This window comes from Amycolatopsis sp. WAC 01416, assembly GCF_003947485.1.
Lineage (GTDB): Bacteria > Actinomycetota > Actinomycetes > Mycobacteriales > Pseudonocardiaceae > Amycolatopsis.
This window is the reverse complement of the sequence record NZ_QHHX01000004.1, coordinates 511,487-625,031: the sequence shown is the minus strand read 5'-3', so window position 1 is coordinate 625,031 and position 113,545 is coordinate 511,487. Positions and strand designations below refer to the sequence as shown.

Here is a 113,545-nt window from a genome sequence, read left to right as displayed (position 1 = left end):
CGCACCCAGGGCGTGATCCGGCTCGGCGAGCGCGAAGGCGTAGACGACGGGCACGGTGACGAATCCGCCGCCGAATCCGAAAAGGACGGTGGTGACGCCGCTCAGGCAGCCGAACCCGAGGAGCACCAGGATCTCGATCAGCACTCCTTCGACCGTAGGCGTCACCGGCGCGGCGGGCATTCGAAAGGACGCCAGTTTCTTTCGCGGATCAGACACCCGGCGTAGGCTGGGTGAGGTGCGTGACATCCCCATCGACGAGGTCGACCACCTCGACCGCGCGGTGGTGGCGATCCGCACCGATTACCCACCGGGGCACCGGATTCCCCCGCATCGGCACCGTCGCGCGCAGTTCCTCTACAGCGCGACGGGATCAATGCGGGTCGAAACGGCCGACGGCACGTGGACCATCCCGGCCCTGCGCGCGGTGCTCGTTCCGCCGGAGACCACCCATCAGGTCTTCACGACCACCGTGAGCACCCGCAGCCTGTACATCGAGCCGAAGGCGGTGCCGTGGTTCCCGCGGCGCTGCCAGGTCGTCGAAGTCTCCTCATTGCTCCGGGAACTGCTGAACGAGGTAGTCGGCGTGCCGGAGCTGTACACCCCGCGCGGGCGGGACGCCGCGGTCATCGGCCTGACCCTGCACGAGATCCGCCGCTCAGCCCCGGTCCAGCTCGATCTCCCGTTACCCAAGCACGAACGGCTCCGCACGCTGTGCGAGTCCTTTTTGGACGATCCGGACATCCATGAGCCGGTGCGCGCCTGGGCGTCCCGGCTGCACGTCAGCGAGCGGACGCTGAACCGGATGTTCACCGCCGAGACCGGGATGGGATTCGCCCGCTGGCGGCAACGGGCCTGCGTCCTGCATTCGCTGTCGCTGCTTTCGGACGGCCGTCCGATCGCCGGCATCGCCGCCTCGCTCGGCTACGAGAGCCCGGCCGCGTTCTCCACCATGTTCACCCGGCTGCTCGGCACGTCGCCGAGGGACTACCGTGCCGCTGTCTCAAAGTGAGACACGACACCCCTCCCCTTGATTCTCCCGCACCCCTACCTTCCGTTCAAGCCCAGGCGAACAAGGGAGTTCAGCGCATGAGCAAGAACGTACTCGTCACCGGTGCGGCACGAGGGATCGGAAAGGGGATCGCGCTCCGGCTCGCCGCCGACGGGCACGACGTCGCGGTCAACGACGTCGCCGCCAACGAGGCGGAACTCGAGGCCGTCGCCAAGGAGATCCGCGAAGCGGGACGACGCTCGGCCGCGGTCACGGCGGACGTTTCCGATCCGGCGTCGGTCACCGCCATGGTCGGCGAGACCGTCGGCGCGCTGGGTTCCCTGGACGTCATGGTCGCGAACGCGGGGATCGCGCAGGTCCTCCCGCTGCTCGAAGTGACCCCGGAGGACTGGGACCGGATGATGGCCGTCAACGCGCGCGGCATGTTCCTCTGTTACCAGGCCGCGGCCAAGCAGATGATCGAACAGGGCGACGGCGGCAAGATCATCGGCGCGGCGTCCATCGTCGCCCATCGCCCGTTCGCGTTGCTCGGCCACTATTCCGCGTCGAAGTGGGCGGTGCGCGGGCTGACCCAGGCCGCCGCGATGGAATGGGCGAAGCACGGCATCACCGTCAACGCGTACTGCCCGGGTATCGTCGGGACCGCCATGTGGGACCTCATCGACGAGAAACTGGCGGAGTCGGAAGGAATCCGGAAGGGGCAGGCGATCGAGAAGTATTCGAACCTGATCCACCTCGGCCGGGTCTCGGTTCCCGAGGACGTGGCGTCGTACGTGTCGTACCTCGCTTCCCCGGATTCCGATTACATGACCGGCCAGTCGGTGATGATCGACGGAGGAATCCAATTCTCCTGAGCAGGAAGTAGGACGATCATGATCTTCATAACGGCGAAGTTCCGGGTTCGTCCCGAACACGCAGACCGGTGGCCGGAGATCGCGCGCGATTTCACCGAAGCGACCCGCGCCGAACCCGGTTGTCTTTGGTACGACTGGTCTCGCAGCCTCGACGACCCGAACGAATACGTGCTCGTCGAGGCGTTCCGCGACGACGACGCGGGCGCGGCCCATGTCGGTTCGGAGCATTTCCGCACGGCTCAACGTGAACTGCCGCCTTACCTGGCCGAGACACCGCGGATCGTCAACGCGAAGGTCGATCAGGACGGCTGGTCGGAATTGGGCGAACTGGCCGTCGAGTAGATTCCTTCTCCTGCCTCGGTTCCTTGCTGGACCGAGGCGGGAAAGGCCGGTTCTCAGCCCCGTTGTGCCCGTGCCGCCCCGAGGCAGTACGCGCCGAAAGCCGCGACCCCGGCGGCCACCACGATGAGCAGCACAGTGCCGAACGGCTGGGCCGCCAAGGTCCGCAGGGCCGCGTCGAGCCCACCGGAACGAGACGCGTCGTGCGTCAGCGCCGCGTATCCCACCAGCACCGCGACCATGCCGAACACGACACCCCTTGCCACATAACCGATCCTCCCGAGCCGCTCCACCCACCGCCGGGTCCCCGACGGGAGGCGCGAGAGGTCGAGATCCCGCACGAAGTTCCGGCGCACCCCGTTCACCACCGAAGCCACCGCGACACCGAACACGACGACGGCCACCACGGTCACCAGGAACGGCCCGGCGGGCAACGCCAGCAACCGCGCGGTGAACTCCTGCTGCTTCTGGTCACCGCTGCCCTGCTGCCCCGCGCCCGCGGCGACACGTGCCGCGTAGACGCCGAGCGAGATCCCCACCAGGCAACGGACTCCGGACGTCACCCGCTTGACGGCGCGGGTCCGCTGCTTGTCGATCCAGGTGTAGCCGACCGCGGCCAGCAGGGCCTGCCACAGGCCGTATGCCACCAACCCCGCCGCCAGAATCCACAACAGCAAGCCGCCCACCGGGGTCGAACCGACCTCGGTGATCGCGCCGCGTCCGTCGGCCTCCTGGCCGCCACCGTCGATGGCGACCCGCATCGCCAGGTACCCGATGAGCAGGTACACCAGGCCGTAGCAGCCCATCCCGATCCGTCCGAGCACCTGGACGGCCTTGTTGTGGCGCACCTGTCTCGCCTTGGTCGCGGACATCCGGTCCACCTCCTTCGCTGTCTTCAACCGAGTGTCACGGCCGAAGGCGAAGAACGCCGGGTGACTGGTCCGTCCGGCCCAGTGCGCCTAAGCGAGGAGCCAGTCGTCCGTGTCGCGGTGCCTGCCGAGCCCGACGGCGTCGAACTCGTCGAAGTGATCTCCCTTGACCACCCCGAGCCACCGAAGCGCCTGAGAAATCGGACTGCCGCCGGACTCGCCCTCAGCCTGATGCTGTGGTCCGAAGACTGTCTCTCCGCTGTCCCACACCTGTGCGGACTGCGTCCCGGTGCCGCCGAAGTACTCGGCTTCGACGTACGCCACGGCACCGCGCCGGGAGCACTCGGCGAGAAGCCGATCAAAGCCCGCGGGCGCGGTCCAGAATTCGCCGAAACCGGGCACTCCGGCGTCGGCCGGCACTTCGGTCAACGGCAGCAGTGACAGGTGCTGTCCGAGCGCGACGAGGCGCGCTCCCTGGACCGAATCGAGCAGTTCACCGCGTGCGGACTCGGTGACGATGACGGCTTGCAGGCTGTACACGTCCGCATCCTGTCACTTCGACGACGCCCGGCATGTTTTTTCGCGGCGATGTCGAATACCGCCGGGCCCGTTCGTCGCCAGAGTGAGAGACAACCTCGAAGGAGCATCATGACCGCGACTTACACGTTCGACGTCTTTTCCAGCCTCGACGGCTACGGCTCCGCCACCGGCGATTGGGGCGGCTACTGGGGCAAGCAAGGGCCTGAACTGCTCGAACACCGCCTCGCCTTGTACTCCGAGGAGCAGAGGATGGTGTTCGGCGCCACGACGTTCCGCGCGAATCTGGAGATGCTCAACGCGGACGTCGTGGCGACCGAGGCACTGGACCCGTGGGTCACCCGGATGAAGTACCTTCCGGCGACGGTGGTGTCGACCACGCTGCGGGAACCGCTGGACTGGCCGGACGCGACGCTCGTGAGCGGTGACGCCGTCGACGTCGTCGCCCGGCTCAAGAAGGAGTCCGACGTGCCGTTGCGCTCGCACGGCAGCCTGGCGATGAACCGGGCGCTGATGGCCGCCGGTCTGGTGGACCGCCTCCAGGTGACGGTTTTCCCGGTGATCACCGGGAAAACCGGTGCCGGCTCGCTCTTCCGGGGTGCGGCCGACTTCGACCTCGAACTGCTCGAGAGCCGGACGTTCGACGGGCGCGTCCAGCAGCTCGTCTACCGGCCAACCGTGCACGAATCGAGTTGACCGTCCACAGTGGATGGATCAGTCAGCGGCCGAGCCAGGGAGCCAGCAAGGCTTCGAGGTCGGCATCCGAAAGCGCGTACGGCCCGCCGTGGAACTCGTGCCACCGCGAAGCGTCCCGCGCCGCCATGTACTCCACCTCGAACGCCCGCATCAGGACGTACGTGAAGGTCACCGAGCTGAACCGATCGCCGAGCAACGTCCTGGCCTCGCGCGCGACACCGGTCGCGCCATGGCCGATCACGTCCGCGAGCTTCAGCTCCTCCGCAGCCGGGTCCAGCAGGCTGGGGGCATACATCACGACAGTTTCTCCATCACTGAAAGGAAACTCAGTTCTCGGCGGCGAGCTGACCGCAGGCCGCCGCGATCTCCTGGCCACGCGTGTCACGCACCGTGCACGCCACTCCGCCCGCGTTCACCAGCCGGACGAACTCCCGCTCCACCGGCTTCGGCGAGGCGTCCCACTTCGAACCCGGGGTCGGGTTCAACGGGATCACGTTCACATGTACCAATTGCCCCAGGTGCTGGCGAAGCCGCTTCGCCAGCAGCTCGGCCCGCCAAGGCTGATCGTTGATGTCCCGGATCAACGCGTACTCGATCGACACCCGCCGTCCGGAGGTGTCCGCGTAGTACCGGGCCGCGGACAGCACCTCGTCCACCGACCAACGCTCGTTGACCGGCACCAGCGTGTCCCGCAACTCGTCGTCCGGCGTGTGCAGCGAAACCGCCAGCCGCACCTGCATCTTCTCGTCCGCGAGTTTGCGGATCGCCGGGGCGAGGCCCACCGTCGACACCGTCACCGAACGCTGGCCGATCCCGAGCCCCTCCGGCGAGGGGTCCGTGATCCGCCGGACCGCCGCGACCACCCGCTTGTAGTTCGCCAGCGGCTCGCCCATGCCCATGAAGACGATGTTCGACAGACGGCCGGGGCCGCCGGTCATCAGTCCGTCGCGCATCACGGCGGCGGCGGCGCGGACCTGGTCGACGATCTCCGCGGTCGAGAGGTTCCGGTCGAGGCCGCCCTGCCCGGTCGCGCAGAACGGGCACGCCATGCCGCAGCCCGCCTGGCTCGAGATGCACAGGGTCGCGCGATCCGGGTAGCGCATCAGCACGCTCTCCAAGAGCGTCCCGTCGTGCGCGCGCCACAAGGTCTTGCGAGTGGTGCCGTCGTCGCAGGCGAGCGCCTTGATCTCGGTGAGTAGCGGCGGCATCAGATCGGCGACGAGCTTCTCCCGCGACGCCGCCGGGATGTCGGTCATCTCCTCGGGGTTCACCGTGAGCCGCGAGAAGTAGTGGTTCGACAACTGCTTCGCACGGAACGGCTTCTCACCCAGCTCGGCGACGGCGGCGGCCCGCTCGGCGGCGGTGAGGTCGGCGAGGTGGCGCGGCGGAAGGCCGCGCTTGGGCGCGTCGAAGACGAGAGGGAGGGCAGTCATAGCTCAACCATTGTCCCATGTCCACCTTCGACGCACCCGAGCCGCCCCGGTTCACCGCATCCACACAAGCCTCTGAGACCCAACTCACACAGAAAGGGTTGCCGAGACGACTGGTTCCGATATATCGTGAACATGTCGGAACAGTACGTAGAGAGGATTCACATCATGCGACGACGACCTTTCCCTCCAGAACACGGCCGTCCCGCCTTCGGGCCTTGGGCACGCGGCGGCTTCGGCGACTTCCCCCCGGGGCCGGGCGGTCCGGGACATCGGCACCGGCACGGCCGTCGCGGTGGCCCCGGCGGCAGGCGCGGCAAGCGCGGTGACGTCCGCGCCGCGATCCTCGCGCTGCTTTCCGAGCAGCCGAGGCACGGGTACGAGATCATCCGCGAGATCGGCGAGCGCAGCGGCGGCTTCTGGAAGCCGAGCCCCGGCTCGGTCTACCCGACCCTGCAGATGCTGGCCGACGAAGGCCTGGTGATCAGCAAGGACGAGAGCGGCAAGAAGCTGTTCGAACTCACCGAATCCGGCCGCGCCGCGGCCGAACAGCAGGACGCCGTCCCGCCGTGGGAACAGATCGCCCACGACGTCGACCCGGCCGAGGTGAACCTGCGCAAGGCGGCCACGACCCTGGCCGCGGCGGTCGCGCAGGTCATGCACGCCGGCAGTGAAAGCCAGCAGGCCCGCACCGTCGACGTGCTCAACGAGGCACGCCGGACGATCTACGGCATCCTCGGCGAGGCCGAGGACGGCACTCCGGAGACATCCGCCGAGGACGCGGAGTGACCTGGCACGACGAGGCCGGTGGGCTTGGTGCGCGTGTGCACGCGATAGCCCACCGGCAGCGTCATCCGCTTTTCCCCGGGACCTGACGAAACCTCGTTGAGACGCCGGACCTCCGCAGTCGCCTTCGCCGCGACCGGAGCGCTGAACTCGATCTTCAGCACGGCTTCCATCGCGGCGGCGTCCTCGAACAGCCACCGCGTCGACACCTTGCGGCAGTCGAAACCCTGACGGGCGAAGAACTTCTCGACCCCGGGCGGGTCGTACCGCGGGAGATCCAGCCGCATCCAGCGTCCGTAGGGCTCGCTCGCCACATCGAGATCCACGATCATCAAGGTCCCGCCAGGCCGCAGCACGCGCTCCGCTTCGCGAAGACCGGGTTCGCAACCAGGGCCGAAGAAGTACGCGGTGCGCGCGTGGACGACGTCGAAAGCCGCGTCCGGCAAGGGAAGCCGCTGCGCACGACCTTGCCGCACCTCGACGTTCGGCAGTTCCCCCACCCGGTTCCGCGCGTCGCGCACCAGTGGCTCATGGGGTTCGATCCCGACCACCGACCGCGCCGTCGCGGCGAACCGCGGCAGATGGAACCCGTCACCACAGCCGATGTCGAGGACGTCCTCACCGGACCAGTCGCGACACCCGCCGAGCACGCGCCAGATCTCGTCGTCGACGTCCTGCGCGCGGTTCTCGACCTCGTAGGCCTTCTGGTAGTACCAGATGTTCGGACTCGGCAGCACCTCGTCGCCGCGGCGGCGGAAGGAGGAGACAGCTCGGGGAAACCAGCGCACGGAAGCTCCAACGACGGGACACCGGGCTGGGTTCCATGCTCATCCGGGTCGAAATCTTTAACGGGAACAATGCGGTCAGCGACTAGACTTTACTCCCACCGGAAAGGGAGAACCGCATGTCGCTCGGCTCGGCCGCCCACACTTCCGTCATCCCTTCAGGAATCCCGTGCTGGATCGAGCTCGCATGCAGAGACGAAGCGGCCGCACAAGCCTTCTACAGTGGGTTATTCGACTGGGAGTTCACCGTCCAGCGTGATCCGGCGACGCCGACCGGCCGGTACTCGATCGCGACACTGAACGGCGTCCCCACCGGTGGTCTGTACCGCGCGGGCACCGACGGGCCGACCGGCTGGAGCGTCCACATCTCGGTTCCCCAGGCGGCCGCGGCCGCCGAATGGGTGGACAGCCTCGGCGGCCGGGTCACCCTCGGCCCGATGGCGATTCCCCATCGTGGCAACATCATCCACGCCATCGACGCGTGCGGCGCACACGTCGTCTTCTGGGAGCCGCCCGCCACCTGGCAGTTCGCGACCGGGGTCCCGAACACCTTCAGCGGCGCGGATCTCAACACCCACGACGGCGCGGCAGCGGATCATTTCTACTGCCGCCTTTTCAACTACACCAGCCACCAGATCGGCGACGGCGCGTCCCTCGACTACGCCGAATGGCTCATCGAGCACGAACCGGTGCTGTACCGGTACGTGATGGGTTCGGAATACCGGCCGGACACTCCCCCGCACTGGATGGTCTACCTCGGACTGGATCCGGCCCGCGGCGCGGACGCCGCGGCGGGGCAGGCCCTGATGCTCGGCGGCGCCGTCGTGGTCCAGCCCTACGACACCCCGTACGGCCGGATGGCGATCCTCGCCGACCCCGACGGTTCGGTGTTCGCGGTGATCGACCACTCCCGGGCCACCGAGGGCTGGGGCACCGCCGAAGTCGACGATCCTTACGACGACTGAAACGAAGAGCCGGGGCGACGACGTCACCCCGGCTCTTTCGTCAGAGTCCCGCCCAGAACCCGCAGTCGTGCACGGCCGCGAGGTCGACCGGGCCGATCCGGCCCGGCGCCAGCGACTGCGTCCGCGGCGAGGGACGCCACTTCGGCAGTTCCCCACCGTTCGGATTCCCGGTTCGCGCGAACGCGGTCCAGTACTGAATCATTTGCGCCGCGAGCTCTTGCTGCGCGGGCGTCAATTTCGCCGGAAAGCCAGCCAAATCAGACAAATAAGCTAATTCGGATCCATGGGCGGCGCCGGAACGCATTCCCGGCGGAGCGGGGACAAGCGGCGGAGCGTCCCGGTCGGCGAACTCGTAGCCGAAGGTTCGCGTGCGCTCGCGCAGCAACCGTTCGGTCCCCACCTGCGGACAGCCCCAGATCCGGTCGGTCATCGCGTCCGCGAACGCCATCGCCGGGCCGCCGTGCTTCGCCGACGGGTACCGGGCGGCGACGAGCGGCGCCTTCTCCTTGAACGCGGTCCGCAGCAGCTCTTGGTAATGCTCCTCGGTGAACGGCTGCCCGGGGAACAGGGAGACGAACAGTCTCGCCTCGTCCCTGGTGACCCCCGTCAGCACCGGGACGCGGGCGAAGTGCCCCGCTTTCAGCGCGTCGGCCGGATGTGCGGGCAGCAGGCCGGTGCCGAACGCGGGGGTCCCGAGCGGCTGGTTCACCAGATCCTTGGCCGGAAGCCGCCGCATGCAGGCGACGTCGGCGCAGCCGAGTTTCCCGGCCCCTTCAGCACCCATCGCTTCGACTTCGGCGCGGGGCAGGTACGGCGAGCCCGCGGGCACACTGGGGAAGAACCCGCCGTCGGGCCAGGTCAGCGTGCACGGACCGCTCTGGACGATCGCGCGGTGGAACAGCCCCGCGGCCGAAGGAGAGGCCAACTGGACGCAAGTGCTCATCGCACCGGCGGATTCGCCGAACAACGTGACATTCCGGGGATCTCCGCCGAAGGCACGCGCGTTGCGCTGCACCCAGCGAAGAGCGGCCTGCTGGTCCTGGAAGCCGAAAGCACCGGAGTCGCGGCCGAGTTCCGGATGCCCGAAGAAGCCGAACACACCCAGCCGGTAGTTCACGGTCACCACCACGACGTCCCCGCCGAGTGCCATGCGCTTGAAGTCGTAGTCGCTGCCCGCACCCGAGGTGAAGCTGCCACCGTGCACCCAGACCATCACCGGACGCGGTTTACGCGCCGGCCCCGCCGGGCTGATCACGTTGAGATACAGGCAATCTTCGGCGTCGCTCGATGGCGAACCGAGGCCCGCCCCCTGCGCGCATCGAGGCCCCGGTTCGGTCGCGTCCCGCACGGCGGTCCACGGCTCGGGGCTCCGCGGCGGCGCCCAGCGCAGGTCGCCCACCGGCGGTGCGGCGAACGGAATGCCTTGGAAACTCCGGTATTCGCCGGTGCTCACGCCGCGAACGGGGCCGGAATCCGTGCGGACGACCGGGCTCGTGCCCGCTTCCGCCACGGTCGTCGTCAGGGCGCCGAGCGTCACCACGCTCAGTGCCATGGCCAGAAGTCGCTTACTCATCCGTTGAGTGCGCATACTCCGACCCTGGCCCAGCGCTCCGGGCTTGTCACCTGCGTTTCCCTAGACGGGGACGAACGCCGAAAGCAGCAACCAGGAGACGACGGCCGAGGGGAGCAACGAGTCGAGGCGGTCCATCAGCCCGCCGTGGCCCGGCAGCATGTTCCCCATGTCCTTGACCCCGAGATCACGTTTGATCAGGGACTCGACGAGATCGCCCAGCGTCGCCGTGCACACGATCGCCGCGCCGAACAGCACACCCTGCCAGGCATGGCCGTCGAGCAGCAGGCTCAGGGTCAGCGCGCCGGCGACCACACCGGCCACGAGCGAACCGGCGAAACCTTCCCAAGTCTTCTTCGGGCTGATGCTCGGCGCCATCGGATGCTTGCCGCCCAGTACACCGGCGATGTAGCCGCCGGTGTCCGAAGCGACAACGCCGATCATGAACGCCAGCACCCGGCCGACGCCGTCCTCCGGCGGGACGAGCATCGCGGCGAAGGCACCGAAAAGCGGGATGTACGCGACGGCGAAAACAGACGCGCTGATGTCGCGCAGATAGCCGTCCGCGCCGCCGGGCAACCGCCACAGCAGGCAGACGAGCACCGTCAGCACGAACGCCGTCAGCGCGCCTTCACGGCCGTACGGCCACGCCAGCCAGATCATCGCCTGACCGCCGACGAGTACCGGGACCAGCGCGATCCGGATGCCCGCCGCGCGCTTCAGTGCCCCGGCCAGCTCGATCGTGCCGACCGCGATCGCGATCGCGATGATGCCGATGAACAAAAAGCGGACGGTGAGCAGGGACGTGACGATCGCCGCCCCCAGCAGCAGCCCGACCCCGATCGCGGCGGGCAGGTTGCGGCCGGCGCGGGAAACCTTTTGCGCCGGTTCCGGCACGGTTTCAAAATCCGGCGCTGTGGCCGGAACCGGTTCCGGGTTTTCCACCCGGTCCTCGCGTTCCTCGCTCACCTGGCTCATCAGACCTCGAGTAGCTCGGCTTCCTTGTGTTTCACCAGCTCGTCGACCTTGTGGCTGTACGTGTCGGTGAGGTTCTGGAGTTCCTTCTCGGCGTGGACGACCTCGTCCTCGCCCGCCTCGCCGTCCTTCTTGATCCGGTCGAGCTCTTCCTTGGCCTTGCGGCGGACGCTGCGGATCGAGACGCGGGCGTCCTCACCCTTGGCCTTGGCGACCTTCACCATCTCCCGGCGGCGCTCTTCGGTGAGCTGCGGGATCACGATGCGGATCACGTTGCCGTCGTTGCTCGGGTTGACGCCGAGGTCCGACTCGCGGATCGCCTTTTCGATGGCGTTGAGCGAGGTCTGGTCGTAGGGCTTGATCAACGCCATCCGGGCTTCGGGGATGTTGACGCCCGCCAACTGGTTCAGCGGGGTCGGCGCGCCGTAGTAGTCGACGACAACGCGCGAGAACATCCCAGGGTGAGCCCGGCCGGTGCGTACCGACGACAGGTCCTCCTTGGCGACGGACACCGCTTTTTCCATCTTCTCCTCGGCGTCGAGGAGGGTCTCGTCGATCACGGCAACTCCCGTAGTTGTGTATTCGTACCGATTGCGAAGGTCAGGGCAGGACTACGCGGGCACCCCGTCGGCGGGGGTGTCGACCAGGGTGCCGATCCTCTCACCACTGACCGCACGGGCGATGTTCCCCTCGGTGAGCAGATTGAACACGATGATCGGCATGTTGTTGTCCATGCACAGGCTGAACGCGGTGGCGTCGGCGACCTTGAGGTCCCGTTCCAGCACCTCGCGGTGGCTGATCTCGTGGAACATCTCGGCCGTCGGGTCGCTCTTCGGGTCCGCGGTGTAGACGCCGTCGACGGCCTTCGCCATCAAGACGGCTTCGCAGCCGAGTTCGAGCGCGCGCTGCGCGGCGGCGGTGTCCGTCGAGAAGTACGGCATGCCGACCCCTGCGCCGAAGATGACGACACGGCCCTTCTCAAGGTGGCGCTCGGCGCGGCGCGGGATGTACGGCTCGGCGACCTGCCCCATGGTGATGGCGGTCTGCACGCGCGTGGGGAGGCCCTCCTTCTCCAGGAAGTCCTGCAGCGCCAGACAGTTCATGACGGTGCCGAGCATCGCCATGTAGTCCGCGCGGTCGCGGTCCATGCCGCGCTGCGACAGCTCCGCGCCGCGGAAGTAGTTGCCACCGCCGATCACGACGGCGATCTGCACGCCCGTCCGCGCGACGTCGGCGATCTGCTGAGCGACCGAGTGCACCACATCCGGATCAACCCCGATGGAACCGCCGCCGAACATCTCGCCGCCCAGCTTCAGCAGCACCCGCCGGTATCCGCCTTCGACCCGGACACCCATGTCGCCCTCCCTAATGCTCTGAACCCGACTGTGCCCCGTCCCCGATGGACGGAGACGGGGCACAGTGGTGATTCTTGTGTTCCGCGCCTGGATCAGGCCTGGCCGACCTCGAACCGGGCGAACCGGCTCACGGTCACGCCGGCCTCGTCGAGCAGGGCCTTGACGGTCTTCTTGTTGTCCTTGACCGACGGCTGCTCGAGCAGGACGTTGTCCTTGTAGTACGCGTTGACCTTGCCCTCGATGATCTTGGGCATGGCCTGCTCCGGCTTGCCCTCTTCGCGGGCGGTCGCCTCGGCGACGCGACGCTCGTTCTCGACGATCTCGGCCGGGACCTCATCGCGGGTGAGGTACTTGGCCTTGAGCGCGGCGACCTGCATGGCGGCGCCACGAGCGGCCTCGGCGGCGGCCTCGCCCTCACCGGTGTACTCGATGAGCACGCCGACGGCGGGCGGGAGGTCGGCACCGCGACGGTGCAGGTACGTGGTGGTGGTGCCCTCGTAGGCGGCGACACGGCGCAGCTCGAGCTTCTCACCGATGCGGGCGGCCAGCTCCTGGACCTGCTCGTCGACGGTCTTGCCGTCGAGCGAGGCGGCCTTCAGCTTCTCGACGTCGCTGGTCTTCTCGGCCTTCGCGACCTCGACGATCTTCGCGGCGAGGGTCTGGAAGTCCTCGTTCTTCGCGACGAAGTCGGTCTCGGAGTCGAGCTCGATCAGCACGCCGCCTTCACCGGCGACGAGGCCCTCGGCGGTGGCGCGCTCGGCGCGCTTGCCGACGTCCTTCGCGCCCTTGATGCGCAGGAACTCGACGGCCTTGTCGAAGTCGCCGTCGTTCTCTTCCAGCGCCTTCTTGCAGTTCATCATGCCGGAGCCGGTCAGCTCGCGGAGACGCTTCACGTCTGCGGCGGTGTAGTTCGCCATCGTGGGTGTGTCCGTCCTTTTTCAGGTACGAGAAAAGTCTTTGGGGAAGTCACCCGTGGGGCCGCCCGGAGGCGGCCCCACGGGCTGGGTGCATCAGGAGGAGGCGGTGGCCTGCTCGGCCGGAGCCTCGGTGGCGGCCTCGGCGGGCGCCTCGGTCGCGGCGGCCGCTTCCTTGGCGTCCGCGGCGGCGGTCTCGGAGCCGGCGAGCAGCTCCTTCTCCCACTCGGCCAGCGGCTCGTCCGTGGCGACGCCGGCCTCGGGCTTGGCGTCGGCGGAGGAACCGTTGCGGCTGGAGCGGGCCATCAGACCGGCGGCGGCGGCCTCGGCCACGACCTTGGTCAGCAGCGCGGCCGAACGGATCGCGTCGTCGTTACCCGGAATCGGGTAGTCGACCTCGTCCGGGTCGCAGTTGGTGTCCAGGATCGCGACGACCGGGATGTTCAGCTTGCGAGCCTCGCCGACGGCGATGTGCTCCTTCTTCGTGTCGACGATCCACACGATGCTCGGCACCTTGGCCATGTCGCGGATACCGCCGAGGGTCTTCTCGAGCTTGTCCTTCTCACGGGTGAGCGTGAGAATCTCGCGCTTGGTCAGGCCGGCGAAACCACCGGTCTGCTCCTGCGACTCGAGCTCCTTCAGGCGGAGAAGACGCTTGTGCACCGTCTGGAAGTTGGTCAGCATGCCGCCGAGCCAGCGCTGGTTCACGTAGGGCATGCCCACGCGCGAGGCCTCGGAGGCGATGGCTTCCTGAGCCTGCTTCTTCGTGCCGACGAACATGATGGTGCCGCCGTGCGCGACGGTTTCCTTGATGAACTCGTACGCACGGTCGATGTACGTCAGCGTCTGCTGCAGGTCGATGATGTAGATGCCATTGCGCTCGGTGAAGATGTAGCGCTTCATCTTCGGGTTCCACCGACGAGTCTGGTGCCCGAAGTGCACGCCGCTGTCGAGCAGCTGCTTCATGGTGACGACGGCCATTGCCGGAATCAACCTCTTCTGTGTCGTGCGCGCCCGGCTCCGCCGGGACGCGCTTGCTCGGTTCGTCGCTCTCGGCCGGGTGGCCGATCGCCCTGGTGCCGATGCTCGGGCCCGGACCCGGGAGTGAAGTGACCCCAGGGACCGCCGGGCCGTGTGCCCCCGGCTGTCCTGACCCTCCGTGAGGAGATCGGCCATCGGGGGCGCGCACGTGCACGCGAAGTCAGTCCGCTGACGCGGACCGCGCAAAAGAGTCTACTCCCTGTCGCCACCGGGTACCGCACCGGCAGCCCCTGATGAGAGGGGTTGTCCACAACCGCCCCGGTTATCCACAGATTTCCCCGGCCCGCCCCATCCACCCCACCGCTCCCCCAGCCTGGAACACATGACGATGACGAGCTGTTCCCGCCCTGTCACCAGGCATTCCTTCGCGATCGACCGCACCGGCGGCAGGCACCGCCGCCCGGGGCGCCCTCGACGCCTTCCCCGCCTCACGATCCTCGCGACCATGCTCGCGATCTTCGCGTCGGCGGCGATGCCGGGGACGGCCAGGGGCGCGCCCACACCGCAGGGACGCCTCTCCTGGCCGCTTTCCCCGGCACCGAGCGTCACCAGGTACTTCGAGCCATCCTCGACGCCGTACGGCCCCGGTCACCGCGGCGTCGACCTCGCCGCGGCACCGGGCACGAACGTGCTCGCGGCCGCCGAAGGGGTGGTGATGTTCGCCGGTCAGGTGGCGGGCCGCGGGGTGGTGTCGATCGATCACGACGGAGGTCTGCGCACCACCTACCAACCACTCGCCCCGACCGTCACCGCGGGTGACCAGGTCTACCGGGGCCAGGTGCTCGGGACACTCGCGGCGGGCCATCCGGGCTGCCCCGAGCCGGCGTGCCTGCATTTCGGCGTCCGGAAGGGCGAGGAGTACGTCGATCCACTCGCCCTGATCGGCGAACCGTCCGAGATCCGCCTCAAACCGTGGGAAGGAGACTGAGCCGACCGCTTCGGGAAAGAGTCCGTGCTCGTGGCCTGGCTTCGTCCTGGCCTCGTCCTGGCTTCGTCCTGGCGTGGCCCTGCTTGCTCTTGCCGCTTTCTCCGGCAGATGGCGCGATTCGCGTGTCCAGGCGCGGAGCCACGCGTCGTCCGGCGGAACACACGTGGCGTCCGTCCAAGCACGCGCGTCGTCCGCCCAAACACACGAGTCGTCCGGCGAGACACACGAGTCGTCCGGCGAGACACACGTGGCGTCCGTCCAAGCACACGCGTCGTCCACCTGCCAGCAGGAGCATCGACGCGACAACGCAAGGAAAGGGGTTTCTTGTAGGCCTTCGCAGCCCACCCGAAGCGAACCGGCGAACCTGAACAGGTGGCGACTCGGCTGAGCGTCGCGGACCAGGACGGTGGCTAGGCTTGCTCGACCAGTTTGGCGCGCAGCCGCATGACGGCGCGGGTGTGCAGCTGGCTGACCCGAGATTCGGTGACGCCGAGGACCTTGCCGATCTCGGCGAGCGTCAGGCTCTCGAAGTAGTAGAGGCCGACCACGATCCGGTCGCGTTCGGTGAGCTGGGCGATGGCCTGCGCCAGCTGGCGGCGGTTGTCCTGGTCGACCAGGACGGCCACCGGGTCGACGGCACCGTCGTCGGGCAGGGTGTCGACCAGCGAGCCGCTGTCCTTGCCCGCGGCGACCAGGTCTTCCAGCGCGATGACGCTGGTCAGTTGCATCTGGCCGTAGAACTCGCGCAGGTCGTCGACGCTGATTTCGAGCTCAGCCGCCAATTCGGCGTCGGTCGGGGTGCGGTTCAGCCGGGCGCCGAGGCGTTCGAGGGCACGCTCGGCCTCACGGGCCTTGCTGCGCACCGCCCGCGGAACCCAGTCCTGGGAGCGCAGGTCGTCGAGGATCGCGCCGCGGATGCGCTGCATGGCGTAGGTCTCGAACCGCAGGCCCCTGGCGGGTTCGAACTTCTCGATCGCGTCGACCAGACCGAAGATCCCGGACTGGATCAGGTCACCGACGTCGACATGGGTCGGCAGCCCGGTGCCGACCCGGCCCGCGACGTACTTGACGAGCGGGGCGTAGTGCAGCACGAGCCTGTCGCGCACCATCTGGTCCGGCGACTCGGTGAACTCCCGCCACAAGGCCTGGATTCCGGCGTCCACTTCGTAGCTGGTCCGCGCTTCGGGCGCGACGGCAGGACCGTCCCCGCCGGGACGGTGTTTCCCGGCGGCTTCGGTGACATGTGGGTCGGCGGTCATCGGACCGCCGTTCTCAGCATGCGACTCAGAGTGGTCTCCGTGCTCGTGCGGATGCGCGTGCGCCGCCGGTTCGGGCCGCCGGGTCTCCTGCCGAGTCCTCCCCGGCATCATCGGGCCCGGGGGTGCGCGCGGTCGTGGATCGCCTTCAGCCGATCGACGGTCACATGAGTGTAGAGCTGCGTTGTGGCCAGCGTAGCGTGACCAAGCAGTTCCTGAACGCTCCGAAGATCGGCGCCGCCTTCGAGCAGATGAGTGGCTGCCGAATGCCTCAGGCCGTGCGGCCCCATGTCGTTCGCGCCCGGCACCGAGCCGACCGCGTCGTGGACGACCCGGCGGGCCGCCCGCGGATCCAGCCTGCCGCCTCGCGCCCCCAGGAAGAGCGCCGCTTGCGCCGGCCCGTTCGTCTCGACTGCGAGCTTTCCCCTGCCCTCGTCCAGCCACAGCCGCAAGGCCGCTTCGGCGGGGACACCGAACGGCACGACGCGTTCCTTGCCGCCCTTGCCCAGCACGAGCACGACCCTGCGGGAGAAGTCGACGTCGCCCACATCCAGCCCGCAAAGTTCCGAGACCCGCACACCGGTCGCGTAGAGCAGTTCCACTATGGCACTGTCCCTCAAGGCCACCGGGTCGCGCTGTTCGGCACCGGCGGCTGAGAAGCGCATGACGTCGCTGGCCTGCTCCGCTCGGAGGATCCCGGGAAGCTTGCGGTGCGCGCGCGGCGCCACCAACCGTCCGCCCGGATCCGACGCGAGCGCCCCACCGCGGTGAGCCCAAGCGGTGAAGGTGCGCGCTGCCGCGGCTCGCCTCGCGAGTGTGGTCCGGCTGGCCCCGTCCTCACGTTGCCGGGCGAGCCAGCCACGCAGTGTCCCGATGTCGAGATCGGAGAACCGGCCGCCGCTCCCGTCCACGAAACCCATCAGCGACACCACGTCGCCGAGGTAGGCGCGCACCGTATGCGCGGACAGCCCGCGTTCGAGCGAAAGATGTCGCTCGTAGTCGTCGATCAGCTTCCGGACAGGCTCCGGCAGCGCGGCACGGGCGGCGCGCAGATCGGGTCTGCGGGCGCGTTTCCCCGTGCCGTGAGAACCTTCGGTCGACGGCATGCCGATCACGCTGCGCGATGTACGGCGGATGGTCAAGTATCGCCGCACCCTGTTGCGGTGTCCGTGGTCGGATCGTGCCGGGATGGCGCCTCAGGTGTAGGCCAGTCAGGTCTTGGCGGTCCGTCTTCGCCACCCTGCGTCACCCCTTTCCGCGAAGCCGTCGAGTTCCAGTTCGGGAAGCAGCGAGCGGACGCGCTCGACCGGGATGCCGGACTCGGCCGCGATCCGTTCCTCGAGTCTCGCTGACCGGTCGGACAGCGCGTCGTGCACTCGCAGCGCCTCCGGCCCGAGCCGATCGGTGCGGCGGCGAGGTTTCGACGGATCCGCGCCCGCCGACCCCAGCCGTCCGGCGGTCTCGAGGATCTCGTCGACCGAGGTCACCAACGTGGCCTCACCTTCGCGGATCAGCGCGTGACACCCCGTAGACATCCCCGACGACACCGGCCCCGGCATCGCCATCACGACCTTGCCGAGGACCCCTGCCGTGGTCGCGGTGTTCCGCGCGCCGCTGCGCCTGCCCGCCTCGACCACGACTGTCCCTTCCGTGAGTGCCGCGATGAGCCTGTTCCGCACGAGGAAACGATGCCTCGCGGGTGAGGTGCCCGGCGGGTACTCGCTGACCACCGCGCCGGTCTTCGCGATGGTGCGCAACAAGGTCGCGTGCTGTGCCGGATAGCCGACGTCGACCCCGCAGCCGAGCAGGGCGACCGTCGTCCCGGCCGCGCTCAACGCGCCCCGGTGGGCCGCGCCGTCGATGCCGTACGCCGCCCCCGAGAACACCGGGATCCCCCGGCTCGCGAGGTGATAGCCCACCTCGGCCGCGTTGTGCTCGCCGTACCCGGTCGCCGCTCGGGCACCGACTACCGCGATCGCCTGGTCCACGGCCTCGTCGAGCCTGGCCGGACCGCGTACCCACAGTGCCGGCGGTGGTGCCACACCGGAGATGCCCCTGCGCTGGGCCACCGCCAGGGAAAGCAACGGCCAGGCCGGCCATTCGTCGTCTTCCGGGATGACGAGCCTGGCCTCACCGGCTGCCGCGCGCTCCAGATCCCGCTCGGCGTAGTCGTGCGCCCGCCTCGCGGACGTCTCGTCGCGCACCTTCGGCGGGCACTCGGCACGCCTCACTCGTTCCGCGGCGACGACAGGGCCGTGTTCATCGACGAAGCCTGCCAAGGCGGGCGCCGGAGGCTCGGCGACGCGCAAAAGGTACGACCGCGCGATCCGCTCAGCTTCGAATTCACTCATCCGGATGACCTCTCCCTGAAATTCAGGGCCGCCGCGACCTCGTCCGCCTCCGGCTTGTCGGCGCCCTTCAAATCGGCGAGGGTCCAAGCGATGCGAAGGCAGCGGTCCGCGCCGCGCGCGGTGATCGCCCCACGTTCCAACGCACGGTCCAGCAGCACCGTGACCTGCGGCGGCAGCGCGAATTCGCGACGCAGTGCCGGACCCGGCACCTCCGCGTTCGTCAGCCAGCCCTGTTCCGCCCAGCGTTTTCCGGCCCGCTCGCGTGCTTCCAGGACCCGCTCTCGCACGACCGCCGACGCTTCGGGCGGCTCGCTCAGGTGGGCGCTGAGCGCGGAAAGCGGACGCAGCCCAACCCTCAGATCCACCCGATCGAGTAACGGTCCGGACAGCCGGCCCAAGTACCGCCTTCGCACGGTCGCCGAACACATGCAGTCGGCGTCTTTCGCTGGGGCGCACGGACAAGGATTGGTCGCCAGCACCAGTTGGAAGCGTGCCGGGTACCGCACAGAGCCCTTCACCCGCGCGATGCGCACTTCACCCTCTTCGAGCACCGTGCGCAGCGACTCCAGCCGTTCCGGGCCGAATTCGCACACCTCGTCGAGGAACAGGATCCCCCGGTGTGCCCGGCTGATGGCGCCGGGCACGGCCAGTCCGCTGCCACCGCCGATCAGGGCGGGCACGCTGATCGAATGATGCGGCGCGACGAACGGCGGCACGGTGACCAGCGGTTCGGACCGCGATAGCGATCCATCGATCGAGTGAACCGCTGTCACCTGCAACGACTCTTCGGCGGACAGGCGCGGGAGAAGGCCGGGAAGGCGTTTCGCGAGCATCGTCTTGCCCACCCCGGGAGGACCGGTCATGAGCAGGTGATGACCGCCCGCCGCGGCCACCTCCAAGGCCCACCGCGCTTCCGGCTGTCCCACGACGTCGGCGAGGTCGGGTACCCGCGGCGGCTCCTGGACGACGGCCGGCTCGGGCCGGGTGAGCTCCCCTTCGCCCTTGAGCCAGTCCACGAACTCACTCAGCCGGGTTACCCCGCCGACCTCCAGCCCGTCCACGAGAGCCGCTTCGAACAGCGACTCGGCGGGGACGACCGCCCACCGGTACCCGGCGTTGCGCGCCGCCAGCAGCCCCGGCAGCACGCCGCGGACGGCCCGCACCCGGCCGTCGAGGGCGAGTTCGCCGAGCAGCACGGTGTTGAGCAGCTTGGTGGCCGGGACCGACCCCGTCGCGGCCAGGACCGCGGCCGCGATGCCCAGGTCGTAACCGGATCCCACTTTCGGCAGGTTCGCCGGGGAAAGGCCGAGGATCACCCTCTCGTCCGGCCACGTCCGCCCCGAATTCCGGACGGCCGAGCGGACCCTGTCCTTGGCCTCCTTCAGTCCGGTGTCGGGCAGCCCGACCATAGTCACCTTCGGCGAGCCGCCGCCGATGTCGGCCTCGATCTCGATCATCCTGCCCTCGACCCCGAGCAGCGCGACGGACCAGGCTTTCGCCAGCGCCATTCAGAACGCCGCCTTGATATGGCGCACCTGCGGCCGGGCGTCGGGCCGGGCGACGATCGCGACGATGTCGTAGCGGACCGGGCACCAGCGGAGCATGAAAGCGCGCTGCCACTGGTGCGCGAGACGGCGGATGCGGTCGGCCTTGTCCGGGGTCACCGCCTCGGCGGGAGTGCCGAAGCCGACCCCTGTCCTCGTCTTCACCTCGCAGAAGATCAGGCGTTTCTTGTCGGTCGCGACGAGATCCAGCTCGCCGTCACGGCAGCGCCAGTTGCGGCTCAGTACGACATAGCCCGCCTTCTCCAGATGCCGGACCGCGAGTTCCTCGCCCCACCGGCCCAGCTCGATGTGCGGTGCCCCAGTGGACGGCTGTTCGGCCGTGTTCATCATCTCGATCCCCCTCAGCGATCGTCACAGTGCGTGTGCGATCAACGCTGCCAGGGTGAGCGGGTCCCGGACAGGCCCGATTCCGGCACCTGTGGACAACTGGGGTGTTGTGGATGGTTCGGCCGTCGCGGATGCTCACCGGACGGAATCGTCGGTGGTCTGTGCTAGGCGCCCCGCGAATACATGAAGGCCCCCTTCACGTGCCTGAACACGATGAAAGGGGCCTTCAGTAGTTCCGAAGATCAGCCGGAGAACGGCCCGTCCTCCGGCAACCGGAGATCCGGCTTGTCGAGTTCCTCGACGTTGACGTCCTTGAACGTGATGACCCGGACGTGCTTGACGAACCGTGCGGGCCGGTACATGTCCCAGACCCACGCATCGGACATGCGGACCTCGAAGTACACCTCACCGCCGCCGTCGCGCACCTGCACGTCGACGGCGTTGGCCAGATAGAACCGCCGCTCGGTCTCCACCACGTACGAGAATTGGCCGACTATGTCGCGATACTCGCGGTAAAGCGAGAGCTCCATCTCGGTCTCGTACTTCTCGAGATCCTCTGCGCTCATGAAATCCGCGCCCCTCCTCGCGATTTTGCTGCTGCTCCAGCGGCGGAGCGTTCATTGTTACCCACGTACGGGCCGAGGGCACGTATCGGCACGCTCGGGTTTTCCAGTGCCGCGACAGTGAGCACGACCGGGTGAGGCGGCCGCACCCGGTGCGCGGCGGCCGCGGTGGCCACGTTCGCGTACGACCAGCGATGAACCGGACTCGGACCGTGAGTGTTCAGCGCGGCGCTGTGGTCGGTGGTGCTGTACCCCTTGTGCACGTCGAAGCCGTAATGCGGGTGGACGTCGTGCAAATCGCCCATGATCCGGTCGCGGGTGACCTTGGCCAGTACGGACGCCGCCGCCACGCACGCGACGGCCTTGTCCCCCTTGATCACGGGGATGCTCGGGGCGGGCAGCCCGGAGACACGGAATCCGTCGGTCAGGACGTAGCCCGGCGTGGTCCGCAGCGCCGAAACCGCACGTCGCATGCCTTCGAGGTTCATGACGTGGATGCCGAACAGGTCGACCTCGGCCGCCGGGATGACGATGACCGAGTAGTCGACGGCACGCTGGACGACCCGGTCGTAAACCCGGTCGCGGGCCTTGGCCGTGAGGACTTTCGAATCGGTGAGCTCGGGCAGCCGCGCGGCGTCGCCGGGGCGCAGCACGCAGGCGGCCACGACGAGCGGGCCGGCGCAAGCACCGCGCCCTGCCTCGTCGACACCGGCGACGGGCCCGAGGCCCCGCCGGTCCAGCGCACTCTGCAACCCCCAGAAGAGGTCGCCACGCACCACTGCCCGCGGCGGCCGAAGCGGCTCGGCCGGTGTGAGCGGTACAGGAACTCTCAAGGCCTTACCGCCTCCGGTCGACCGCCTTGCGCACTCCGGACGACATTCGCCTGCCGAGGAAGACCACGGGCCACGCTGCGGCGACGCCGACACCCAGGGGAAGACCCTGCTGCCAGGCGGGCGCACCGAGCGCCAGCGGCTGGGCGTTCGCCTGCGGGTTGTGGTCCGAAACGCCACCCCAACGGCCGGGCGGGAGCACGATGACGCGCGCCTTGCCGATGATGTTGTCGACCGGCACGGCGCCGTTGACGCCACCGCCGCCCTGGAAGCGGGAGTCGCTCGAGTTGTTGCGGTTGTCGCCCATCACCCAGACGTATCCGGCAGGCACCTTGACCGGCTCGAACGTCTTCTCGGTGGGCGCCATGCCCTCTTCCCAGTGGACGTACGGCTCGTCGAGCGCCTTGCCGTCCACGACCACGCGGTTGTTGTCGCAGCACTGCACCGTCTGGCCGCCGACCGCGATGATCCGCTTGACGAAGTCACGCTCGTCCGGCGGCGCGAACCCGATCAGGGATCCCAGCGCGCGGAAGCCGCTGACGAAGATGTTGCTGGACTCCGGCGCGTCGATCTCGCCCGCCCACGCCGGCGGTCCCTTGAAGACCACCACGTCGCCGGGACCGGGATCGGTGAAGTCGTACGTGATCCGGTCGACCAGGATCCGGTCGCCCGTGCATCCCGCGCAGCCGTGCAGAGTCGACTCCATGGATCCCGAGGGGATCATGTAGACCTTGGCGAGGAACTGCTGGATCAAGATCGTCAGCACGAGCGCGACGACGATCAGGATCGGCAGTTCCTTCCAGAACGACCGCTTCTTGTTGACCTTGCCGAATTTCTTGGACCCGGACCGGCCCCGTCGGGAGGCCCTGGTCGGGCGCTCCTCTTCGGGGCGATCGGGCTCATCTTCGGACGTGTTCTGGGACACGGGTTCGACCACGACGCCAGGCTACCTGTAACCGCGAGGCTACTCAGGAAGCGGAGGTCTTCTCGCGGTTTTCGCGGCGTTCCTTGATCTTGGCGGCCTTGCCGCGCAGCTCGCGGAGGTAGTACAGCTTCGCCCGGCGGACGTCGCCGCGCTTGTGGACCTCGACCTCGGCGATGTTCGGCGAGTGCACCGGGAAGGTGCGCTCCACGCCGATGCCGAACGACACCTTGCGGACCGTGAAGGTCTCGCGGATGCCGCCGCCCTGGCGACGCAGCACGACGCCCTGGAAGATCTGGTTACGCTCGCGGTTGCCCTCGATGACGCGGACGTGAACCTTGAGCGTGTCGCCCGGTCGGAAGTCCGGGATGTCGGAACGCAGTGACTGCGCATCCAGCGCGTCCAGGGTGTTCATCGGTGGTCCGTCCTCGTCTTCGTATGGCTTACGTGCAGCTTGGGCGCGCAGTATCGGGACTGCGACCTACCCGGGGGCTGATGGCGTTCCGGTGTACGGCGCCGGCTCGAAAGCCGCGCGTCCACTCACGCCAACCTGTCAAGTATTGCAGACCAGGACTCAGGTACTTGACCCGGCCTGGCCGGTGTCCTCGTGCAACCGCTCGAGGACCCCGAGATCGTGCTTGTCGAGACTACCTTCCGGCAGTTGCCCGATCAGTTCGGGTCTGCGCCGGACGGTGCGTTCCAGCGCCTGGTCACGGCGCCAGCGGTCGATCAGCGCGTGGTTGCCCGAACGCAGGACGTCCGGCACGGCCAGGTCCCGCCAGACCTCGGGCCGGGTGTAGCTGGGGCCTTCGAGGAGGCCGTCGGAGAACGAGTCCTCCTCGGCGGACCGGGCGTTGCCGAGGACGCCGGGCAGCAGCCGGACGACGGCCTCGACCATCACCAGCACCGCGGCCTCGCCGCCGACCAGCACGTAGTCGCCGATCGAGACCTCGTCGACGGGCATCCGCTTCGCGGCGTCGTCGATCACCCGCTGGTCGATGCCCTCGTAGCGGCCGCAAGCGAACACGAGGTGCTCCTCGGCGGCGTACTGGTGGGCCATGGCCTGGGTGAACGGCCGCCCGGCCGGGGTGGGGACCACGAGGCGGGTGTTCTCGCCGCAGACGTCGTCCAGGGCGGGGCCCCAGATCTGCGGTTTCATCACCATTCCCGGCCCGCCGCCGTACGGCGCGTCATCGACCGCGCGGTGGACGTCGTGCGTCCAGTTCCGCAGGTCGTGCACGCCGACCTCGATGAGGCCGCGGTCGATCGCGCGGCCGAGCAACGCGGCGCGGAGCGGGTCGAGGTATTCGGGGAAGATCGTGACGACGTCGAGGCGCATCAGGCGTCCAGCAGGCCTTCCGGCGGGTCGACGACCACACGGCCGCCCGCGACGTCGACCGCCGGGACGATCGCCTTCACGAACGGCACCAGCACCTCGCGTCCGTCGTGTTCGATCGACAGCAGTTCCCCGGCGGGCGAATGCACGATTTCGAGCACCTTGCCGAGGACGGTGCCGTCGGCGAGTTCGGCCCGCAGGCCTTCGAGTTCGTGGTCGTAGAACTCGTCGGGGTCTTCGGTCGGCGGCAGTGTCGAGGTGTCGGCGATCAGCAGCGCGCCGCGGAGGGTTTCCGCGACGTCCCTGGTCGGCACCTCTTCGAAACGCACCAGCAGCCGCCCGCTGTGTTCGCGGGCGGCTGCGATGGTGAGGTTTCTGCTACTGCCGTCACGTAGCTTCGTCGTGACGGCCGAACCGACCGCGAACCGCTGTTCCGGCGAATCCGTGCGCACGTCCACCGCGAGTTCCCCGCGGATTCCGTGCGCCTTGGCGATCCGGCCTACTACGACGTCCATTGAAGTGTCTCAGCGTCCTTGGTCAGCGATCGGTGTCGACGACGTCCACCCGGACGCCGCGGCCACCGATGCCGCCCATGACGGTGCGCAGGGCGGTCGCGGTACGACCGCCCCGGCCGATCACCTTGCCGAGGTCGTCGGGGTGCACGTGCACCTCGAGCGTGCGGCCACGGCGAGTGGTCAGCAGCTCGACCCGGACCTCGTCCGGGTTGTCGACGATCCCGCGCACCAGGTGCTCGAGGGAGTCAGCGAGGAAGCTCACGCCTCGGCCTTGTCACCCTCGGCGGCCTCGGCCTTGTCGGCTTCGGCCTTCTTGGGGGCGGACTTCTTCTTCGGCGTGGTGGCCTCGGCGGAGGCCGAGTCACCGGCGGCGGCGAGCGCGGCGTTGAACAGGTCCTGCTTCGACGGCTTCGGCTCGGCGACCTTCAGGGTGCCCTCGGCGCCCGGCAGGCCCTTGAACTTCTGCCAGTCACCGGTGATCTCGAGGATGCGCTGGACCGGCTCGGTCGGCTGGGCGCCGACGGACAGCCAGTGCTGGGCACGCTCGGTGTCGACCTCGATGAAGCTGGGCTCTTCCTTCGGGTGGTACTTGCCGATCGTCTCGATGGCCTTGCCATCACGGCGAGTGCGCGCGTCGGCGACGATGATGCGGTAGTACGGCGCACGGATCTTGCCGAGACGCTGCAGCTTGATCTTGACGGCCACGGGTGTGGGTACTCCTCAGTTCTCTCTGATGCAGGTGGAAGGCGTGCGTCGGCCGAGTGGGGAACGGCTGTGCACACCCGAAGGTCCGAAGCTCGGGCGCGGTGAGAGGGTCCGGCCAAAGCAGGCAAGCGTACATTCTGCCAGACGCCGACCGGCCGTCAGAACGCGGCTATCCCGAGCGAGGCGAGCAGGATCGTCACGGCCGGGAGGAAGTTGTTCACCTGATGGGCGACGATGCTGCCGAGCAGCCGTCCGGTGAACACCCTGGCGAGCCCGATCGGAATCGCGATCACCAGCAGCAACGTGGTGCGCAGCGGCTCGAGATGACTCGCCGCGAAAACGGCCGTGGAGACCAGGAACGCCGCGATCCTCCCCCAGCGTTCGGTGCGCCACGTCAGCCGTTCCACCGCGCCCCACAGCAGGCCGCGGTAGATGATCTCCTCGCAGATCGGCCCGACCAGCCACAGGTAGATGAACATGACGACGGCGGCCGAGACCGACATCCGCCGGTCTTCCACGAGCGCGCTGATCGCCGAGGTCGCGTTCTCGTTGCCGACGACCTGCGTCCAGACGTAGGCGGCGAGCGAGGTGAACCCGAGCCCGAGCACACCGAGCTTGAGCCCGATTTTGACGTCGGCCCAGCTCCAGCCGATCCGAAGGTCGACGAACGGGCCGTTGCCACGCAGCCGGGTGATCAGCAGCGCGACTCCGGCGGCGATCATCGTCGGCACCATGGTGCCCAGCAGCACCATGCGCATCGGCAGTGGCTGGCCGGGCTGGACGTCGCCGAGCAGGACGCTGATGAACGCCGCCGACGCCAGGAGGACGGCTTCCACCAAGAGGAAGGCCCCGAATCCCCAGCGATGCGACGGTGGCGTGTCGAGCGCGGCCACCTCACCTCCGGCAGGTAGTTCGTCCGGCGGCGCGGCCTCGGGGATCGGCTCCCTGGGCTGAGATACGGTCACGCCGATCCTCCGGTGATCGTTCGGTTACTCAAAGACTCTAACCGCCTGGACCGGCGATCACCTCGCCGCGAAGAGCAATACAGCCGGTGGGAGGTTGTTGGCCGCGTGCGCGATGACGGACGCGCTCACCCTGCCGGAAAGATAGCGGGCGAGGCCGATGGCGATGCCTTGGCCGAACAGCGCGATCGTGCGCGCGGCTTCCCCGTGCAGCTGGGCGAAAACCAGCGCGGTGACCAGCAAGATCACCCACGAGGGCAGCCGGTGGAAACCCATCGCGTTCCACAAGGTGCCGCGGAAGAGCAGTTCTTCGGTGACCGGGGCGGCGAGGACGACGATGACCGCGGCCAGCACCAGCCAGACCGTGTCGCCTTCGGTGGTGCCCGAAAGCTCGGTGATCGGGCCGGGCGAGACGTCGGAAAAGGTCCGGTCGTCGCTGTCGGTCCCGTAGACGGCGAGCAGCAGCAGATTGAGGAGGTAGCCGGCGGCGAGCGCGGCCGCTCCGCAGGCGAGCCCGATCCGGACGTCGCGCCAGGTGGGTTTGAGCCCGAAGTCTTCGCGAAGCCCCTGCCCCCAAAGTCGAGAGCCGACCGCCGGGCCGAGACCGAGTACGAGGGTCGGCAGGAACGCGAGGATCAGCAGCGGGCCGACGTCACGGAGTTCGAGGGGGTCGTAGCCGCCGAAGCGGCCTGACATCACGAAGCTCATGACGAGCGTGACGAGGTGGTATCCGGCGATGCCCGCGAAGAACGCTACGAAGCCCCAGTGCGCTCCGAGCACCAAACGCTCGCGAGCCTGCCCGTCGTCCACCACGCCTCCACGCTAAGTGCCGCTCCGGTCACCGGTGGAGTCGGGTCAGGCGTAGATCTTGCCACGCAGGACGATCTGGCTCGGATGCCGCAGCACCGCGAGATCCTCGCGCGGGTCCGACGGGTAGACGAGCAGATCGGCCGAAGCGCCGTCCACGATTCCGGGTACGCCCAGCCATTCGCGGGCCGCCCACGAAGCCGAAGCCAGGGCCTGTTCGGCGGACATGCCCGCCTTGTGGAGTGCCTCGATCTCGTCGACGAGCCTGCCGTGTTCGACCATGCCGCCAGCGTCGCTTCCGGCGTACACCCGCACGCCCGCCTCGATCGCCGTCGACACCATCTCCCCCACGCCGGCGTGCAGTGCCCGCATGTGGTCGGCGTACACCGGGTATTTGCCCGCCTTGTCGGCGATCCCGGGGAAGTTCTCGATGTTGATCAGGGTCGGCACGAGCGCGATCCCGCGTTCGGCGAGGACGTCGAGCTGGTCCGGGAGGAGTTCCGTGCCGTGTTCGAGGCAGTCGATCCCCGCGTCGATCAGGCCCGGCAACGCGGCCTGGCCGAACACGTGCGCCGTCACCTTGGCGCCCGCGGCGTGCGCGACGGCGATGGCCTCGGCGAGGCCGTCGTCGGGCCACAGCGGCGCGAGATCGCCGACACCGCGGTCGATCCAGTCGCCGACGAGTTTGACCCAGCCGTCGCCGTCGCGGGCTTGTTCGGCGACCGCCTTCGGCAGTTCGGCCGGGTCTTCGAGTTCGATGCCGAGGCCGGGGATGTAGCGCTTGCGCAGGGCGAGATGCCGTCCGGCGCGGATGATCCGCGGCAGATCGGCACGCTCCTGCAGCGGCCGGACGTCGATCGGCAGCCCGCAGTCGCGGATCAGCAGCGTCCCGGCGTCGCGATCGGTGATCGCCTGTTCGGCGGCCTCTTCGAGGGTGGTCGCGCCGCCGACCCCGATGCCGGGGTGACAGTGCGCGTCGACCAGTCCGGGGACCAGAAAGCCTTCCCGGACCACGGTTTCCGCTCCGGCGACCGGCTCGGTGGTGATCCGGCCGCCGGTGACCCACAGCTCACGGTGCTCGCCGTCCGGCAGGACGACGCCCGCCAGGTGCAGCGCGTCCACGGGCTATTTGTCCTTCGGCAGCTTGAACTTCTTCGGGTCGAACCCGGGCACGTCGTTCATGCCGCCGAGCTGGGAGAGGTCGGGCATCCCGCCGCCGCCGGCGCCGCCGGGCATCCCGCCAGGGGGCAGCATCGGCATGCCGCCGGGGAAACCGCCGCGGACCTTGGGCTGCGTCGGACCGCGCCCCTTGCCCTTCTTCCCCTTCTTGCCCTTGCGGTTCTTGCTGCCGCCTCCGCCGCCGCCGAAGCCGAAGCGGCCCGCCATCTGCGCCATCATCTTGCGCGCTTCGAAGAACCGGTTGACCAGGTCGTTGACGTCGCGGACGGCGACACCGGACCCCTTCGAGATCCGGACGCGGCGCGAGGCGTTGATGATCTTCGGGTCCGCCCGCTCGGCGGGGGTCATGCCGCGGATGATCGCCTGCAGCTTGTCGAGCTGCTTGTCGTCGACCTGCGCGAGCTGGTCCTTCATCTGCCCGGCGCCGGGCAGCATGCCGAGCAGGTTGCCGATCGGGCCCATCTTGCGGACCGCGAGCATCTGCTCGAGGAAGTCCTCGAGGGTGAGCTGCCCGCTGCCGAGCTTGGCCGCGGTCTGCTCGGCCTTCTCCTGGTCGAAGTGCTCTTCGGCCTGCTCGATGAGGCTGAGCACGTCGCCCATGCCGAGGATCCGGCTGGCCATCCGGTCCGGGTGGAAGAGGTCGAAGTCCTCGAGCTTCTCACCGTTCGAGGCGAACAGGATCGGCTGGCCGGTGACCTGGCGGACCGACAGCGCGGCACCACCGCGGGCGTCACCGTCGAGCTTGGTGAGCACGACACCGGTGAAGCCGACGCCGTCGCGGAACGCTTCGGCCGTGGTGACCGCGTCCTGACCGATCATCGCGTCGACGACGAACAGCGTCTCGTCCGGCGAAACGGCGTCGCGGATGTTCGCGGCCTGCTTCATCAGCTCTTCGTCGACGCCGAGACGGCCGGCGGTGTCGACGAGGACGATGTCGTGCTGGGCGCGCTTGGCCTCGTCGATGGCGCGGCGGGCGACGTCGACCGGGTCGCCGACCCCGTTGCCGGGCTCGGGCGCGAAGACCGCGACCCCGGCGCGCTCGCCGACGACCTGCAGCTGCGTGACCGCGTTGGGGCGCTGGAGGTCACAGGCGACCAGCATCGGCGCGTGACCCTGCTTCTTCAGCCACATCGCGAGCTTGCCCGCGAGCGTCGTCTTACCGGCACCCTGCAGACCCGCGAGCATGATGACCGTCGGCGGGTTCTTCGCGAAGGTGAGCCGCCTGGTCTCGCCGCCGAGGATAGTGACGAGTTCCTCGTTGACGATCTTGATGACCTGCTGCGCCGGGTTCAGCGCGCCGTGCACCTCGGCACCCTTGGCGCGCTCCTTGATCCTGGCGATGAAGTCCTTGACCACCGACAGCGCGACATCCGCCTCGAGCAGCGCGATACGGATCTCGCGCGCGGTGGCGTCGATGTCGGCGTCGGAGAGCCTGCCCTTGCGAGACAGGGTCTGCAGGGCGGACGTGAGCCGATCGGAGAGGGTGTCGAACACGGGTGTGCACGCTCCAGCTGGGGTCGTCGTGGCTTGCCGGTACGGACCGACGGCTTTCCAGAGTAGTCGGTGTCCGGGGCCGGCGTTTGACGCGGTTGCGGACGAGGCCGCCTATCCGGATTCCCCGGCGAGGTCCCCGGTCGCGTCTTTCCCCGCCATGGTGGTGCGCCGGAGGAAATCGGCGATCAGGTCCAGTTCCGCGTCGGTGTAGCCGGCGCAGACGTCGTCCATCTTCGCGTTCATCCCCGCCAGGTGCCGGTACACGTCGCCGTCGCGATCGCCGGTCGCCGAGACGACGACCGCGCGGCGGTCGGCCGCGTCCGGCGGCCGGTCACGGGCGATCCATCCCGCGCGCTGCAAGCGATCCAGCACCCCGGTCATGGTGGCCGGATGCAGGCCCGCCTGCTTCGCCAGCGCGCTCGGGCTCAACGATCCGTGCAGGTTCAGCAGCTCAAGGCAGTCGAAGTCCACCGGTTTGAGCGCGACCTTGGCGCTGACCTGGTGGTTGAACAGCGAGAGCTGGTTGTTCAGCGCGCGCAGTGCCCCTTTGATCACCGCGACCTTCCGTCGCCGAGGCCTGCCCTCAGGTGTTACGGAAGTCATATCATCTCGTTTCCATGTCCCAAAGTGATACGGTTTCCATATTGTATGACACTCAGCAAAGGAGTGGGTCATGTACCTGATCACTGGGGCGAGCGGGACCGTCGGACGGCCGTTGATCGACAGCCTCACCGACGCGGGCGCACGCGTCCGCGCCCTGACCCGCGACGCCAAAGCCACGTCCGGCTGGCCTTCGGGAGTCGAAGTCGTCGAAGGGGATCCGTCGCGCCCCGACAGCATCGCTCCCTTCATGGCGGGCGTCACCGGGATCTTCCTGCATTCACGGGCCGCGGCCGCCGTGCCCTCCGAAGTGCTCGCACTGGCGAAGGATCACGGCGTACGACGGGTCGTCGCGTTGTCCGCCACCAACGTCGACGAGCCCGCGGACCACCAGCCGTCGCGTTTCCAGGGCGACCGGAACAAAGAAGTCGAAGAGGCCGCCGTCGCGAGCGGCCTGGAGTGGGTGAGCCTGCGGGCGTCCTTCTTCGCGGCCAACACCCGGCTGACCTGGGCGGGCCAGATCAGCGCGGGCGATGTCGTCTTCGGTCCGTTCGCGAACTTCGCCGAGGCGCCGCTGCACGAGCGGGACCTGGCCGACGTCGCGGCCCGCGCCCTGCTGAGCGACGAGTTCGCCGGGCGGAAGCTCGAACTGACCGGCCAACGGTCGCTCACCCACGCGGAAATGGTGGCGGTGATCGGCACGGTACTCGGCAAAACGTTGCGGTACCAGGAAGTTCCGGCCGACGTGGCCGCGAAGGCCATGGTCACGCGAGGCTTCCCCGAAGCGTTCGTCGAGGCGTTGATGAACAGGTACCGGCGGCTCGCCGGACAGCCCGGCCTCGTCACCGGCGGAGTGGCGGAGGTGCTCAGGCGCCCGCCGCGAAGCTACGCGGACTGGGTCGCGGACAACGCCTCGGCGTTCCGGGCCTGACGCAGAACAGGGCTCCGGGACCGGCCGCCCCTCGCAGACCGGTACCGGAGCCCCTACGGAAGGCTCGCCTCCCCGCGAGCCGACCGTAAGCACACTTGGCGAGTTTCGCGGGAACCGGTTTCGCCAGACCCCCAGTACCAGGCGATTCGCTCCCGCGCTCTCTCCGCGCGATGACATGAGAATGCCCGGTCACCGCGGGGTCACGGCAGCGTGAAGACCCCCAACTATTCCTGGGTAGAACTACTCAACTGGTCTTGGCCGAGGATGCCGACGACGCCGACGACACTGACGACGAGGCCTTCTTCGCCCGCGTCCGCGCCTGGCGTGCCTTCGCCGCCGCTTCCTTGGCCCTCTCGACCGGAGCGCGATCGGCTTCGACCGCGCTCTGCTGCAAGGCCGCCAGCAGCTGCGTCACGCCCTCCGCCTGTTCGGCCGCGGTCGGCTGCAGGACATCGTCCCCGTCCACCTTGGCCTGGATCAGCGCTTCGAGCGCCTCGCGGTAGCGATCGGTGTACCGGCCGGGTTCGAAATCCCGTGTGAGGTCCTCGATCAGCGAAACCGCGTTCCGCAGTTCCCCACGCCGCAGGTCGACGTCCTCGTGCAGGAACGGGAAGTCGGGCCGCCGGATCTCGTCGGGCCACAGCATCGTCTCGAGCACGATCACCTGATCCCGTACTCGCAGCGCGGCCAGCGTTTCGCGTTGCCGCAGCGTCACCTTCACGATCGCGATCCGCCCGGACTGCTGCAGCGCCTCGCTCAACAGCACGTACGGCTTGGTGCCCGCCGGCTCCGGTTCGAGGTAGTAGCTGCGCGCGAAGTACGTCGAGTCGACCTGTTCGGCCGGGGTGAAACCGACGACGTCCATCGACTGGGTGGTCGGCGCGATCAGCGACGCGAAGTCCGCGGAGGTCAGCAGGACGACGTCACCGTTGGGCACGGGATGCCCTTTGACGATCTCGGCGGCGGGCACCTCGAAGCCGTCGACCTCGCAGACCCACTTCACCCGCACCCGGCCGCCATCCGGCTCGTGCACCTGGTGGAGGGGGATGTCGTGCTCTTCGGTCGCGCTGTACGCCTTCACCGGAATGGCATAGGTCCCGAAGCCGATCGTGCCTTTCCACACCGCTCGCATGGCCCACCTCCGCCTGGTCAGCGTATCCACGCCCCGAAGCGGCGGGACAGCTACAAACGGGTGTCAGGGGCGACTGAATCGCTCACACATTCGAATGACGGACGTGATTCGGCGAGTGCTTCGGCCGAACAGTCGACAGCGGTGGCCGCCGCACGGAGTACTTCCGCGACGACCTCGACGTCGATCATCGGGGCGGTGGCCAGTGCACCCTGGCCGCCACCTTCGACCCGGCCCGCCATACCTTCGAGCGCGATGGCGAGCGCCTGCTGGCCCGCGACGAGGTGCCGGACCACTTTGAGCAGTTCGGGCACTGTCGCGGCGGTGCCCGACGCGGTCAGGGAAACGGCGAGGTCGTCCGCGCACGCCCGGAGGTGCGAGGCGACGACGGTCGGCGGCAGCGTGATCCGCTGTGGCCCGGGCGAATTCGGCTCGTGACCGAGCACATGCTCACCGCCCTCCGGATCCTTCGGGTCTCGACGGCGGACATCCTGCCACCATTACCCTCCGCACTTCGCGCGACACCCTGGTCGAGGTCAGCCGAAGCCGAGCAGGACCACTACGGCCGCTCACACAACGCCACGATGCCGAGCACCACCGGAACGACCGGGTAGAACGACGCTAGGACGACGGCGATCGTGGTCAGTCCCTCCCGGGTGGCGAACAGGCGGCCGTGGGTTCAAACGATCAGCGGGTCAGGACGCGGCGGCCAGCAACGCGGCTTCGATCTTCGACCGCCACACCTGGTCGACCCTGCCGGTCCGTGGCGCGATGGCGAACGAGTCGACGACCGCGCCACCGAGGGTGGCCACCTTCGCCCAGCGCACCTCGGCCTCGCACCGGCGCAGCGCGCCCGCGACCCGGTACAGCAACCCGATCCGGTTCGCGGCCCGCAGTTCGACCACGACCGTGTCGTGCCCGCTGGTCTCGTCGTCGAACCAGATCACCTTCACGTTCGCCGTGGGGGTCTCGCCGTAGTCCCGTTCCTTCGCCGCGAGCCGCTGGGTGAGCGGGAGCGTCCCGGCCACCGCCCGCGCGAACTGCTCACGCAGCAGGGTGACGTCGGGCAGCGAGCCGAACTTCGGCGACGCCGTGAACACGCCCGCCCGTCCCCCGTCGTGCCCGCGCAGGACCGCCGCGTGCACCTCGAGCGAGTTCAGCGCGAGCACCCCGGCCGCGGGAGCCAGCAGTTCGGCGCGGGCCGGGACCGCGAGAACCACGGTCACGACCTTGCCGGCGGCCGTGATGCGCACTTCACCACGGCCGGACGCGACGGCTTCGGCGACGAGTTCCCGCTGCTCGGCGCCCATCGGCTCCGGTGGCACGAATCCCTTGCCATGCAACGCTTCCTCGCAACCGGACACGAGTTCGGCGAGCAGCCGCGCCTTCCAGTCGGTCCACACGCCCGGCCCGGTGGCCAGCGAATCCGCCGTCGTCAGCGCGTGCAGGAGTTCCAGCAGGACCAAGTTCTCGTCGAGCGTCTTCGTCACCCGCTGGATCGTGGCGGGATCGCTGATGTCCCGCCGCGTCGCGGTATGCGGCAACAACAGGTGATGCCGGACCATCGCCGACACCAGCGCGGAATCCGCGGGCGACAACCCGAGCCGCGCCGCCACCTGGGCACTGATCTTCGCACCGAGTTCGGAATGGTCCGCGTCGCGTCCCTTGCCGATGTCGTGCAGCAGCGCGCCGATCAGCAACAGATCCGGCCGCGAAACGGTGGTCGTCAGTTTCGACGCCTCGACAGCGGCACGCACGAGATGCCGGTCGACGGTCCACGAATGCACTGGCGACCTCGGCGGGAGATCCCGCACGGCACCCCATTCGGGGAACAGCCGCGCCCACAACCCGGTGCGATCCAGCGCCTCCACGGCGTCGACGAGCCCTTCGCCCGCGCCGAGCAGCTCCACCAGCGCCTTGAGGGCGTCGGCAGGCCACGGCGCACGCAGTTCCGGCGCGGTCTCGGCGAGCGCCCGCAAGGTCCCGTGCGAGATGGGCTTCCGGATCCGGGCCGAAGCCGCGGCGACCCGCAGCAGCAGCGCCGGATCCTTGGCGGGCACCGCGTCCCGCGCCAGCGCGACCTCGTTCCCGTGCAGGACGACACCTTCGTCGAGCGGCGTCCGCACCGGCCGCCGCCCGAACCGGGCCTTCGGCGGTTCCACAGTGGACCGAAGCGCAACGTCGACCGCGTACGCGATCGTCCGTCCGACACCGGAAAGCTTGCGCGCCAAGGTGAACCGGTCGCCGAACCCGAGTTCACCCGCGACGGTCTCGGCCTCCGGCGCGCTCAGGATGTCCCGCTCCCTGCGCAGTTCGCGGCGTAACTCCGTCCGGACGTCCAGCAGCAGGCTCTTGGCCGCCAGCAGTTCCTCGCCGGGTCTCGCCGTCAGCTGAGCCGCCGCCAACGCCTCCAGGATGGCGAAGTCGCGAAGCCCGCCACGGCCGTGTTTGAGATCCGGCTCGGCGGACTGCGCAATCTCACCACTGCGGGCCCAGCGCTGACGCACCGCGTCCGACAGTTCGCCGAGCCGTTTCCTGGCGGTCCGCCGCCACTGGTCCCGTGCCGCGGCGGCCAGCCTGGCGGTGATCTCGGCGTCCCCGGCGATGGGCCGGATGTCGAGCAGTCCCATCGCGGTCCGCAGATCCTCGGACGCCACCTTCAGCGCCTCACCCGGCGTGCGGACCGAGTGATCGAGGCCGATCTTGGCGTCCCACAACGGATACCAGATCGCGTCGGCGATCTCGCCGACCTTCGAGTTGCCGTTGTGCAGCAACAACAGGTCGAGGTCGGAGAAGGGCACCAGTTCGCTGCGCCCGAGGCCACCGACGGCGGCCAGCGCGACACCGGGTTCAGCGGTGTCGACGCCGGCCGCCGCGGCGCCCTTGCCCAGCCAGAATTCGTAGAGGTCGACCAGGGCCGCCCGCAAAGCGGACGCCCCCAGCCTCCCGTGCCTGCCCTCGAGCAAACGCTCGGTGGCCTTGACCAGTTCACCCCCGTCGGCCATCCGTGACGCCTATAGCGCGTCCGAGCCGCGTTCGCCGGTGCGTACCCGGATCACCGTCTCGACCGGCGTCACCCAGATCTTGCCGTCGCCGATCTTGCCGGTGTGGGCGGCCGTGGTGATCGCGTCGAGGACCTTCTCCACGTTGGAATCGTCGGTGACGACCTCGACCCTCAGCTTCGCCACGAAGTCCACGGAGTACTCCGCGCCCCGGTAGACCTCGGTGTGGCCCTTCTGCCTGCCGTAGCCCTGTACCTCGCTGACCGTCATGCCGAGCACACCCAGCTGCTCCAGCGCGGAACGGACGTCGTCGAGCGTGAACGGCTTGACGATCGCGGTGATCAGCTTCATGCCTTGCTCTCCTCGAGTTTCGTGGCCGCGTTGCCGGTGGACGACTTGACCGGGATGGAGGTCGGCTGGCCGAGGCCGCCGCCCGATCCGGTGAAGTCGTACGCGCTCTCCGCGTGCTGGGCCTCATCGATACCACTGACCTCGTCCTCCGCGCTGACGCGGAATCCGCCGAGCTTCTTGATCACCCAGCCGATGACGAAGGTGAGCACGAACGAGTACACGAGGACCGCGGCCGCCGCGAGCGCCTGCTTGCCGAGCTGGCCGAGGCCACCGCCGTAGAAGAGGCCGTCGACGCCGAGCGAGTTGACGCTGGTGGTGCCGAAGAAACCGATGAGCAGCGTACCGACGAGACCACCCACGAGGTGGACGCCGACGACGTCGAGGGAGTCGTCGAAACCGAAGCGGAACTTGAGGCCGATCGCCAGAGCGCACAGGGCACCGGCGATGAGACCGATGGCGATGGCACCGAGCGGGCTGACGAACCCGGCCGCCGGGGTGATCGCGACGAGACCCGCGACGGCACCGGAAGCGGCGCCGAGAGTCGTCGGTTTGCCGACCTTGATCTGCTCGATGATCAGCCAGCCGAGGATGGCGGCCGCGGTCGCGACGGTGGTGTTGGTGAACGCGACGGCGGCGAGGTCGTTGGCGGCCAACGCCGAACCGGCGTTGAAGCCGTACCAGCCGAACCACAGCAACGCGGCGCCCAGCAGCACGAACGGCACGTTGTGCGGGCGTCCGGTGCCCTTCGGCCAGCCCTTGCGCTTGCCGAGCACGATCGCGAGCGCCAAGCCCGCCGCGCCGGCGTTGATGTGGACCGCGGTACCACCGGCGAAGTCGAGCGCCTTGAGCTGGTTGGCGATCCAGCCGCCGACCGAATCGGCGCTGATGAAGCCGTTGAATGAGAAAACCCAGTGCGCGACCGGGAAGTACACGACCGTCACCCACACCGCGACGAACAGCGTCCAGCCCCAGAACTTGGCGCGGTCGGCGATGGCACCGGAGATCAGCGCGGGCGTGATGATCGCGAACATCAGCTGGAACATCACGAAGGCGAACAGCGGCAGCGCGTCCGCGCCGGGCCACGCGACCTCGGGTGTACTACTGGTCGCGGCGGTCGCGAATCCGGCAAGTTTGCCGGAAATGGTCGAGAGACCCGCGAAGTCGAAATTACCGAGCAACCCGCCGCCCACGTCGTTGCCGAACGCCATCGTGAAACCGTAAAGCGTCCAGAGGACGCCGACCACGGCGAGCGCGATGAAGTTCATCATCAACATGTTCAGGACGCTCTTCGCGCGGACCATGCCGCCGTAGAAGAACGCCAATCCCGGTGTCATGAGCATGACCAGCGCGGCGCTGATCAGTACCCATGCCGTGTCTCCTGCGTTCAGCACAATCTTCCTCCCGTGCCTGGGGTGTACTGCGCAGGAATTTTTGGACCGCGGTGTTTCCTCGGGCGGCGATTCAGGTTTCACCCGCGTGAACTGTCGGTGCGGCGTTGTTACGTCCAGGTTTCCGGAAACCTGGCGCCTTCTGTCCGGTTGCGAAACCTCGTGGTCGAATAGGGCCATGAACGCACGTGTATCCGGCCATGACCCGCTGCCACCGGAGATCGTCCGGTCGCTGCGGTGTTCGGTCTGCGGTGACCCGGTCGGGGCAATCGACCGCACGGTGCGTTGCGGGAGAGGCCACTCGTTCGACGTAGCGAAGCAGGGTTACGTCAATCTTCTGCACGCGCGCATCCCGGCCGGCACCGCGGACACGGCGCCGATGGTCGCGGCTCGCGTCGACCTCCTCTCCTCGGGTGCTTATCTACCTCTCGCCGACGCCCTCGCGCAGGTGGCTTCGGACCATGTCGAGAGCGGGATGGTCATCGACGCCGGCGCGGGCACGGGGTACTACCTCGCGCACGTGCTCGACGCCGTCCCCGCCGCGTACGGACTGGCGCTCGACGTCTCGGCCGTCGCCCTGCGCCGGGCCGCTCGCGCACACACACGCGCGGGCGCGGCCGTGTGGAACCTGTGGGAACCCTGGCCGGTGGCGGATTCGAGCGCGTCACTGATCCTCAACGTCTTCGCGCCCCGCAACGCCCCGCAGTTCCACCGCGTCCTGACCGCGGACGGCCTGCTGGTCGTCGCGACGCCGAACCCCGGGCACCTCCGGGAACTGGGCGACCTGGTGATCTCCGTCGACGGCGGCAAGGACGCGCGGCTGGAAGACACTCTTGGCGAGCACTTCACCCGGGTGGACAGGCACGATGTCACCCAGCGCGTGACGCTGTCGCCCGCGCGGATCCGCCAGGTCGTCGAGATGGGCCCGAGCGCGCATCACCTCCACCGTGACGGACGCCGTGAACGGCTCGACGCGATCAGCGAACCGGTCGACGTCACCACGTCGTTCAGCGTCACGCTGTACCGGCCGGTGCCCTGATGGAGGCGCCCGCGACCCTGCTCGCCGACACCGCGTGGGTCGGCGCCCGCATCGGCGGCGCGGCGAAGCTCTACGGCTGTCCCCGGCCCGAGGTGCTCGGCACGATCTGGTGGTACTCGCTGTCTTCGGTCCTCGTCGCCCCCTCCATCGAATCGCTCGTCCGTGGTGAACCGCTGGATCCTTCACTCGACGCCGTCACCATCGAATTAGTCCCGGACGGGCGCTTCACCGGTGCCCGATCGTCACGGGTCCTCCCCGGCGGTCTGGCCGAACTCGGCGCCGCGTTCGCCGGAACGCTGGACACGGCGATCGGCACGATCTCGGCCGTCACCGGGGCGAATCCGCGCGCGCTGGGCGCGATCGCGACGGATTCGATCGGCAACCGCCTGCTGTGGACCGGCGACACCGAACGGGCGGTCGCGCTGGCGGCGCCGCTCGTGGCCGCGATCGGACTCGGCATGCCGGAGCCGCGGTTCAGCCGGATCGGGCGGAACACCGTGGTGCGCCGTGCTTCCTGCTGCCTGATCTACGAGGCGGGCAACCCGAAGTGCACCAGTTGCCCCCGGCAGACCCCGGAAGAACGAGACCGGCGACTTCGCGGAGCCCTCGGCTAGGTCTCGTGAGTGGTAAGGGTGGTTCTATTGAGAAGAAAGTCTCCCCGGTCGGGCGCGAGGGGGTCGTGAGTGGCGATTCGGGTTCTAACCCGAATCGCCACTCACGACCCCCGGCACCGACCACGCCACCTTTGCCTTGCGACGAAAGGTCCCTTCGTCGCATCAAACGCGGAAAGTCGCCTCAACCCCGGTCCGCTCACACCGCCGCGAGATTCTCCCCCGTCAACGCGGCCACCATCGCCGCCCGGGTGCCGACCCCCAGTTTCGTGAAGATCCGCCGCATATGCGCGGAAACCGTGTTCAGGCTGATTTCCAGTACGCCGGCGATCTGCTTGTTCGTATAGCCCCGGCTCACCATGCGCGCCACTTCGTGTTCGCGCGGGCTGAGCAGGTCGTGCGCCTCCGGCGTCACCGGTACGAGCAGGCATCTGACGCCGTGCTCGGTGAGGTCGAGCAACGGTCTCCGCATCGCGGCGTCCCCGTCGCACAGTTCCGTGACCCGCCGGACGAGTGATCTCGCCAGGCTTCGCACGGTTTCATCGTCCGAAACGACCTTCCTCCGCTGCCGCGCGAGATCGTGTATCGGTGCCGCAGGAAATCCCACCGCCGGGCTCGTGGACATAGACCGGCCTCCCCCCTCTTGGTTTCCCTCCCTCTCTAGCAAACCCCTCCGACAGGAAAAGCGCATCGTCGATTTGTGTGACAAGTCCGAACTAGTCGATTCATGTCACACAGGAACGTGTGACTACCGGTGTGCCCCGGTTCGCGGGCAGTGTCGGGTCCGTGCTCACCGACGCACCGCGCCGGGGACCGCGGGATTTTCACCGGAGCAGAGGAGAACGGTTATGAGCCGTGGCTATGCGGCAGTGGACGGCGAGTTGGAAGACGAGCTGAGCCGTGAGTTCGAGGACGAGTTCGAGGACGAGCTGGAGGGCGCGCTCGGCGAACTGGCCTATGAGCTGGAGGACGAGCTCGAAGACGAGGACGAGGCGCTCTACGAGTTCGAGGACGAAGACGAACTGGGTGAGCTGGCCCAGGAACTCGAAGACGAACTCGAGAACGAGGACGAAGCGCTCTACGAGTTCGAGTTCGAGGACGAGGCCGAATTCGAAGCGGAGTTCGAGAACCTGGTCCGCGAGCTCGAGGCGGAGTTCGAGTTCGAGGACGAGTTCGAAGGAGAGGACTTCGTCAATCCGCTGCGTCGCCTCTATCCCGACGCCGATCAGCTGGCCCGGCTGGCCTTCCAGGCGGAACAGGCCGAGACCGAGGAGGAGGCCGAGGCGTTCATCGGACCGCTGGCGGCGCTGGCCGTCCGCGCGTTGCCCCGGCTCGCACCGGTGGTGCGCTCGGTGGCCCCGAAGATCGTCCGCGGCGCGGCCAGCCTCGGCCGCAAGCTCTGGCGCAATCCCGGCACGCGGCACCTCGTCCGGCGTATTCCGCAGATCGTCAAGCGCACCGCGGGGAAGGTCAAGGCCGGCCTCCGCAAGGGCATGCAGATGACGCCCGGCTGGCTGTCGAACGCGTTGATCGGTGGCGCTGTCAGCTTCGGTGCGGACAAGCTGCTGAAACGGCCGAACAAGAAGAGCACGCGACGCAAGCAGCCCGCTCGACGGCGTGCGGCGGCACAGCGGCCGGGTGCACGGCGTCGCCGGACCGCGCGGCGTGTCCCGGCGCGGACCGCTGCCCAGCGCAACCGGCGTCGTGCCACACAGAGCAAGCGGGCGCGCGGCCGTGCGCGCCGCCGTTAGGGCGCTCCCCGCGGCATCCGGTGCCCCGGTCCCTCCCGCCGGAGCGCGGCGGGCGAGGCCATCCGGCGGGAGGGAGCTGGAGGCATGGGTCCTCTCCCAGGCCACGAACGTGGAGCGGCATCTGGACGCGTTGCGGCCGTTCCGCTGGTCGGAGTTCGGCGATCCGGCGACCGGGCCGAGCCGGGCCCATCTGGCGGCGGTCAACCGCATGATGGCGACCCTGCGGGGGCCGTTGTCCACCGCGACCCGCGTGGCCCGCGAGAGCGCACAGGAGGCGGCGGCGCGGCCGGAACAGGCCGAGCTCGCCCGGCTCCTGCTGGCGAAGTCCCGCGCCCAGCGCTGGGTCCGGACCACCGAACGGGTCTGGGACTTCTACCTCGACCTGTTCAACCAGCGGCAGGGCGCGTTCGCCCCGTGGCTGGTGGCCTGCGACCGGGTGGCGCTCGACTGCTACCAGTACGCGTACCTCGGGATCGGACACTGGCGGTCGATCCCGACCCCGCCGCCGTTCTGCTACCTGCGCACCGGCTCCGGCCCGGCCACCTCGCGCCGCGGGATCCCCTTGCGGCGTCTGGGAAACCGGCTGAATCCGTTCCCGCTGATCCAGCTTCCGTACCACCGGCTGGTGAACCCGTGGACGCTCGGCGCGGTCCTGCACGAGGTGAGCCACAACCTGCAGAACGACCTGGGCCTCGCCAGGGCGATCCCGCTGCAGGTCGCGGCGAGGCTCGTCGAGGCGGGGGTGCCACGGGCGGTGACCGGTACCTGGGTCAGGTGGAACCGCGAGACCTTCGCCGACCTGTCCGCGCTGTTGCTGGGCGGTCCGGCGGTCGTCGGTTCGCTGTTCGACGTCATCGGGCGCACCGAACTCGAAACGACGGGGTTCTCCCCACGCGCGGTGCACCCGGTGCCGTACCTGCGGGCGAAGATCTCGGTGGAGTTGTTGCGCCGCATGGGTTTCACTCAGCACGCGGAAGCCTACGCGGCGTTGTGGCGGAAGCTGTACCCGAGGGCGAAGCTGATCAACGCACCGCCGGCACTGCTGAAAACGGCGGACAAGGCGATCCCCGTGGTGGTGGACGCGATGTGCTTCACCTCGTTCCCCTCACTGGGCCATCGTCCCCTCGCGAAGGCGCTGCGGTGCGAAGCCAAGGAACAGGCGATGATCGAGGAAGCGGCGGAAAGACTGGCCGACGGCGTGTCCCCGGGCGTGGTGCCGGAACGGTTCCTGATCGGCGCGGTCCGGTACGCGCTCGAAGAGGGAATGGCCCCACCGAAGCGGCTTTCCGGTTTCTTCATGGAAGAGCTCGGCAGGAGGTCGAGATGACCATCCACACCGAATTCTCCCGGCTGGGCAAGGAAGTGAACCAGGTGGCCGCGTGCTGGCGGGCGCTGGAGATCAGCGTCTCCGAGGACAGGCCCGACGGCGTCGGGCTAGCCGCGGCGGACCACCTCGCCGAAGTCGTCCTCGACGGCACTGGCGAGGTCGAAGCGGCCACACGTGCGACACGGCGCCCGGTGAGCGCCGAGTCGTTGCACACCACGGCGTCGTCGCTGCTGAAGCTGCGGCGCCGGGTGGACGGGCAGTGCCGTTCGCACCACGCGGTTTCCGGGCTGCTGCGCGCGGTGCACGGACGGGAACAGGAATGGCGGGGCTGGGCGAAGAGCTTCCACGCCGGGGTGGACCAATGCGCCATCGCCTTGTCCTCGGCGGAGGACGTGATGGTGCGGTGCTGGCGTGAAGCAGTGGAACTGGCCGAATTCAAGGGATGTGGGGCGACCCGATGACGATCAACGACGACCGCGGCGCGACGTTGCCGCGTGCACAGGACATCGACAGCGCGTATCCGCTGTCGACCGGGCAGTACCCACCGCCGTCGGCGGCACCCGGCGCACTCGCCGAACAGACGATCAGCGACACGCTCGGCTGGAAGTGGCGCGAGGGTGACACGAAAGGCTTCGTGGCGGCGCTGACCGGCAGCTTCGAGCTGAAAGAGGTCCAAGGGCGCACCGAGGCCAAGTGGACACCGCGCGGGTACGCGATCCAAGCCGACCTCGGCGCCGTCACCGGCGGACAGGCCTCGCTCGCGGCGAGGGCCCGGAGCGCGGTCAAGGACTCGCTCGCGCTGCTCGACTCGCTCCGTCCACTGAGGACGGATTCGGACCCCGAGAACGCCGAAGGCTTCCGTGCGCTCGTCCGGCACGATCTCGAACAGATCCGGCAGGAGCTCGAGAGCCCGCTGCTCCGCGTGGCACGGGTCGATCAGCTCTTCCTGCTGCTACTCGGAGACGGGACGCGAGGGCACCTCGGCCAGTTGCGGGACGAGCTCGGCCTGGTCTCGGGCAAGGTCAACACGATCGAGGAGGAACGGATCCAGACCTCCTTCATCACGCTGACGGATTGGGTGGTCTCGTTGTTCAGGGGCTGGCAGGACGCACGCGACAAGATCGATCCGTTCTCGCAGCCGGCAGGTGGTCAGCCGTTCTTCGGCCCCGCCGTTGTCGCTCTTTCCCGGCTGTTGTCCGCGGCGGCGTCCCAGGTCGACGAGGTCGTCGCGATGCTGCGATCGGTCTTCATCCAGCAGGAAGATCTGGAAGTGCTCCGTGTCCCCGACCCGGAGGGCGGGACCATGTCGCTCGGCGGGCTGCTGCGCTGGATCCGCGAATTCGCCACCTTCGAGGGCGGCAAGCTGATCGAGTCGGCGGGCAAGGAGGGTGTCGGCACGTCGTTCATCCAGATCGCGAGGCGGCTTCAGCGCATCGTGGCGAACCTGCCCCGGCAGAGCACCGGCGGCCCCAACGGGGACGTCCCCGGCAACTTCCGCGCGTCACTTCCCCCGGGCTTCTTCAGCTCCCGTGTGCAACGGGCCATCGACGAACTCGACGACCATCTGCAGGAGGTCGTCCGGATCGCCGAGCCGATCGGGCGGCCCGGCACGCCGTCGTCGCCGTCCGACCCGAACCCACCGGCCCCGCCCACCCCGCAGCTCATGCCGCAGCCGACGTCCCCTCCGCCTCCGCTGCCCCCGCCCTCGTCCGGGCGGACGCCGGCGGTGCCGTCGGTCGCCGAGCTGCGCGAAGGGCACGCCCTCCAGGAAGAGCAGACACCACCCGAGGCGGAGGAACCGCCGAAACCCCGGACCACGCGCAAGCGGACCGGGCAGTAGCCGGACCCGTACGGGAGGAAGACGATGGGCACGGAAAAGGAATACCGGGAACTGTTCGACCGGGTCGCGGCACTTCGCGGCCAGGTCGCCGGGAAGCTCGCCAACGAACTGGGCAGCGATCCGAAGCTCGGCGACGCGGTCCTCAAACAGCTGGACGACATGCTCACCGCGGTCGAGGCCGAACAGCGGGGCAGACCAGGTCCGGCGGACGGTGGGATCGCGCAACTCGTCGGTCTCGGCGACAGTTCGGCCGCGGACCTCGGGGCGACGGCGATGCCGCCTGGCGTCGACGCCTACGACGAGACGGTCGCTTCGGAGCGGGTCATCGCGGTCGGCGATCTGTACTACCTGTACCAGCACGAGCGGATCGGCGTGTTCCGTGTGGTGCAGAAACTGCAGGAGCTGTTCCAGGGCGGCGCGATCCGGCTTTCCGATGGCCCCGGCGCCTTCGGCCTGTACCGGTTCGACCGGCGGGACGTGCTGCGTTACACCCGGCGGGATCGCATCAGCGCGTACCGGCGAGTGCTCGGCTACGGCAAGGGGCTCGGTTCAGCGAACTCGCGGCCGAACACTGACTTCCACCAGCTGTTCACGCAGTTCAGCAACCAGGTGGCGTTGTTCTGGCGGGACAAGCGGATCTCCGACGTCGTCCGGGAACGCGCGTACGACCCGAGCTTCGGCAGTGTCGCGGTGGTGCGGCGCAGCGGGCTGGACCTGCGGAACAACCTGAAGTTCACCTCGTACGGCCATCTGAACGTGCTGCGGGTCGAGGTCATGCAGCTGTTGACGGAGGCGTTCAAGATCCTCGGCTCGGAGGATGTACTGGATCTGTTCGGCGCCGCCAACGCGTGGGACACCGTGGACGAGGTGCTGATCCGCCACTTCGACCAGCGACTGGTGTCCTCGCCTCGGCAGCGGATGGCGGTCACCGGACGTCAGGTGCTGCGCTGGCTCGCGGCGCCGCACATCCTCGAGACCACCCGGTCGGAGTTCGAGGCTTTACTGCTCGAGATCGCCGAGCCCGCCGAAGAGTGGCTGACCTCGGCGCAGTCCCTGCGGCTGGCGGATCGGACGAACTCGCGCGAGGTGCTGCCCGCCGACCGGCAGCGGCCGGCCGGGGTCGCGGTGTCCCGCGCCGAATCGCGGCCGGTCACCCCGCGGCGGAACGGTCACCGCCCTGGCACGGTGATCACCCTCGACCGCCAGTAGGACGGGTGGCCACGGGATGGGATGGATGGTCACCGGGTGGGACGAGCGGTAGCGTCGGGCGCGATGAGTGAACGCACCTGGGGCTTCCGCACCCGCGCCCTGCACGCGGGCGGGACGCCCGACCCGGCGACCGGCGCCCGCGCCGTGCCCATCTACCAGACCACGAGCTTCGTCTTCGAGGACGCGGCCGACGCGGCGAACCTGTTCGCGTTGCAGAAGTACGGCAACATCTACAGCCGCATCGGCAACCCGACGGTCGCGGCCTTCGAGGAACGCTTGGCCAGCCTCGAAGGCGCGATCGGCGGCGTCGCGACCAGCAGTGGCCAGGCGGCCGAGTTCCTGACCTTCTCCGCGCTCGCCGAGACGGGAGACCACATCGTCTCCGCCGGTGGGCTCTACGGCGGGACGGTCACGCAACTCACCGGGACGCTGCGCCGCTTCGGGATCGAGACCACCTTCGTCAGCGGTGACCGCATCGAGGACTACGCGGCCGCCATCACCGAGCGGACGAAGCTGATCTTCACCGAGGTCATCGGCAATCCCGGCGGCGCGATCGCCGACCTCGCCGGGCTGGCCGAGCTCGCGCACGCGCACGACATCCCGCTGGTCGTCGACGCCACCCTGGCCACGCCGTACCTGTGCCGCCCGATCGAGCACGGCGCCGACATCGTGCTGCATTCGGCCACGAAATTCCTCGGCGGGCACGGCACCACGCTGGGCGGGGTGGTCGTCGAATCCGGGAAGTTCGACTGGGGGAACGGGAAGTTCCCGCGGATGACGGAGACCGTCGAAAGCTACGGCGGCCTGAAGTACTGGGAGAACTTCGGCGAGTACGCCTTCTGCACCCGGCTCCGTGCCGAGCAGTTGCGCGACATCGGCGCCGTCCTCTCCCCGCACTCGGCCTTCCTCCTGCTGCAAGGCGTCGAGACGCTGCCGCAGCGGATGGACACCCACGTCGCCAACGCGCGTGCCGTCGCGGAGTACCTCGCGAACGACAGCAGGGTGGCCTGGGTGAACTACGCGGGCCTGCCGGAGCATCCGCACCACGACCGCGCGAAGAAGTACCTGCCCGCCGGACCGGGCGCCGTGTTCTCCTTCGGTGTCGACGGCGGCCGCGCGGCCGGGGAGACGTTCGTGAACTCCGTCGAACTGCTGTCGCATCTGGCGAACGTCGGGGACGCGCGGACGCTGGTCATCCATCCGGCGTCCACCACCCATCAGCAGCTTTCGGAGGACCGGTTGCGCGCGGCGGGTGTCGGCCCGGACCTGATCCGCCTGTCGGTCGGGCTGGAGGACGTCGACGACATCCTGTGGGATCTCGATCAGGCACTCGGCAAGGCGGTGGCGGGATGAGCCACGACGTCGGCGCGGTCGAGCGCCGCCGCATCCTTTCGCGGACGAAGTCGGTGACCATCGTCGGCGCCTCGAACAACCCGGCGCGGCCGAGCTACTTCGTCGCGACGTACCTGCTCTCCTCCAGCAAGTACCAGGTCAACTTCGTGAACCCGCGGTTGGACGAACTCCTCGGACAGCCGGTGTACCCGTCGCTTGCCGACGTTCCCGGCGAAGTCGACCTGGTCAGCGTGTTCCGCAAGCACGACGACCTCCCCGGCGTCGCCGAGGAGGTCGTCAGGGCCGGAGCGCGCACGCTCTGGCTGCAACTGGGCCTGTGGCACGAACCCGTCGCCGACAGTGCGCTGGAGGCCGGACTGGACGTGGTGATGAACCGCTGCGTCAAGATCGAGCACGCCCGGTTCGCCGGTGGGCTCCACCTCGCCGGTTTCAACACCGGCGTGATCAGCTCACGACGCCAGTCCGCCCCCTGAGGCGCTACTCCGCCGCGGTGTTCACCGTGAACGGCAGCCACTGCACGGTGACCCCGTTCGCGGGCGAGACCGGCATCCGCCAGTTCTGGCAGCCACGACCGGGGATCCGGTCCCAGATGAACAGCGGTGCTCCCTGGCCCGCGGTGCAGCCCTGGTCCAGCAGCTTGCCCGCGTTCTGGACGGCGTACCGGTACACCCCCGTGCCGACCGTCTGCGGTTCGATCGTCCACTTCTGGCACGCGCCCGCGACGCGGTCGTAGGTGGTCACCGGGTTTCCGCTGGCCGTATGGCAGCCGGTGTTGTCCAAAACCTGCCCGGAATGCTTGGCACGGAACTGGTAGTAGCCGTCACCGGTGCCCCACGGGAAGAACTTCTGGCAGTCCGCGCCGTTCGACGGCCACTGCTGCACCTTGGTCCCGTTGTTCCAGCCGCATGCGGCGACATCGGCGTAGAGCCCGCTCGACACCGCTTGCAGTGAGACCCAGGCGTCGTCGGCGAACTCTTCACCGGGGTCGAACGTGGTGGCCCGGAACCGGTAGCTGTGGTTCTCCTGCAACAGTCCCGGCGGCACCGTCCAGGTCGCGGTGGTGCCGGAGGGGACGTCCCACTTCCAGAAGTCCCCGATCATCGTTTCGCCTTCGTAGACGTAGAAGACCGCGGTGACGTTGCCGCCGTCGGGGTCCGTCGGCGTGAAGCGCAGCGTCGGGGTGAGGGATTTCGTGTGGGTGACGCCGCCGATGTCGACGCGGTCCGAGATGTCGTGCCCGGCGGCGGGATTCGGCCGCTGGTTCCGGTAGGTCACCTCGATGTACGGCGACTTGCCGCCCTCGCCGGACGAGAACTTCTTCCAGCCGAAGGAATCCGACTCGTTCTCCGCCTTCAGCACCATCGATCCGGTGGTGACCCCCGAACCGGCCCAGTCACCGACCAGGTTCCCGATCGGGGTCCGGACCCAGTCGGCCGCGCAGGCCGCGCTGTAGCCACGGGTCGCGTTCGTCGTCGCCCATCGCGTGCGGGGCGGCGGCTGGTTCGCCCAGCGAGTGCCCGTGTCGGCAGGCAGGGAGTCCCAGATCTCCCAGTTGCGCGGCGAGCAGGAGTAGGAATGGTTGCCCCACAACGACAACGTGGCCGACTCGATGGCGGCGCCGCGGAACCGCGCCACGTCGAAGTGGAGATACGACCGGGCCTTCGTGGCTCCGCCGTCATAGGTGCCGATGCGGAGTTCGGTGGCACCCGACTGGTCGGTGGTCGCGATGTTCGACTGCGTGAAGGTGTCGAAGTTCGTCCACACCGACACACCCGGATCGACGATGACCGGATAGGACCGCGCCGGGTCGGCGAAGTAGCCCGCGTCCGGCGTCACGTTCAGGCCGAGTGTTCCGCGTTCCTTGGCGGACACCACTTTCCCGACCTTCACCTTGGCGACGGGGTCGCCACTGCGCTGGTCGATCCGCGAGTCCCACATCTCGGCGGCGGGCACGCTGCCCACCACCGCGCCGGACGCGGTGACCAGCTGCGTGTTCCCGTCCGCGTCGGTGCGCGGCGTGAGCCCGGTCGCCCGGAGCGGCAGCGCGAACGTCAACGCGCGATCGGGACGGCGCTTGACGACGAAGAACTGCTCGAAACCGGTCCGCGTGGCCTTGACCTGCAGGTCGACGCCGGGCTGGATCTCCGGGTACGTGGCGGTCTCGCCGGTCAGCACCGGCTCGGGCAGCGCGCCCGGGTACTGCAGGGCGACCTTCCCGTCCCGGCTCTGCACGGTGGCGAGATCACCGCTCTTGGCGCTCGCGCCCGCCAGCACGAGTTCGCGTGGATGCGCCTTCGGCCGGACGAGCCCGTCCGCGCTCTTCTCCAGTGTCAGGTCGACAGGCACCCAGTCACCACCGCGGCGGACGTGGACCGGACCGCCGTGCACCTGGGTGGTGCGGGAACCGTCGGGATTGGCGAACGTGGACGAGTTCTCGGTGCGTTCCGAGCGCATCTCGACCGGCTTCTGCTGCGAACGCGCCACGGTTTCGGGCGACGTCGCTTGCGCGGGGGCGGCGAACACGGCGCTCCCGGCCAGGCAAGCGGCGAAAAGCACGAGGCCCCGCCGCGGAATTCTTCGGGTTTCGGCTTGCACTTCGGTCTCCCCGGGAAGTGGATGAAGTTGACATGTCGGTTACGCATGTCACACCCACGAGGGTTGCCCGCCGCTCGAAAAAATCCGGACGCGTGAGAAGGTGGCGGTATGGCCAAACCGACGCCGCTGCAGATCAGGAACATCGTCATGGCACTGCTCATGGCGGGTGCCCTGGTGTGGAACCTGTCCATCGGCGGCGCTTGGTGGCTCACCGCGATCTTCTCGGTCGGAATCGTCCTCTCGCTGTTCTCCGCGTACCTGAACCGGCCGGGCGCGCGCCCCTGACCCCGCGTTTCAGGAGCGCGCGGCCTCGAAGCGCGAAGTGAGGTCAGCGCGGCCCCGATCGGTCAGCGCGCCGAAGAGACGCAGGCGCGCCATCCCGCCGTCGGGATAGATGTCGAGACGCACTTCGGTCACCTCGGGTCCCTCGGCAAGCGCGAACCGGTGCCGGGTGTCCGGTTGCAGACGCGTCTTCGGCAGCAACTCGACCCACTCGCCATCGCCGTCTCGGCCGCTCAGTGCCGCCCAGCCCGGCGCGTTGCCCTTGAGGTTGCTGTTGTCCAGTTCGGCGAACCGGACGACACCCGCGCCGGCGAGCCGCACCGTGACCCAGTCGTTCCCGTCGTCCCGGCGCCGCGCGGTCTCCCAGCCTTCGGCCTGATGCGCGGCGAGCCCTGGCGAGAAGAGGTTGTTGGGCGAGGAATAGAACATGTTGCTGCATCCGGTGACCACCGCGCCGTTCTCCAGCGCGGCGAGGTCGAGCGCGCCGGGATCGAGCAGACGAGGGTCCGGGATCGGCGTGCCGTGCACGCGCAGCCGGGCCACACCGCCGTCCGGATGCATGGTCAGCCGGACGTGCGTGTAGCGCTTGCTCCCGCCGATCTCGAAGAAGTTCTCCGTGTGCCCCGCCGCCGCGCCGCGTTTCACCAGCACGTCCCAGTCCACTTCGGACAGTTCGGCGGCGTTGGGATAGCCGTCGACGGCGCACGCCTCCACCGAGACGAACGGCGGGTAGTTGCCCTTGAAGAATGCGGTGTCCACGACGACCCCGGTGATCGCGCCAGCCAGACCGAGCCGGACGACGGCCTGGTCGTCGCCGGGCTCACGGTGCCGCCGGGTCTCCCAGCCGTCGTAGACCTGCCCCTTGGGCCCGAAGGTCTCCGTCTGATGCGCGGGCACCCACGGGTTGACCAGGTTTTCCTTCTCGGCGAACAACTCGTCCGTCGCCCACATCACGGTCCCGCCGAACTTGCGCGAGGCCAGATCGGGCCGGGCTGTCCACTCAGGACGGTCGTTCACGGCATCCTCCATCTCAGCAGTCACCCCGGGTCAGCAGAACGCCTGCCGGGTCTTCACCGGTGATCTCCTCGCCCCGCAGCCACGTGCTCCGGACGACACCGGCGAGCGGCCGTCCGTGGTAAGCGCTGACCGGGTTGCGGTGTTTCAACTTCGCGACGTCGACGACGAAAGCCTCGTCGGGTGCGAACACGCTGAAATCCGCGTCGTAGCCCGGCGCGAGATGACCTTTGCGGCGCATGCCCGCCTGCGCGGCCGGATGCTCGGCCATCCAGCGGACGACGTCGGTGAGCGCGAACCCGCGCTGCCGCGCCTGGGTCCAGACGGCGGGCAGGCCGAGTTGCAGACCGGCGATCCCGCCCCAGGCGAGCCCGAAATCGCCGCTGTCGAAGCGTTTCAGCTCCGGGGTGCACGGCGAATGGTCGGTCACCACGCAGTCGATGACGCCGTCCGCGAGGCCCTGCCACAACAGTTCGCGGTTCCCTGCCTCACGGATCGGCGGGCAGCACTTGAACTGCGTGGCGCCGTCGCCGATCTCCTCCGCGGTGAAACTCAGGTAGTGCGGACAGGTCTCGGCGGTCAGCCGGACACCGTCGCGCCGCGCGCTCTCGACCATCGGCAGCGCGTCCGAAGAGGACAGATGCAGGATGTGCGCGCGGACACCGGTCTTCCTCGCGAGCTCGATGACCTGCGCGATCGCCACGTTCTCCGCGCCGCGCGGACGCGAGTGCAGGAAGTCCTCATACTTCTCGCCGTGCGGGTCGGGCGCGTGATCGATCGCGTCGGAGTCCTCCGCGTGCACGATGATCATGCCGTCGAAGGTCCGCAGTTCGGTCATCGCCTCTTCGAGTCCTCGCGCGTCCAGCGGCGGGAACTCGTCCACTCCGGAATGCAGCAGGAAGGACTTGAAACCGAACACCCCGGCCTCGTGCAGGCCGCGCAGCTCCGCGAGGTTGCCGGGGATCGCACCGCCCCAGAACCCGACGTCGACGTGCACCCGGCCCTCGGCCGTCTTGCGCTTCACCTCCAGCGCCGCGACGTCCACCGTCGGCGGCAGGCTGTTCAGCGGCATGTCCACGATGGTGGTGACCCCGCCGGCCGCGGCCGCGCGCATCGCCGACGCGAAACCCTCCCATTCGGTCCGGCCCGGGTCGTTGACGTGCACATGGGTGTCCACGAGCCCCGGCAGCAGGACGACGTCCTCGCCGAGTTCGAGCACCCGATCGCCGTCCAGGCCGGCTCCGGCGGGCTCGACCGCGACGATGCGGCCGTCGTCGACACCGATGGTCGCGGATACCTCTCCGGCGGCCGTCACGGCTCGCGCGGCCTTGATCACCAAGTCCATCTAAAGCCTCCAACTTCCACTCAGTGGAATCGAGGTTTCGCTCTCCGACATTAGCTCCGGCCATCCTGCTCGTCAACGAGCCCTGGCGGCGCTACCTTCGCTGGGTGCAGTTAGAAGCCGAGTTCACCAGCGAACCGTTCCACGGCGAGGGCCCGCCACCCGAACACGCCGTCAAAGCCCGCGACACCGCGGAGGACGCGGGTCTGTCCGCCGACTTCGGCCCGCTCGGCACCCTCGTCCGCGGCGATGCCGACACCCTCCTCGACGCGCTTCCCGCCATCGCCAGGGCGGCGCTGAACGGCGGCGCCACCCGCGTGACCCTCCAGCTCCGGCAGGTCGGCGACGACAAGAGCGAGCCCGCGGTCGAACTGCACAGTGCGCTCGCCCGGCTCATCGGCGACGTCGAACGCGAACTCGGCGGCAAACTCGACACCCTCGACCGCGCCACCAAGCAGCGCGCGGTGCGACTGCTCAAGGAACGCGGCGCGTTCGGCCTCCGCAAATCGGTGTCGACCGTCGCCGAAGCACTGGGGGTCACGAGGTTCACGGTCTACAACTACCTCAACCGAGACCAAGAATGAAGAGCTGTTTCAACAAAATGTTGACGGCGGTGGAAGCGCCGCCGTACCGTCGGTTCCCGTGCCGCTCACCATTCGAGAGTTCAACCAGGCTCCCGCTCAGGACGTCCGGCCGGCGCTGACAGCCTGCCTCGACGTCCCGCGCTGGGTGGAAACCCTGCTGGCCAGGCGTCCGTACGCCGACCTCGCCGCGCTGCTCGCCACGGCGGAGACGCTCACCCCGTTGCGTCCCGAAGAGGTCCGGCGCGCCATGGCCGCCCATCCCCGGATCGGGGAGAAAGCGGGGGGCGCGAGCACCGAGGCAGGCTGGTCGCGCTCGGAACAGTCCGGTGTGGACGGTGACGCGGCGCGCGAGTTCGCCGCGGCCAACGCCGAGTACGAGGCGACGTTCGGGCACGTCTTCCTGGTCTGCGCGAGCGGCCGGAGCGGCGCCGAACTGCTGGAAAACCTGCGTTCGAGGCTCTCGAACGACCCCGAGAAGGAACTCGAAGTGGCCGGCCAAGAGCTGGCCAGGATCGCCGCGCTGCGGCTGGAGAAGGCGGTGACGGCATGAGCCTCGTGACCACGCACATCCTCGACACCGCCGCGGGACGGCCCGCGGCGGGCGTCGGGGTCCGCCTCGAAACCGGCGCGGGCGAACCCGTCGCCGAAGGGCGGACCGACGCCGACGGCCGGATCCGCGACCTCGGCCCGGAAACCCTGGAACCCGGGGTGTACCGGCTGGTCTTCGACACCGGCGCCCACCTCGGCCCGGACTCCTTCTTCCCCGAAGTCACCCTGACCTTCCGCATCGCCGACGGGACCGAGCACCACCACGTGCCGTTGCTGCTGAGCCCGTTCGCCTATTCCACCTATCGAGGGAGCTGATCGCCCGTGGCCATCACCCTGGGCCCCAACCAGTACGGCAAGGCCGAAGTCCGGCTCGTCACCGTCCGGCGCGAAGGCACCGTCCACCACCTCAAAGACCTCACCGTTTCGACGTCGCTGCGCGGCGACCTCGCGGCCACACACCTCACCGGCGACAACGCCGACGTCGTCGCGACCGACACCCAGAAGAACACCGTGTACGCCTTCGCCAAGGAGGCGCCCGTCGGCGAGATCGAGGACTTCGCGCTGCGACTCGGGCGGCATTTCGTCGGCTCGAATCAGCACATCACCGGCGCCCGGATCCTGATCGACGAACACGGCTGGAACCGCATCTCCGGCCACGACCACGCGTTCTCCGAGGCGGGCGGCGAAAAGCGCACGACCGCGGTGACCGTTCAGGGCGACCAGGCCTGGGTGGTGTCCGGTTTGGACGATCTCGTGGTGCTCAAGTCGACCGGCTCGGAGTTCCACGGCTTCCCTCGCGACGAGTACACGACGCTGGCCGAGACGAACGACCGGATCCTCGCCACCGCCGTGACCGCGCGCTGGCGCTACCAGGGCGACGGGATCGACTGGGCCACGAGCCACGCCGAAGTGCGGAGGATCCTGCTGGAGACCTTCGCGGACAAGCACAGCCTCTCCCTGCAGCAGACGCTGTACGCGATGGGAGAGGCTGTGCTCAAGGAACGCGAAGAGGTCGCCGAAGTCCGGCTCTCACTGCCGAACAAGCACCACTTCCTGGTGGACCTGTCGCCGTTCGGGCTGAAGAACGACAACGAGGTCTTTTACGCCGCCGACCGTCCGTACGGCCTCATCGAGGGTGTCGTCCTCCGCGATGACGCGGAGGACCCAGGCCTGGCCTGGCACACCCTCGCCACCTTCTAGGGCACGGGCAGCGGCATACCGGGGACGCTCTGGTCGGCGGGGACGATCCCGTCGACCAGGTACGCGTTCACGATCTCGTCCAGCTTGGGGTTCCCGTCGGCGTAGAGCCCGTGGTCACCCTCACCGGTCACGGTCAGCATCCGCGAGTTCGCGAACCCCGCGTGCGCCTTCCGGGCGCCCTCGATCGCCGTGGCCGGATCGTGCTCGGAGTGCACGATCAGCACCGGCGGGACCCCCTTGCCGTCCATTTTCGGCAGCGGACGGGGTTCCTTGTCCCAGAACAGGCAGACCGAGGCGTTCAGCGTGCCGCCACCCGCCAGGAGCAGACCTCGGTCGAGGTTCCGCTGCGAAGCGCGGATCAGCGACTCGCGGGTGCCGATGAAACGTCCCTCACCACAGAGGGTGTTCCAGAAGGTGGCGTCTTGCGCGTCGGGGTGGTCACCCGCCGCCTCGACGGCGGCCTTGGCCTCGGCCTTCGCCCCCGGGTTCTCCATCGCGTCCCGGATCTTGACCAGCAGGTCGGCCAGCGCCGGGAAGGTCGCCTTCTTGTACAGCATGTAGATGATGGCGGTGTCGAGTTCCATCGGCCCGCTCCCGTCCAGCGGGTTGCGGGACAAGGCGTAGCGGACCCGCTCGTAGTTCTGCCGGACCTCTTCGCCGTTGGTGCCGAAGTGGTACTTCGCGTCGTACCGCGCCATCCACGGCAGGAAGTCCTGCCGCCAGCGCCGCTCGAAGCCGACCGGCTGCCGGTCGAACGTCTTCTGCCAGTCCGTGGTGAACTCCGTCGAGGAGTCCAGCACGAATCGCCCGGTCCGCTGCGGGAACTGCTGCGCGTAGTGCGCGCCCAGCCAGGTGCCGCCCGAATACCCGACCCAGTTGATCTTCTCCCGGCCGAGCAGGTCGCGGAGCAGATCGAAGTCCCTGATCGTCTGGTACGTGGTGATCAGCGGCCCGAGTTCGCCGCCGGCGCTCTGGCAGGACCTGGCCACGTGTTCGGCGTTGGCCAGGATCTGGTTCAGATTGCGCGGATCCCGGTCGCGAGGATCCAGCTGCCGGATCAGTCCGGCCGTGCCCCGGCAGGTGACGTTCGTGCTCTTGCCGGTCCCGCGCACGTCGATACCGATGATGTCCTGGTGCTCGCGCAGCTTCTCCTGCCCGCGGAACATCGTCGGCTGCCAGCGGCCGGCGCCGCCCGGCCCGCCCGGGTTGGTGAGCAGCGAGGCCGTCGAGGTCCCGGTGGCCTTCAGCCTGCTGACCGCGATGGTCAGGTCCTGCCGCTCGTCCGCACGATCCCAGTCCCGGGGCGTGCGGAACGTCGAGCATTCGAGCCCGCTGATGTCGGTGCCCGGCGGCAACGAGATCAGGTCCGATTCGGCGCAGGGGACCCACGCCAGCTTCTGGTCGGCGTAGTGAGCCGGGACGCCCGCCGAAGCCGGTGTGGCTCCGGCGAGCAGCCCGCCCACGATCACCGGGAGCAACCCGGCGACCAAGAACCGCTTCATGCACTTCCCCCTTCTTCCTTGGTTTCCCAACGGCTCACGACGCTAGGGCCGGGCACACCGGGCGAACATCGACCGCAGGTAGCGCCGGAAGGTGAACCAAGGATCGAGGGACGGCTAGGTCCGAGGCACAAGTCCCGCCGCGGCGGCCTTGCGCTGGAGTTCGTCCGCGGTGGTCACGTTCCGCGCGTCGGGGGCCTTCGTGGACACCGCGGTGGTCCCGCCTAGCGCTTTGAAGATCAGGTCGGCTTCGGCCTTCATGCCCGCCGCGTACGGGTGGTAGGCCACCGCCCGGAACAGATCGGTGGTCTTGCCGCTCACCCAGGCCGCATCACCCGAACAGGCGTCGTGCCCGAGGCTCGGCCCGTAGGTGTCGACGTAGCGGGCGCCCTGTTTGCGGGCGGCCGTCGACACGGCCTTGTTGAGCGCGCGCTCGACCTCGTCGGCCCAGGCGTAGTCACCGTCGGCGAACGGGACCACGCTGGGGCAGTAACCCGTCGGCGGCACGATCCGCGGGTACCCGACCAGCACGATCGTGGCGGCGGGCGAACGTTCCCGGACGCCCTTGACGACGCGTTCGAGGTTCCGCCGGGTGTTCTCGATCGCCGCGAGCAGGGTGTCGGTCCCGTTGATCGTGAAGTGGTCCTTGCACGGCGAGCCGGTCGGATCGCTGTCGCGCAGCTCAGGACATTTGCCGATGAGGCTGCCGAAGACGCCGTAGTCGTTGCCGCCGATGCCGATGGTCACCAGGTCGGTGTCCAGGGTCAGCGCGTCGAACTGCGGCGGCGCGCTGGCGAGCGCCAGGCTCGGCGAAGGCACCACCTGCGGTTTCGTCATGTTCGTGGTGTCCGCCGACGAGCAGCTGACGTCGGTGAAGGCGCCTGATTCGTAGTAGAGCCCGAGCTTGGTGGCGAGCCAGGCCGGATAGTTGTTGTTCGACCGGAAACACCAGCTCGCCTGCTGCCACGGGATCAGCGGGCCCGCGGTGTAGGAGTCGCCGAGAGCGACGTACTTGCGGAAGGACGGGGTCTCGGCGGCGCTCGCGGGTGTGCCCAAACTCGCTAGCGAGAGGACAGCCAGCAGCGTGGCGAGGACAAGTCGGGCGGTACGGCGCATGGCGACCTCGTGATCCGTCGTTGGACTACCGGCCGATCCTGGCAAGTTCCCACCGCCGTCCACAATAGATGTGAGCATCTTTCACGTTTCAGGGGTTAGATAGAACGCTCTATCATGGAGGCGTGACTGGAACGCGGGAACGCATCGTGAACGCCGGCGCCGAACTGCTCCGCCGGAACGGGTACACCGGCACCGGGGTGAAGCAGATCGTCGAAGCCGCGAAAGCGCCCTTCGGCTCGCTTTACCACTTCTTCCCCGGCGGCAAAGAACAGCTCGGCGAGGAGGTCATCCGCACCTCGGGGATGATGTACCTCGCGCTGTTCGAGATCTTCTTCGCCGACGAACCGGACCTCGTCCACGGCATCGAGGCGTGCTTCGCCAGCGCGGCCGAGACACTGAAAGCGACCGACTACGCCGACGCGTGCCCCATCGCGACGGTCGCGCTCGAGGTCGCCAGCACCAACGAGAAGCTGCGGATCGCGACGGCCGACGTGTTCACGGCGTGGATCGAGACCGGGGCCGAGAAGCTGGGCAAGTACGGCCTCGAACCCGCGGCCGCCCGGCAACTCACGATCGCTTTGGTGAACAGCCTCGAAGGCGCGTTCGTGCTGAGCCGATCGCTGCGTGACACCGAAGCACTCGAGGTCGCGGGGCTGTCGTCCGTCGCCTTGGCGCGCACATTGCTCCCGGCTGCGTGAAGCACCGACGGCGGACTGCTGAACACCGGGTTCTTCCCGCAACGGGCAACGACTTCCGGCCGACCTAGCGGTCACAGAAGCCGAAATCCGTTTGGGGAGCACATGATCATCAGGAAGCTCGTGATCGGCACCATCGCCGCCGCCGCACTGCTCACCGCGGGCGCCGTACCCGCGTCCGCCACCGAAGTCCAGCCGTCCACCCTCACCACGACCACCGGCAGCACGCGGATCGACGCCGGGGAGAGCGTCACGATCTCCGGGAAGCTCACCAAGGCCGACGCCACGCCGATCGCGGGCGCCGAGGTGGGGATCTCGTTCTGTTTCAACGGCTTCTGCGGCGAGGCTCAGGCCAAGCCGGTCACCGACGCCACCGGTGTCTACAGCGCGACGCTGACGCCGATCCGCACCGGCAACTACCACGCCGACTTCTTCTCCACCGACCCGTCGATCGCGAGCTCGCGCGCCGACACCTCGAAGATCGTCGTGCTCCATCCCTCGGCGATCACGTCGTTCGCGGCGGGCCGTGGCGCGGACAAGGCCGTGACCGCGTCCGGCACGATCGAGTTCCCCGGCCGCTACACCGCGAACCCGATCCCGGTCGACCTCCAGTACTTCTCACTCGCCACCTACCGCTGGACCACGGCGGCGACGGTCGAGGCCACGTGGAACGGCACCACCTGGGCTTTCGCGACTTCGGCCGAGCACCGCAAACCCGGTGTCTGGCGGGCCTTCTACGCGGGTGCGCCCGAGATGTTCCACCCGGCGGCGAGCAATCTCGTCTTCGTGCTGTGACGTTCCGTGAAGGCCTCCTTCCCTACTCTCAAGGTAGGGAAGGAGGCCTTCACGGATCACTAGCGGGACGCGAGGTAAGCCCGCCAATCGCCGACGGAGGAGATGTCCGTCAGCTCGGCGGAGTCCACAAAGGACGAACGCAGGACGGTCGCGAGACAGGCCGCGCCGTCCGCCAGTTCGACGACGCCGAGCTCCAGTTCCGGCGGCTCGGCGGGGACCAGGTGGTCCCGCAACACCGAAAGCGGCAGGTCGTAGACCTCGCCGACCACGGAGGCGGAGCCGCCTTCGTACATCGCCGGGAACCGGTCGCCCACGGAGAAGTAGCGGTATTTGGGCGCGGACCGGGCCACGCAGCACAACGGCGCGCCCTGCAACTGTTCGTGCAGCGGTCCGCCGCGCATCCCGCCGCCGTTGAGGAACATCAGAACCACGACATGATCCCTTCGATCCCGAAGTACACCCCGAACACCGCGGCCAGGATCCCGAGGATCCAGCCGATCTCGCGGATCTTGCCCTTGCAGATCTTGATCAGCACGTACGCGACCAGTCCGGCGCCGATCCCGTTGGTGATCGAGTAGGTGAACGGGATCAACGCGATGGTCAGGAACACCGGGATCGCGAAGTCCAGGTCCTGCCATGGGATCCGGCGGCATTGCGCCATCATCATGCCGCCGATGACCACCAGCGCGGGTGCCGCGGCCTGCGCCGGGACGACGGCCGCGATCGGGGTCAGGAACAGCGTGGCGGTGAACAGCCCGCCGGTGACGATACTCGCCAGTCCGGTCCGCGCGCCTTCGCCGACACCGGCGGCCGATTCGAGGAACACCGTGTTCGGCGCCGATCCGGTGACGCCGCCGGCGAGCGCGCCCGCGCCGTCGACCAGCAGGATCCGGCCCATCCCCTCGACCTTGCCGTTCTTGACCAGCCCCGCCTCCTCCGAGACGGACGTGATCGTGCCCATCGCGTCGAAGAATCCGGAAAGCACCAGCGTGAACAGGAACACCGCCGCCGTCACCGCGCCCGCCGACCCGAATCCGCCGAAGAGATCGATGTCGCCCAGCAGGCTGAAATCGGGATGCGCCACGACCTGGTCGGGCACCTTGGGTTCGACGAGTCCCCAGCCCTCGACGTGGAACACGCTGTTGACCAGCACCGCGAGCCCGGTCGCGACCGCGATGCTGATCAGCACCGCGCCCGGTACGCCGCGGCTCACGAGCACGATCATCAGCAGCAGCCCGAGGCAGAAGATCGCGATCGGCCAGCCCTCCAGATGGCCGGCGATCCCCATCCGCACCGGCACCGTCGACTGGGCGGCGTCCGGTGTGCGGGTCACGAAGCCGGCACTGACCAGGCCGACCAGCGCGATGTAGAGCCCGATGCCGACGGTGATCGCGACCTTGAGCGCCATCGGGATCGCGTTGATGATCCGTTCCCGGATACCGGAAACGGCCATCAACACGATGCAGAAGCCTTCGAGGACGACGAGCCCGAAGGCCTGCGCCCACGTCATGGCCGGAGCCATCTGGAAGGCGACGACCCCGTTGACACCGAGGCCCGCCGCGAGGGCCAGCGGCGCGTTGCCGACCAGTCCCATCAGAATCGTGGTGACCCCCGCCGCCAGCGCGGTCGCGGTCGTGATCGCCTCGGTGCTCAGCCGGGCGCCGGTGATGTCGGCCGACGCGCCGAGGATGAGCGGGTTGAGCAACACGATGTAACACATCGCGACGAAGGTGGTGATCCCGCCGCGCACCTCGCGGCCGATCGTGCTGCCGCGATGGGAGATCTTGAACCAGCGGTCGAGCCCGGACAGCCGCCCCGGCTCGGGCGAGGGCAGCGGGGGACGCTCTGTACCTAATTGGGTCATGCCTACTCCACAACGTTGTGGGGCGGGAAGATTTGCTCAGTAGGCCTTCTTGTCGGGTTTCGACAGCCAGGCCTGGAAGGGCGCGAAAGAGTCCGGAAGGGACAGTTGGCCGACGGGTAGTGACCAGGTCTCGCGCGGGCGGGAAAAGAGGTCGTAGAACTCGCGGTCGTCGAAGCCCGCCTCGGCCGCGTCGTGGCGGTCCGCGGCGTAGACGACCTTGCCGACACGCGCCCACAGCGCGGCGGAAAGGCAGAGCGGGCAGGGCTCGCAGGAGGTCACGAGGACACAGCCGTCGAGTTTGTAGTCGCCGATCGCCTGGCAGGCCGCGCGGATCGCGACCACCTCGGCGTGCGCCGTCGGGTCCAGCGTCGGCGTCACCTGGTTGGTGCCGGTGGCCAGCACCGAACCGTCACGGACGATCATCGCGCCGAACGGGCCGCCGCCGCGTTCGACGTTCGTGGTGGCCAGCTGGACGGCTTCGGCGAGCCATTTCTGCTCGTCGGACTCCGAAATGGACAGACGGGTACCCACGGATGTGCTCCTAGTTCGAAAAAGTACGGATTGTCAGGTGCCGGTGAGGTGTTCCGGGCGCACCGGAACGCGGGGCAGCGCCAGCCCGGTGGCCGCGCGGATGGCCGCGACGATCGCCGGGGTGGACGAGATCGTCGGCGGTTCACCGACCCCGCGCAGACCATACGGCGCGTTGGGGTCGGGCCGTTCCAGCACGTCGATGTCCATCGGCGGCATGTCCAGCACGGTCGGGATCAGGTAGTCGGTGAACGACGGGTTGCGGATCTTCCCGCCGTCGATCTGGATCTCCTCCATCACCGCGAGCCCGAGCCCCTGCGCGGAGCCGCCCTGGATCTGGCCGAGCACCGCCTGCGGGTTGAGCGCCTTGCCGACGTCCTGCGCGCAGTCGAGCGCGACGACCTTGATCAGCCCGAGTTCGGTGTCGACGTCCACGACCGCGCGGTGTGCCGCGAAGCCGTACTGGACGTGCGCGTTCCCTTGTCCCGTCTCGGGATCGATGGGCGCGGTCGGACGGTGGCGCCATTCCACGGTCTCGTCGAAGACCTCGTCGCCGAGGACGTCGGCGAGGTCCGCGAGCACACTGCCGTCGGCCGAAACGACCTTGTTCCCGACGACGTTCAGCTTCCCGTTCGCGTCGAGCCTGCCCGCGAGATGCTTGTGCAGCCCGGATCGCACCGCGACGCAAGCGGCCTGGACGGCGCCACCGGTGACGTAACTCTGCCGGGAGGCCGACGTCGAACCGCCGTTGCCGATGGTGGTGTCCATCGGCAGGATCGTCACCTGCTCGATGCCGAGTTCGGTCCGCACGATCTGCTGCATGATCGTGACCAGGCCCTGGCCGACCTCGCAGGCCGCGGTGTGCACGGTCGCCGCGGGTTCGCCGCCGACGAGTTGCAGCCGGACGCGGGCCGTCGAGTAGTCATCGAAGCCCTCGGAGAAGCAGATGTTCTTGATGCCGACCGCGTATCCGACACCGCGGACGACGCCCTCGCCGTGGGTGGTGTTGGAAACGCCGCCGGGCATGCGGCGCAGGTCGAGAACCTTGTCCTGGACAGGAAGCGGTTTCGCGCGCAGACGTTCCAGCAGTTCGGCGACCGGGGCGGCCGAGTCGACGATCTGACCGGTCGGCATGACGCTGCCTTCGGCCATCGCGTTGCGGATCCGGATGTCGACCGGGTCGAGGCCACAGGCTTCGGCGATCTTGTCCATCTGAGACTCGTAGGCGAAACCCGCCTGCACGGCGCCGAAACCACGCATCGCGCCACAGGGCGGGTTGTTGGTGTACACGCCCCAGCAGTCGACCGAAGCACTGTCCACATTGTACGGACCGACACCGAGCGTGGCGGCGTTCGCCACCACCGCGCCGGTCGACGAGGCGTACGCGCCACCGTCCAGGTACAGCTTCGCCTTCACGTAGACGAGACGGCCGTCCTTGTCCGCGCCGTGCTCGTAGTACATCTTCGCCGGGTGGCGGTGCACATGGCCGTAGAAGGATTCCTCGCGGTTGTAGACCATCTTGACCGGCTTGCCGGTGTGCAACGCCAGCAGACACGCGTGAACCTGGATCGAGAGGTCCTCGCGGCCACCGAACGCGCCGCCGACCCCGCCGAGCGTCAGCCGCACCTTGTCCTTGGGCAGCCCCAGCGCGGCGACGATCTGCTGCTGGTCGACGTGAAGCCACTGCGTGGCAACGTAAAGGTCGACACCGCCTTCGGTGTCCGGGATCGCCATACCGGACTCGGGGCCGAGGAAGGCCTGGTCCTGCATGCCGACCTCGTAGACCCCGGACACCACGACGTCGGCCTTCACCGACTGGTCGCCGTGCCGGATCTTCGCGTACCGCACGACGTTCCCGCCGGGGTGCAGCTCGGCGCCTTCGCCGGCGGCGGCCTTCTCGGAATCCGTCACCGGTTCGAGGACCTCGTAGGAGACCTTGATCCGCTTCATCGCTCGGCGAGCGGTCTCGGGGTGGTCCGCGGCGACGAGCGCGACGGGCTCGCCCTCATACCGCACGACGTCGACGGCGAGCACCGGCTGGTCGGAGTGCTCCAGGCCGTACTTGTTCACGCCGGGCACGTCTTCATGGGTCAGCACCGCGTAGACACCTTGCACGGCAAGGGCTTCGGTGATGTCGATCCCGGTGATCCGCGCGTACGGATGCGGGCTGCGCAGCGTCGCACCCCACAGCATGTCCTCGTGCCACAGATCCGAGGAGTAGGCGAATTCGCCGCGCACCTTGACCGTGCCGTCGGGCCGCTGCGGACTCGTCCCCACCCCGTTGCCGGTGGTCTGCTTGGAGACTTCAGTGGTGGTCATACCGTCTCCCTCAGCCGCGCGCTGGCCACGGCCAGCTCGCGTGCGATCTCGTCTTCGGATTCCTCGCGCAGCGTTCCCCCGTCGACGACGGTCGCGCCGCCGACGTACAGCCGCTCGACCGGCGGAGTCGTGCCGAGCACCAAGGCGGCGACCGGGTCGGTGATCCCGGCGTAGTTCAGGCCGTTCAGGTTCCAGACAGCGAGGTCGGCCAGCTTGCCGACCTCGATCGAGCCCAAGTCCTTCTCGCGGCCCAGGCAGCGCGCGCCGCCCATCGTGCCCATCCACAGCGCTTCCCGCGTGGTCAGCCCGCGTGGTCCTCCGCGCTGCCGCGCCTGCAACAGCGCCTGGTGCAGTTCCTCGCCGAGACCACCGGATTCGTTGGACGCGGCGCCGTCTACGCCCAGCCCGACCGCGACCCCGGCGTCGAGCAGTTGCCGGACCGGCGCGATCCCGGCGCCGATCCGCCCGTTCGACGTCGGGCAGTGCGCCGCGCCGGTGCCGGTGGCGCCCAGCCGCCGGATCGCGTCCGGGGCGAGGTGGATCGAGTGCGCGAGCCAGACGTCACTGGCGAGCCAGCCGAGTTTGTCGGCGTACTCCGCGGGCGTGCAGCCGACTTCGGCGAGGCACTGCTTCTCCTCGTCGACCGTCTCGGCGAGGTGCGTGTGGAGCCGGACCCCCTTGCGGCGCGCCAATTCCGCCGCGCCGGTCATCAGCCGCTCGCTCACCGAGAACGGCGAGCACGGACCGGCCGCGATCTGCAGATGCGCGCCGGCGGACCTGTCGTGGAACCGGTCGATCGCGGCTTCGGTGCCGAGCAGCGCGGCCTCGGTCTCCTCGACGAGGTTGTCCGGCGGGAGCCCGCCCTGGGACTCGCCCCGGTCCATCGAGCCGCGCACCACGTGCAGTCGCACCCCGACGCGGATCCGGGCGGCGGCGAGCGCTTCGACCTGGTCGCCGCCGTCACGCGGGAAGACGTAGTGGTGGTCGGCGACGGTGGTGCAGCCGGTGGTCGCGAGGCGCGTGAGACCCGCCGCCGCGGCGGCGTGCGTGATCTCGGCGTCGAGCCTGCCCCAGATCGGGTACAGCGCGACGAGCCATTCGAAGAGGGTGTGGTCGGCGGCGAGGCCGCGCGTGGCCCACTGGTAGAGATGATGATGGGTGTTGATCAGACCGGGCGTGACCAGGCATCCGGAGCCGTCGACGCGTTCGTCGTACTCGCCGTCGGGCGCCTTCCCCGAGCCGACCGCCGCGATGCGGTCGTTCTCGATGACGACGTGACCCGAGGCGTGCTCGGTGCCCGCTCCGTCGACGGTGGCGATCGCGGCGTTCTCGATGACGGTCTTCACGTGGTCTCTCCCCTGGTCGCGGCCAGCCGGACGGCGTCGAGGATCTTCTCGTAGCCGGTACACCGGCAGAGGTTCCCTGCCAGCGCCTCGCGAATCTCCTCATCCGCGGGGTTCTCGACGCGGTTGAGCAGATCGTGCGCGGCCACCACGAGGCCGGGCGTGCAGAAACCACATTGGACGGCCCCCGCGTCCACAAAGGACTGCTGGACGCGGTCCAGCTTGTCGCCGTCGGCGAGTCCTTCGACCGTGCGGACCTCCCGGCCCTCGACCTGACCGGCCGCGACCAGGCACGAACACACCGGGACGTCGTCGAGGTACACCGTGCACGAACCGCATTCGCCCTGTTCACAGGCGTTCTTGGAGCCCGGGAGCCCGAGCCGCTCGCGGAGGACGTAGAGCAGGCTCTCGCCCTCCCAGACGTCGTCGGCCTGGCGGGACTCACCGTTGATCGTCACGTTCACGCGCACTCGCGTTCACCCTTCTGGAAGTCGTTCCACGCCCAGGTCAGCGTTCGCCGCGCCAGGACGGACAGCGCGTGCTTGCGGTAGTCGGCACTGCCGCGGACGTCGTCGATCGGCGACGCCGCCTGTGAGACCAGCTCGCCGAACCGGCGTTTGACCGAATCCGTGAGGGAAGCCTTGGTGGACCAGGGAAGTTCGGCGGCGAGGAACTCCTCGGCGGCGGTCGCGCGACGCGGCGTCGGCGCCGCCGAACCGACGGCGGCGCGGATCTCGCGGGAGTCGAGGTGCAGCGCCAGCGCGAACGAGCAGACCGCGATGACCATCGCGTTGCGCGTCCCGACCTTGGCGAACTGCTGCGGGCCGATCTCGGCGGGCAGATGTACCGCGGTGATCAGCTCGTCGGGTTCGAGGGCGTTGCGTTTGACGCCGAGGTAGAACTCCTCGGCCGGGATCCTCCGCGTGCCTCGCACCGACGCGGCCTCGACCTCGGCTCCGAGTACGAGCAGCACGGGATGGGTGTCACCGGCGGGCGAGGCCGCGCCCAGGTTGCCGCCGACGGTGCCACGATTGCGGATCTGCGGCGAGCCGACCGTGCGCGAGGCCATGGCCAGCGCGGGCAGAACTTCACCCAGCTCAGCGATCACCCGGACGTAGGGCACCGAGGCGCCGAGGCGGATCCTGCCGTCGGCCTTGGTCCACTCGGCGAGTTCGGTGACGCGGTTGAGGTCGAGCAGCGCGCCGGGGCGGCGGTGGTCGAAGTTGAGCTCCACCATGACGTCCGTGCCGCCCGCGATGGGCACCGCGTCGGGTCGCTCGGCCTTGACGGCGAGCGCCTCGGTCAGCGAGCTGGGGCGCAGGAAATCCACTCTCGGGCTCCTCGGTTCGGCGGTGTTCTGTGACGGCTGCCTCAGTAGACGCCCTGCGCCCGTATGGCGGCAACGGTGCCGAAGCATGAAATCTCCCCTGCACACACCTGTCGTTTTGTGCTTTCCTACAAACCTGATGACGACCGTGAAAACTCTGCTCGCGCTCCCCGGGCTGCGCTTGCGCGTCCGCGCCGGGACGGCTTTGCTCGACCGTCCGGTGTCCCGGATCTACGTCACGGAACTGCCCGATCCCGGGCGGTACGTGTCGGCGGGCGAGTTCGTCCTGAGCGGGTTGCTGTGGTGGCGCGGGCCGGGTGATTCGGAGGCTTTCGTCGCCGCGCTGGCGAAGGCCGGGGCGGCGGCGCTCGCGGCTTCCGGAGCCGATTCCGACGGAATTCCCGAAGACCTCGTCGAAGCCTGTACGCGGCACGGGATTCCGTTGCTGGAGGTGCCGGCGGATCTGTCGTTCTCCGTGGTCACCGAACGGGTGGTGCTGGCGTTGGCCGCGGCCGCGGACGGTGCTCGCAAACGTTTGCTTTCAGCCGCGACGGAAGACGCGTCGGTGGAAACGCTGCTGGAGCGGGCACACGCGGAGATCGGCCTCCCGTGCCGGGTGGTGCCCGCCGGGACGCCGTCGGATCTGGTGCGGCGGTTCGTCGCGGCGGGCGGACGTTCCCTGGAGACGGACGACGTCACCGTGCGGCCGATCGGCGGCAGGCACGCGCTGCCGTGGCTGCTCGCGATCGGCGGGCCGCTGACCGCCGCGCAGGCGGAGATCGCCGAGGAGCTCGCCGGACTGATCGGGCTCGCGCGCACGCGGGCGGACGAGGTCCGCGCCGTCACCGACAGGGTGCTCGAACCGTTGCTCGCCGCACTCGACGAGGGAAGCGATCCGCACGCGGCGCTGACCGCGACCGGGCTGCGCGGCGATCTGCGCGTCGTCGTCGCACGCACCGAGGGATCCGAAGCGGCACGCGGGATCCTCACCGAACTACTGCCGCCGGGCGCCCTCGTCGGGCCCGCGGGGGAAACGACCTGGGCCGTGGCCGAGGACGACGGCGAATGGCCGGAGGACTGGCCCGCGACAGTGACCACCACACTCGAAGAAGTGGCGTCACTGCTGCCGTGCCGCCGGGTGCTGATCGGGATCAGCGACCGCTCCCCGGTCTCCATGCTGCGAGGCTCGAAGGAGGTCGCGCGCTACGCGTTGGCCGTCGCGACGGAACGGCCCGGCACGATCGAAGTCGTCCCCGGCGGCGAGATCGGCATGCACCGGCTGCTGCTGGCGGGCGCGCCCGACGATCTCCGGGCGGCGTTGCGGCGACGGGTACTGGGCCCGCTGCTGAGCTACGACGCCGAACAGGGCACCGATCTGGTGCACACCCTGCGCGTCTTCCTGGAATGCTCCGGCTCCCCGACGCGGGCCGCGCGGGCGCTGCACGTCCACGTCAACACCTTGCGGTACCGGATCGGCCGGGCGAGCGAACTGCTCGGCACCGACCTGACCGAGTTCACCGAACAGCTCGACGTCTATTTGGCCTTGTCGGCAGGGAGCTGAAATGGGCATCACCACGGCGAAAGAAGCCGCCTACGACCCGCGAGTCGTCGCCTTCGGGCGGATGATGGGCGCGGCGAACCGGCTCGAATACCTGCTCGGCCGCGCACTGGAGGCCGAATGCGGGATCTCGCACCTGATGTTCGAAGTCCTGCTGATCGTCGGCAGGTCCGGCGAGGCAGGGATGAGCATGCGCGCGATCGCGCAGGAGCAGGTGCTGACCACCGGCGGCGCGACCCGGCTGGTCGACCGGATGACGACGCTCGGCCTCGTCGTCCGCGCCAACGATCCCGAAGACCGCCGCGTGCAACTCGTCCGGCTGACGGGCAAGGGCGAGGAGACGACCGTGCGGGCCGCGCGAGTGCACGTCGAAAACATCCAGCGGCAGTTCCTCGACCCACTGCCCGCCGATCATCGCGAACAGTTCACCCAGGATCTGCGGACGCTGAGCCATTCGGCACGTGACGCACTCCCCAAGCTCCGGTAGGAATACCTGACTGGTCAGGCATCGTTGAAGCTCGACATGAGACTCATCTATGTCTTCGACGCGTACTGCGGCTGGTCCTACGGCTTCGCCAGGACCATGGCCGACGTCGCGCACCGGCATCCGGACCTGCCGGTCGAAGTGGTGTCCGGCGGCCTGTTCCTCGGCGGGCGCCGCGTACCGATCCGGCAATTCGGCTACGTCCAAGGAGCCAACGCCGAGATCACCCGCCGGACCGGCGCGCCGTTCGGGGAAAGCTACGAACGGCTCATCGCGGACGGCGACTTCGTCATGGACTCCGAGGCCGCCGCCTGCGGGATGGCGGCACTGCGCGAGGTCGCGCCGGACCGCGCGGTACGGCTCGCGGCCTTGCTACAGGAGGCTTTCTACCTCGACGGCCTGAGCCTGTCCGAGGTCTCGACCTACCGCGTGGTCGCGCAGCGGGCGGGCCTGGACGGCGACGCCGTCGAGGCCGCGCTGGACCGGGTCTCCGCGGCGGACGATTTCCGGCGGGCGCGAGAACTGGGTGTCACCGGATACCCGACCTTGCTCGCCGACCTTCCTGGGGAACGAGTGGTAACGCTGGTCGCCGGGAACGCGAGCGCGGACGAGGTGGAGCGGCGGATCGGCGCGCTGGTTTCCTAAACTCCGAGCATGCCTTCGACACTTCGACCGGCGACACCCGCGGACGCCGACGCCGTCGCGAAGATCTGGTACCACGGCTGGCAGGACGGCCACCTCGGCAACGTGCCCGACGAGCTCGTCCGCATCCGCACCCGTGAGTCGTTCTGGAAACGGGCCGCGGAACGGGTCGGCGACACGACCATGGCTTTGGTGAGCGGCGAGGTGGCGGGATTCGTCATGGTCGTCGGCGACGAGGTCGAACAGGTCTACGTCTCGTCGGACCATCGCGGGAGCGGAGTGGCGGGCGTGCTGCTCGCGGAAGCCGAACGACTGGTGAGCACGGGCGGCCATTCGCGCGCTTGGCTCGCGGTGGCGCCGGGGAATGCCCGAGCGCGGCGGTTTTACGAGCGGTGCGGGTGGAGTGACGAAGGCGAGTTCGACAACCGGATTTCCGGCCCGGATGGGCTGATTTCGGTGCCCTGTCTGCGTTACGCGAAGAGTTTCGCAATTAGGTGACTAATTGCGCCGCTGCGCGCGGTAGTGAGTAATTCCTGATGGTTCACTCTTCAGTGGCGAATGTGTCGTTTCGGCGGTTGCCTAAAATTACGAACGCTTGTTCGATTGTTTTGCGGTATTATTGTGGGGTGTCCGAGACTTTCCTTCCCGAGTTGCCGCAGGAACTGTGGCGCGCCGGCAAGCTGGAGCTTGCCCACGGTGTGCAGCAGTCGTTGCAGGTGATCAGGATGGCTACCGCCGGGTTGGGGCAGTTCTTGGCGGAGGTCGAGTCTCGGGGCGTCAAAGACCTGTACGGCTATGGCCGCACGGCCAACTGGTTCGCCGATATAGCAGGATTATCGGTCGGTGAGGCGCGTGCGGTAGTAAACCGGGCCATCGCCCTGAACCCCACGCGTGCTCTGGACGGCACCGAAGTTCCTGCTGTCGCGCCCGCCACCGCCGCGGTGGCCGCCGAGGGTTTGGTCGGGGATGAGCGGATCGATCAGATCCTGGAGATCTTGAAGAAGCTCCCGGCCGAGACTTCTGTTGAGGATCGGGTGAGTGCGGAGAAGATCCTCGCCACCCTCGCCCGCGACGCCGGTCCCCGCCAGCTGGTGGACGCCGAAGCGAACCTGCTCGCGTGGCTGGACCCGGACGGTAACGAACCGAAAGATCCCGAACCTACTGAGCCGCGCCGGGAGATCACGCTGGAGCGCCGTAAGGACGGGTTCTGGAAACTGACCGGTCTTCTCGATGATGAGACGGGTGCCCGCACCGCGGCGGCTTTGGAGGCGTATGCGCAACCACGCCCGGTGGACGAGTTCGGCCAAGCCGATCTGCGGATGAAATGCGAACGCATGGGTGATGCGTGGGTCGACATCCTGGGCTTGGCGATCGCCTGCCCGGACCAGCCCGGGACCAGCGGCTACCGCACCCTGCTGCAGGTCACCATCGGACTCGACGCACTCAAAACCGGCCTCGGCACCGCCTGCCTGGACTTCGTCGGGACCATGACCGCCCGCGAAGCCCGACTTGCCGCCTGCGACTGCCTCATGTTGCCGGTCGTCATGAGCGCCGCCGGAGAACCCCTCGACGTGGGACGGCTGCGACGGTTCGTCACCCCCGGCCAACGACGCGCGTTGAACATCCGGGACGGCGGATGCGCGTTCCCCGGCTGTCATCGGCGGCCCAAGAACTGCCACGCCCACCACATTCACCACTGGGCAGACGGAGGCCCCACCGACCTCCGAAACCTCGTACTGCTCTGCGGATTCCACCACCGGCTGATCCACCACGGCGACTGGCAAGTCCACATGGCCGCCGACGGACTACCCGAGTTCATCCCACCCCAATACCGAGATCCGCTACAGAAACCCCGGCGCAACACCCTCCACCACGCCCACGTCTGACCCGAGGAGCCCGCCAGCCACACCGGCGACGGGCCCCTCGCCATGCCCAGCGAACAACAGTAGGCCAAGGGAGCGTGTTCCGGCGGCCCTTGCTTAGGCGCAGCGCGCCCTCACCTCACGACAGAAAGCTCGCGAGCGCAGCCGCGCTGGAGGTGGCGAGCCTCCCGAGCGAGGCCCACCTCCGCCCGCTCGAAGTACATGAAGGACCCCTTCCTCGCGCCCAAGTACAGGAAGGGGTCCTTCACGTACTCGAGAGCGCGTGAAGGCCCCCTTCCCTCGGCTCAGCCGAGGAAAGGCCCCTTCACGCGCTCAGATTGTGACTGCCGGTACCGCTGAGACTCGCGGGGAGGTTCCCGTTCCGTGGCCAGCAGAAAGCCCTGACCGAATCACCACTCACGATCCGCGTGACCGGACCGATCACGCACGACCGTGTGGATTTCGGGTCATCCAGCGCACCGAGATCCACACAGTCCCGCATCCACCGCATCGAGAGGACTAAATGCGGAACCGCTGGACGCGGCCGCCCTGAAGGACACCGCACTAAACAGACTCCGACCCCAGGTAAGCCAACGCCATCTCGGTCGTCTCACTCGCCCAAACGTCCCAGCTCAAGTCATCGGACCAGTACCGGCCGCTGGCGGCCCGGTGCACACACGATCCGATGATCGTCCGGCTCACCATCCGGATTGCCCGCTCCCCGTCGGGGCGGCGGATCTCCCCGAGACAAGGCTCAGCCGCGTCCACGAAATCGCGCTGGATGGTGGCCAGCGCTCGGAGACCACGTTCGCGTCCCTCGGCGCGCTGGCTGTCGAGCAGTTCAGGGAAGATCCGGTCGTGCCGGGCGAAGGTCCGCGCCAAAGCCTGTGTGAACGCGCCCACGACACCGTTCAAGCCGGGCTCCGCGGAGCGAAGCGCTTCGCCGACACCGGCCTCCAACTGCCCGAGCAACTGATCCTTGACCGCGTACAGCAGCTGGTTCTTCCCCACGAACCGGCGATAGATCGTGCCCACCGACATCCCCGCCTGCTCGGCGACGGCTCCGACGGTGAACTCCTCGATCCCTTGGGCCGCCAGTACGTGCTCCGCCGCGGCCAGCACCTTCTGCAGGGACTCTCGACTCCGGGCCTGCTGGGGCGGGCGAAAGCCCTGATCGACGGATGGCTGGCTCACCGGGTGCACGTTACCGCACCCGAATGCGAATGATAACTTGCGTTCGCATTTTCTCGACAAGGAGGCTGCGCCATGGTGAGCATCGAGGTAGAGGGCGCTTACGTCGATTTCCCGATCTTCGACGCCAAGACCCGGTCACTGAAGAAACAGGTGCTCGGCAAGGTCGGCGGCAACATCGGCACCGACGCGAAGGTCCCGATCATCGAGGCCCTGCGGGACATCTCGCTGTCACTGAGCCACGGCGACCGGGTCGGCCTGGTCGGGCACAACGGCGCCGGGAAGTCCACTCTGCTGCGGTTGTTGTCCGGCATCTACGAACCGACGCGGGGTAGCGCGCGGGTCGTCGGCAGGATCGCACCGGTGTTCGACCTCGGCGTGGGGCTGGATCCCGAGGTCTCGGGCCACGAGAACATCCTGATCCGGGGCCTGTTCCTCGGCATGTCGCGCAAGGAGATGGCGAAACGGGTCGACGACATCGCCGAGTTCACCGAACTCGGCGACTATTTGCACTTGCCCTTGCGCACTTACTCCGCCGGCATGCGGGTGCGGCTCGCGCTCGGCGTGGTGACCACCATCGACCCCGAGATCCTCATCCTCGACGAGGGGCTCGGCGCGATCGACGCCGCGTTCCTCGCCAAGGCCCGCGAACGGCTGGTCGATCTCGCCCGCCGCTCCGGGGTGCTGGTGTTCGCTTCGCACTCCGACGAACTGCTGCGGGAACTGTGCTCCACAGCCCTTTGGATGGACGAGGGCGGGATCCGCGCGCGCGGCTCACTGGACGAGGTACTCGCGACCTATCACGGTGCACTCAAAGGAAGATCTTGACCAGCTGGTCCTGTCTGTCCGGATCCCGCAGCACGACCTGCTTGCCCGCGCGAAGTTCCGCGTCCACGAACTCAGGTGGTTCCGGCACTTTCCCCGCGGGAGTGACGGCCGGGACGATCGCGGGCCAGCTCGCCATGCCGCGCTCGTCGCGAGGTCCGTGCACCGCCGGGGAAGACCCGGCCCGCTGCCGACGGACTGAGGCGGGAAGGGCGGAGCAGCGGCTGAGGGAACGCCTGCCACCAAAATCCACACAGTCCGCTTCTCACCTCCGCGTCACACGGTCCGCCGCGCGTAACCGTCCAATTCGGACCGGGTGAACGAAAGCTCCCCCACGTCCACGGCCCCGCAATCCAGACCCCGCAACAGGAAACTCGCCAGAGCCTGAGCGGTCGCAGGTTCGTCCAGGACCCCGCGCCCGGTCTGGTCCGCGTAGTCCCGCAATCGGCCCAGTGCCGCTGGGAAACCCTCGCGGAAGAACGCGTAGGTGGCGGCGAACCGGGTCGGCAGCTGGTGCGGGTGCAGGTCCCAGCCCTGGTAGAAGCCGCGTTCCAGGGATCGCCGCACCAGCCGCAGATGTTCGCGCCAGGCGGGGAGGATCGCGTCGCCGACGGGCAACTTGTTCGTCGAGCCGTCCGAGAGGCGGACGCCCGTCCCCGCGGCCGAGACCTGCATGAGCTGCTTGGCGAAATCGGCGGCCGGATGCTCCATGCTCTGGTACTCGGCGCTGATCCCGAGTCCGGCGCTGTAGTCGTAGGTCCCGTAGTGCAGGCCCGAACAGCGGCCGCGAGCGGCTTCGATGATCCGCGGCACCGCCACCGTCCCGTCGAGGTCCACAATGGACTGCGCGGTCTCGATCTGGACCTCGAACCGCAGCGTGCCTTCGGGCAGGCCATACGCGGATTCGAGGCGCTCCAAGATATCCGCCGCCACTTCGACCTGCTCGACAGCGGTCACCTTCGGCAGTGTGACGACGAAACCGTCCGGCAGTGGCCCGCTTTCCAGCAACCCGGCAAGGAAGAGGTCGAGCGTGCGGATGCCGCGACGGCGGGTCGCCTGTTCGAAGCTCTTGAACCGGATGCCGACGAACGGTGTCCCGCCCGTGACGGCGAGGGTCCGTCCCGCGGCGAGCGCGGTGGCGTCCTCCTCGTCGTCGCCCGGCCTGCCGAGGCCGTCTTCGAAGTCGATCCGCAGATCCTCGATCGGCTCGGTCAGGAGTTTGGTCCGGACCCGGTCGGCGATGTCCGCGTCCAAGTTCAGTTGATCGGCGTGCTCGCCGAAGACCCGCAGTGCCTGCTTGCCCCAGTCCGCCACGAGCCGCGTCTTGTACTGCGACGCCGGCACGTACACGGTGTGCACGGGCTGGCGGCCGGGCGGCTCACCGGGATATTTGGCCGCGACGCGCGCATCGGCCTCGGCGAGGCGCGCGTCAGCGGCGGTGTAAACGTCTTCGGTGAGCCGCCCGTTCCCCATCTGTCTACTTGATCCGTTCGTAGGCGGGCAGGGTCAGGAAGTCCGGGAACTCGTCGGCGAGCGCGACCTGCTCGAACAGCTCGACGGCGGGCTCCAGCAGTTCCGGCTTGATCTCGGCGGCCAGTTCTTGACGAACTTCAGTCAAAACGCCGCGCACCAGCTCTTCGGTGACCTTGTCGCCGGTGTCGAGCCGGGTGCCGTTGCGCACCCACTGCCACACCTGCGAACGCGAGATCTCCGCGGTCGCCGCGTCCTCCATCAGGTTGTGGATGGCGGCCGCGCCGTTCCCGCCAAGCCAGGAGGCGATGTAGCGGATGCCGACGTCGACGGCGGCGCGCAGACCGGCAGCGGTGGCGCCACCCGGCGTCGAAGCCGCGTCGAGCAGCTGGTCGGCGGTGACGGACACCTCGTCGCGGGTGCGGTCGAGCTGGTTCGGCTTGTCGCCGAGGACCTTGTCGAACTCCTCGCGGCAGATGTCCACCATGCCGGGGTGCGCGACCCAGGAACCGTCGAAGCCGTCGCCAGCCTCACGGCTCTTGTCGGCGCGGACCTTGTCGAGCGCGGCCGCGGTGACCTCCGGGTCCTTGCGGTTCGGGATGAACGCGGCCATGCCGCCGATCGCGAACGCACCCCGCTTGTGGCAGGTGCGCACCAGCAGTTCGGTGTACGCGCGCATGAACGGCGCGGTCATGGTGACCGAGTTCCGGTCCGGCAGCACGAACTTCTCGCCCGCGTCGCGGAAGTACTTGATGACGCTGAACAGGTAGTCCCAGCGGCCGGCGTTCAGGCCGGAGGCGTGCTCGCGCAGTTCGTAGAGGATCTCCTCCATCTCGAACGCGGCCGGGATGGTCTCGATCAGCACGGTCGCGCGGACGGTGCCGTGGGAGATGCCGAGCGTCTTCTCCGCGTGGGTGAAGACGTCGTTCCAGAGCCGCGCTTCGAGGTGGCTCTCCATCTTCGGCAGGTAGAAGTACGGGCCCTTGCCGCGGTTGAGCAGCTCCTGCGCGTTGTGGAAGAAGTACAGGCCGAAGTCGACCAGCGCGCCGACGGCCTGGCGTCCGCCGAAGGACAGGCCACGCTCGTCGAGGTGCCAGCCGCGCGGGCGGACGACGATGGTCGCGTGCTCGACGTCGTCCTTCAGCGAATAGCTCTTGCCGCCACTTTCCAGCGTGATGGTCTCGCGGACCGCGTCGTACAGGTTGACCTGGCCGGAGACGACGTTCGCCCAGTGCGGTGTGTTGGCGTCCTCGAGGTCGGCGAGCCAGACCTTGGCGCCGGAGTTCAGCGCGTTGATGGTCATCTTGCGGTCGGTCGGACCGGTGATCTCGACGCGGCGATCGCGCAGCGCGGGCGGGGCCTCGGCCACCTGCCAGTCGCCTTCGCGGATCTCCTTGGTCTCGGGCAGGAAGTCGAGTTTGCCGGTGGTCCTTGCCTCCTCGCGGCGCTTGCCCCTGGCCTGCAGCAGCTCGTCGCGGCGGGCGGCGAAGGCCTCGTGCAGGCCGGCGAGGAAGGCGAGTGCCTCCGGCGTGAGGATTTCGTCCCCGCGCTCGACCGGATCGCCGAGCACCTGAGCTTCAGACATGAGTAACACCCCGAGTTCGGATAAACAGTGACATCCCTAATACAAGACGTCCCTACGGTTTTACATGACGGACTATAGTTTCTGCATAGCGGAACCTCAACGCAGACGTAAGGAGTACCACGGTGGCAGCGGAGAAGAACGGGCGCGACGGCGGCGTCCAGTCCCTTCAGCGGGCCTTCGAGCTCCTCGAGCATCTCGCGGACACCGGTGGCGAGGCCAGCCTTTCGGAGCTGGCGACGCTGTCCGGACTGCCGATGCCGACCATCCACCGGCTGATCAGGACGCTGGTGGACCTGGGCTACGTCCGGCAGAACACCAACCGCCGGTACGCGCTGGGCGCCCGGCTCATCCGGCTGGGTGAGAACGCCAGCATGCAGTTCGGCTCGTGGGCCCGGCCGCTGCTCGCGGAACTGGTCGACGAGGTCGGCGAGACCGCGAACCTCGCGGTCCTGGAGCGCGACGAGGTCGTCTACGTCGCGCAGGTGCCCTCGAAGCACTCGATGCGGATGTTCACCGAGGTCGGACGGCGTCTCCTGCCGCACGGCACCGGCGTCGGGAAGGCGATGCTCGCGCACCTGCCGTCCGACGACGTCACGGCGCTGCTCGCCAGGACGGGCATGCCCTCCTACACCGAGCACACCTTCACCGATCAGGACGCGCTCCTGCGCGAGCTGGCGAAAATCGCCCAGCAGGGTTACGCGCTCGACGAAGCGGAGCAGGAACTGGGCGTCCGTTGCGTGGCCGTCGCGGTCCCGGGCGCACCGGTGCCGGCGGCGGTCTCGGTGTCCGGGCCTTCGGGACGGCTCACGATGGAGGCCGTCGAGCGGATCGCGCCGGTCGTCCAGCGGATCGCGAACTCGCTCGGCTCGACCCTTTCGCGGGACGGGGTCACCGTTTGAGCCCGGCGCACGCGACATGAAAGGCCCCTTCATTGCAAATTTCGCAATGAAGGGGCCTTTCATGTCACATGACTAGCTGCTGAGCAAGGCCTCGACGAACGCGCCCGGCTCGAACGGCGCCAGGTCGTCCGGACCCTCGCCGAGACCGACCAGCTTGACCGGCACGCCGAGTTCGCGCTGCACCTGGAAGACGATGCCGCCCTTCGCCGTGCCGTCCAACTTGGTGAGCACGATGCCGGTGACGTCGATGACCTCCGAGAACACGCGGGCCTGCATCAGCCCGTTCTGCCCGGTGGTGGCGTCGAGCACCAGCAGCACCTCGTCGACCTTCGCCTGCTTCTCGACGACTCGCTTGACCTTGCCGAGCTCGTCCATCAGGCCGGTCTTGGTGTGCAGACGGCCGGCGGTGTCGACCAGGACCGCGTCCACACCGGCTTCGATACCGCGTTTGACGGCGTCGAACGCGACCGCCGCCGGGTCCGCGCCTTCCTTGCCGCGGACGACCTCCGCGCCCACGCGCTCGGCCCACGTCTGCAACTGGTCCGCCGCGGCGGCGCGGAAGGTGTCGGCCGCACCGAGCACCACGGTGCTCCCCTGCGCGACGAGCACGCGGGCGAGCTTGCCGGTGGTGGTGGTCTTGCCGGTGCCGTTGACACCGGCGACCAGCACGACGGCGGGCTGCTTCACGCCGTCGACGGTGTGCGGCAGCGCGCGAACGGCCCGGACCGCGTCGGTCGACAGGGCGGAGGTCAGCACCTCCTGCAACACCGTGCGCGCTTCCTCGGAGGTCCGCACGGCGCGGCGCTTCAGCTCCTCGCGGAGACGCTCGACGATCTCGGTGGTCGTCGCGGCGCCCAGGTCCGCCATGAGCAGTGTGTCTTCGACGTCCTGCCAGGAGTCCTCGTCGAGGTCGCCGGCGCCCAGCAGGCCGAGCAGGCTCTGCCCGAACATCGAACGGGATTTGCCGAGCCTGCCGCGCAGCCGCTCCAGCCGTCCGGCGGCCGGGGCGATCTCCTCGGCGGGCACGGGGGCGGGAGCGGGCGCCGCTTCCTCGGCCGGTTCGGGAAGTTCGATGTCGCGCACCGTGCGCTGCGCGGAATCCCTCGGCACCGACGCGTCGTCCCCGACGGCGGGCTGGCCGTCGGTCTCCGGGCGATCCTCGACCGGGTGCCCGGGTTCCTCGGCCACTTCGGCTTCTTCGGTCTTCTCGCCGCCGGGGGCGAGCGCGATCCCGCCTGTCGCGGTATAGCCGCCACCCTTCGGCTTCTCGACGACATCGGCAGCCTTGGACTCGTCCAGGCTGATCCGGCGGCGGCGCGCGATGAACAGCCCGGCCACCAGAACGGCGACCAGGACCACGACGGCAACGACAACGATCCAGAACCAGGGGGTACTCGACACGGCGCCATCCTCGCATCCGCATACCGTCGCGTTCAGACGCCCCACGGGAAGGAAGCCGATCTTGTCAAGCATCCACTGGATAGGACTCATTTCGGACAAGAAGAAACGGTCCGGCTTGCGCGATCTCAGGACCGACGGCTAGACCACTCCGAATGACGGTTTTCTCCGGCTCTGGGGTCCGGGTGATCGGACTCATCTCCGGCACGTCGATCGACGGGATCGACGTGGCGGCCGCCGAACTACGCGCCGACGGGGACACTGTGGTGCTCTCCCCGCTCGGCAGGCTCGAAGTCCCGTATCCCGAAACGCTCCGCGACGCCTTGCTCGACGCCCTGCCGCCGAATCCCTGCAGCGCCGAACAGCTCACGAAACTCGACACCCTGGTGGGCCAGGCCTTCGGTGAGGCGGCCGCCCGCGGCGTCGAGGAACTGGCAGGCGGCACCGCGGACGTCGTCGCCTCGCTGGGCCAGACGGTGTTCCACTGGGTCGAGGACGGCGCCGCCCGCGGCACGCTGCAACTGGGGAATCCGGCGTGGATCGCCGAACGCACCGGACTGCCGGTGGTGGCCGACCTGCGTGTCCGCGACGTCGCCGCCGGCGGACACGGCGCGCCGCTCGCCAGCACGCTGGACGCGTTGTGGTTACGGGAAATGGCCGCTTCCGGCCCGGTCGCGGCGCTCAACATCGGCGGGATCGCGAACATCACCGTAGTGCCGTCCGACGGTGCCGTTCTGGCCTACGACACCGGTCCCGGCAACGCGCTGATGGACATCGCCGCGCACCGTGTCACCGGACTGCGTGCCGACATCGACGGAGCGCTCGCCCTGTGCGGGAACGTACGGCCCGACCTGCTGGCGAAGCTGCTGCTCGACCCGTACTACGCGGCAGCGCCGCCGAAGTCCACCGGCAAGGAACTGTTCCACGGCGCGTATCTCGACGCGGCGGTCGACGGGCTTCCGCCGGTCGACGCGGAAGACCTCCTGGCGACGCTGACCGAACTGACCGCGGTGACGATCGCCGCGGAATGCCGTCGCCACGCCATCGTCACGGTGATCGTCTCCGGCGGCGGCGCCGACAACCCGGCGCTGATGGCCGCGCTCGCCAGGAACCTGCCGGGTGCGGCGCTGAAGACCAGCGACGACCACGGGCTGCCACGCGCGGGCAAAGAGGCATACCTGACCATTCTGCTGGGCTGGTTGACCTGGTCCGGTGTGCCAGGGAACCTCCCGTCGGCGACCGGTGCCCGCGGCGACCGGCTGCTCGGCAGCATCACCCCGGGCGCGGGGCCCCTGCGACTCCCCGCCCCGCACAGCTCAACCGTGACCCGGCTACGGGTAGCGGCGACGACCGGCGAGCGATAGGAGATACGGATGCGCGCACTTGACCTCGCGATCATCGGGCTTTTTCTGGTCGGCATGCCCTTGCTGGGCGTCTGGATCGGCGGCAAACAGAAATCCGGCTCCGACTACTTCGTCGGTGAAGGCAAGATCTCCTGGTGGGTGGCCTGCCTCTCGGTGGTCTCCGCGGAGACGTCCACCCTCACCGTGCTCTCCGTGCCGACGGTGGCCTACATCGCCACCCCCGGCGACGGCGGGATGACCTACCTGGCACTGGCGATCGGGTACATCGCCGGCCGGATCGTGGTGTCGATGGTGCTGTTGCCGCGCTACGTGGCGGGCAACCTGGTCACCGCCTACGCCTTCCTCGGCAAACGCTTCGGCGGCGGGTTGCAGGGCACCGCGTCGGTGACGTTCCTGCTCACCCGCACGCTGGCCGACGGCATCCGGCTGTTCGCCACCGCGATCCCGATCAAGGTGGTGATGGCTGCCTACGGCCTGAACGTCTCGTACTGGACCATCGTGATCGGCCTCGGCATCGCGATGGTGCTCTACAGCTTCTTCGGCGGGGTCCGCGCGGTCGTCTGGGTCGACGCGATCCAGATGCTCTGGTACGTCCTCGGCGCGGTCGTGGTGATCTGGGCGATCTCCAGCAGGCTGCCGGACGGCTGGTTCGACAAGGCCGTCGACGCCAACAAGTTCCAGATCTTCGACTTCTCCTCGAACATGCTCACCGGGCAGTACGCGTTCTTCACCGCGTTGATCGGTGGCGCCGTGCTCTCGATGGCTTCGCACGGCTCGGACCAGCTGATCGTGCAGCGCCTCCAGTCCACCAACGACCTGCGTGCGGCACGGAAGGCCTTGGTCGCCAGCGGTTTCGTGGTGTTCATCCAGTTCGCGCTGTTCCTGTTCATCGGCGTGCTGCTGTGGGCGCTGTACAACGGCCTGGCCCCGACGAAGCCGAAGCCGGAAGGCCTCGGGCTGGCCAACAAGGACGAACTGTTCGCGAACTTCATCGTGAACGACCTGCCGAGCGGCCTGTCCGGTTTCGTGATCGCCGGGATCCTCGCCGCCGCACTGAGTTCTTCGCTCGGCGCGCTGGCATCCTCGACGGTGACCGACGTCTACGAACGGGTGATCGGCAGGCAGCTGCCGGAAGCCGACCGGCTGAAGCACGGCCGGATCTGGACGATCGTCTGGGCGGGCGCGCTGATTCTGTGCGCGGGCTTCTTCGCCTCCTCCAACAAGACTTCGGCCGACCCGATCGTGGTGCAGGCGCTCGGCATCACCGGCTACACCTACGGCGCGCTGCTCGGCGCGTTCCTGCTGGGCCTGCTGTTCAAGCGGGCGAGGCAGGTCGACGCGATCGTGGCGTTCGTGTCGACGGTGATCGTGATGGCGTTCCTCATCCTCGGCGTCAAGTTCAACAAACCGGACGGCAGCCTGATCGGCGTCGACTTCAGCAAGTCTTCGGGGAACACGGTGGCGCTGGCGTGGCCCTGGTACACGCTGTGCGGGGTGGTGATCACGCTCGTGGTGGGCGGGTTGCTGTCGCTGCGGCACGGGAGCGTCGACCCGCTGGCGGAGCCGGACGTGAAGGAGTCGACGCCGGTTTAGCCCCTCCGAGACGACATGAAAGGCCCCTTCATTGCAAATTTTGCAATGAAGGGGCCTTTCATTGCACGCGCTAAGCGGAAACCGGCTCGTCTTCGGCTGTCCGCAGCCGCTGCGAAATCACCTTCGTGATGCCGTCGCCCTGCATCGAAACGCCGTACAGCGCGTCGGCGATCTCCATGGTCGGCTTCTGGTGGGTGATGATGATCAGCTGCGAAGAGTCCCGCAACTGCTCGAGCAGCCCGATCAGCCGTCGCATGTTGGTGTCGTCGAGCGCGGCCTCGACCTCGTCCATGACGTAGAAGGGCGAAGGCCGGGCGCGGAAGATCGCCACCAGCATGCCGACGGCGACGAGCGACTTCTCGCCACCGGAGAGCAGTGAGAGCCGCTTGACCTTCTTGCCCGGCGGCCGCGCTTCGACGTCGACGCCGGTGGACAGCAGGTCGTTGGGCTGCGTGAGCACCATGCGCCCCTCGCCACCCGGGAACAGCACGCTGAACACCGTCTCGAACTCGCGCGCGACGTCCTCGTACGCCGACGCGAAGACCTCGAGGATCTTCTCGTCGACCTGCTTGATGACGGCTTCGAGATCCTTGCGGGTGTCCTTGAGGTCTTCGAGCTGGGTCGAGAGGAACTTGTACCGCTCCTCCAGCGCCGCGAACTCCTCCAGCGCCAGCGGGTTGACCTTGCCCAGCAGGCTCAGGTCCTTCTCCGCGCGCTTCGCCCGGCGGGCCTGGGTGTCGCGGTCGAACGGCATGGGCGGCGGCGGGGTGACGTCCTCGCCGCGTTCCTTGGCGGCTTCGTACTCGGCCATCTCGCCCGCGCTCGGCGGCACGGGAACGTCCGGGCCGTATTCGGTGACGAGGTCCTCGAGGCCGATCCCGAAGTCCTCGGCGATCTTGGTTTCGAGCTGTTCCAGCCGCAACCGCTGCTCGGCGCGCAGCACCTCGTCGCGGTGGACGGCGTCGGTGAGCTTCTCCAGTTCGCCGGTCAGCTCGCGGACCTTGCTGCGGACCTGGGTCAGCGCGGTCTCCCGCGACTGCCGCTGCGCCTGCGCCTCGTCCCGTTCGCGGGCGGCGCGCTGCACGGAGACCTCGATGCGCTCCAACGCGATCTCGCCGCCGTTGACCACCGCGTTGGCGATCTCGGCGCCGCGTTTCCGTGCGGCCCTGGACTTCTCGGCGCGTTCGCGTGCCTGCCGCTCGGCATGCGCTGCCCGGCGGAGCGATTCGGCCTTGCCCTGGATGCTCCGCGCGCGCTCCTCGGCGGTGCGCAGCGCGAGCCGGGACTCCATCTCCTCCTGGCGGACCGTGCCGAGGTCTTCGGCTGCCTGGTCGCGCTCGGCGGTGTCCGGATCCTCGTCGACTTCCTGTTCGGCGACGGCGGCCAGCCGCTCTTCGAGTTCGGCGAGTTGCCGCAACGCCTCTTCGCGGCTCTGCTCGACCTTGGCGCGCTGGTTGCTCAGCCGATCCATCTCGGCCTGCGCGGCACGCGCGGCCTGCTCCATCCGGTTCAAGCGCTCGGACGAGCGGGCCTTGCGAACCTTCGCGTCCCCGAGCGCTTCCTTCGCCCTGCCGACCTCTTCACGCCGGGCGGCCTGCCCCGCGCGGGCGCCTTCGAGTTCCGCGGCCGTGCGTTCCAGCGCGCGCTCGGCGGCGTTCAGCCGATCGCCTGCCTCGTCGACCGCGGCCTGCACCTCGATGACGCTCTCGCTGCGCGCCGAACCGCCGACCGCCCAGCGGGCCCCGAAAACGTCGCCCTCCGGCGTGACCGTGCTGACCTCGGGATGGACCTCGACGAGACGGCGCGCGGATTCCAGACCGTCCACAATGGCCACCCGGTCGAGCGCGTGCTCGACGGCCGAGCGCAGCGCGGGCGGCGCCGTGACGACTTCGCGCGCCCAGCGCGCGCCCTCGGGCAGCGACGGCCACGCACTCGTGTCCACAGTGGACCCCAGCCCGCCGAGCAGGATACCCGCGCGGCCGGAGTCGTTGTCCTTCAAGAACTTCAGCGCGGCGCGCGCGTCTTCGCCGCCGTTGACGGCGACCGCGTCGGCGACCGGGCCGAGCGCGGCGGCCAGCGCGACCTCGTGGCCCGCTTCGACGGTGAGCAGCGCGGCCACCGAACCGAGCAGGCCCGGCAGTTCGTGCTGCGCGCCGAGCAGCGCGCCGGCGCCGTCCTTGCGCCGCAGGCCCATCGAGAGCGCCTCGACACGGGCCTTCTCCGACGCGATCTCGCGTTCGGCGGCCCGTTCGGCCTTGACCAGCTCCTCGACCCGCGCCTTGGCGGCGTTGTTGGCCTCCACCGCGCGGTCGTGGTGGGCCTGGAGGTCGGAGTCGTCGGATTCCTCGACCCCGCCCGCGGCCTTGGCCTCTTCGAGTTCCTCGACGGCGATCTCCGCCCGCTCGGCGGCCTCTTCGAGTGAGACGGTGAGCCGGTCGATCTCGTCGGAGGTGGCGCCGTTCTTGCTGCGCAGCGCCTCGACCTGCCCGGAGAGCTTCGCGAGCCCTTCCCGGCGGTCGGCGATCGCCCGGACCGCGGCCATATGCGCCCGCTCGGCCGCCTGGACGAGATGTTCGAGCTGCTCACGCCGCTGGACGGTCTCCGAAAGCAGCATGCGGGCCTCGGCGACGGCCTCGTTGAGCTCCTGCTCCCGCTCGGCGACCTGCTCCGCCTCGGCGAGCAGCTCCTCGGGGTCGCGGCCGGTGCTCGCCTGCTGCACGTCGGACGACAGATGCCGCTGACGCTCCAGCGCGAGCCGCACGGTGCCGCGCAACCGCTCCGTCAAGGCGGAGAGCTTGTACCAGGTCTCCTGCGCGGCGGCCAGCTTCGGCGCGTCCTCGGCGAGCGACGCTTCGAGCTCGGCCTCCTCCGCGGCGACGATCTCCAGCGCCTGCTCGACCTCGGCGCGCCGCTGACGGGCGACGCGCTCGTCGGCCTCTTCCTTGGCGATGCCTTCGCGCTGGGAGACCAGGTCGTGGGCGAACAACCGCAGCCGCGCGTCGCGCAGCTCGGACTGCACCCACTGTGCCTTGCGGGCGATCTCGGCCTGTTTGCCCAGCGGTTTGAGCTGGCGGCGGAGTTCGGTGGTGAGGTCGCCGAGGCGGTCGAGGTTGCCCTGCATGTTCGCGAGCTTGCGCAGGGTCTGTTCCTTGCGCTTGCGGTGCTTGAGGACGCCGGCGGCCTCTTCGATGAAGGCGCGGCGCTCCTCGGGCTTGGATTCGAGGATCGCCGAAAGCTGCCCCTGCCCGACGATGACGTGCATCTCGCGGCCGATACCGGAGTCCGACAGCAGTTCCTGCACGTCCATCAGGCGGCAGCGGTCGCCGTTGATCTCGTATTCGCTCGCGCCGTCGCGGAACATCCGGCGGGTGATCGACACCTCGGAGTATTCGATGGGCAGCGCGCCGTCGGCGTTGTCGATGGTCAGGGTGACCTCGGCGCGCCCGAGCGGGGCACGACCGGCGGTCCCGGCGAAGATGACGTCCTCCATCTTGCCGCCGCGCAGATCCTTCGCGCCCTGGGTGCCCATGACCCACCGGAGCGCGTCGAGGACGTTCGACTTGCCGGAGCCGTTCGGTCCGACCACACAGGTGATGCCCGGCTCGAAACGCAACGTCGTCGCCGAGGCGAAGGACTTGAAGCCCTTGAGCGTCAGGCTCTTCAGGTGCACGTCGTGCTGACCCCTCTGGCTGCGGGAACCGGTCTTTCAATCGACCCAGGCTACCTGTGTGCTCACGGTGATCGTGGGACGCGGGGCCTCAGCGCTCCACGAACCCGCGAAGCCCGCCTTTCGCGGGCGACCACCGCTCGACAACGTGATCCACACTTCCGGGTGATTCCCCGGAGCGCAAAGCCGTCAAAAGCCGCTCACAGTGTTCACGAACACCCTCCGCTATCACCTCGACACGCCCGTCGGCCAGATTGGCCGCGCTGCCCGCCAACCCCAGCTCAAGCGCCTTACTACGGGTCCACCAGCGGAAACCGACACCCTGCACGCGACCGTGCACCCACGCGGTCAGCCTGATGTGCGTTACTTCTTCACTCACGGTCCCCATCGTGCACCATGCGGATGAACGCGGAGGGTGAACACGACGTTCGCTGTGGTTCGCAGACGGTTGAGCAGCGGTGATAATCTCCGCGCCGGGTCCCCACTTGGGCTACCTCGCCCGGGTAGCCGGAGCCGGCTCGGCATACTTGTCTGCCGTCTCGAACTCCCCGAAGTCCCCCATCCGAGGAGCCAGCACATGCCCCGTCCCGACGGGTCTGATTCGAGCGCACGCGTGTCCGTGGCACCCCCACGCGGCGCCACCGGCAAGCTCAACCGCGCCGGCTACGCCGTACTCGGCGTCAGCGGCCTCGTGGTGGCGACGGCTTTCGCCGCGATCGCCGAACTCGCGGGTCCCGGCGTCTCCTCCACCGCGGGCGGCACCGGCGTCCCCGGCGGCGGACAGGGCATCGCCCCCGCCGGCGTGCAGGTGGTCCCGGGCAACGCCGTCCCCGGCGGCCCGATGACCGTCAGCGGCTCGCCGACCCCCGGCGCGCCCTCCAGCTCGACGGCGCCGCCGACCACGGTGGACCGGGTCGGCCCGGACGGCAAGGAGACGACGAGCGTCGTCGCGCCGCCTCCGCCGGTCGTACCGCCGGACCCGGGTGGCGGTGAGCCGACGCGTACGGTCCTGCCGCCGTCGTCGACGACGCCGAAGCCCACACCGACGAAGACGACGACGCCCACACCGACACCGACGACCACGCCCCCGTCGGAGACCACGCCCACCACCACGGGTGGCGGCTCCAGCTCCAGCGGCGCCCCCAGCGAGTCGACCCCGGGCAAGTCCAGCACCTCCGGCGCCACCGACACCTCCACGAGCAGCGCTCAGTAAGCCTTTGGTCCGTGAAGGCCTCCTTGCCTACCTTGAGGGTAGGGAAGGAGGCCTTCACTACTTCGCGGCGGTGAGCTGGGCGGCAGGCTCGCGGTAAGGGGGTTGCGAAAGCCACTTTCGCAACCTTCAACGTTGCGAAAGTGGCTTTCGCAACGCACTTCCCTCCCCACGTGCCATGAAAGGTCCTTTCCTTGCAAATTTCGCAAGGAAAGGACCTTTCATGGCGTCCCGCGGGTTCGTGGCGGCCGGGTGCGCCGGATGTCATGAACGACCCTTTCATGACACTCGATCCGGACCGAAAGAGCTCACACTTCGAAGCGGTACCCCATCCCCGGTTCCGTCAGCAGGTGCCGCGGCCGCGAGGGTTCCGGTTCCAGCTTCCGCCGCAGCTGCGCCAGATACACCCGCAGGTAGTGCGATTCGGTCTCGTACGTCGGTCCCCACACCTCGTGCAGCAGCTGTTTCTGCGCCACCAGACGGCCGCGGTTGCGCACCAGCAGTTCCAGCACACCCCATTCGGTCTTGGTGAGGTGCACTTCCTTGCCGTCCCGGCGCACCTTCTTCGCCGCCAGGTCGATGCAAAAGGATCCCGTGTCCACCACCGCGTCCGCACCGTCCACACCGGACGACGCCGATCGGCGCACGGCGGCGCGGAGGCGCGCCAGCAGTTCGTCCATGCCGAAGGGTTTGGTGACGTAGTCGTCGGCGCCGGCGTCGAGGGCCTCGACCTTGTCGGCCGAGTCGCCGCGCGCGGACAGCACGATGATCGGCACGGTCGTCCAGCCGCGCAGGCCGGCGATCACCTCGGTGCCGTCGAGGTCGGGCAGGCCGAGGTCGAGGACGACGACGTCGGGTTTCGTCTCGGCGACGGCCTTCAGCGCGGCCGTCCCGTCGTGCGCGGTGATCACCTTGTAGCCGCGGGCGGACAGGTTGATCCGCAGGGCTCGCACGATCTGCGGTTCGTCGTCGACGACCAGGACCGTCGCCGACGCGGTGTCTGCGCTCATCGCACTCGCTCCTCCTCTTCGTTCTCCAGTCCCTCGTCGTCGAACGCGAGGAGGCTCTTTTCCGGATCCTGACCAACATATGCGGGCAGCGAGATGACGACGGTGAGTCCGCCGCCGGGCGTGTCCTCCGCTCGGATCCGCCCGCCCATCGCCTCGGTGAATCCCTTGGCGACCGACAGCCCCAGTCCCACGCCGGGCACACTGTCCCGGTCTCCCCCGAGCCGTTGGAACGGCGCGAACGCCGAGTCCGCGGTGCCTTTCTTGAGCCCGCGCCCGTGGTCGACGATGCGCAGTTCGACATGGTCCGAATGCGTGCTGGCGCGGGCCGAGATCGGCTCGCGCGACCTCCCGTGCCGCAGCGCGTTGTCGATCACGTTCGCCACGACCCGTTCCAGCAGGCCGGGATCGGCGCACACCGACGGCAGCCGCGAGTCGATCGCGACCACGACCGAATCCGAGTTGTCCACATTGGACAAGGCGTGCGAGACCACCTCGTCGTAGCCGACCGGGCGCAGGTGCGGGCGCACCGCGCCGGTCGCCAGCCGAGACGAGTCGAGCAGGTTGTCGATCAGCCCGGCCAGCCGGTCCGCCGATTCCTCGATCGCTTCGAGCAGCTCGTCGGTGTCCTCTTCGGACAGTGAGATGTCGGTCGCGCGCAGGCTGCCGATGGACGCCTTGATCGACGTCAGCGGCGTACGGAGGTCGTGGCCGACGGCCGACAGCAGAGCTGTGCGCAGTTCGGTCGCCTCGGCCTTGCGTTCGGCGCGGATGGCCGCCTTCGCCGTCCGCTGCTGCCGCAGGGCCAGCAACGCCTGCCCCGCGACGGCTTCCAGCACTCCCCGGTCCGACGCGGGCAGCGCGCGGCCCCGCAGGGTCAGGTGGACGTCGGCGGTGACCGCGATGTCGGCGTCGGCCTGGTCGGGATCGGCGCAGGGATCCGTGCCGGCGTTCGCCACCCGTTTCCACTTCCCGTCCCGCTTTTCCAGCAGGGACACCGAAGTCAGGCCGAAGTTCTCGCGGACCTTCTCCAGCAGCCGCTCGATCGGGTTGGTGTGCGTGAGCACCGTCCGCGCGTACGAAGCGAGCAGCGCGGCCTCGGTCCGCGCCCGCGCGGCCTGCGTCGCGCGCCGGGCGGCGGTGTCGACGACCGCCGCGACGAGGACCGCCACCAGCACCATCGCGACCAGCGTGATCACGTTCCGCGGCTCGTGGACGGTCAGGTTGTACAGCGGCGGGGTGAAGAAGAAGTTCAGCAGCCCGGCCGAGAACACCGCCGCGAGCAGCGCGGGCCCGAGCCCACCCGCGAGCGCGACCAGCACCGTCGCGAGGACGTAGTCGATCACGTCGGTGGAGAAATCGAGCTGATCCCTCAGCAGGACACCGAGCAGCGTGGCCAGCGCGGGCAGCACCAGCGAAAGCACCCAGCCGGTCAGCCGCCGCGAAGGCGCGAGCGGGCTCCGATTGAAGCGGGCGCGCAGCCGCCCGCCCGCTTCGTCGTGCGTGACCATGTGGACGTCGATCGGACCGGACCGCTGGACCACGGCGGCGCCGATGCCTTCGTCGAACAACCGCGCCACGCGTGACCGCCGCGAGGTCCCGACCACCAGCTGGGTCGCGTTCACCCCGCGCGCGAAGTCGAGCAGAGCCGTCGGCACGTCGTCGCCGACGACGGTGTGGAAGGTCGCGCCGACCTCTTCGGCCAGCTTCCGGTACTTGCCGACCGCCGTCGGCCCCATCCCGGCGAGCCCGTCGCCGCGCAGGATGTGCAGTACCTGCAGTTCGGCGCCCGCGCGGTTCGCGATGCGGCTCGCGCGGCGGATCAGCGTCTCGCTTTCCGGGCCGCCGGTGATGGACACGACCACCCGTTCGCGTGCTTCCCACGTGTCGGTGATCTTTTGCTCGGCTCGGTACCGCTGCAACGCCACGTCGACCTGGTCGGCGACCCACAGCAACGCGAGCTCCCGCAGCGCGGTGAGGTTGCCGGGCCGGAAGTAGTTGCCCAGCGCCGCGTCGATCCGCTCGGCCGGGTAGACGTTGCCGTGCGCCAGCCGCCTGCGCAGTGCCTCGGGCGTGATGTCGACCAGCTCCAGCTGCTCGGCCCGCCGCACGACCTCGTCGGGCACCGTCTCCTGCTGGGTGACGCCGGTGATCCGCTCGACGACGTCGTTGAGGCTCTGCAGATGCTGCACGTTGACCGTGGAGAGCACGTCGATCCCGGCGGCGAGCAGTTCGTCGATGTCCTGCCAGCGCTTTTCGTTGCGCGATCCCGGCACGTTGGTGTGCGCGAGTTCGTCGACCACGGCGACCTCGGGGGCGCGGGCGAGCAGCGCGTCGAGGTCCATCTCCTCGAACTCGTGGTCCCGGTGCGCGGACCGGCGGCGCGGCACCGTCTCGAGCCCGTCGACGAGCTCCGCGGTCTTCTTCCGCCCGTGCGTCTCGACCAGGCCGATGACCACGTCGGTGCCCCGGTCGAGGCGGCGTCGCGCCTCGCCGAGCATCGCGTAGGTCTTGCCGACGCCCGGGGCCGCGCCGAGGTAGATCCTCAGCTCACCCCGGCGCGGCTTGGTCGTGTTCTCGTCCACGTCTGTCAGTGTGCTCCTCCGGCCGCGTCGCGCACGGCCAAGTTGACCTTCAGCACAGCGACGCCCGGCACACCGATCCCGGCGCCGCTCGTGTTGTCGGCCACGAGCTGCCGGACCTTCTCCTCGGACAGGCCCGTGTTCCTGGCCACTCGCGGGATCTGGAGGTCGGCGTAGGCGACGCTGATCGCCGGATCCATCCCGGAGCTCGACGCCGTCACCGCGTCGGCGGGCACCTGAGACTCCTGGACACCCTCGCGGGCGGCGATGAGCTTCTTGCGCTCACCGATCGCGGCGACCAGGTCCTCGTTGTACGGGCCCTTGTTCGACGCGCCGGACGACGACGGGTCGCCGGGGCCGAGGGCGTCCTTCGAGCCCGCGGACGGGCGGTTGTGGAACCACGGATCCTTGGCCGGGTCGGCCGCGACCGGGTCGATGCCGATCAGCGAGGACCCGACGGCCTGCCCGTCCTGGGTGACGATCGAGCCTTCCGCGTTGCATTCGAGGCCGGGGATCCGGGAGACCGCCCAAACACCCAGGGGGTAGATCACACCCAGCAGGACCGTGAAGACGAGCAGGACACGCAGCCCGGCGAGGGTCTGTTTCAACAGTGCGTTCATGGGTCACCCGATTCCAGGGATGAGACGGACGAGCAGGTCGATCAGCCAGATCCCGATGAACGGGCTGACGATGCCGCCGAGGCCGTAGACCAGCAGGTTCCGGCGCAGCAGCGCCGACGCCGAGGACGGTTTGTACCGGACGCCGCGCAGGGCGAGCGGGATCAGCCCGACGATGATCAGGGCGTTGAAGATGACCGCCGACAGGATCGCCGACTTCGGCGTCGCCAGCTGCATGACGTTGAGCGCGCCGAGCTGGGCGAAGATGCCGGTGAACATCGCGGGCAGGATGGCGAAGTACTTCGCGAGGTCGTTGGCGACGCTGAACGTGGTCAGCGCGCCACGCGTGATCAGCAGCTGCTTGCCGATCTCGACGATCTCGATCAGCTTCGTCGGGTCGGAGTCGAGGTCCACCATGTTCCCCGCCTCCTTGGCGGCGGAGGTCCCGGTGTTCATCGCGACACCGACGTCCGATTGCGCGAGCGCCGGGGCGTCGTTGGTGCCGTCGCCGGTCATCGCGACCAGCCGCCCGCCCTCCTGCTCCTTCTTGATCAGCGCCATCTTGTCTTCGGGTTTGGCCTCGGCGAGGTAGTCGTCGACGCCCGCGTCCCGCGCGATGGCCTTGGCGGTCAGCGGGTTGTCGCCGGTGATCATGACGGTCTTGATCCCCATCGCGCGGAGCTGGACGAACCGCTCCTTCATCCCGGGTTTGACCACATCGGACAGCCGGATCACGCCGCGCACGAACGCTTTCGCACCGTCGTACTCCGCGACCACGAGCGGCGTGCCACCCTGCCCGCTGATCTCGTCGACGACGCGTTCGGTCTCGTCCGGCATGTCGCCGCCGCGTTCGCGGACCCACTCGCGCACGGCCGCGGTGGCGCCCTTGCGGACCTGACGTTCGCCGATGTCGATGCCGCTCATCCGGGTCTGCGCGGTGAACTCGACGAAGTCCGCGCGTTTCTCACCGTCGGACGCGGTCTCCGCGAGCCCGTGTTCCCTCGCGACGAGTTCGACGATGCTGCGGCCTTCGGGCGTGCCGTCGGCGAGGCTCGAGAGCCGGGCGGCCTTGGCGATGTCGTCCATGGTGGACTGTCCGACCGGGATCAGTTCGGTGGCCTTGCGGTTGCCGAAGGTGATCGTGCCCGTCTTGTCCAGCAGCAGCGTCGAGACGTCGCCGGCGGCTTCCACCGCGCGACCGCTCGTCGCGAGGACATTGCGCTGCACCAGCCGGTCCATCCCCGCGATCCCGATCGCGGACAGCAGCGCGCCGATCGTCGTCGGGATCAGGCAGACCAGCAACGCGGTCAGCACGATCACGGACTGCTGGCTGCCGGAATAGCCCGCCATCGGCTGCAACGCCACGACGGCGAGCAGGAAGATGATCGTCAGCGTCGAGAGCAGGATCGTCAGCGCGATCTCGTTCGGCGTCTTCTGCCGGGAGGCGCCTTCCACCAAGGCGATCATGCGGTCCACAAAGGACTCGCCGGGTTTGGTGGTGATCTTCACGACGACGCGGTCCGAGAGCACCGTGGTGCCGCCGGTGACCGCGCACCGGTCGCCGCCCGATTCGCGGATGACCGGGGCCGACTCGCCGGTGATGGCCGATTCGTCGACGGTCGCGATGCCCTCGACGACGTCGCCGTCACCCGGGATGACCTGCCCGGCCTCGACGACCACGAGATCACCGACGCGCAGGTCGGCACCCGGCACGGTCTCCTCGTCGCCGTCCTCGGTGAGGCGGCGGGCGACCGTCTCCTTCTTGCTGCGACGCAGGGTTTCCGCCTGCGCCTTGCCCCGGCCCTCCGCGACGGCCTCGGCGAGGTTCGCGAACAGGACGGTGAACCACAGCCAGATCGTGATGAGGATGGTGAACACGCTCGGGTCGGTGATCGCGAAGACCGTGGTCAGCGCCGAGCCGATCCACACCACGAACATGACCGGGTTGGCCAGCTGGTGCTTCGGATTGAGCTTGCGCAGCGCTTCCGGGAGCGAGGTCAGCAGCTGTCGTGGGCTGAAGATCCCCGCACCGACCCGGCCCGTGTTCTCCACGTGGTGCTGGGTCGTCTCTTCGGGAGTGCGTTCTTCTGTGACGGTCATGCGAGTGCCTCTGCGATGGGCCCGAGCGCGAGCGCCGGGATGAAGGTGAGGGCCGCGACGAGCACGATCGTGCCCGCGAGCATCGTGCCGAAAAGCGGTCCGGTGGTGGGCAGCGTGCCGGCGGTCTCCGGGACCTTCCGTTGCGAGGCAAGGGATCCGGCCAGGCACAGCACGGCGAGGATCGGGATGAACCGGCCGAGCAGCATCGCCACCGACAACGAGGACTGGAACCAGTCGTTCGTCACGGTGAGCCCGCCGAACGCGCTGCCGTTGTTGTTGCCCGCCGAGGCGTAGGCGTAGAGGACTTCGGAGAGGCCGTGCGCGCCCGAGTTGGTCATGGCGGCCGGGGTGTCGGCCAGCATGAGCGCGACACCGGAGCCGAGCAGCACCACGGTCGGCATCGCCAGCATCGAGACGGCCGCGCAGGTGACCTCGCGTTTGCCGAGCTTCTTCCCCAGGTACTCCGGCGTCCGGCCGACCATCAGCCCGGCGAGGAACATCGCGATCACGGCCATCACGAGGATGCCGTAGAGACCGGTGCCCACCCCGCCCGGCGAGATCTCGCCCAGCAGCATGTTGAGCAGCGCTCCGCCGCCGCCGAGTCCGCTGTAGCTGTCGTGCATGCTGTTGACCGCGCCGGTCGACGTGCCGGTGGTGGCGTTGGCGAACAGCGAACTCAGGCCGATGCCGAACCGCTGTTCCTTGCCCTCCAGGTTCGCCCCGGCGGCCAGCGACGCAGGCCCGCTCGCGTTGGCCTCGGACAGCCAGGTCACCGTGAGCATCGCGGTGAACAGCCCGGCCATCACCGAAAGCAGGACGTAACCCTGGCGCGTGTTGCCGACGAGCTTGCCGAACGTCCGGGTGAGCGAGACGGGGATGACCAGGATCAGGAAGATCTCGATCAGGTTGGTCCAGGCGTTCGGGTTCTCGAACGGATGCGAAGAGTTGGCGTTGAAGATGCCGCCGCCGTTGGTGCCGAGTTCCTTGATGGCTTCCTGGCTCGCGGCGGGCGCGAGCGCGATCTTGCTCGTGCTGCCGTCCGGGTTGAGGACGTCGACGCCGCTCTTGAGACTCTGGACGACGCCGAGCGCGATCAGCGCGATCGCCGCCACGAACGCGATCGGCAGCAGGATCCGGATCGTGCCGCGCGTCAGGTCCACCCAGAAGTTGCCGAGGCGGTCGGTCTTCGAGCGGACGAAGCCGCGGACGACCGCGATGGCGACCGAAAGGCCGACGGCGGCGGACAGGAAGTTCTGCACGGTCAGGCCGGCCATCTGCACGAAGTGACCCATGGTCGCTTCGGGGCTGTAGGACTGCCAGTTCGTGTTGGTCACGAAGCTGACGGCGGTGTTGAAGGCGACCGCCGGCGAGACCGGTTCCTTGCCCAGGCTCCACGGCAGGATCGCCTGGAGCCGCTGAAGCAGGTACAGGAAGACGACGGAGACGAACGAGAAGCCGATCACGGCGGACGCGTAGGTCTTCCAGTGCTGTTCCGATCCGGGGTTCACCCGGAACAGGCGGTACAGGCCGCGTTCGGCCTTGGTGTGCTTCTCGGTCGAGAAGACGCGCGCCATGTAGTCGCCGAGTGGCCGGTAGACCACCGCGAGCGCGACGAGGAGGAGGCCGGCCTGCAAGAGGCCGGCCATCGTGTCTGACATCAGAATTTCTCCGGCCTGACCAGTGCGATGAACAAATAGACGATCAGCCCCAGCGCCAGCAGTCCGCCGACGACGTTGGCCACGGTTCCCGTGCCGGTCACAGCTTTTCCAGACCGCGAAGGGTCAGGGCGAGAACCACGAATACGCCGATCAGGAGCACGGCGTAGAGCAAGTCGGCCACTAGGCACCTCTCAGGACAGGTCACCCCATCGGTGACCAGGACCCCGCAACACTGCGCCTGGTACAGACCGACGCGGCCGCTGCCTGACGGCCTCTTGATGCCCCGATCGGGTGCCTTTACGACTTCTTGACGCCCGGTGACGTGGCCCACAGACCGTGACGTACTGCGGACGGAGCGTGCAATTCGGGCAGACAAGCCCGCCTAAGCGTGTTACACCAGTGTTACAGGTAGTTGTATGTGCTAACTAATCACCAGGAGGTAGCGATGTGCGGAATCGCAGGGTGGGTCTCCTTCGACACGGATCTCACGCAGCGCCGGGAAATCGTCGACGCGATGACCGAGACCATGGCGTGCCGCGGTCCTGACGACTCGGGTACCTGGATCCGGCCCAAGGTGGCGCTGGGCCACCGCCGTCTCGCGATCATCGACCTGCCTGGCGGCAGGCAGCCGATGGCCGAGGCAGGCCTGGCGGCCATGGTCTACAGCGGTGAGGCGTACAACTTCACCGAGCTGCGAGCCGAACTTTCCCAGCGGGGCCACAAATTCGAGACCGACAGCGACACCGAGGTCGTGCTCCACGGCTACCTGGAGTGGGGCGACGAGGTCGTCGATCACCTCAACGGCATGTACGCCTTCGCGATCTGGGACGAACGCGACGAGAAGCTCGTGATGATCCGCGACCGCATGGGCATCAAGCCGTTCTACTACTACCCGACCCCGGACGGCGTCCTCTTCGGCTCCGAACCGAAGGCGATCCTCGCGAACCCCTTGGCGCGCAAGGTGGTCGACACCGACGGCCTGCGCGAGTTGATGTCCATGACCAAGACCCCCGGCTGGTCGCTGTGGAAGGGCATGCACGAGGTCGGACCGGGCACGATCGTCACCGTCGACCGCTCCGGGATCCGCACGCGGACGTACTGGAAGCTCGACGCGAAGCAGCACACGGACGACCAGGAGACCACGGTCGAGCGGGTGCGCGAGCTGATGACCGACATCGTGCACCGCCAGCTGATCGCCGACGTCCCCCGCTGCGTCCTGCTGTCCGGCGGCCTCGATTCCAGCGCCGTCACCGGTCTCGCCGCCGCGCGGCTGGCCGAACAGGGCGAACGGCTGCGCACGTTCTCCGTCGACTTCCAGGGTCAGGAAGAGAACTTCCAGCCGGACGAGGTCCGCGACACCCCGGACTCGCCGTACATCCGCGATGTCGCGAGGCTGGTCGGCTCCGACCACAAGGACGTCGTGCTGAACCCGGCCGAGCTCAGCGACCCCGAGGTCCGCCGCAAGGTGCTGGCCGCACGGGACATCCCGGCCGGGCTCGGGGATATGGACACCTCGCTGTACCTGCTGTTCAAGGCGATCCGCGCCGAGTCGACGGTGGCGCTGTCGGGTGAGTCCGCCGACGAGGTCTTCGGCGGGTACCGCTGGTTCCACGACGAAGCCGCGGTGAACTCGGGGACGTTCCCCTGGCTCGCCTTCCGGATGGGGCTCACCAGCGAGCGGGGCACCCTCCTGCGCGGCGAGGTCCAGGAGAAACTGGACCTGTCCGGCTACATCGCCGACCAGTACAGCACCGCCGTCGCCCAGGTCGAGCACCTCGACGGCGAGAGCGAGCAGGACCGCAAGATGCGCACGATCTGCAACCTGCACCTGACCCGGTTCGTGCGGATGCTGCTGGACCGCAAGGACCGGGCGTCGATGGCCGTCGGGCTCGAGGTGCGCGTGCCGTTCTGCGATCACCGCCTCGTCGAGTACGTGTACAACACGCCGTGGTCGCTGAAGACGTTCGACGGCAGGGAAAAGAGCCTGCTGCGGCACGCGACCGAACACGTGCTGCCGACGTCGGTGCGGGACAGGGTCAAGAGCCCGTATCCGTCCACTCAGGACCCCGGCTACGCGGCCGCGTTGCAGCAGCAGGCCAAGGAGGCCTTGACCGAACGGGACAACCCGGTGTTCGAACTGGTCGACCGTGACTGGCTGCACCGGGTGTCCGAAGTGGACCCGGCCACGATGTCCTCGGCCCAGCGCTCCGGGATCGACCGGGCGCTGGACCTCTACCACTGGTTCGACCTGTACTCCCCCGAGCTCCAGCTCGACTGAGCACCCGGTCCGCCGCCGTCTCAGCGACGGCGGCGGACCGTGCCCCCTACCGCGACTCCCCCGAACACCGCGGTCGCGGCCAGCAGAATGCCCGCCTCGGTCCATTGGAACCGCCAGAACCGGTCGACGGGCTGGTAGACGGTGAAGTCCTGATACCCCGCCGCCTGAGCGCACGCGCTCTTCCCGACCCCCACTGGGCAACCGGGCACGTCGTCCAGCGAACTCATCTCACGGCCGTCCGGCGTGACCCTGCCCAGCTTGACGATCAGCGCCCCTTTCGCGGCCGCGTCCGGGCCGAGCGTGCGCACCGGCTCGGCGTAATGCGGCCTCAGGAAAAGCAAGACGATCGATGCCGCGAGGAACACCGCGACCGTGATCGCGATGGCGGGCAAGGTCTTGCGCACGAGCGCCCCGGCCGCCGCACCGAGAGCGAACGCGAACAGCCACCAGGCGGCGGGCGCGACCCCGAGCGCGCCGAAGTAGGACGTCTCGGCGAAGCTCTCCGCCTTGCCAGGAAACATTTCCAGCCACGCGCCGAACATCTGCCCCGAAGCGAGCCCGGCCAGCATCGCGCACCCGGCGAGTACGCCGAACTTGACGGCCAGCCAGTGCCCGCGGCCGACCGACTGCGTCCACGCGAGCTGGTGGGTGTTGCGCTCGTACTCCCTGGAGAGCAGCGGCGCACCCCAGAAGACGCCTGCCAGCAAGGGAACGAACGGCACCATCGCGACCAGTGGGTAGATCTTCTGATAGAGATCCTCCAGTCCCGCGTCGTACTCACGGCACGGGACGCCGCCGCCGTGACAGTACAAGGAGGTCTCGCCATTCGAGGCGTCGACGGCGACCTGCACGGAGAGGAGCAGGACGCCGCCGAGCACGGCCAGGAATCCCAGGGTGACCAGCAGCTGGGTACGGTGCTGCCGCCAGGTGAGCCAAAGCAAGTAGGTGCGCCTTTCTAGGAACGACGTCGGATGGCGAAGGTCGCGGCGACGGTGAGCAGGAGCGAGACACCCGCGAGGATCGCGGCTTCGGTCCATTGGAAACGCCAGTAGAAGTCCGCGGGCAGGACCTTGAGCGCGGTGACCTCGCCGGCGGCGTCCGTGACCATGTCCAGCACCCGGCCCCCGGGGCCTTGGTCGCCGAAGCCCATGGAGACGAGTTTCGGTTCGGCGTAGAGGTCGCGGAAGTTCCCCACGCCGATCATCAGGCCGACGGTCACCGCGATGGTGACGGCGATGGCGGGCAGCATCTTGCGGATGAACGCTCCCGCGGCGGTGCCGAGCACGAACCCGAAGAGCCACCACGCGCCGGGCGCGACGCCGGTCATCGCGAACAGGACCGGATTGTCGAAACGGCTGGTGAAGGTGGTGTCGCCGCGATCGGTGGGGAAGACCTCCACCCAGCGCTGCATCATCGTGCCGAACGCGAGACCACCGAGGGTGGCGAGCACGGCGAGGAAACCCAGTTTCACGCCGAGCCAGCGGAATCGTGAGATCGACTGTGTCCAGGCGAGTTTCGTGGTACCGCGTTCGTATTCCGCCGCGACCAGCGGGGCGCCCCAGAAGACCCCGATCGCCACCGGGACGACCTGCAACCAGGAGAGATAGGTGTACAGATCCGCGAACAGCTTCGCCGGGTCCGGGCTGTCCGCCGCGGCGTTTCCGTTGACCAGCAACAGGATCCCGACGACTACGAGCAGACCGGCGGTGATCAGCAGCTGCATCCGGTGCTGACGGTAGGTGAGCCAGATCATCGTTCCCCCTTACGCCGAAGCCAGTGTCGGACGAGGCAGGCTCGCGGATTCGGGCCGCCGCAGGTAGGCGAGCACCAGTTCCTCCAGGGTCGACGGCCGCTCGGTCCACTGTGGACCCAGCGGGACCGGTTCGGTGCGGGCGAACACGGTCGCCTGCCTGCCCGCCCTCGCCTCGTCCACGATCGCGACGCGCCTGGCCAGCGCGTCGGCCTCCTCCACCGGCCCGGAAAGGATCCGGTGCCCGGCGACGAGTTCGTCGATGTCGCCGCTGACCTGCACCCGGCCGCCGTTGAGGACGATCAGCCAGTCGCAGGTGTTCTCCAGGTCGGAGACGACGTGGGACGAGAGCAGGACGGTCATCCCGGTCTCGGCGACGGCCTCCATCAGGCCGCGCATGACCTCGTGACGGGCCAGCGGGTCGAGGTTCGCGAGCGGTTCGTCGAGCACCAGGAGGTCCGGGCGTTTGGCGAGCGCGAGGGTGAGCGCGACCTGCGCGCGCTGGCCGCCGGAAAGCTTGCCGACCTTGTGCTTCAAGGGAAGGCCGAGCGAATCGATGCGCTTGAGCGCGAACTCGTCGTCCCAGCCGGGGTTGAGGCGTCTGCCGAACTTGAGCATCTCGGCGATGCTGAAACCCGGGTACAACGGCTTGTCCTGGGCGAGGAAGGCCGTGGTCCCCTGGATCGAGACCGAGCCGAGGGTCGCGTCCAGCAGCCCGACGGCCAGGTGCAGGAAGGTCGTCTTGCCCGCGCCGTTGGGCCCGACAAGGGCGACGACGCGTCCTTTCGGGACGGAGAGGGAGCAGTCGCGCAGCGCCCACTTGCGGCGGTAGCGCTTGCCGAGTCCGGTCGCCTCGATGACGGGTTTATCGGTCATGCCGTCCGCTCCCCTCGAAAGCCATCGACCACCACCGAGGTGAACAACGCCTCGACGTCTTCCTGATCGAGCCCCGATTCCCGCGCGTCGCGGACCCAGATGCCGAGGCTCTTCCGCAAGCGCGTGCGCTCCGCGAACGAAGCGCCTCCGAGCGTCTTCTGGACGAAGGTGCCGAGGCCCGGCTTCCCCTCGACGAGCCCTTCGCGCTCCAGCTCGCGGTACGCCTTGAGGACGGTGTTGGGATTGATCGCGAGTTCCGCGACCACTTCCTTCGCCGTCGGCAGCCGGTCTCCCGGCTCCAGCAATCCCAGGCGCAGGGCGTTCTTGACCTGCTGGACGAGCTGAACGTACGTCGCGACGCCCGAGCCCTTGTCCAAGTGGAAGGTGACCACCGGCAACACCCTTTCACTAATTAAGTAGTGAAAGGGTGCAGGCAGACGCCCGCCCTTGTCAAGCGATCAAGGTTGCTCGTCGCGAAACGCCGAAAACCGTGAAGGCCACCTTGAGGGACTCTGAGTCCCTCAAGGTGGCCTTCACGGAAAACCCCCAGCCCCAGTCAAGAAGAAGCGCCAGTTCGACGACACGGGGGGAAGACGTCGAGCTGGCACTACCCCCAACCCCCACCGCCACTGGAGAAGGCGGTGCCTGTGAAAGGTGTAGGTGTCCACCGTCGTACCGGAACCGAATGGGGGGTCCTGCCCGTCTTGTTGGTTGGGCACGGTTCCGGCGACGGGTCCTCGGTGGACACCCGGCAAGGATCACGCGGGCCGGATGCAACGCGCTTGCACTACGCTTGCAGGCTCTGACGACGGTGAGCGGAGGTGGCCGGGTGGAGTTCCGCGTCCTCGGCGCCGTCGAGGCGTGGGCCGGTGGCGATCCGGTCGATCTCGGCTCGCCCAAACAACGGCTCGTGCTGGCGGTTCTGCTGCTGGAAGCGGGCAAACCGGTACCGCGCGACCGGATCATCGACCTGCTCTGGCCCGAAGAACCACCCGCCAGTGCACGAAACACCGTTCAAGCGCTGGTGTCCAGGCTGCGTGCGGTGTTCCGCGGCGCGGGCGGGCCGGAGATCGTCTCCGAGGGGACCCGGTACCTGCTCAAGCTCGATCCGCGCCAGGTCGACCTGCACCGCTTCACCGAGCTGACCGCGCAGGCCCGTGACGCCGACGACGAAACCGCTGTGGAGCTCCTGGACGAGGCGCTCGGTCTGTGGCGCGGCGAGGCGTTGTCCGACGTGGTGAACGGCGAGATCGCCCAGCGGCTTCGCGGCGGCATCAACGAAGAACGCTGGACGGCGTTGGAGGATCGGGCCGAAGCGCAGCTGCGGCTCGGCCGCGGCAGGCAGGTCCTCGCGGAACTGACCGAACTGGTCGCCGCGCATCCCCTGCGGCAGCGGTTCGTCGGGCAGCTCATGCTCGCGCTGCACCGCGAAGGCCGCACTGACGACGCCCTTGAGGCTTTCCGCGCCTTGAGGGCCAGGCTCGGTAGCGAACTGGGTCTCGATCCGTCCCCGGAACTGCGGCGGCTGGAATCCGCGATCCTCGGCGCCGATCCCGCCCTCGAACCCGCGACCAGGCCCGAGCCGGTCCGCCCGGCGCAGCTGCCGCACGACGTCCGGGGGTTCGCCGGACGGGCGAACGAGCTGGAGCGCCTCGACGAGGCGACCCGCCATGCGGCCGAGGGCACAGACATCTGGGTCATCAGCGGTACCGCCGGTGTCGGCAAGACCGCGCTCGCGGTCCGCTGGGCCCACCGCGTCCGCGACGCTTTCCCCGACGGCCAGCTGTACCTCGACCTGCGTGGTTTCGACCCGGACCACGAACCGCTCACCCCGGCCGTCGCGCTCACCCAGCTCCTGCAGGCACTCGGCACCGCGCCCAAGGCCATCCCACCGGACATCGACACACGCGCCGCGCTGCTCCGGTCACTCCTCGCCGACAAACGGGTCCTCCTCGTCCTGGACAACGTGCGCGATACCGGCCAGGTACTCCCGCTGCTGCCGCCGTCCGGCACCGTCCTGGTCACCAGCCGCCAGCGGCTCGGCGACCTCATCGCCCGCACCGGCGCCCGCGCGCTCCCGCTGCCCGTGCTGCCCGCCGAAGACGCGCGGCATCTGCTGGAAGCCGTGCTCGGCAGCGAAACCGTCGCAGCCGAAGCCGTCGCGGCCGCGGAACTGGCGCGGCTGTGCGGGCATCTCCCGCTCGCACTCCGGATCGCGGCGGCCAACCTCGGCGCGAGCGGCGAACCCGAGATCGCCGAACTCGCCCGCGAGCTCGCCGGTGGCGATCCGCTGGCCGAGCTCACCGTCGACGGTGCCGAGGAAAGTGCCGTGACCACGGCGTTCGGCGTCTCCTACCGGACGCTTCCCGAGGAGCACCGGCAACTGTTCCGCCGGCTCGCGCTCGTGCCCGGCCAGACGTTCACCGCCCCCGCCGCGCAGGCGCTGACCGGCGTCCCGCATTCGAAGGCGAACCAGCAGCTCAAGGCGCTCACGGCGGCGCATCTCGTCGAGCGCTACACCCCTGGGCGCTACCGATTCCACGACCTCCTCCGCAGTTTCGCGGCGGGCCGCACGCTGGCGGAGGACACGAAACCCGAACGCGACGCCGCGGCGAGGCGGCTCTTCGAGAGCTACCTGACCTCCGCCGATGCCGCGGGCCGCACCCTCATCCCGCACTTCCTGCGCCTGCCACGCGAGGAACCGGCGGACAAACCCTTCGCCGACACCGAAGAGGCGCTGGCGTGGCTGGACGCCGAGTGGCCGAATCTCGCCGCCGCCGTCGAGCACAGCGCCGAACACGGCCCGCCCGAGTTCTCCTGGCACCTCGCCGACGCGCTCCGCGCCTTCTTCCACCAGCGCGGTCATCACGCGGAATGGATCGACACCGCCTCGACCGCGCTCAAAGCCGCCCGCCGCGGCGGGGCCGGGCAGGCGCAGGCGGCGATGCACCTGAGTATCGCGCTCGCCTGCGTCAACAGCGGACGCTACGACGAAGCACGCGAGCACCTCACCAGCGCCCTGCGCGGAGACCTCCTCGACGGCTGGGACGCCGGCCGCGCGGCCGTGCTCAACAACCTGAGCGCGGTGCACCAACGCCTCGGCGATCCGCAGGAGGCGATCCGCTGTGGGCTGGAATCCCTGCGGCTGTGCGAAGAACTGAACATGCCGGCCGTCTCGATGGCACTGGCGAACCTCGGTTTCCCGTACTGGCAGACAGGTCAGCTCGACGAGGCGCTCACCAACTTCACCCGCGCGCTGAAGGTCGCCGAACGGGACGGCGCCCGGTTCAGCGTCGCGGTGCTACTGGTGGATCTCGGCAACGTGCACCGCGACCTCGGCCTCCTCGACGACGCCTACGACTTCTACACCCGCGCGCTCGCGGCCAACCGCGAACTGGGTTACACCTACGGCGAGGCGACCGCGCAGTCCGGCAGGGCGGTACTCGAAAGCAGGCGAGACCCGAGCGATCAGAACCGCACGGACGCGCTCGAAGCCGTCGAACTGACGCGCAAGATCGGCGACCGGGGCACCGAGGCCTGGACCCTCGTCGGACTCGGCGAGGTCTGCCTGCGGCTCGACTTGCCCGAGGAGGCCGCCGAGCACTATCGGCTCGCGTTGTCGATCGCGCGGACGACCAGCTTCTTCTGGTGCGAAGCCGCCGCCCGGACCGGACTCGCGGAAACCCTGCTACGGCTGGGAAAACACCCGGAAGCCCGGACACACGGCGAGCTGGCACAGGACCTCGCCGCACGCTCCGGCTACCGGCTCGTCGAGGAACGCGCGAAACTGATCCTGGACGAACTCTAGACGCGTGTCTTGGTGTCGTACGACTTCACTCCGGCGGCGATCGCCGAAGTGATCGCCGTCAGGACAGCGAGGAAGATCGTCAGCGCCATGGCGGTGCTGTCGCTGTCGTCGAAGCTGAAGAGCCACTTGACCTGCGCGCCGAAGGGCGTGCCCCATACCAGCGGTGTCCCCACGAAGACCGCCACCACGTAGAACACGCAAAGCCCGAACAGAGTCCACGCACCGGGAATCCTGCGGGCGAACGTGAATCCCGCCGCGATCACCAGCACTACGGCGGAGATGACGCCGCTGGCCATGTTCTGCACCGTGATACCCGACAAGCGGCCGTCCGCCTCTACGGCTACGACGACGTTGTAGAGCGCGAACCAGACGAGCATGCCGGCGGCGAGCAGCGCCAGGACGCCGGCGATCACCGCGGCCACTGCGTTCGCCCTCGGCTTGGGCGGCGCGCCGACCCACTGCGTGGGGGCGCCAGGCGGCTGCCCGTACTGAGGGGAACCGGGCTGCGGCGGGTGGGGCCGCGGCGGGTTGGGCTGCATCCGCACTCCTCGCGCGTCCGGCGACACGAATCTTCCACCTGTCATGGTTCGCGGTCACCGTAGCGAATGGTGGCTCATGGTGTCCGGTCTTTGGCAGCAAGCTGCCTTCGCGCGCCAGCGGCCGTGAGCGGTACGGCGCAGGTGGCGAGATCGGCCCCGTGGCGTGTCGCGAGTATTCGGGTACGCCGGTGATTCCCCAGTACATGAAGGCCCCCTTCCTGTACCTAGGCGCAAGGAAGGGGGCCTTCATGTACTCCCAAGGCCACCGGCGGCAAGCCCTCGTGAGCGTCGGGCAGGCCGGAATCGCAGGTCCGTGAAGGACTCCTTACCTACCTTGAGAGTAGGGAAGGGGCCCTTCACGTCACGCCGGGCTGTGGCCTTCGCGCAGGGGTCGTGGGAACGCCACTTCAGACGCGAACCTCGTCCACACGGACCGGGCGGCGTTCGCGGCGGGAGAGCTCGCACGCCTCGGCGATGTAGAAAGCCTCCAGTGCGTCCGCCGCTCCGCACGGGCTCGGCGCGCGACCGGCGGCGACGTCGAGGAACGCCTTCAACTCACTGGTGTACGCGGGCCGGAAGCGTTCCATGAACCCGGGGTAGGCCGGGCCGGGCAACGGCTGGACGCCGGGTTCGACCGAGGTCAGCGGCGCACGGTCGTCCAGGCCCACCACGGCGTTGCCCGCCGAGCCGAGCACTTCGAGCCGGACGTCGTAGCCCGCGCCGTTGTACCGGGTCAGCGAGACCACCGCCAGCGTTCCGTCGTCCAGTGTCAGGGTCGCGGCCGCGGTATCGACGTCACCGGCGTCGGCGAAGAACCGCTCGCCCTTGTTCGTTCCGACGGCGTAGACCTCGACGACCTCGCGGCCACTGACGAACCGGACGACGTCGAAGTCGTGCACCCCGCAGTCGCGGAACAGACCGCCGGAATGCGCGACGTACTCGGCGGGCGGCGGTGCCGGGTCGAGTGTGGTCGCGCGCAGGGTGTGCAGCCAGCCGAGCTCGCCCGAAGCCACCGCGGCCCGGGCGGCCGCGTAGCCCGCGTCGAACCTGCGCTGGAAGCCGATCTGCACCGGTACGTCCGAACCGGAGATCTTGTCGATCACCGCGAGCGTGCCGGGGATGTCGGCGGCGACCGGCTTCTCGCAGAACACCGGGATCCCCGCGTCGACGGCCTTGAGGATCAGTTCCGGATGGGCGTCCGTGGCCGCGGCGATCACGAGACCGTCCAAAGAGGACGCGAACAGCGAGGGAATGTCCGTTGCCGCTTCGACGCCGAGTTTGACCGCGGCCGCCTGGGCGCGTGCGGCGTCCACGTCGGCGACGACCACGGACGAGACCGCGTCGAAGTTCTTCAAGGTCTCGGCGTGCGAAGTGCCGATCCGGCCGGCGCCGGCGAGTCCCAACCTCATGTGGTTACCTTTCTGGAGCGGTGGTGGTCGAACGGACCACCAGCGAGGGGTGCAGCAGATGCCGGACCGGTTCGGCACGTTCGCCCCGGACCCGTTCGAGCAGTGCCTCGACGGCCAGCCGCCCCATTTCGGTCCGCGGCTGGTCCACAGTGGTCAGTGAGAGATGGCGCAGCGCGGCGAGCGAGGTGTTGTCGTAGCCGACCACGGAAACGTCTTCGGGGACTCGCAGACCCGCCTCCTCCAGCGCGGAGATCGCGCCGACGGCGTTGAAGTCGTTGCCCGCCACCAACGCTGTCGGCAGTCCGCCCTGCGGCGGGTCGCCGAGCAGTTCGAGCACGGCCTTCTCCCCGGCGGTGTCGGTGTGCTCGCTGCGCACGATGATCGGATGCAGCCGATGCCGCCGCATGGCCTGCTGGTAACCCCGGCGCCGGGCCGCGGCACCGGCCGCCAGTCCACCGTCCAGATGGGCGATCCTCCGGTGCCCCAAGGAAACCAGATGGTCGACGGCGAGCGCGGAACCCGCCTCGCCGTCGTCGTTGACCGTGTCCACTCCCGGCGCGCGCGAAGTGCGCGACACCAGGACGACGGGGCCCTGGGCGGCCGCTTCCTCGATCGCCGACGCGGGCACCACCGGCGACAGCAGGATCACCCCGGCCGGACGGAAGGACAACAGGCTCTTCAACGCGGCCCGCTCGCGCGCGGGACTGCGGCCGCCGGTGTTGAGGATCAAATGGAATCCGGCCGCTTCGGCCGCCGCGTCGAGCCCCTCGACGACGTCGGCGAAGAACGCGTTGCGAAGGTCGGAGACCATCACGCCGAGGACGGTCGACGTCCGGCTCGCCAGCGATCGGGCCATCGCGTGCGGTTCGTACCCCAGCTCGTGCGCCGCGCACAGCACGCGCGTCCGCCGTTCGTCGGACACGTTCGGCGCGTTGCGCATCACCAGCGACACGAGCGCACGGGACACCCCCGCTTTCGCGGCGACGTCCTCCATCGTCGGTCGCGCCATTTCCATCCTCCCCCTGCCCTTGACTTTACTGTGACGGACGCTACATGATTAGAGCGCTCTAATCAATAGAGCGCTCTAACCCGATCCCCGACCCCGAACCGCTGAATCTTCAGGAGGCCGCCGATGCCAGTGACGACATCCCGGATCCGCGTCGCCGCCGCCCCGATCTCCTGGGGCGTGTGCGAAGTCCCCGGCTGGGGCCGCGTGCTCGACGCGGGGACCGTACTGGGCGAAATGGCGGAGCTGGGAGTGCGCGCCACCGAGCTCGGCCCGCCCGGATATCTGCCGCGAGACCCGGCCGAGCTGCGCGGATTGCTCGGCGGATACGAGCTCGACCTGGTCGGCGGGTTCCTCGCCGTCGTACTGCACGAGAACCCCGAAGCCGCGGTGGCGGCGGCCGAGGAGTCGGCGGCGCTGTTCGCCGCCTGCGGTGGCGACGTGCTCGTGCTCGCCGCCGCCACCGGTCTCGACGGCTACGACGACCGGCCGAAGCTGAGCGACACCGAATGGGCGACCCTCGTCGAAACCTCCGGCGAGATCGGGGAAATCGCCGCGCGCCATGGACTTCGTACCGTGCTGCATCCGCACGTCGGGACGCACACGGAAACCGAGGAAGAGGTCGAGCGCTTCCTCGCCGATTCCACTCTGCCGCTGTGCCTGGACACCGGGCATCTCCTCATCGGCGGGACCGATCCGGTGGCGCTGGCCGAACGGTACCCCGAACGGGTCGGGCACCTGCACCTCAAGGACGTGCGCGGCGAACTCGCCGAAGATGTCCGTGCCGGAAGGCTTCCCTATACCGAAGCGGTGGGCAAAGGTCTGTATGTCCCGCTCGGCGACGGGGACGTCGACATCGAAACGATGGTCAGGTCCGTCCACGAGGCGGGCTACGACGGGTGGTACGTGCTCGAACAGGACACCGCGCTGAGCGAGGGGAGCCCGGAGGATCTACCGAAGCGGGATGTGGCCAGGAGTCTGGCGCATCTCGACGGAATCGTCAGCCGGCTCCCGGCTGCCAGGTAACGGAAGAAGCGAGGAGAGACGACGATGTCCCATCGCTTGAGGAAGGCTTTGGTGGTCGTGGCGGGGCTGGTGCTCCTGTCCGCGTGCACCGGGCCGAAGGCCGAGGAGAAACCCGCCGAAGGTGCGGGCCCGGCGACGACGACGCAGCCAAGCGGTCCGCTGCGGGTCGCGGTCATCTCGCACGGCACGGCGGGTGACGCGTTCTGGAACGTGGTCAAGAACGGCGCCGAGGAGGCGGGCAGGCAGCTCGACGTCCAGGTCGAGTACAACTCCGACGGGGACCCCGGCAACCAAGCCAAGCTGATCGACAACGCGGTCGCCCAGCGGGTCGGCGGACTGGTGGTGTCGATGGCGAATCCGGAGGCGCTCAAGACCTCGATCGAGAACGCGGTCCGCGCGGGGATCCCGGTCATCACCATCAACTCCGGCGAGGACAAGAGCGCGGGCTACGGCGCGCTCACCCATGTCGGGCAGAACGAGACCATCGCCGGTGAGGAAGCCGGAAAGAAGTTCCGGGAGCTCGGCAAGAAGAAACTGCTCTGCGTGGTGCACGAAGCCGGCAACGTGGGGCAAGCCCAGCGGTGCGACGGCGCCAAGACCGGTTTCGCGGGCGACGTGCAGACCCTGCAGGTCGACATCAGCAACCCCACCGACGCCGAATCCCGGATCAGGGGCGCGGTACAGACCGACTCTTCGCTCGACGCCGTTCTGACGTTGAACTCACAGGTCGCGGCCCGGGCGGTGAGCGCGATCAAGGCGGTGGGCTCGACGGCCCAGGTCGGCACCTTCGACCTGAACACCGACGTGGTCGGTGCGATCAAGGCGGGTGACGTGCTGTTCGCGGTCGATCAGCAGCAGTACGAGCAGGGCTACCTCCCGGTGCAGTTCCTCAAGCTCTACCGGGACAACGCGAACGTCGTCGGCGGCGGGAAGCCGGTGCTCACCGGGCCCGACCTGGTCGACAAATCCACTGTGGACACCGTCGGCCAGTACGTGCAAAGGGGCACGCGATGACAACCACCATGCTCGACGAACGGATCGCGAAACCCCGGCTGCTCGATCGGCTGGTCGTCCGCCCCGAGATCGGCGCGCTGCTCGGCGCCGTCGTCGTCTTCCTGTTCTTCACCCTCGTCACCGACCAGTTCTTCAGCGGCAGCGGCGTGGCGACCTGGCTGGACGACGCCTCGACGCTCGGCATCATGGCGGTCGCCGTGTCCCTGCTGATGATCGGCGGTGAGTTCGACCTCTCGGCGGGCGTGATGACGGCGTCCACCGCGCTCGTCACCGCGACACTGGCGACGCAGGCGGGCTGGAACGTCTGGCTCGCGCTGTTCGCGTCGCTGGTCTTCGCTCTCGCGGTGGGCGCGTTCAACGGCTGGCTGGTGATGCGCACCGGCCTGCCCAGTTTCATCGTCACCCTGGGCACGTTCCTTGCGCTGCAAGGGCTCAACCTCGGCGTGACCCGCCTGGTCACCGGCACCGTCCAGGTGTCGGGGATGCGGTCGACCGACGGCTACGAGTCCGCCGGTTTCGTCTTCGCGTCCACAGTGGACATCGGCGGGACGGCGTTCCAGATCTCCATCGTGTGGTGGATCGGGTTCGCCGTACTGGCGGCCTGGCTGCTGGTCCGGACCCGGTTCGGCAACTGGATCTTCGCCGTCGGCGGTTCCGCGCAGAGTTCGCGCGCGGTCGGGGTCCCGGTGGTGCGCACCAAGATCATGCTGTTCATGACCACCGCGCTCGCCGCGTGGCTGGTCGGCTCGATCAACATCCTGCGGTTCGCGAGCGTCCAGGCGAACCAGGGCATCGGGCTGGAGTTCCAGTACATCATCGCGGCCGTGATCGGCGGCTGCCTGCTGACCGGCGGGTTCGGTTCGGCGATCGGCGCCGCGGTCGGCGCGCTGATCTTCGGGATGGCGAGGCAGGGCATCGTGTTCGCCCGCTGGGACAGCGACTGGTTCATGCTGTTCCTCGGGGTCATGCTGCTGTCCGCGGTCCTGGTCAACAACGCCTTCCGGCGGCGCGCGGAAAGGGTGCGACGATGAGCCATCTTCTCGAGGTCAAGGAAGTCGGCAAGACCTACGGCAGCGTGATCGCGTTGCGCGACGTGTCCACGGTGGTCAACGCGGGCGAGGTGACCTGTGTGCTCGGCGACAACGGCGCCGGCAAGTCCACCCTGATCAAGATCCTGGCCGGGGTCCACCAGCACGACAGGGGCGAATTCCTGGTCGAGGGCGAGCCGGTCAAGTTCGCTTCGCCGCGTGAGGCGCTCGATCGCGGCATCGCGACGGTGTACCAGGATCTGGCGGTCGTACCCCTGATGAGCGTGTGGCGGAACTTCTTCCTCGGCTCCGAACCGACGGTCGGCTTCGGCCCGTTCCGCGCGCTCGACCGGAAGAAGGGCCGGGAGACGACCAAGAAGGCGTTGTCCGACATGGGCATCGACCTGCGCGACGTCGAACAGCCGGTCGGCACGCTGTCCGGCGGCGAGCGGCAGTGCGTGGCCATCGCGCGGGCGGTGTACTTCGGGGCGAAAGTGCTGATCCTCGACGAGCCGACGGCCGCGTTGGGTGTCAAGCAGGCCGGTGTCGTGCTCAAGTACGTCGCGCAGGCCCGTGACCGCGGGCTCGGCGTCGTGCTGATCACGCACAACCCGCACCACGCGTTCCCGGTGGCCGATCGCTTCCTGCTGCTCAAACGGGGCGTGTCCCTCGGCGCCTACGAGAAGTCCGAGATCGACCTGGCCGAACTGACCCGGCAGATGGCGGGCGGCGCGGAACTGGAAGCCCTCGAACACGAATTGCGAGCTGTGGAGTCCCCTTCATGACCGCTCTCGAAGCACTGACCGTCGGCCGGGTCGGGGTGGACCTCTATCCCGAGCAGAGCGGCGTGCCGCTGGCCGGGGTCAGCACCTTCGCCAAATCGCTCGGCGGCACCGCGACCAACGTCGCGGTCGCCGCCGCGCGGCTCGGCCGCTCGACGTCGGTGCTGACGAAGGTCGGCCCGGACGGCTTCGGTGACTACGTGCGGCAAGCATTGCGGGAGTTCGGTGTGTCCCCGGATCACGTGGGGACGTCGGCGGGGTTGCAGACACCGGTGGTGTTCTGCGCGCTGAACCCGCCCGCGGATCCGCCGCTGTTGTTCTACCGGTCCCCCATCGCGCCGGATCTGACCCTCACCGAGACCGACGTGCCCTGGGACGTCGTGGAAACGGTGCCGCTGCTGTGGGTCACCGGAACCGGCGTCTCCGTCGAACCGGCGCGCGGCACCCAGCGCAAGATGCTCGAGCGGCGCGGACGCCGGTCGCATACGGTGCTGGACCTCGACTTCCGGCCGATGTTCTGGCCCGACACCGAGATAGCGCGCGAAGAGATCGGCTGGATGCTCGACCACGTCACGGTCGCCGTCGGCAACCGCACCGAGGCGGAGGTGGCCGTCGGCACGGCGGATCCCGACGAGGCCGCGTCCCGCATGCTGGCCAGGGGCGTCGAACTGGCGGTGATCAAGAAGGGCGCGGAGGGTGTGCTGGTGGCCACCGCCGAGGGCCGCTGGACCGTGCCACCCCTGCGGGTCGAGGTCGTGTGCGGGCTCGGCGCGGGTGACGGGTTCGGCGGTGCGCTGATCCACGGTCTGCTTTCCGGTTGGGATCCGGTGCGCATCGCCACGTACGCCAACGCGGCGGGCGCGCTCGTCGCCTCCCGGCTCGCCTGCGCCGACGCCATGCCCACCGCCGACGAGATCGAGGAGTTGCTGTGAGCAAGCTGCACCGTCCACTCGGGACGCTTTCGGACGAGCGGGATCCCGTCCGGCTCAGCCCGGATTCGGCGGGCTGGACGTACAGCGGCCTGCGGGTGCTCTCGCTGGCCGCCGGTGAGACGAGGCTGGTGCGCACCGGCGAATTCGAAGCGTTCGTCCTTCCGCTGTCCGGCGGGTGCACCGTCCGGGTCGACGGGCAGGTCTTCGAACTCGCGGGGCGGGACTCGGTGTTCACCCGTGTCACGGATTTCGCGTACGTGCCACGCGATGCCGAAGTCGAGTTGTCGACACGGGAAGGGATCGAGGTCGCGCTGCCGATGGCGCGCTGCACCCGTCGTCTCGAACCGCGCTACGGACCTGCCGAGAACGTGCCGGTGGAGGTGCGCGGCGCGGGGCAGGCGACGAGACAGGTCACCAATTTCGGGGTGCCCGGCGTCTGGGACCACGCGGACAAGCTGAACGCGTGCGAGCTGATCACCCCCGGCGGCAACTGGTCCTCGTACCCGCCGCACAAACACGACGAGGCGTCCGAATGCGAGGTCGTCAACGAGGAGATCTACTACTTCCGCATCGCGGGCCGCGACGGAGTGACACCTTCGCGCGAAGGGTTCGGTCTCCATCGGACGTACACCGCCGACGGTGAACTGGACGAGGACGTCGCGGTCCGGGACGGCGACGTCTTTCTGATCCCGCGCGGCTACCACGGTCCCTGTGTCGCCGCGCCGGGCTACCCGATGTACTACCTGAACGTCCTGGCCGGGACGGCCGATGAGCGTTCGATGGCGTTCTGCGACGACCCCGCGCACGGCTGGGTCCGCGAGACCTGGAACGACCAGGAACTCGACCCACGCTGCCCGGTCACGAGCCACGAAGGACGGGTGTCATGAAGCTGACCACGGCACAGGCCCTGGTGCGCTGGCTGCTCGCGCAGCGGTCGGAAACCCTGGACGAACGGGAAGTCCCCTTGTTCCCGGGTATCTTCGCGATCTTCGGGCACGGCAACGTCCTCGGTCTCGGTACCGCGCTGGAGGAGCACCGCGACGAACTCCCCTTGTGGCGCGGGCAGACCGAGCAGGGCATGGCGCTCGCGGCGGTCGGCTACGCCAAGGCGACGCATCGGCGCCAGGTCGGCGTGGTGACGTCGTCGATCGGGCCCGGCGCGCTGAACATGGTCACCGCGGCCGGGGTCGCGCACGCGAACCGGCTGCCGATCCTGCTGCTCCCCGGTGACACCTTCACCAGCCGCGCCCCGGATCCGGTGCTGCAGCAGGTGGAGCATTTCGGCGACCCGACGGCCACGGTCAACGACGCGTTCCGCCCGGTGAGCCGATATTTCGACCGGATCGTCCGGCCGGAGCAGCTGCTCTCGACGCTGCCCCAGGTCGCCAGGGTGCTGACCGATCCGGCGGACGCGGGCCCGGTGACACTGGCCCTCCCTCAGGACGTCCAGGCGGAGACGTACGACTTCCCGGACGCGCTCTTCTCACCGGTGACCCACCGCCCGCCGCGTCCGCGGCCCGATCGCCGAGCACTCACCGAAGCGGCCGGCGCGCTGCGGGCGTCCCGGAAACCGTTGCTGGTGCTGGGCGGCGGCGTCCGCTACTCCGGCGCCGGTGAACGTGCGCTGGCCTTCGCCGAGCGGCACGGCATCCCCATCACCGAAACGACGGCCGGGCGCACCCTGGTGCCGCACGGCCATCCGCTGCACGCCGGTCCGCTGGGCGTCACCGGTTCGACGTCGGCGAACGTCCTGGCCGCCGAGGCCGATGTCGTACTCGCCGTCGGCACCCGCTTGCAGGACTTCACCACGGCGTCCTGGACGGTGTTCTCCCCCGACGTCCGGCTGATCACCCTGAACGCCGCCCGGTTCGACGCCGTCAAGCACGGTGCGCTGGCCGTCGTGAGTGACGCCGACGCGGGTCTCACGGACCTGGCTGCCCAGCTGGAAAGCTGGCAGGTCGATCCTTTGTGGACAGAGCGGGCGGCGGCGGAACGCGGCCGATGGGACGCGCATATCGACGTGCTGCGCGGTGCCGCCGGCGAAGTGCCGACCTACGCCCAGGTCGTCGGCGCGGTCAACGACCTCTCCGAGCCGCACGACTACGTGATGACCGCGTCCGGCGGGATGCCGGGAGAACTGATCGGCGGCTGGCGCGGATCGGGATCGATCAGCATGGACGTCGAGTACGGCTTCTCGTGCATGGGGTACGAGCTCGCGGGGGCGTGGGGTGCCGCGATGGCGCACACCGGCGGCCTGGTCACCACGATGCTCGGCGACGGTTCGTACCTGATGCTGAACTCCGAACTGTTCTCGGCGGCCTTCGCCGGACATCCTTTCGTGGCGGTGGTCTGCGACAACGACGGCTTCGCGGTCATCGCCCGGCTACAGGAGGGGCAAGGCGGCAAACCGTTCAACAACTTCCTCGCCGACTGCCGGAGCGCGCATGCCACTCCCCCGCGGGTCGACTTCGCGCGACATGCGGAGTCACTGGGCTGCGCGGTGTTCACGGCGTCCTCTTTGGACGATGTGCGCGCGTCGTACGCGAAGGCACGGGAAGCCGCGGTGGCCGAGAACCGTCCGGCGGTGGTCGTGGTGCGGACCCAGCCGAACTCCTGGACCGAGGCCGGTGCCTGGTGGGAGGTCGGCGTCCCGGAGCACCTCGCCGGCAGGGAGGGATTCGAAGCCGGAAAAGCGACGCAGGTGCGCTACGTGAACCGCAAGTAGGTGACTACTTGCGGTCGAAGGAGGCGAAGTAACCGGCGGCCATGTCCTCGTCGCCGTGTCCGGCTTCGGACGCGCGAGCGAAGCGGGCTCGCCCCGCTTCGACCGCGTCCATCCGGACACCGGCGCGAGCCGCGGCTTCCAGCACCAGCCGGGCGTCCTTCTCGGCGTTGTCGACCGAGAAGGCGGTGGTGTAGTCGTTCTTGAGGATCGCGGCCGATTTCGCCTGGAAGTAGCCGTTGTCCATCGGGCCGCCGGTGACGACGTCGACGAAGTGCCGCGGGTCGACACCGAGTCCTTCGGCCAGCGCCAATGCCTCGCCGACGCCGTGGGTCAGCGCGATCACCCAGGTGTTCAGCACCAGTTTGAGCCTGCTCGCCGCACCGGAGCGGCCGTCTTCGCCGACCCACAGCGTGCGCTTGCCGATCGCGTCGAACAACGGCTGGACGGTCTCCCGCGCCTCGGCCGTGCCCGCCGCGAGCACGACCAGCTGGCCCTGTTCGGCGGGCTGGCGGGTGCCCTGCACCGGAGCGTCGACGAAGACGAGACCCTGCTCGTCGGCGTACGCGACCAGTTCGTCGACCGCGTCGCCGACGGTGCTGAGCTGCACCCAGATCGTGCCGGCGGCGGGGGCGGCCGCGCGGATCGCCTCCAGCACCGCCGGGCCGTCGGTGAGGACCGTGATCACGACGGACGCTTCCTCGACGGCGTCCGCGGCGCTCGCCGCGACCTGGACACCGTCCCCGGAGAGCGCTTCGGCCTTGGCCGCGGTGCGGTTCCAGGCCCGGACCGCGAACCCGGCCTTGCTCAGGTTCCGGGCGACCGGGGCGCCGATGATTCCGGTGCCGAGCACCGCGACCGTCTCCGTCATGACTGGCTTTCACTCCTCGAGATAGTGGAATGTTCGTTAAAGAATGAGAACACAGGAAAACCGCGCGAGCGCGGGGTCCTGTCACGAAACCTGGAACATCACAACGCCTGGATGGTGGTTTCGACTACTTGGGTGAGCGCCTGCCGGTCCGCGGTCTTTCCGAGCACTCGCAAGCCGTACATCGCGGCGAGAGTGAACTGCGCCAGTGCCCGCGGATCCCGGCCCTCGCCGATCTCGCCCTCCTGCCGCGCGGCGGCGAACTCGGCGTGGAACGCGTTCTCCACCCGCTCGAAGTTGTGACGGACGCGGGCGGTGACCTCGTCGTCCATCCCGCCGAGTTCGAG

General features: G+C 68.8%; 113 protein-coding genes (2 of these 113 cut by a window edge). 43 read left to right on the top strand and 70 right to left on the bottom strand.

Annotation, left to right across the window (positions count from 1 at the left end; all coding sequences use genetic code 11):
* Positions 1-144: the start of a sulfite exporter TauE/SafE family protein gene (locus DL990_RS16700; protein WP_125799277.1), read on the bottom strand. The gene continues 660 nt to the left of window position 1, outside the view; only the first 144 of its 804 coding nucleotides appear in the window; its start codon is at positions 142-144; the stop codon falls past the left edge of the window.
* 91 nt (positions 145-235) lie between these two features.
* Here DL990_RS16700 and DL990_RS16695 point away from each other — a divergent pair, with 91 nt between their 5' ends.
* The 3 genes from DL990_RS16695 (at position 236) to DL990_RS16685 (ending at position 2,205) form a co-directional block, all read left to right on the top strand.
* Positions 236-1,009, top strand: coding sequence for a helix-turn-helix domain-containing protein (locus DL990_RS16695; RefSeq protein WP_125799201.1), 774 nt, complete (start codon positions 236-238; stop codon positions 1,007-1,009).
* 77 nt (positions 1,010-1,086) lie between these two features.
* Positions 1,087-1,863 carry an acetoin reductase gene (locus DL990_RS16690; protein ID WP_125799200.1) on the top strand — a complete coding sequence of 259 codons (777 nt, stop codon included), beginning with the start codon at positions 1,087-1,089 and terminating at the stop codon, positions 1,861-1,863.
* A gap of 18 nt (positions 1,864-1,881) precedes the next feature.
* Positions 1,882-2,205: a putative quinol monooxygenase gene (locus DL990_RS16685; protein ID WP_125786485.1), complete on the top strand. Its 324-nt coding sequence runs from the start codon at positions 1,882-1,884 to the stop codon at positions 2,203-2,205.
* A 53-nt stretch (positions 2,206-2,258) separates the two neighbouring features.
* Here the strand turns inward: DL990_RS16685 and DL990_RS16680 are convergent, their stop codons facing one another.
* Together DL990_RS16680 and DL990_RS16675 are read right to left on the bottom strand one after the other, a co-directional pair.
* Complete coding sequence (locus DL990_RS16680) at positions 2,259-3,074, bottom strand: DUF1206 domain-containing protein (RefSeq protein WP_125799199.1); 816 nt, start codon at positions 3,072-3,074, stop codon at positions 2,259-2,261.
* An 87-nt stretch (positions 3,075-3,161) separates the two neighbouring features.
* Positions 3,162-3,611 (bottom strand): hypothetical protein, encoded by a 450-nt coding sequence (locus DL990_RS16675; RefSeq protein WP_125799198.1) that lies wholly within the window; start codon positions 3,609-3,611, stop codon positions 3,162-3,164.
* Between the two features lie 108 nt (positions 3,612-3,719).
* On the opposite strand from DL990_RS16675, the gene DL990_RS16670 reads away from it, so the two are divergent.
* A complete protein-coding gene (locus DL990_RS16670) occupies positions 3,720-4,304 on the top strand; it encodes a dihydrofolate reductase family protein (RefSeq protein ID WP_125799197.1) in 585 nt (194 codons plus the stop codon).
* Positions 4,305-4,326: 22 nt separating this feature from the next.
* On the opposite strand, the gene DL990_RS16665 is transcribed toward DL990_RS16670, so the two are convergent.
* Positions 4,327-4,599, bottom strand: a complete 273-nt coding sequence (locus tag DL990_RS16665) for a hypothetical protein (protein ID WP_125786489.1) — start codon at positions 4,597-4,599, stop codon at positions 4,327-4,329.
* Positions 4,600-4,630: 31 nt separating this feature from the next.
* Positions 4,631-5,737: a 23S rRNA (adenine(2503)-C(2))-methyltransferase RlmN gene (gene rlmN / locus DL990_RS16660; RefSeq protein WP_125786490.1), complete on the bottom strand. Its 1,107-nt coding sequence runs from the start codon at positions 5,735-5,737 to the stop codon at positions 4,631-4,633.
* Positions 5,738-5,902: 165 nt separating this feature from the next.
* Between rlmN and DL990_RS16655 the strand changes: the two genes are divergently transcribed.
* Positions 5,903-6,523: a PadR family transcriptional regulator gene (locus DL990_RS16655; protein WP_125799196.1), complete on the top strand. Its 621-nt coding sequence runs from the start codon at positions 5,903-5,905 to the stop codon at positions 6,521-6,523.
* Here the strand turns inward: DL990_RS16655 and DL990_RS16650 are convergent.
* Positions 6,460-7,308 carry a class I SAM-dependent methyltransferase gene (locus DL990_RS16650; RefSeq protein ID WP_125799195.1) on the bottom strand — a complete coding sequence of 283 codons (849 nt, stop codon included), beginning with the start codon at positions 7,306-7,308 and terminating at the stop codon, positions 6,460-6,462. The two genes, DL990_RS16655 and DL990_RS16650, sit on opposite strands and share 64 nt — an antisense overlap.
* A gap of 116 nt (positions 7,309-7,424) precedes the next feature.
* Between DL990_RS16650 and DL990_RS16645 the strand changes: the two genes are divergently transcribed.
* Positions 7,425-8,270, top strand: a complete 846-nt coding sequence (locus DL990_RS16645) for a VOC family protein (protein ID WP_125786493.1) — start codon at positions 7,425-7,427, stop codon at positions 8,268-8,270.
* 40 nt (positions 8,271-8,310) lie between these two features.
* On the opposite strand, the gene DL990_RS16640 is transcribed toward DL990_RS16645, so the two are convergent.
* From DL990_RS16640 to rpsB, 6 genes are all read right to left on the bottom strand, one after another.
* Positions 8,311-9,822 (bottom strand): carboxylesterase/lipase family protein, encoded by a 1,512-nt coding sequence (locus DL990_RS16640; RefSeq protein ID WP_125799276.1) that lies wholly within the window; start codon positions 9,820-9,822, stop codon positions 8,311-8,313.
* Positions 9,823-9,903: 81 nt separating this feature from the next.
* On the bottom strand, positions 9,904-10,818 hold the full coding sequence (locus DL990_RS16635) for a phosphatidate cytidylyltransferase (RefSeq protein WP_125786494.1): 915 nt from the start codon (positions 10,816-10,818) through the stop codon (positions 9,904-9,906).
* Positions 10,818-11,375 carry a ribosome recycling factor gene (gene frr, locus DL990_RS16630; RefSeq protein WP_125786495.1) on the bottom strand — a complete coding sequence of 186 codons (558 nt, stop codon included), beginning with the start codon at positions 11,373-11,375 and terminating at the stop codon, positions 10,818-10,820. Before frr ends, DL990_RS16635 begins: the two co-directional genes overlap by 1 nt.
* Positions 11,376-11,426: 51 nt before the next feature.
* A complete protein-coding gene (pyrH, locus tag DL990_RS16625) occupies positions 11,427-12,170 on the bottom strand; it encodes a UMP kinase (RefSeq protein ID WP_005154669.1) in 744 nt (247 codons plus the stop codon).
* A gap of 92 nt (positions 12,171-12,262) precedes the next feature.
* Positions 12,263-13,087: a translation elongation factor Ts gene (tsf, locus tag DL990_RS16620; RefSeq protein ID WP_125786496.1), complete on the bottom strand. Its 825-nt coding sequence runs from the start codon at positions 13,085-13,087 to the stop codon at positions 12,263-12,265.
* Positions 13,088-13,180: 93 nt separating this feature from the next.
* Positions 13,181-14,065 carry a 30S ribosomal protein S2 gene (gene rpsB, locus DL990_RS16615; protein WP_125799194.1) on the bottom strand — a complete coding sequence of 295 codons (885 nt, stop codon included), beginning with the start codon at positions 14,063-14,065 and terminating at the stop codon, positions 13,181-13,183.
* A 382-nt stretch (positions 14,066-14,447) separates the two neighbouring features.
* Here rpsB and DL990_RS16610 point away from each other — a divergent pair, with 382 nt between their 5' ends.
* On the top strand, positions 14,448-15,053 hold the full coding sequence (locus DL990_RS16610) for a murein hydrolase activator EnvC (RefSeq protein WP_125799193.1): 606 nt from the start codon (positions 14,448-14,450) through the stop codon (positions 15,051-15,053).
* Positions 15,054-15,463: 410 nt separating this feature from the next.
* Here the strand turns inward: DL990_RS16610 and DL990_RS16605 are convergent, their stop codons facing one another.
* The 18 genes from DL990_RS16605 to DL990_RS16520 all read right to left on the bottom strand — a co-directional run bounded on the left by DL990_RS16605 (position 15,464) and on the right by DL990_RS16520 (position 30,468).
* On the bottom strand, positions 15,464-16,312 hold the full coding sequence (locus tag DL990_RS16605; RefSeq protein ID WP_125786499.1) for a FliA/WhiG family RNA polymerase sigma factor: 849 nt from the start codon (positions 16,310-16,312) through the stop codon (positions 15,464-15,466).
* A gap of 107 nt (positions 16,313-16,419) precedes the next feature.
* Positions 16,420-17,415 (bottom strand): tyrosine recombinase XerC, encoded by a 996-nt coding sequence (locus DL990_RS16600; RefSeq protein WP_125799192.1) that lies wholly within the window; start codon positions 17,413-17,415, stop codon positions 16,420-16,422.
* Between the two features lie 105 nt (positions 17,416-17,520).
* Positions 17,521-18,660 carry a DNA-processing protein DprA gene (gene dprA / locus DL990_RS16595; protein WP_125799191.1) on the bottom strand — a complete coding sequence of 380 codons (1,140 nt, stop codon included), beginning with the start codon at positions 18,658-18,660 and terminating at the stop codon, positions 17,521-17,523.
* The gene (locus tag DL990_RS16590) at positions 18,657-20,168 is read right to left on the bottom strand and encodes a YifB family Mg chelatase-like AAA ATPase (RefSeq protein WP_125799190.1); all 1,512 of its coding nucleotides are present in this window, start codon (positions 20,166-20,168) and stop codon (positions 18,657-18,659) included. The genes dprA and DL990_RS16590 overlap by 4 nt, the downstream gene beginning before the upstream one ends.
* Positions 20,169-20,555, bottom strand: a complete 387-nt coding sequence (locus DL990_RS16585) for a YraN family protein (protein WP_125786503.1) — start codon at positions 20,553-20,555, stop codon at positions 20,169-20,171.
* 239 nt (positions 20,556-20,794) lie between these two features.
* A complete protein-coding gene (locus DL990_RS16580; RefSeq protein ID WP_003096226.1) occupies positions 20,795-21,118 on the bottom strand; it encodes a DUF2469 domain-containing protein in 324 nt (107 codons plus the stop codon).
* Positions 21,115-21,894: a ribonuclease HII gene (locus tag DL990_RS16575; protein WP_125786933.1), complete on the bottom strand. Its 780-nt coding sequence runs from the start codon at positions 21,892-21,894 to the stop codon at positions 21,115-21,117. The genes DL990_RS16580 and DL990_RS16575 overlap by 4 nt, the downstream gene beginning before the upstream one ends.
* Positions 21,895-21,952: 58 nt before the next feature.
* A complete protein-coding gene (gene lepB / locus DL990_RS16570; protein WP_125799189.1) occupies positions 21,953-22,882 on the bottom strand; it encodes a signal peptidase I in 930 nt (309 codons plus the stop codon).
* A gap of 31 nt (positions 22,883-22,913) precedes the next feature.
* Positions 22,914-23,282, bottom strand: a complete 369-nt coding sequence (rplS, locus tag DL990_RS16565; RefSeq protein WP_125786505.1) for a 50S ribosomal protein L19 — start codon at positions 23,280-23,282, stop codon at positions 22,914-22,916.
* A gap of 159 nt (positions 23,283-23,441) precedes the next feature.
* The gene (trmD, locus tag DL990_RS16560; RefSeq protein ID WP_125786506.1) at positions 23,442-24,206 is read right to left on the bottom strand and encodes a tRNA (guanosine(37)-N1)-methyltransferase TrmD; all 765 of its coding nucleotides are present in this window, start codon (positions 24,204-24,206) and stop codon (positions 23,442-23,444) included.
* Positions 24,206-24,718, bottom strand: coding sequence for a ribosome maturation factor RimM (rimM, locus tag DL990_RS16555; RefSeq protein ID WP_125786507.1), 513 nt, complete (start codon positions 24,716-24,718; stop codon positions 24,206-24,208). The genes trmD and rimM overlap by 1 nt, the downstream gene beginning before the upstream one ends.
* Before the next feature lie 22 nt (positions 24,719-24,740).
* A complete protein-coding gene (locus DL990_RS16550) occupies positions 24,741-24,980 on the bottom strand; it encodes an RNA-binding protein (protein ID WP_003103110.1) in 240 nt (79 codons plus the stop codon).
* Positions 24,977-25,423, bottom strand: coding sequence for a 30S ribosomal protein S16 (gene rpsP, locus DL990_RS16545; protein WP_005154724.1), 447 nt, complete (start codon positions 25,421-25,423; stop codon positions 24,977-24,979). The genes DL990_RS16550 and rpsP overlap by 4 nt, the downstream gene beginning before the upstream one ends.
* Before the next feature lie 158 nt (positions 25,424-25,581).
* A complete protein-coding gene (locus DL990_RS16540) occupies positions 25,582-26,388 on the bottom strand; it encodes a CPBP family intramembrane glutamic endopeptidase (protein WP_125786509.1) in 807 nt (268 codons plus the stop codon).
* A gap of 57 nt (positions 26,389-26,445) precedes the next feature.
* Positions 26,446-27,195 (bottom strand): CPBP family intramembrane glutamic endopeptidase, encoded by a 750-nt coding sequence (locus tag DL990_RS16535; RefSeq protein WP_125786934.1) that lies wholly within the window; start codon positions 27,193-27,195, stop codon positions 26,446-26,448.
* 45 nt (positions 27,196-27,240) lie between these two features.
* The gene (locus tag DL990_RS16530) at positions 27,241-28,314 is read right to left on the bottom strand and encodes an amidohydrolase family protein (protein WP_125799188.1); all 1,074 of its coding nucleotides are present in this window, start codon (positions 28,312-28,314) and stop codon (positions 27,241-27,243) included.
* Positions 28,315-28,317: 3 nt separating this feature from the next.
* The gene (gene ffh / locus DL990_RS16525) at positions 28,318-29,865 is read right to left on the bottom strand and encodes a signal recognition particle protein (protein ID WP_125786511.1); all 1,548 of its coding nucleotides are present in this window, start codon (positions 29,863-29,865) and stop codon (positions 28,318-28,320) included.
* 111 nt (positions 29,866-29,976) lie between these two features.
* Complete coding sequence (locus DL990_RS16520) at positions 29,977-30,468, bottom strand: MarR family transcriptional regulator (protein WP_125786512.1); 492 nt, start codon at positions 30,466-30,468, stop codon at positions 29,977-29,979.
* 70 nt (positions 30,469-30,538) lie between these two features.
* Between DL990_RS16520 and DL990_RS16515 the strand changes: the two genes are divergently transcribed.
* The gene (locus DL990_RS16515) at positions 30,539-31,396 is read left to right on the top strand and encodes an NAD(P)H-binding protein (protein ID WP_125799187.1); all 858 of its coding nucleotides are present in this window, start codon (positions 30,539-30,541) and stop codon (positions 31,394-31,396) included.
* 244 nt (positions 31,397-31,640) lie between these two features.
* Here the strand turns inward: DL990_RS16515 and DL990_RS16510 are convergent, their stop codons facing one another.
* The 5 genes from DL990_RS16510 to DL990_RS16490 form a co-directional block, all read right to left on the bottom strand.
* The gene (locus tag DL990_RS16510) at positions 31,641-32,528 is read right to left on the bottom strand and encodes a Ku protein (protein ID WP_125799186.1); all 888 of its coding nucleotides are present in this window, start codon (positions 32,526-32,528) and stop codon (positions 31,641-31,643) included.
* A gap of 50 nt (positions 32,529-32,578) precedes the next feature.
* Entirely contained in the window at positions 32,579-32,971 is a 393-nt protein-coding gene (locus DL990_RS16505; protein WP_125786515.1) for a hypothetical protein, read from the bottom strand.
* Between the two features lie 249 nt (positions 32,972-33,220).
* The gene (locus DL990_RS16500; RefSeq protein ID WP_125786516.1) at positions 33,221-35,530 is read right to left on the bottom strand and encodes a [protein-PII] uridylyltransferase; all 2,310 of its coding nucleotides are present in this window, start codon (positions 35,528-35,530) and stop codon (positions 33,221-33,223) included.
* Positions 35,531-35,539: 9 nt separating this feature from the next.
* A complete protein-coding gene (locus DL990_RS16495; RefSeq protein ID WP_020630602.1) occupies positions 35,540-35,878 on the bottom strand; it encodes a P-II family nitrogen regulator in 339 nt (112 codons plus the stop codon).
* The gene (locus DL990_RS16490; RefSeq protein WP_199746419.1) at positions 35,875-37,269 is read right to left on the bottom strand and encodes an ammonium transporter; all 1,395 of its coding nucleotides are present in this window, start codon (positions 37,267-37,269) and stop codon (positions 35,875-35,877) included. Before DL990_RS16490 ends, DL990_RS16495 begins: the two co-directional genes overlap by 4 nt.
* Before the next feature lie 175 nt (positions 37,270-37,444).
* On the opposite strand from DL990_RS16490, the gene DL990_RS16485 reads away from it, so the two are divergent.
* Both DL990_RS16485 and DL990_RS16480 read left to right on the top strand, forming a co-directional pair.
* Complete coding sequence (locus tag DL990_RS16485) at positions 37,445-38,305, top strand: putative RNA methyltransferase (RefSeq protein WP_125799185.1); 861 nt, start codon at positions 37,445-37,447, stop codon at positions 38,303-38,305.
* Positions 38,305-38,919: a (2Fe-2S)-binding protein gene (locus DL990_RS16480; protein WP_125799184.1), complete on the top strand. Its 615-nt coding sequence runs from the start codon at positions 38,305-38,307 to the stop codon at positions 38,917-38,919. Before DL990_RS16485 ends, DL990_RS16480 begins: the two co-directional genes overlap by 1 nt.
* A 196-nt stretch (positions 38,920-39,115) precedes the next feature.
* On the opposite strand, the gene DL990_RS16475 is transcribed toward DL990_RS16480, so the two are convergent.
* Positions 39,116-39,451: a helix-turn-helix transcriptional regulator gene (locus DL990_RS16475; RefSeq protein ID WP_233620487.1), complete on the bottom strand. Its 336-nt coding sequence runs from the start codon at positions 39,449-39,451 to the stop codon at positions 39,116-39,118.
* A gap of 313 nt (positions 39,452-39,764) precedes the next feature.
* Between DL990_RS16475 and DL990_RS41270 the strand changes: the two genes are divergently transcribed.
* From DL990_RS41270 to DL990_RS16440, 7 genes are all read left to right on the top strand, one after another.
* The gene (locus DL990_RS41270; protein ID WP_158632628.1) at positions 39,765-40,667 is read left to right on the top strand and encodes a hypothetical protein; all 903 of its coding nucleotides are present in this window, start codon (positions 39,765-39,767) and stop codon (positions 40,665-40,667) included.
* A 109-nt stretch (positions 40,668-40,776) separates the two neighbouring features.
* Positions 40,777-41,994 (top strand): hypothetical protein, encoded by a 1,218-nt coding sequence (locus DL990_RS16465; RefSeq protein WP_233620486.1) that lies wholly within the window; start codon positions 40,777-40,779, stop codon positions 41,992-41,994.
* On the top strand, positions 41,991-42,455 hold the full coding sequence (locus tag DL990_RS16460; RefSeq protein ID WP_125786522.1) for a hypothetical protein: 465 nt from the start codon (positions 41,991-41,993) through the stop codon (positions 42,453-42,455). The genes DL990_RS16465 and DL990_RS16460 overlap by 4 nt, the downstream gene beginning before the upstream one ends.
* The gene (locus tag DL990_RS16455; protein WP_125786523.1) at positions 42,452-43,834 is read left to right on the top strand and encodes a hypothetical protein; all 1,383 of its coding nucleotides are present in this window, start codon (positions 42,452-42,454) and stop codon (positions 43,832-43,834) included. The genes DL990_RS16460 and DL990_RS16455 overlap by 4 nt, the downstream gene beginning before the upstream one ends.
* A 24-nt stretch (positions 43,835-43,858) precedes the next feature.
* Entirely contained in the window at positions 43,859-45,043 is a 1,185-nt protein-coding gene (locus tag DL990_RS16450) for a hypothetical protein (RefSeq protein WP_125786524.1), read from the top strand.
* A 63-nt stretch (positions 45,044-45,106) separates the two neighbouring features.
* On the top strand, positions 45,107-46,396 hold the full coding sequence (locus tag DL990_RS16445; protein ID WP_125799182.1) for an O-acetylhomoserine aminocarboxypropyltransferase/cysteine synthase family protein: 1,290 nt from the start codon (positions 45,107-45,109) through the stop codon (positions 46,394-46,396).
* Complete coding sequence (locus tag DL990_RS16440) at positions 46,393-46,869, top strand: CoA-binding protein (RefSeq protein ID WP_125786526.1); 477 nt, start codon at positions 46,393-46,395, stop codon at positions 46,867-46,869. The genes DL990_RS16445 and DL990_RS16440 overlap by 4 nt, the downstream gene beginning before the upstream one ends.
* Positions 46,870-46,873: 4 nt before the next feature.
* Here DL990_RS16440 and DL990_RS16435 read toward each other — a convergent pair whose 3' ends face one another.
* The gene (locus tag DL990_RS16435) at positions 46,874-48,991 is read right to left on the bottom strand and encodes an RICIN domain-containing protein (RefSeq protein ID WP_125799181.1); all 2,118 of its coding nucleotides are present in this window, start codon (positions 48,989-48,991) and stop codon (positions 46,874-46,876) included.
* 108 nt (positions 48,992-49,099) lie between these two features.
* Here DL990_RS16435 and DL990_RS41485 point away from each other — a divergent pair, with 108 nt between their 5' ends.
* The gene (locus DL990_RS41485) at positions 49,100-49,276 is read left to right on the top strand and encodes a hypothetical protein (RefSeq protein ID WP_199746417.1); all 177 of its coding nucleotides are present in this window, start codon (positions 49,100-49,102) and stop codon (positions 49,274-49,276) included.
* A 9-nt stretch (positions 49,277-49,285) separates the two neighbouring features.
* On the opposite strand, the gene alc is transcribed toward DL990_RS41485, so the two are convergent.
* Entirely contained in the window at positions 49,286-50,302 is a 1,017-nt protein-coding gene (alc, locus tag DL990_RS16430) for an allantoicase (RefSeq protein WP_125799180.1), read from the bottom strand.
* 1 nt (position 50,303) lies between these two features.
* The gene (allB, locus tag DL990_RS16425) at positions 50,304-51,632 is read right to left on the bottom strand and encodes an allantoinase AllB (protein WP_125799179.1); all 1,329 of its coding nucleotides are present in this window, start codon (positions 51,630-51,632) and stop codon (positions 50,304-50,306) included.
* A 104-nt stretch (positions 51,633-51,736) separates the two neighbouring features.
* Between allB and DL990_RS16420 the strand changes: the two genes are divergently transcribed.
* The 4 genes from DL990_RS16420 to pucL are packed head-to-tail and all read left to right on the top strand — an operon-like array spanning position 51,737 to position 53,962.
* Positions 51,737-52,213 carry a helix-turn-helix domain-containing protein gene (locus DL990_RS16420; RefSeq protein WP_125786530.1) on the top strand — a complete coding sequence of 159 codons (477 nt, stop codon included), beginning with the start codon at positions 51,737-51,739 and terminating at the stop codon, positions 52,211-52,213.
* 58 nt (positions 52,214-52,271) lie between these two features.
* On the top strand, positions 52,272-52,763 hold the full coding sequence (uraD, locus tag DL990_RS16415) for a 2-oxo-4-hydroxy-4-carboxy-5-ureidoimidazoline decarboxylase (RefSeq protein ID WP_125786531.1): 492 nt from the start codon (positions 52,272-52,274) through the stop codon (positions 52,761-52,763).
* The gene (gene uraH / locus DL990_RS16410) at positions 52,760-53,077 is read left to right on the top strand and encodes a hydroxyisourate hydrolase (protein ID WP_125786532.1); all 318 of its coding nucleotides are present in this window, start codon (positions 52,760-52,762) and stop codon (positions 53,075-53,077) included. Before uraD ends, uraH begins: the two co-directional genes overlap by 4 nt.
* Before the next feature lie 6 nt (positions 53,078-53,083).
* Positions 53,084-53,962, top strand: a complete 879-nt coding sequence (gene pucL / locus DL990_RS16405) for a factor-independent urate hydroxylase (RefSeq protein WP_125799178.1) — start codon at positions 53,084-53,086, stop codon at positions 53,960-53,962.
* Here pucL and DL990_RS16400 read toward each other — a convergent pair.
* On the bottom strand, positions 53,959-55,464 hold the full coding sequence (locus DL990_RS16400; RefSeq protein ID WP_125799177.1) for an alpha/beta hydrolase: 1,506 nt from the start codon (positions 55,462-55,464) through the stop codon (positions 53,959-53,961). The genes pucL and DL990_RS16400 overlap by 4 nt on opposite strands.
* A gap of 114 nt (positions 55,465-55,578) precedes the next feature.
* Positions 55,579-56,577 carry an SGNH/GDSL hydrolase family protein gene (locus DL990_RS16395; RefSeq protein WP_125799176.1) on the bottom strand — a complete coding sequence of 333 codons (999 nt, stop codon included), beginning with the start codon at positions 56,575-56,577 and terminating at the stop codon, positions 55,579-55,581.
* Positions 56,578-56,723: 146 nt separating this feature from the next.
* On the opposite strand from DL990_RS16395, the gene DL990_RS16390 reads away from it, so the two are divergent.
* Positions 56,724-57,275, top strand: a complete 552-nt coding sequence (locus DL990_RS16390; protein ID WP_125786936.1) for a TetR/AcrR family transcriptional regulator — start codon at positions 56,724-56,726, stop codon at positions 57,273-57,275.
* Between the two features lie 102 nt (positions 57,276-57,377).
* Positions 57,378-58,067 (top strand): hypothetical protein, encoded by a 690-nt coding sequence (locus DL990_RS16385; protein WP_125786536.1) that lies wholly within the window; start codon positions 57,378-57,380, stop codon positions 58,065-58,067.
* Between the two features lie 59 nt (positions 58,068-58,126).
* Here DL990_RS16385 and DL990_RS16380 read toward each other — a convergent pair whose 3' ends face one another.
* Genes DL990_RS16380 through DL990_RS16350 form a run of 7 tightly spaced genes read right to left on the bottom strand, consistent with a single transcriptional unit; the run spans position 58,127 to position 65,451 of the window.
* Entirely contained in the window at positions 58,127-58,498 is a 372-nt protein-coding gene (locus DL990_RS16380) for a gamma-glutamylcyclotransferase (RefSeq protein ID WP_125799175.1), read from the bottom strand.
* Positions 58,489-59,931, bottom strand: a complete 1,443-nt coding sequence (locus tag DL990_RS16375; RefSeq protein WP_125786538.1) for an NCS2 family permease — start codon at positions 59,929-59,931, stop codon at positions 58,489-58,491. The genes DL990_RS16380 and DL990_RS16375 overlap by 10 nt, the downstream gene beginning before the upstream one ends.
* A 36-nt stretch (positions 59,932-59,967) precedes the next feature.
* On the bottom strand, positions 59,968-60,462 hold the full coding sequence (locus DL990_RS16370) for a nucleoside deaminase (RefSeq protein ID WP_020630619.1): 495 nt from the start codon (positions 60,460-60,462) through the stop codon (positions 59,968-59,970).
* Between the two features lie 33 nt (positions 60,463-60,495).
* Complete coding sequence (gene pucD, locus DL990_RS16365) at positions 60,496-62,778, bottom strand: xanthine dehydrogenase subunit D (protein WP_125799174.1); 2,283 nt, start codon at positions 62,776-62,778, stop codon at positions 60,496-60,498.
* The gene (locus DL990_RS16360; RefSeq protein ID WP_125799173.1) at positions 62,775-64,124 is read right to left on the bottom strand and encodes an 8-oxoguanine deaminase; all 1,350 of its coding nucleotides are present in this window, start codon (positions 64,122-64,124) and stop codon (positions 62,775-62,777) included. Before DL990_RS16360 ends, pucD begins: the two co-directional genes overlap by 4 nt.
* Positions 64,121-64,591: a (2Fe-2S)-binding protein gene (locus tag DL990_RS16355; RefSeq protein WP_125786541.1), complete on the bottom strand. Its 471-nt coding sequence runs from the start codon at positions 64,589-64,591 to the stop codon at positions 64,121-64,123. Before DL990_RS16355 ends, DL990_RS16360 begins: the two co-directional genes overlap by 4 nt.
* Positions 64,582-65,451, bottom strand: coding sequence for a xanthine dehydrogenase family protein subunit M (locus DL990_RS16350; protein ID WP_125799172.1), 870 nt, complete (start codon positions 65,449-65,451; stop codon positions 64,582-64,584). Before DL990_RS16350 ends, DL990_RS16355 begins: the two co-directional genes overlap by 10 nt.
* A 136-nt stretch (positions 65,452-65,587) precedes the next feature.
* On the opposite strand from DL990_RS16350, the gene DL990_RS16345 reads away from it, so the two are divergent.
* The 5 genes from DL990_RS16345 (at position 65,588) to DL990_RS16325 (ending at position 70,018) form a co-directional block, all read left to right on the top strand.
* A complete protein-coding gene (locus tag DL990_RS16345) occupies positions 65,588-67,009 on the top strand; it encodes a PucR family transcriptional regulator ligand-binding domain-containing protein (RefSeq protein WP_125799171.1) in 1,422 nt (473 codons plus the stop codon).
* A 1-nt stretch (position 67,010) separates the two neighbouring features.
* A complete protein-coding gene (locus DL990_RS16340) occupies positions 67,011-67,493 on the top strand; it encodes a MarR family winged helix-turn-helix transcriptional regulator (RefSeq protein WP_125786544.1) in 483 nt (160 codons plus the stop codon).
* Positions 67,494-67,529: 36 nt separating this feature from the next.
* Positions 67,530-68,135 (top strand): DsbA family protein, encoded by a 606-nt coding sequence (locus tag DL990_RS16335; RefSeq protein WP_125799170.1) that lies wholly within the window; start codon positions 67,530-67,532, stop codon positions 68,133-68,135.
* 9 nt (positions 68,136-68,144) lie between these two features.
* On the top strand, positions 68,145-68,630 hold the full coding sequence (locus tag DL990_RS16330) for a GNAT family N-acetyltransferase (RefSeq protein WP_125799169.1): 486 nt from the start codon (positions 68,145-68,147) through the stop codon (positions 68,628-68,630).
* A gap of 128 nt (positions 68,631-68,758) precedes the next feature.
* The gene (locus tag DL990_RS16325; protein WP_125799168.1) at positions 68,759-70,018 is read left to right on the top strand and encodes an HNH endonuclease signature motif containing protein; all 1,260 of its coding nucleotides are present in this window, start codon (positions 68,759-68,761) and stop codon (positions 70,016-70,018) included.
* A gap of 540 nt (positions 70,019-70,558) precedes the next feature.
* Here DL990_RS16325 and DL990_RS16320 read toward each other — a convergent pair.
* The gene (locus DL990_RS16320; RefSeq protein WP_125799167.1) at positions 70,559-71,188 is read right to left on the bottom strand and encodes a TetR/AcrR family transcriptional regulator; all 630 of its coding nucleotides are present in this window, start codon (positions 71,186-71,188) and stop codon (positions 70,559-70,561) included.
* 72 nt (positions 71,189-71,260) lie between these two features.
* On the opposite strand from DL990_RS16320, the gene DL990_RS16315 reads away from it, so the two are divergent.
* A complete protein-coding gene (locus DL990_RS16315; protein WP_125799166.1) occupies positions 71,261-72,013 on the top strand; it encodes an ABC transporter ATP-binding protein in 753 nt (250 codons plus the stop codon).
* Here the strand turns inward: DL990_RS16315 and DL990_RS41265 are convergent.
* The 3 genes from DL990_RS41265 to aceB form a co-directional block, all read right to left on the bottom strand.
* Positions 71,997-72,149 carry a hypothetical protein gene (locus DL990_RS41265; RefSeq protein WP_158632627.1) on the bottom strand — a complete coding sequence of 51 codons (153 nt, stop codon included), beginning with the start codon at positions 72,147-72,149 and terminating at the stop codon, positions 71,997-71,999. The two genes, DL990_RS16315 and DL990_RS41265, sit on opposite strands and share 17 nt — an antisense overlap.
* Before the next feature lie 137 nt (positions 72,150-72,286).
* Positions 72,287-73,483: an aldolase/citrate lyase family protein gene (locus DL990_RS16310; RefSeq protein ID WP_125799165.1), complete on the bottom strand. Its 1,197-nt coding sequence runs from the start codon at positions 73,481-73,483 to the stop codon at positions 72,287-72,289.
* 4 nt (positions 73,484-73,487) lie between these two features.
* On the bottom strand, positions 73,488-75,065 hold the full coding sequence (aceB, locus tag DL990_RS16305) for a malate synthase A (RefSeq protein WP_125786549.1): 1,578 nt from the start codon (positions 75,063-75,065) through the stop codon (positions 73,488-73,490).
* Between the two features lie 122 nt (positions 75,066-75,187).
* On the opposite strand from aceB, the gene DL990_RS16300 reads away from it, so the two are divergent.
* On the top strand, positions 75,188-75,964 hold the full coding sequence (locus DL990_RS16300) for an IclR family transcriptional regulator (protein ID WP_125786550.1): 777 nt from the start codon (positions 75,188-75,190) through the stop codon (positions 75,962-75,964).
* Between the two features lie 72 nt (positions 75,965-76,036).
* Here the strand turns inward: DL990_RS16300 and ftsY are convergent, their stop codons facing one another.
* Positions 76,037-77,365, bottom strand: coding sequence for a signal recognition particle-docking protein FtsY (gene ftsY / locus DL990_RS16295; protein WP_125786551.1), 1,329 nt, complete (start codon positions 77,363-77,365; stop codon positions 76,037-76,039).
* Positions 77,366-77,517: 152 nt separating this feature from the next.
* Between ftsY and DL990_RS16290 the strand changes: the two genes are divergently transcribed.
* Complete coding sequence (locus DL990_RS16290; protein ID WP_199746416.1) at positions 77,518-78,726, top strand: anhydro-N-acetylmuramic acid kinase; 1,209 nt, start codon at positions 77,518-77,520, stop codon at positions 78,724-78,726.
* Between the two features lie 9 nt (positions 78,727-78,735).
* A complete protein-coding gene (locus DL990_RS16285) occupies positions 78,736-80,319 on the top strand; it encodes a sodium:solute symporter (protein WP_125786552.1) in 1,584 nt (527 codons plus the stop codon).
* Between the two features lie 70 nt (positions 80,320-80,389).
* Here DL990_RS16285 and smc read toward each other — a convergent pair whose 3' ends face one another.
* Together smc and DL990_RS16275 are read right to left on the bottom strand one after the other, a co-directional pair.
* Positions 80,390-83,989, bottom strand: coding sequence for a chromosome segregation protein SMC (gene smc / locus DL990_RS16280; protein WP_125799164.1), 3,600 nt, complete (start codon positions 83,987-83,989; stop codon positions 80,390-80,392).
* Between the two features lie 88 nt (positions 83,990-84,077).
* Positions 84,078-84,374 carry an acylphosphatase gene (locus tag DL990_RS16275; RefSeq protein WP_199746415.1) on the bottom strand — a complete coding sequence of 99 codons (297 nt, stop codon included), beginning with the start codon at positions 84,372-84,374 and terminating at the stop codon, positions 84,078-84,080.
* Between the two features lie 189 nt (positions 84,375-84,563).
* Here DL990_RS16275 and DL990_RS41260 point away from each other — a divergent pair, with 189 nt between their 5' ends.
* A complete protein-coding gene (locus DL990_RS41260; protein WP_158632626.1) occupies positions 84,564-85,199 on the top strand; it encodes a hypothetical protein in 636 nt (211 codons plus the stop codon).
* A gap of 305 nt (positions 85,200-85,504) precedes the next feature.
* Here DL990_RS41260 and DL990_RS16265 read toward each other — a convergent pair whose 3' ends face one another.
* From DL990_RS16265 to kdpF, 6 genes are read right to left on the bottom strand one after another with little or no spacing between them, the layout of a single operon-like run.
* Positions 85,505-86,206 (bottom strand): response regulator, encoded by a 702-nt coding sequence (locus DL990_RS16265; protein ID WP_125786556.1) that lies wholly within the window; start codon positions 86,204-86,206, stop codon positions 85,505-85,507.
* On the bottom strand, positions 86,203-88,788 hold the full coding sequence (locus DL990_RS16260) for a sensor histidine kinase KdpD (RefSeq protein WP_125786557.1): 2,586 nt from the start codon (positions 88,786-88,788) through the stop codon (positions 86,203-86,205). The genes DL990_RS16265 and DL990_RS16260 overlap by 4 nt, the downstream gene beginning before the upstream one ends.
* A 5-nt stretch (positions 88,789-88,793) precedes the next feature.
* On the bottom strand, positions 88,794-89,405 hold the full coding sequence (locus DL990_RS16255; RefSeq protein WP_125799161.1) for a potassium-transporting ATPase subunit C: 612 nt from the start codon (positions 89,403-89,405) through the stop codon (positions 88,794-88,796).
* A 3-nt stretch (positions 89,406-89,408) separates the two neighbouring features.
* The gene (kdpB, locus tag DL990_RS16250; RefSeq protein ID WP_125786559.1) at positions 89,409-91,502 is read right to left on the bottom strand and encodes a potassium-transporting ATPase subunit KdpB; all 2,094 of its coding nucleotides are present in this window, start codon (positions 91,500-91,502) and stop codon (positions 89,409-89,411) included.
* Positions 91,499-93,160 carry a potassium-transporting ATPase subunit KdpA gene (gene kdpA, locus DL990_RS16245; protein ID WP_125799160.1) on the bottom strand — a complete coding sequence of 554 codons (1,662 nt, stop codon included), beginning with the start codon at positions 93,158-93,160 and terminating at the stop codon, positions 91,499-91,501. Before kdpA ends, kdpB begins: the two co-directional genes overlap by 4 nt.
* Positions 93,160-93,261, bottom strand: coding sequence for a K(+)-transporting ATPase subunit F (gene kdpF, locus DL990_RS16240; protein WP_020630647.1), 102 nt, complete (start codon positions 93,259-93,261; stop codon positions 93,160-93,162). The genes kdpA and kdpF overlap by 1 nt, the downstream gene beginning before the upstream one ends.
* A 344-nt stretch (positions 93,262-93,605) precedes the next feature.
* Between kdpF and asnB the strand changes: the two genes are divergently transcribed.
* Complete coding sequence (asnB, locus tag DL990_RS16230) at positions 93,606-95,438, top strand: asparagine synthase (glutamine-hydrolyzing) (RefSeq protein WP_125799159.1); 1,833 nt, start codon at positions 93,606-93,608, stop codon at positions 95,436-95,438.
* Between the two features lie 20 nt (positions 95,439-95,458).
* On the opposite strand, the gene DL990_RS16225 is transcribed toward asnB, so the two are convergent.
* Genes DL990_RS16225 through DL990_RS16210 form a run of 4 tightly spaced genes read right to left on the bottom strand, consistent with a single transcriptional unit; the run spans position 95,459 to position 98,456 of the window.
* Positions 95,459-96,379, bottom strand: a complete 921-nt coding sequence (locus DL990_RS16225) for an ABC transporter permease subunit (protein WP_125786563.1) — start codon at positions 96,377-96,379, stop codon at positions 95,459-95,461.
* Between the two features lie 14 nt (positions 96,380-96,393).
* The gene (locus DL990_RS16220; RefSeq protein WP_125786564.1) at positions 96,394-97,191 is read right to left on the bottom strand and encodes an ABC transporter permease; all 798 of its coding nucleotides are present in this window, start codon (positions 97,189-97,191) and stop codon (positions 96,394-96,396) included.
* A gap of 9 nt (positions 97,192-97,200) precedes the next feature.
* Positions 97,201-98,064 (bottom strand): ABC transporter ATP-binding protein, encoded by an 864-nt coding sequence (locus tag DL990_RS16215; RefSeq protein ID WP_125786565.1) that lies wholly within the window; start codon positions 98,062-98,064, stop codon positions 97,201-97,203.
* On the bottom strand, positions 98,061-98,456 hold the full coding sequence (locus DL990_RS16210) for a GntR family transcriptional regulator (RefSeq protein ID WP_125786566.1): 396 nt from the start codon (positions 98,454-98,456) through the stop codon (positions 98,061-98,063). The genes DL990_RS16215 and DL990_RS16210 overlap by 4 nt, the downstream gene beginning before the upstream one ends.
* Positions 98,457-98,893: 437 nt before the next feature.
* Here DL990_RS16210 and DL990_RS16205 point away from each other — a divergent pair, with 437 nt between their 5' ends.
* Positions 98,894-101,872 (top strand): BTAD domain-containing putative transcriptional regulator, encoded by a 2,979-nt coding sequence (locus tag DL990_RS16205; RefSeq protein ID WP_125799158.1) that lies wholly within the window; start codon positions 98,894-98,896, stop codon positions 101,870-101,872.
* Here the strand turns inward: DL990_RS16205 and DL990_RS16200 are convergent.
* From DL990_RS16200 to DL990_RS16190, 3 genes are all read right to left on the bottom strand, one after another.
* Positions 101,869-102,411 carry a hypothetical protein gene (locus tag DL990_RS16200; RefSeq protein WP_233598952.1) on the bottom strand — a complete coding sequence of 181 codons (543 nt, stop codon included), beginning with the start codon at positions 102,409-102,411 and terminating at the stop codon, positions 101,869-101,871. The genes DL990_RS16205 and DL990_RS16200 overlap by 4 nt on opposite strands.
* 407 nt (positions 102,412-102,818) lie before the next feature.
* Positions 102,819-103,820, bottom strand: coding sequence for a Gfo/Idh/MocA family oxidoreductase (locus DL990_RS16195; protein WP_125799157.1), 1,002 nt, complete (start codon positions 103,818-103,820; stop codon positions 102,819-102,821).
* A gap of 4 nt (positions 103,821-103,824) precedes the next feature.
* Complete coding sequence (locus DL990_RS16190; RefSeq protein WP_125799156.1) at positions 103,825-104,829, bottom strand: LacI family DNA-binding transcriptional regulator; 1,005 nt, start codon at positions 104,827-104,829, stop codon at positions 103,825-103,827.
* Positions 104,830-104,952: 123 nt separating this feature from the next.
* On the opposite strand from DL990_RS16190, the gene DL990_RS16185 reads away from it, so the two are divergent.
* From DL990_RS16185 to iolD, 7 genes are read left to right on the top strand one after another with little or no spacing between them, the layout of a single operon-like run.
* Positions 104,953-105,852, top strand: coding sequence for a sugar phosphate isomerase/epimerase (locus DL990_RS16185; RefSeq protein ID WP_125799155.1), 900 nt, complete (start codon positions 104,953-104,955; stop codon positions 105,850-105,852).
* A 24-nt stretch (positions 105,853-105,876) separates the two neighbouring features.
* Complete coding sequence (locus DL990_RS16180) at positions 105,877-106,866, top strand: sugar ABC transporter substrate-binding protein (protein WP_125786571.1); 990 nt, start codon at positions 105,877-105,879, stop codon at positions 106,864-106,866.
* Positions 106,863-107,897, top strand: coding sequence for an ABC transporter permease (locus DL990_RS16175; RefSeq protein ID WP_125799154.1), 1,035 nt, complete (start codon positions 106,863-106,865; stop codon positions 107,895-107,897). The genes DL990_RS16180 and DL990_RS16175 overlap by 4 nt, the downstream gene beginning before the upstream one ends.
* Positions 107,894-108,679, top strand: a complete 786-nt coding sequence (locus tag DL990_RS16170; RefSeq protein WP_125786573.1) for an ATP-binding cassette domain-containing protein — start codon at positions 107,894-107,896, stop codon at positions 108,677-108,679. Before DL990_RS16175 ends, DL990_RS16170 begins: the two co-directional genes overlap by 4 nt.
* Positions 108,676-109,608, top strand: coding sequence for a 5-dehydro-2-deoxygluconokinase (gene iolC, locus DL990_RS16165; protein ID WP_125786574.1), 933 nt, complete (start codon positions 108,676-108,678; stop codon positions 109,606-109,608). The genes DL990_RS16170 and iolC overlap by 4 nt, the downstream gene beginning before the upstream one ends.
* Complete coding sequence (gene iolB, locus DL990_RS16160) at positions 109,605-110,495, top strand: 5-deoxy-glucuronate isomerase (RefSeq protein ID WP_125799153.1); 891 nt, start codon at positions 109,605-109,607, stop codon at positions 110,493-110,495. The genes iolC and iolB overlap by 4 nt, the downstream gene beginning before the upstream one ends.
* Positions 110,492-112,333, top strand: a complete 1,842-nt coding sequence (iolD, locus tag DL990_RS16155) for a 3D-(3,5/4)-trihydroxycyclohexane-1,2-dione acylhydrolase (decyclizing) (protein WP_199746414.1) — start codon at positions 110,492-110,494, stop codon at positions 112,331-112,333. Before iolB ends, iolD begins: the two co-directional genes overlap by 4 nt.
* A 4-nt stretch (positions 112,334-112,337) precedes the next feature.
* On the opposite strand, the gene DL990_RS16150 is transcribed toward iolD, so the two are convergent.
* Both DL990_RS16150 and DL990_RS16145 read right to left on the bottom strand, forming a co-directional pair.
* Entirely contained in the window at positions 112,338-113,201 is an 864-nt protein-coding gene (locus DL990_RS16150) for an NAD(P)-dependent oxidoreductase (protein ID WP_125786577.1), read from the bottom strand.
* Between the two features lie 98 nt (positions 113,202-113,299).
* Positions 113,300-113,545, bottom strand: partial view of a TetR/AcrR family transcriptional regulator gene (locus tag DL990_RS16145; protein ID WP_125786578.1) — the end only. Its footprint extends 333 nt past the window's final position; the window shows 246 of its 579 coding nt (coding positions 334-579); its start codon lies off the right edge, out of view; it ends in the stop codon at positions 113,300-113,302.

Bases quoted from the DNA above. Each gene is read 5' to 3' on its own strand.
- DL990_RS16690 (WP_125799200.1), top strand. From the start codon at position 1,087: ATGAGCAAGAACGTACTCGTCACCGGTGCGGCACGAGGGATCGGAAAG.
- DL990_RS16685 (WP_125786485.1), top strand. From the start codon at position 1,882: ATGATCTTCATAACGGCGAAGTTCCGGGTTCGTCCCGAACACGCAGAC.
- DL990_RS16680 (WP_125799199.1), bottom strand. From the start codon at position 3,074: ATGTCCGCGACCAAGGCGAGACAGGTGCGCCACAACAAGGCCGTCCAG.
- DL990_RS16670 (WP_125799197.1), top strand. From the start codon at position 3,720: ATGACCGCGACTTACACGTTCGACGTCTTTTCCAGCCTCGACGGCTAC.
- DL990_RS16665 (WP_125786489.1), bottom strand. From the start codon at position 4,599: ATGTATGCCCCCAGCCTGCTGGACCCGGCTGCGGAGGAGCTGAAGCTC.
- rlmN (WP_125786490.1), bottom strand. From the start codon at position 5,737: ATGACTGCCCTCCCTCTCGTCTTCGACGCGCCCAAGCGCGGCCTTCCG.
- DL990_RS16655 (WP_125799196.1), top strand. From the start codon at position 5,903: ATGCGACGACGACCTTTCCCTCCAGAACACGGCCGTCCCGCCTTCGGG.
- DL990_RS16645 (WP_125786493.1), top strand. From the start codon at position 7,425: ATGTCGCTCGGCTCGGCCGCCCACACTTCCGTCATCCCTTCAGGAATC.
- DL990_RS16640 (WP_125799276.1), bottom strand. From the start codon at position 9,822: ATGGCACTGAGCGTGGTGACGCTCGGCGCCCTGACGACGACCGTGGCG.
- DL990_RS16635 (WP_125786494.1), bottom strand. From the start codon at position 10,818: ATGAGCCAGGTGAGCGAGGAACGCGAGGACCGGGTGGAAAACCCGGAA.
- pyrH (WP_005154669.1), bottom strand. From the start codon at position 12,170: ATGGGTGTCCGGGTCGAAGGCGGATACCGGCGGGTGCTGCTGAAGCTG.
- tsf (WP_125786496.1), bottom strand. From the start codon at position 13,087: ATGGCGAACTACACCGCCGCAGACGTGAAGCGTCTCCGCGAGCTGACC.
- rpsB (WP_125799194.1), bottom strand. From the start codon at position 14,065: ATGGCCGTCGTCACCATGAAGCAGCTGCTCGACAGCGGCGTGCACTTC.
- DL990_RS16610 (WP_125799193.1), top strand. From the start codon at position 14,448: ATGACGATGACGAGCTGTTCCCGCCCTGTCACCAGGCATTCCTTCGCG.
- DL990_RS16605 (WP_125786499.1), bottom strand. From the start codon at position 16,312: ATGACCGCCGACCCACATGTCACCGAAGCCGCCGGGAAACACCGTCCC.
- DL990_RS16600 (WP_125799192.1), bottom strand. From the start codon at position 17,415: ATGCCGTCGACCGAAGGTTCTCACGGCACGGGGAAACGCGCCCGCAGA.
- dprA (WP_125799191.1), bottom strand. From the start codon at position 18,660: ATGAGTGAATTCGAAGCTGAGCGGATCGCGCGGTCGTACCTTTTGCGC.
- DL990_RS16590 (WP_125799190.1), bottom strand. From the start codon at position 20,168: ATGGCGCTGGCGAAAGCCTGGTCCGTCGCGCTGCTCGGGGTCGAGGGC.
- DL990_RS16585 (WP_125786503.1), bottom strand. From the start codon at position 20,555: ATGATGAACACGGCCGAACAGCCGTCCACTGGGGCACCGCACATCGAG.
- DL990_RS16580 (WP_003096226.1), bottom strand. From the start codon at position 21,118: ATGAGCGCAGAGGATCTCGAGAAGTACGAGACCGAGATGGAGCTCTCG.
- rplS (WP_125786505.1), bottom strand. From the start codon at position 23,282: ATGAACACCCTGGACGCGCTGGATGCGCAGTCACTGCGTTCCGACATC.
- trmD (WP_125786506.1), bottom strand. From the start codon at position 24,206: ATGCGCCTCGACGTCGTCACGATCTTCCCCGAATACCTCGACCCGCTC.
- rimM (WP_125786507.1), bottom strand. From the start codon at position 24,718: ATGGACGTCGTAGTAGGCCGGATCGCCAAGGCGCACGGAATCCGCGGG.
- DL990_RS16520 (WP_125786512.1), bottom strand. From the start codon at position 30,468: ATGACTTCCGTAACACCTGAGGGCAGGCCTCGGCGACGGAAGGTCGCG.
- DL990_RS16515 (WP_125799187.1), top strand. From the start codon at position 30,539: ATGTACCTGATCACTGGGGCGAGCGGGACCGTCGGACGGCCGTTGATC.
- DL990_RS16510 (WP_125799186.1), bottom strand. From the start codon at position 32,528: ATGCGAGCGGTGTGGAAAGGCACGATCGGCTTCGGGACCTATGCCATT.
- DL990_RS16500 (WP_125786516.1), bottom strand. From the start codon at position 35,530: ATGGCCGACGGGGGTGAACTGGTCAAGGCCACCGAGCGTTTGCTCGAG.
- DL990_RS16495 (WP_020630602.1), bottom strand. From the start codon at position 35,878: ATGAAGCTGATCACCGCGATCGTCAAGCCGTTCACGCTCGACGACGTC.
- DL990_RS16485 (WP_125799185.1), top strand. From the start codon at position 37,445: ATGAACGCACGTGTATCCGGCCATGACCCGCTGCCACCGGAGATCGTC.
- DL990_RS16480 (WP_125799184.1), top strand. From the start codon at position 38,305: ATGGAGGCGCCCGCGACCCTGCTCGCCGACACCGCGTGGGTCGGCGCC.
- DL990_RS41270 (WP_158632628.1), top strand. From the start codon at position 39,765: ATGAGCCGTGGCTATGCGGCAGTGGACGGCGAGTTGGAAGACGAGCTG.
- DL990_RS16460 (WP_125786522.1), top strand. From the start codon at position 41,991: ATGACCATCCACACCGAATTCTCCCGGCTGGGCAAGGAAGTGAACCAG.
- DL990_RS16455 (WP_125786523.1), top strand. From the start codon at position 42,452: ATGACGATCAACGACGACCGCGGCGCGACGTTGCCGCGTGCACAGGAC.
- DL990_RS16450 (WP_125786524.1), top strand. From the start codon at position 43,859: ATGGGCACGGAAAAGGAATACCGGGAACTGTTCGACCGGGTCGCGGCA.
- DL990_RS16445 (WP_125799182.1), top strand. From the start codon at position 45,107: ATGAGTGAACGCACCTGGGGCTTCCGCACCCGCGCCCTGCACGCGGGC.
- DL990_RS16440 (WP_125786526.1), top strand. From the start codon at position 46,393: ATGAGCCACGACGTCGGCGCGGTCGAGCGCCGCCGCATCCTTTCGCGG.
- DL990_RS41485 (WP_199746417.1), top strand. From the start codon at position 49,100: ATGGCCAAACCGACGCCGCTGCAGATCAGGAACATCGTCATGGCACTG.
- alc (WP_125799180.1), bottom strand. From the start codon at position 50,302: ATGGAGGATGCCGTGAACGACCGTCCTGAGTGGACAGCCCGGCCCGAT.
- allB (WP_125799179.1), bottom strand. From the start codon at position 51,632: ATGGACTTGGTGATCAAGGCCGCGCGAGCCGTGACGGCCGCCGGAGAG.
- uraH (WP_125786532.1), top strand. From the start codon at position 52,760: ATGAGCCTCGTGACCACGCACATCCTCGACACCGCCGCGGGACGGCCC.
- DL990_RS16400 (WP_125799177.1), bottom strand. From the start codon at position 55,464: ATGAAGCGGTTCTTGGTCGCCGGGTTGCTCCCGGTGATCGTGGGCGGG.
- DL990_RS16395 (WP_125799176.1), bottom strand. From the start codon at position 56,577: ATGCGCCGTACCGCCCGACTTGTCCTCGCCACGCTGCTGGCTGTCCTC.
- DL990_RS16385 (WP_125786536.1), top strand. From the start codon at position 57,378: ATGATCATCAGGAAGCTCGTGATCGGCACCATCGCCGCCGCCGCACTG.
- DL990_RS16375 (WP_125786538.1), bottom strand. From the start codon at position 59,931: ATGACCCAATTAGGTACAGAGCGTCCCCCGCTGCCCTCGCCCGAGCCG.
- pucD (WP_125799174.1), bottom strand. From the start codon at position 62,778: ATGACCACCACTGAAGTCTCCAAGCAGACCACCGGCAACGGGGTGGGG.
- DL990_RS16345 (WP_125799171.1), top strand. From the start codon at position 65,588: ATGACGACCGTGAAAACTCTGCTCGCGCTCCCCGGGCTGCGCTTGCGC.
- DL990_RS16340 (WP_125786544.1), top strand. From the start codon at position 67,011: ATGGGCATCACCACGGCGAAAGAAGCCGCCTACGACCCGCGAGTCGTC.
- DL990_RS16335 (WP_125799170.1), top strand. From the start codon at position 67,530: ATGAGACTCATCTATGTCTTCGACGCGTACTGCGGCTGGTCCTACGGC.
- DL990_RS16330 (WP_125799169.1), top strand. From the start codon at position 68,145: ATGCCTTCGACACTTCGACCGGCGACACCCGCGGACGCCGACGCCGTC.
- DL990_RS16315 (WP_125799166.1), top strand. From the start codon at position 71,261: ATGGTGAGCATCGAGGTAGAGGGCGCTTACGTCGATTTCCCGATCTTC.
- DL990_RS41265 (WP_158632627.1), bottom strand. From the start codon at position 72,149: ATGGCGAGCTGGCCCGCGATCGTCCCGGCCGTCACTCCCGCGGGGAAA.
- DL990_RS16310 (WP_125799165.1), bottom strand. From the start codon at position 73,483: ATGGGGAACGGGCGGCTCACCGAAGACGTTTACACCGCCGCTGACGCG.
- aceB (WP_125786549.1), bottom strand. From the start codon at position 75,065: ATGTCTGAAGCTCAGGTGCTCGGCGATCCGGTCGAGCGCGGGGACGAA.
- DL990_RS16290 (WP_199746416.1), top strand. From the start codon at position 77,518: ATGACGGTTTTCTCCGGCTCTGGGGTCCGGGTGATCGGACTCATCTCC.
- DL990_RS16285 (WP_125786552.1), top strand. From the start codon at position 78,736: ATGCGCGCACTTGACCTCGCGATCATCGGGCTTTTTCTGGTCGGCATG.
- DL990_RS16275 (WP_199746415.1), bottom strand. From the start codon at position 84,374: ATGGGGACCGTGAGTGAAGAAGTAACGCACATCAGGCTGACCGCGTGG.
- DL990_RS41260 (WP_158632626.1), top strand. From the start codon at position 84,564: ATGCCCCGTCCCGACGGGTCTGATTCGAGCGCACGCGTGTCCGTGGCA.
- DL990_RS16265 (WP_125786556.1), bottom strand. From the start codon at position 86,206: ATGAGCGCAGACACCGCGTCGGCGACGGTCCTGGTCGTCGACGACGAA.
- DL990_RS16255 (WP_125799161.1), bottom strand. From the start codon at position 89,405: ATGAACGCACTGTTGAAACAGACCCTCGCCGGGCTGCGTGTCCTGCTC.
- kdpB (WP_125786559.1), bottom strand. From the start codon at position 91,502: ATGACCGTCACAGAAGAACGCACTCCCGAAGAGACGACCCAGCACCAC.
- kdpA (WP_125799160.1), bottom strand. From the start codon at position 93,160: ATGTCAGACACGATGGCCGGCCTCTTGCAGGCCGGCCTCCTCCTCGTC.
- asnB (WP_125799159.1), top strand. From the start codon at position 93,606: ATGTGCGGAATCGCAGGGTGGGTCTCCTTCGACACGGATCTCACGCAG.
- DL990_RS16220 (WP_125786564.1), bottom strand. From the start codon at position 97,191: ATGATCTGGCTCACCTACCGTCAGCACCGGATGCAGCTGCTGATCACC.
- DL990_RS16215 (WP_125786565.1), bottom strand. From the start codon at position 98,064: ATGACCGATAAACCCGTCATCGAGGCGACCGGACTCGGCAAGCGCTAC.
- DL990_RS16200 (WP_233598952.1), bottom strand. From the start codon at position 102,411: ATGCAGCCCAACCCGCCGCGGCCCCACCCGCCGCAGCCCGGTTCCCCT.
- DL990_RS16195 (WP_125799157.1), bottom strand. From the start codon at position 103,820: ATGAGGTTGGGACTCGCCGGCGCCGGCCGGATCGGCACTTCGCACGCC.
- DL990_RS16190 (WP_125799156.1), bottom strand. From the start codon at position 104,829: ATGGCGCGACCGACGATGGAGGACGTCGCCGCGAAAGCGGGGGTGTCC.
- DL990_RS16185 (WP_125799155.1), top strand. From the start codon at position 104,953: ATGCCAGTGACGACATCCCGGATCCGCGTCGCCGCCGCCCCGATCTCC.
- DL990_RS16180 (WP_125786571.1), top strand. From the start codon at position 105,877: ATGTCCCATCGCTTGAGGAAGGCTTTGGTGGTCGTGGCGGGGCTGGTG.
- DL990_RS16175 (WP_125799154.1), top strand. From the start codon at position 106,863: ATGACAACCACCATGCTCGACGAACGGATCGCGAAACCCCGGCTGCTC.
- DL990_RS16170 (WP_125786573.1), top strand. From the start codon at position 107,894: ATGAGCCATCTTCTCGAGGTCAAGGAAGTCGGCAAGACCTACGGCAGC.
- iolC (WP_125786574.1), top strand. From the start codon at position 108,676: ATGACCGCTCTCGAAGCACTGACCGTCGGCCGGGTCGGGGTGGACCTC.
- iolD (WP_199746414.1), top strand. From the start codon at position 110,492: ATGAAGCTGACCACGGCACAGGCCCTGGTGCGCTGGCTGCTCGCGCAG.
- DL990_RS16150 (WP_125786577.1), bottom strand. From the start codon at position 113,201: ATGACGGAGACGGTCGCGGTGCTCGGCACCGGAATCATCGGCGCCCCG.